The following is a 113,287-nucleotide window of genomic DNA, read 5'->3' on the forward strand; positions in this document are numbered from 1 at the left end:
TGCTGGCCCCGGAAGCGACCCTGGTAGAGAACAACAAGGCACGCATCGAGTACCGGCCACTGGGCCCGATCCTCGCGGTGATGCCGTGGAACTTCCCGATCTGGCAGGTGCTGCGCGGCGCGGTGCCGGCGCTGCTGGCGGGCAACACCTACGTGCTCAAGCACGCCCCGAATGTCATGGGCAGCGCCTACCTGCTGCTGGACGCCATGCAGCGCGCCGGTTTCCCTGAAGGGGTGTTCGAGCTGCTCAACGTCACCCCGGACGGCGTATCCGGCGCCATCGCCGACCGCCGCATCGCCGCCGTGACCCTCACCGGCAGCGTGCGCGCCGGCATCGCCATCGGCGCCCAGGCCGGCGCCGCGCTGAAGAAGTGCGTGCTGGAACTGGGCGGCTCCGACCCCTTTATCGTGCTCAACGACGCCGACCTCGACGAAGCGGTCAAGGCCGCGGTGATCGGGCGCTACCAGAACACCGGCCAGGTCTGCGCCGCCGCCAAGCGCCTGATCATCGAGCAAGGGGTGGTCGCGGAGTTCACCCGCAAATTCGTCGAAGCCACCCGCGCCCTGGTCATGGGCGACCCACTGGCCAGCGACACCTATATCGGCCCCATGGCCCGCTTCGACCTGCGTGACGAGCTGCACCAGCAGGTCCAGGCGACCCTGGCCGAAGGCGCCACCCTGCTGCTGGGCGGCGACAAGGTCGAAGGCGCAGGCAACTATTACCAACCCACGGTGCTGGCCAACGTCACCGAGCAGATGACCGCCTTCAAGCAGGAACTGTTCGGCCCGGTGGCCGCCATCATCAGCGCCCGGGATGCGCAACACGCCCTGGAACTGGCCAACGACAGCGAGTTCGGCCTCACCGCCACGATCTTCACCCAGGACCTGGAACGGGCCCGGCAGATGACCGACGAGCTGGAAACCGGCGGCGTGTTCATCAACGGCTACAGCGCCAGCGACCCCCGGGTGACCTTCGGCGGAGTGAAAAAAAGCGGCTTCGGGCGCGAGCTGTCGCACTTTGGCGTACGCGAATTCTGCAATGCGCAGACGGTGTGGCTGGATCGCCGTTGAGGCTCGGTGACCACGTCATAGGCTGAACGACCCCGGTGAAAAGCGGACCTGAATCAGGTCCGCTTTTTAATCGGATTAGAGGCCGGTTCTGGTGCGAATCAGAACTTTCCTAATGAAAAATCGTCGTTTTTTTCATTCTTTTAAGAATTTTCTTGAAGCAAGCAAGCCTGCCTCATTCTTATGATGCTGCTCTTTGGCATTACTCTGAGGTCCGCTATGTGCTCCTCCCTGCAAAAGTTCATCGTTCGTCTTCCAGGCGACCTGCACAACCAGCTCAAACACATTGCCAAACGAGAAAACCGCAGCATGAACAATGAAATCGTCGACCGCCTGGAAAAGTCCCTGGTCGTCGATGAAACCCGCGAGATGAATGAGAAGCTCATCAGCCTGCTGCTGCGCAAGGTCGATTCCATGGAGGAGCGGATCAAGTACCTGCAGATGGGCCACCCGGAGCCCGAGCAGGATTGCCCACCGCCGTGTTACGCAAGGACTTGAAGCGGCCACTCCCGCCACGCGACCTTCTGCCTCTCCCGCCTTTACCCCCTCGCTGCAGCTTGTATGATGGCGCCTGCCCGACAGTACCCAGCGGCAACCGCCAGGCCCCGGCCTGATGCCCGCAGGGCTCCCCCGCTGTTCCTCACTACACACGCAGGTCGACGCTCCTAGCCTTCCCAGGAACCTCCCCCGGCTTCTGCCATGGGGCCGCGTCGCCTTCTAGGATTGTTCATGAGCCGGATTCACCCGACTGCCCCCGCGCGCACCTGCAGCTCAGCTTTGCCCCTCAACCGCCTGACCCTGGGCCTGCTGCTGGCCGGCAGCAGCGCCGTGGCCAACGCCGCGGGCACCCAGTTGCCGACCCAGACCGTCAGCGGCGAAGAGCCCTACGGCTATCGCGCCGACAGCGCCTCGGTGGGTGGTTTCAGCGAAGCGCCCTTGCTGGATACCCCGGCCTCCATCAGCGTGATCAATGAAGACATGATCCTCGACCAGCAGGCCCGGCTGCTCAGCGACGTGCTGAAGAACGATGCCTCGGTGGGCCAGAGCTACGCGCCGGTGGGCTACTACGAAAACTTCGAGGTGCGCGGCTTCTCGCTGAATGCCGCCAGCAGCTACAAGATCAACAACCGCACCATCACCGGCGAGCAGAACGTCGCCCTGGAAAACAAGCAGCGGGTGGAATTGCTCAAGGGCCTTTCCGGCCTGCAAAGCGGGGTCAGCGAGCCCGGCGGGCTGATCAACTACGTGACCAAGCGGCCCACGGACATTCGTTCGGTGACCGTTTCCACCGACGACCGCGGCAGTGGCTACCTGGCCACCGATGTCGGCGGCTGGTTCGGCAGCGAACAGCAGTTCGGCCTGCGTGCCAACCTGGCCCATGAAGACCTGCACTCCTACGTCGAGCACACCAATGGTCAGCGCGACTTCGCCTCCCTGGCCCTGGACTGGAACATCAGCCCCGACGCCCTGCTGCAACTGGACATCGAATACCAGAACAAGCAGCAGCGCTCGGCACCGGGCTATCAACTGCTGGGGGGCTCCAGCCTGCCCCACCACGCCTCGCCGAAAAGACTCCTGGGGCACCAGAGCGGGTCAAAGCCGGTGACCAATGAATCGCTGAACATCGGCGGCAATTTCGAGTACCGCTTCAACGATGACTGGAAGGGCAACCTCAGTGCGTCGCGCAGCAAGGTGGTGATCGATGACTACAGTTCGTTTGCCTGGGGCGGCTGTACCACCGGCTGCATCAATGCCAACGGCAACTACTTCAGCCCCGAAGGCAACTACGACATCTACGACTTCCGCAGCCCCGACGACACCCGGCGCAACGATGAAGTGCAGGCGGTGCTCAATGGCCGCTTCGACACCGCAGGCCTGGGCCATGAGTTGAGCGTGGGGACCAGTGCGTTTCGTCGTGTGGTGGACCGGCGCGAGTCCATCAATCAATGGATTGGCACGGGCAATATCCAGAACGAGCCTGAGAACTTCGGCCGCTACGACGGCGCCCTCAACGACACCCACAAACGCCTGGACAGCCGCCAATACGGCCTGTTCCTCAGCGACCGCATCAGCTTCAACGAACAGTGGCAGACCGTCCTCGGCGGGCGCGAAGTACGCCTCGACGAAGAGAGCTTCGACAAGGACGGCGTGCGCGATCGCCACACCCAACGCTATGTATTCCTGCCCCAGGCCGCGCTGATCTACAAACCGATCAACAACATTTCGCTGTACACCCAATACAGCAAGGGCCTGAGTCTGGGTGGCCAGGCCCCCTGGTTCGCCAGCAACAATGGCGAGACCCTCGCCCCCACCGTCTCCCGGCAGATCGAAGCCGGGGTCAAGTACGACTGGCAGCGCATGAGCTTTACCGCCGCCCTGTTCCAGATGCGCCAGGCCTACCAGTACTCGCGCCCCGATGCCTCCGGCGGTTTCACCTACGTCCAGCAGGGCCAGCAAAAGAACACCGGCCTGGAGCTCTCCGCCAACGGCTGGGCCACCCAGCGCCTGCAGATTGCCGCCAGCGTCGCGGCGATCCGCTCCCGGGTCGAGGGCACCGGTACCCCGGCCTACGAGGGGCACCAGACCCTCAACGTCCCGCGCCTGCGAGCCAGCCTGCAGGGCGACTACGCCCTGCCCTGGCTTGACGGCCTGGCCCTGCTGGGCGGCATGCAATACAGCGGCAGCAAATACGCTGACCGCCAGGGCAACGTCGCCACCGGCGCCTACGCCATCTTCAACATCGGCAGCCGCTACAGCACCCGCATCGATGGCTACGACACGGTGTTTCGCCTGACCGTGGACAACCTGTTCGACAAGCGCTACTGGCGCGACACCGGGGAATACATGGGCGACGACTACCTGTTCCAGGGCGCGCCGCTGACGGCTCGGTTGAGTGCTTCGGTGAATTTCTGATGCAGACGGCCCCTACCTACCTCTCCCGTAGGAGCCGGCTTGCCGGCGAAGGCGATCTCGGGGGCCCCTTCGCTGGCAAGCCAGCTCCTACAGGCCAGCGGTCGGGGTCAGCCAGTCGCGCAGCAGTTCGGTGGTGCGCTGGGGATGCTCCAGGGGCGGCAGGTGACCGCATTGCGCCAGCACTTGCAGGCGTGAACCAACAATGCCCTGGTGCAGAAACTGCGCTTCGGCCAGAGGGGTGATGGCGTCGTTTTCGCCCACCACGATCAGGGTCGGCACCTTGATGCTCGCCAGCAGCGGGCGGTAGTCCGCACGGTCGATGATCGCTTGTTGCTGGCGCACAAACCCCTCTTTGCCAATGACCAGGGCCATGTCCTGCACCAGTTTCGCCACCGGCGTGTCCAGGCAGCGCGGGTGCATCAGCCGCGGCAGCAGGTGCGGGGTCACGCCCTTGAAACGGCCCTGACGGGCCAGGGCCAGCAAGCCGCGACGCATCCGCGCCCGGGCCTCGTCGTCAGGGCGGGCCATGGTGTCGAACAGCGCCAGCTTCAGCACCCGTTCGGGGGCCTGGCGCAACATTTCCATGGCCACATAGCCGCCCATGGACAAGGCCGCCAGGGCGAATTGCGCAGGCGCCTGTTGCAGGGTCCGGCGGGCCATCTCGGCAATGCTGGCATCCAGGCTGAGGTCGGCAATCTGCACCTCGCGCTCTGGCCCCAGGGCCCGTGCCTGTTGCTGCCACAGGCGTTCATCGCACAAGAGCCCGGGCAGCAGGACCAGGGGCAATGGTTTGTCAGTGCCTGAACCCGGCATCTCAACCTCCATTGGCAGCCGCCTGGAACCGGGCGATGTGCTGCCACATCAGGCCCGGGTTGGAATACATGGGGAAATGCCCGCAGTCGGGAATCCGTGCCAGTTGCACACCCCGGGCCTGGAGCTGCGCCAGGTAGGACAGCCCGGCATTCTGCTCGCCGTACATGAACATGCGCGGGCACGGCAGGCCGAGAAAACGCTGCATCAGGTTGCCGTGATCGGATAGCTGGACCATGGATTCGAAGATGCCGCGAACCGCGCCTGCCCGCACCTTGTGCCCCAGGCTCGCGGCATACAGGGCACTGGCATAGGCCGGGGCATGGCGCGCGCGCTCAATGAAGTCGTCGAGGAAACGCTGCGCATCCGCCTCGGGGTAGTCGACAATCTGCCGGCTGAGGAAGCAGTCCTCAGGGGCGATGTTGCCTTCGATATCGACAAAGCTCAGCACCCGCTCAGGGCAGCGGTCCGCCAGCATCAGGGCCGTCAGGCCGCCCATGGAATGCCCCACCAGATGGAAGCGCTCGATACCGAGATGCTCCAGTACCTGCAACGCGGTCTCCAGCAGGAACGGGATGGAGATCCGCGATAGGTCCTCACACTGGCTTGCCCCACAACCTGGCGCGTCGTAAGCGATAAAGGGCTGGCCGGCGAAGGCCGAGTGACGGGTGATATCGGCGTAATCCTCCTTGGTGGAACCAAAGCCATGGAGGAACAGGATCGGCGCACGGGTGCCGCCGCGATGCAGGGTGGCGATTTGCAGGGGCACGCCGGCCACGTTCAGCGGCAGATGGGTGTGGGTGAACTCGGGGGCTGATGGCACGAAACAATCCTTGGGCTTCAGGCAGGCGCAGGCGACAGGAAGGCCAGTCTCGGGGTCGGCAAGCTGCCTGTAAATTCCCCATTGCAGAACACAGCCATAGGGCAAAGCTATAAAACCCCGCCACTCAGTTGGCGCCCTGGAACTGCGCCACCAGCGCCTGCACCAGGGGATTGGCCCGGGTCGAATTCCAGGCCATGGCGGTGGTCACCACGTTCAGCCGTTGGCTCAGAGGCCGCAGCACCACGTTGTCCGGCGCCACGGTCTTCAGCGAGGCCGGCACCAGGGCGATGCCCTGGCCACAGCTGACAAAGGCGATCTGCGAGGCCACCGAACGCACTTCATGCAGCACCCGGGGCGAGAAACCGCTGTCGCGGCAGGTGGCGATCAGGTTGTCGAAATACACCGGGCTGACCCGCCGGGAAAACATTACCAGCGGCTCGTTGGCCAGGCTCGACAGGCTGATGCGCGAACGCGAGGCCAGCGGGTGATCGGCGGGCAAAGCCACCGCCAGGCGGTCCTCGGTCAAGGGCAGCGAACGCACGCTGGCCCCCAGGTCGCCTTCCAGGCGGGCGAAGGCCAGGTCGATATCGCCGGCTTCCAGCGCCGGAATCGCCTCGACGCTGTCGATCTCGCGCACCGACACCGTCAACTGCGGATAATCGGCCTTGAGCTGTTCGATCAGCGGCGGCAGCACATCGAGCATGGCGCTGGTGATGGCGCCGATGGTCAAGAGCCCGGTCTGCCCCGCCACCGCCTCGTGCACCGCCAGCTCCAGGCGCTCCAGTTGCTCGGCGAACTTGCGCACCGCCGGCAGGATCGCCGCCCCCACCGGGGTCAGCTGCGCGCCACGGCGCGAGCGGTCGAACAGCTTGACCTTGAGGGCGTGCTCCAGCACCTGGATCTGCTCGGTCAGCGGCGGTTGGGACATGCCCAGGCGCTTGGCGGCGCGGCTGAAATTCTGTTCTTCGGCCACCGCGAGGAACAGCCAGAGGTGGCGAATCAGGCGGAAATTGATCATGGAAATTCCATAGGTTGAACGTATGAAAGGCTTCTGCGATTCGTAATATACCTATCAAGGCCCAGCCTCGACACTGGCACCTCCTTCACCACGGGAGCCACCCATGCCCAGTGCCAATTCTCTCCAGCGCCTTGCCGCACTGGACAGCAACACCGTCTCCGACGCCCTCGACTTCCTCGCCCTGCCCGGCGCCACCCTGGGCCTGCGGCCCTTGTGGAACTGCGAAAAAATCGTCGGCCGCGCCAGCACCGTACTGCTCGGGCCCAAGACCGACCAGCAGCCCACGGCGCACCTGATTACCCCGGTAGTGGAGCAGATTTGCAGCACTGACCGGGTGCTGGTGATTGCCGGAGGCCTGGAGGGCATTTCCTGCTGGGGCGACATCCTGGCCAATGCCGCGAGCGCCAAACAGGTTCGCGGCACGGTGATCGACGGCTACAGCCGCGACATCGACGGTAGCGCGGCCATCGGTTACCCGGTCTACGGCCGTGGCGTGACCATGATCAGCGCCCGCAACCGGGTGGTACAGCTGGCCAGCGCCGTGGCCATCGAGGTCGCGGGCACCTGGGTCAATGAAGACGACTACGTGATCGCCGACAACTGCGGCACGGTGTTCGTCGCCGCAGAGCATATCGAGCAAGTGCTGGAGCTGGCGGAACGCATCACTCGGCGCCAGGACGCCATGGTCGCCGCCGTGCGCAACGGCCGCTCGGTGGCCGAGGTGATGCACGACAGCCACTTCGACGCCATCCAGCAGGAGCCGGCCCGATGAACAGCCAGGACCAGGAACTGGTGGCGCTGTTCGCCGGCCTCGACACCCCCGGAGTCTCCGATGCCCTGGACAAGCTCGGCCTGCCGGGCCAATGCCTGGGCCTGATGCCCCTGGACAACTACCAACAGACGCTGGTGGGCCCGGCCTTTACCGTGCAGTACGTCAGCGCCAGCGTGCCACCGGGCACCGTGGGCGACTTTATCGACGACGTGGCGCCCGGGGACGTGCTGGTGATCGACAACGGCGGACGCAGCGACTGCACCGTGTGGGGCGACATCATGACCCAGTACGCCGGGCGGAAGGGTATCGCCGCCACGGTGATCGACGGCGTCTGCCGTGATGTCGGCAAGGCCCTGGGCGATGGCTACCCGGTGTTCAGCAAGGGCCGCTACATGCGCACCGGCAAGGACCGGGTGCAAGTGCAGGCCTTGAACCAGCCGGTCTCCATCGGCAGCGCCCGGGTCTGCCCCCGGGACATCGTAGTGGCCGACGCCAATGGTGTGGTGGTGGTGCCCCGCGAGCACGCCCGGGAAGTGGCCGCCTGCGCCCGCCGGATCGAAGCGGTGGAAGCCGATATCCGCGCCCTGCTCGACCAGGGCCAGACACTCAAGCAAGCCCGGGAAACCCTGGGCTATCACCAGTTGCAGAGGAAATCCTGAGCATGTTCAACGACCTCAAGGCCCAGGCCAAGCGCCTGGGCAGCTCGACCCTGTATGAAGCCAGCGGCCTGCCCTGCGCCGTGGACAGCCGAATTCGCCCGATCTGGGACGGCGCCTTCATCGCCGCCCCGGCCTTCCCGTTGCAGTGCTCCCCCGGCGACAACCTGGCCTTGCACCTGGCCATGGAGCGGGCGCCCCGGGGCAGCGTGCTGGTGGTGGCCACCGGCAATTTCATCGCCGGTTACTGGGGCGAAGTGCTGACCGTGGCCGCCGAAGCCGCCGGCGTGGTGGGCCTGGTGATCGACGGCGGCGTACGTGATGTGGCGGCGCTCAGGGCCCGGGGCTTCCCGGTGTTCGCCCGAGGCGTTTCAGTGCAGGGCACGGTCAAGGCCAGCGCGCCCTCGGTCGGCCAACCCTTCAACTTCAACGGCGCCGCCGTGGCCCAGGGCGACCTGGTGGTGGCCGATGATGACGGGGTGATCATCATTCCCCAGGCTCATATCGCCCGCACCCTGGCCGAGGGCGAAGCCCGAGCGCAAAAGGAAGCGCAGATGATGCAGGCCCTGGAGCAGGGCCATTCGACCCTGGAACTGATGCAACTGACGGCCTGGAGAACACCGGCATGAACACAGACCAGCAACGCCTCAACCAGCGCCTGGCCGCCACCCAGCCTTCAGCCACCTACCGCATCATCGACCGGGTGGCCGAACGCCGCGCCGCGGGGGCCAGGGTCATCTCGCTGTGCGCCGGCGAGCCGGATTTCGACACCCCGCCCCACGTGCGCCAGGCCGGCATCCAGGCCATCGAGCATGGCCACACCCGCTACACCCAGGTGGCCGGCAGCCGCACCCTGCGCGAAGCGGTGGCGGCCAAGTTCCGCCGGGAAAACGGCCTGGAAGTGGAGTGGCAGGACACCCTGGTGTGCAACGGCGGCAAGCAGGTGATCTACAACGCCCTGGCCGCCACCCTCGATGAGGGCGATGAAGTGCTGGTGCCGGCGCCCTATTGGGTCAGCTACCCGGAGATGGTCCAGCTGTGCGGCGCCACCTCGCGGATCATCCGCTGCGAGGCCGGCAGCGGCTTCAAGTTGACGCCGGCCGCCCTGCAAGCCGCCATCACCCCGCAGACCCGCTGGCTGATCCTCAACTCACCGTCCAACCCCAGCGGCGCGGTGTACCGCCGCGAAGAGTTGCAGGCCCTGGCCGAGGTGCTGCTCAAGCATCCCCAGGTGCTGATCCTGGCGGACGACATTTATGAACACCTGATCTTCGATGGCCAGGCCTTCCACACCCTGGCCCAGGTGGAGCCGCACCTGGCCCCGCGCACCCTGACCATGAACGGCGTCTCCAAGGCCTACGCCATGACCGGCTGGCGCATCGGTTTTGCCACCGGGCCGCGCTGGCTGCTGGCGGCCATGGAAAAACTCCAGGGCCAGCAGACCTCCGGGGCTTGCGCCATTTCCCAGCAGGCCGCAGTGGCGGCGTTGAACGGGCCCAAAGACTTTATCCTGCACAGCCGAGAGGTATTCCAGCGACGACGGGACTGGATGGTGGCGCGTTTGAACGCCATTCCCGGGCTCAAATGCGCAGTGCCGGCCGGGGCCTTCTACGTGTTTGTCTGCTGCGCCGGCTTGCTCGGCCGCACCTCCCCCGGCGGCCGGCTGCTGAACAGTGATGAAGACCTGGCCCATGCCCTGCTGGAGGAAGCCGATGTGGCCGTGGTCCACGGCAGCGCCTTTGGCCTGGGGCCCTACCTGCGCGTTGCCTACGCCCTGGATGACCCAGCGCTGCAGCGCGCCTGCGACGCCATCGAACGCTTCTGCACCGCCTTGTAGGAGCCGGCTTGCCGGCGAAGGCGATCTCGGGGGCCCCTTCGCTGGCAAGCCAGCTCCTGCAGAGACCTGCCGCCATCTGCCCCCGCGATAGCACCATCTCCAATCTGCACGACCCACCCTCTGCGTATGCAGTTACGATATGGGCAACTCCCTCCCCACCCCGGCCTGACCTTCCGTGCGGTGCGAACAACAAACCGGAGATTGCCTGATGCTGCCCCCTGCCCCCGATACCGCCCGACTCCAGCCCCTGCCCGTCGCCCTGGTGGATGAACTGACCACTATGCTGGGCCAACGCTTCAGCACCTCCGCCAGCGTTCGCGAGCACCATGGCCGGGACATCTCCGCCCTCGATCCGCTGCCGCCGCAAGGGGTGGCCTTCGTCAATCACCTCGACGAAATCATCGCCGTGCAGCAGGCCTGCCATCGCCACCGGGTGCCGATCATTCCCTATGGCAGCGGCAGTTCCCTGGAAGGCTGGCTGCATGCGGTGCACGGCGGGGTGTGCATCGATGTGTCGGCGATGAACCAGATTCTGGAAATCCGCGTCGACGACATGGACGTCACCGTGCAACCCGGGGTAACCCGCAAGCAGCTCAACGCTGCGCTGCACGGTACTGGCCTGTTCTTCCCCATCGACCCCGGCGCCGACGCCTCCCTGGGCGGCATGGCGGCGACCCGGGCCTCGGGCACCAACGCCGTGCGCTACGGCACCATGCGCGAAAACGTCCTGGCCCTGACCGCGGTGCTGGCCGATGGCCGAGTGCTGCACACCGGCGGCCGGGCGCGCAAATCCTCCTCGGGCTATGACCTCACCCACCTGCTGGTAGGCTCCGGCGGCACCCTGGCCACGGTGGCCGAGCTGACGGTGAAACTGCACCCGATTCCCGAAGCCATTTCCGCCGCGGTGTGCAATTTCCCCAGCGTCGACCAAGCGGTGCAAACGGTGATCCAGGCCATCCAGCTGGGGGTGCCGATCGCCCGTATCGAACTGATTGACGCCCTCACCGTGCGCGCCCTGAATGCCTACAGCAAAACCCGATTGAACGAGGCGCCGTCGCTGTTCTTCGAGCTGCACGGCTCGCAATCCTCGGTCCAGGAACAGGTGGAAACCATCCGCCTGCTGGCCGATGAACACGGCGGCCAGGACTTCGAATGGGCCGTGCACCCGGAAGACCGCAGCCGCCTGTGGCAGGCGCGGCACGACGGCTACTTCGCCGCCGTGGCCCTGCGCCCCGGCTGCCGCGCCCTGACCACCGACGCCGTGGTGCCGATCTCACGCCTGGCCGAATGCATCGAAGCCACCGCCGCCGACCTGCAGCAGCAAGGCTTGCTGGCGCCGATTTTCGGCCATGTCGGCGACGGCAATTTCCATGCGGTGATCCTGCTCAACCCCGACGACCCCGAGGAAGTGCAGCGCGCCGACGGCGTGGCCCAGCGCCTGGCGGAACGGGCCATCGCCCTGCAGGGTTCCTGCACCGGCGAGCACGGCGTCGGCCTGACCAAGCAGGCCTATATGAGCCTGGAGCACGGGCAGAACGCGGTGGACGTGATGGCGGCGATCAAGGTCGCCCTCGACCCGCGGCAACTGATGAACCCGGGCAAGATCTTCCCCCGCGGCCCGGCCGTCGACTAAGGCAGCGGCCCGCCAAGGAGCCAGCATGGAAATTCGCCAGCTGAAATACTTCGTCGCCGTGGTCGATGCCGGCAGCCTGTCCCGCGCTGCCCGGGAAGTGCACGTGGCGCAATCGGCCCTGAGCAAGCAGATGTCGGCCCTGGAAGCCGACCTCGGCGCGCAGCTCTTTCATCGCAGCAACAGCGGCATCCGCGTCAACGACGCCGGCAAACTGTTCTACGAATACGCCCAGGGCCTGCTCAAGCACCTGCAGGACGCCCGCGCCGCAATCAGCAGCGAACCCGGCGCCCTAAGCGGCTCCATCGTCGTCGCCCTGCCCCAGAGCGTGGCCAGCACCGTGGCCCTGCCGCTGATCCAGGCCGTGGCCCGCACCTACCCCAAGGTCGAACTGCACCTCAATGAAGAGCTCACCGGCAACCTGGTGGACCAACTGGTGCGGGGCCGGGTCGACATTGCCCTGTTCACCCCCATCGGCCTGCCGCCGCAAGTCAGCTTCAGCCCGCTGCTGGAAGAAGACTTCTACCTGATCCACCGCGCCGACGACCGCCACGCCCCGCCACCGGGCAGCGTCACCCTGGCCGAAGCCGTGGCCCGGCCGCTGGTGTTTCCCAGCCGCGCCCACAGCCACAGCACCCGGGCCTGCGTCGACCAGGCCCTGGAACGCCTGCACTTGCCACCGGCCCAAGTGGCCATGGAGGTCAACTCGGTGCACATCCTCAAGAGCGCCGTGGAGGCCGGCATCGGCCCCAGCATCATGCCGCTGAACCTGGCCCTGCGCGAAGTCGCCGAAGGCCGGCTGGTGGCCCACGCCATCCAGCCCCGGGAAGTCTTTCGCACCCTGGGCATCTGCGTCTGCGAAGCCCTGCCCGGCAGCAACCTGCGCAGCGCCATCGCCCACCTGATCGCCCAGGTGGTGCGCGACATGAGCCGCTCCGGCGAATGGCCCGCCACCCGCCTGCTGCCCGAGGCCTGAACCGCTGTTTCACCCATTGCTTCGACAACAAGAATAAAGAGGCTAGCCATGAACCCACCTGCCCCGCCACCTGCGGCTCTCGACGATGCGGCCCTGCACTCGGCCTACCGCAAGACCGCCTGGCGCATCATCCCGCTGCTGATTTTGTGTTACCTGGTGGCCTACCTGGACCGGGTCAACGTCGGCTTCGCCAAGCTGCAGATGCTCGACGACCTCAAGTTCAGCGAAGCGGTATACGGCCTCGGCGCCGGGATCTTCTTCGTCGGCTACCTGCTGTTCGAGATCCCCAGCAACATCGCCCTGCACCGCTTCGGCGCGCGGCGCTGGATCGCGCGGATCATGGTCACCTGGGGCCTGCTGTCGGCGGCCATGATGTTCATCGAAACGCCACTGACCTTCTACGTGTTGCGGCTGCTGATCGGCATTGCCGAAGCCGGCTTCTTCCCCGGCATCATCTTCTACCTCACCACCTGGTTCCCCAGCCAGCGCCGCGGGGTGATGACCGCCCTGTTCATCATGGCCCTGCCGATTTCCAGCCTGTTCGGCTCACTGATCTCGGGGCTGATCCTGCAACACCTCAACGGCGTCTCCGGCTATGCCGGCTGGCAATGGCTGTTCGTCATCGAAGGCCTGCCCGCCGTGGCCCTCGGTGCCGCGGTGTTCTTCCTCCTGCGCGACCGCATCGCCGACGCCCACTGGCTCACCCCCGAAGAGCGCTACGGCATGCAGGCCGCCATCGACCGCGAAGCTGCCAACAAACAGAGCCACCGCCTGCGCGACGGCCTGCTCAACCCACAGATCTGGCTACTGGGCGCGGTGTACTTCTGCCTGGTGCTGGGCCAATACGTCATCAGCTTCTGGCTGCCCACCATCATCCGCAACAGCGGTGTGCAACAGCCCTGGGCCATCGGCGTCCTCACCGCCCTGCCCTACGCTGTCGCAGCAGTGGCTATGGTCATCGTGGGCCGCAGCTCCGACCGCCATGGCGAGTATCGCTGGCACCTGGCGGTCTGCGCGGGGATTGGTGCGCTAGGCGTGGCGTTTGGCACCTTCTTTGGTGACAACCTGATACTGGCCATGTTCGGCCTGATCGTCGGCACCGCCGCCATGATCAGCAGCCTGCCGGTGTTCTGGGGCTTGCCCACTGCCGTAGTGGGCGGCGCGGCCGCCGCGGCGGGCGTGGCATTGATCAACACCCTGGGCAATGTGGCGGGGTTCTTCAGCACCATCGTGGTGGGCTGGCTGACCCAGGTAACGGGAAACACCCAGACCGCAATGTACTTCATGGCGGCCATCCTGCTGATCGGCGGCGGGCTGGGCTTGATGGTCAACCACGTACGCAAGACGGCACGACTACAAACTGCCTGACGCGCCCCCCTGTAGGAGCCGGCTTGCCGGCGAAGGCGTCCACAAGACCGCCCTCGCCGGCACAAATAACACCATCGCCGAGCACCTGAATCAGTCAAGCCACCAGTTCAACAGCGTCTCGTCCTCATCGTCATCGAGGTTTTTATAGACATTGGCGTAGTACCACTGGATCCCGGTTTGCTCACGAAAACCATCAAAAAACCTGTTGATGTTCTCCATCCCGTTTTTTGCAGGGACCGCCAACGCCAGCGTCCCCCCGCACACCCCATCCAAGGTCCCATTCAGCTCACGAATGACATCGCTTTCGAGTGCCGAGATCACCGCCGGATCAATGTAGTCGGCATAGATCTGAATGCAGAAATTCCCGCCCCGCTTCAGCACTTGCGCCGGCGCATCGGGATTGCGGATGGAAACGATATCGCCCCGCGCCAGGTTCTGCGCCAGCCCCGGTGAGGAGAGCAACTCGTAGGTATCCTCATCGATGCGCCGCGCCAGCAGCTCCTCGCGAACGGCGCCATCGTCATCGGCCATGTACACCTGAATCAGCACAGGGGATTGCTTGTCGTCCATACGGGGCTCCACAGTTTCCACGTTCAACACCTGACCCTTGTTCTGTTACCCAGCGCTTCCATCCCCTGCCTCAGGGCAACGGCTCAAAGCGCCCACTGCCCGCGTTCCACGCAAACCCCGGCAACGTGCAGTCCTGAAAGCCGATCCGCAACGGCTCCCCCTCAGCCTGCACCTGCAAGGTATCCACCCCCAGGTTGCGACACCCCGGCGCCGCAACCGCCAGGCTCTGCAGCAACTTGCCACTGGCCTTGTCCATCACCTCCACCGTCGTGATCCGCTGATCATTGCCCGGCATCGGCACCTGGAAATACCAGCGTTTGGTGGAAGCACTCTGCAACAGCGTGGTGACCGGCTGCGGCCACGAGCGATCCGAATCCACCAGGCCCACCAGCTTCAGCGCAATGGGCAAGGTCTTGCCCGTGCGATAACTGGTCCAGGTGCCGCGCACCTGCTCCTGCTGGCGAGAGTTCATCAAGTCATTGAACTGCAGACGCGCCACCGGCAAGCCCTGCTCGTCCAGCTCATCCATGGCCAGCACCTTGTTGCTGTAGCTGAAGGTCGGCTTGAGGCGGATCGGCGTGCGATAGCGCTGATAGGCATAGGTGCCCTGGTAGACCGCATTCTGGCTGCCCAGGATCAAGACAACCGCCTGCTTGCCCACCGTGCCCTCATACACCCCGTGGGACGCCTGCGCCGGCAACAGCCACAGCGCCAACACCAGCACCGCCAGCCCCCGAGCAACATCAAACCCACGCATCAGAAACGCTCCTCGCCCGACGACAGATATTCCAGCCGATCCGGGCTGATCACCCGGTAATAATCCCAACGCCGAGTGCGCTGGTCGTAATTGATAAAGTCCTGCTTGCTGAACTCCATCTGGCCACCGGGGGAAAAGCGCAGATCCCCCTCCACCGCGAACTGCTCCAACTGCGGATGGCGCAAGTATTTCCGGCGCTCACGGTTGTACAGGTAGTACTGAGTGGGCGAGCACCACAGCCGGCCATCCGACTCCGCCAGGCGATAATTCTGAGCCTGAAAATCAATCCGCGCCTCGGCCTGGAAATGCCCGAAAGTCAGCGTCCTGGTGCCGACCGGCGACAGGCACCACTGCCCACTGATCTCCTGCACCCGCCGCCCGGTGGTGCGGCTCATGACTCGAATACTGTCCACCCGCGCCACCTCCTCCCCGGCCTTGCGCGCGGCATGCACACTGAAATAGAAATCCCGATCGAACACCGGCTGCAGCAACTCCCCCTCAAACGCCTCCCGCTGACTGCCACCAAAGCGCGTCACCCGCTGCAACTGCAACGGCTGCTGCGTGCCCGTGCGCAGATCCACCAGACTGCCCTGCAACGCCTGCGCCCCCTCGGCGAACGGCTGCAACGACACCGCCGTCGCCGGCAGAGTCGGGTTGTCCATGATGTTGATCAAGAGCGCGGAGCCGGGATGGAAAGGCGTGGACTCCAACGCCATGGGCAGGCGCTCGGATTCGGAGAACCAGTAGCCGGACATACCGCCGCCGTATTGGGAGTCGTAGGTGAGCGCCAGTTCAACCGGAGTGTCGCCGAGGGTGCCGCGGTAGGTGGTGGTGGGGTTGGCTTGGGCGGCTGGGGTGAGGAGCCCGAGGCCGAGCAAGAGTGCGGCGGTCAGGCGGAACAGGAGGTGTTGCAGGTGACGCTGTTGGCCAGCCCTTGTTTGTGGACTGCTGCCAATGGGCTGGGGCATGCCTGCGCTCCTTGCGGTGGGGAAAAGGGGCGCAGGATAGCAAAAGTTAGGACGTCAGCCCCGGAATAGGTTTGTTTTCACGCTGCTAAAACCTTTAAAGGTTAAATAGCTCTGTATTCAAACAGCACAATCATTTTTTAGCCAACATCCTCTGGCAACACTGTCCCATTTGGTGTTGTTTGCTTTAGAAAATGGATACGTTTTGGCGGCTGAACAAGCTCCGAACCGTAATTCAACGAGTACCGGTAAAAAACCTTACTCAAAAATCGAAATCTCCTACAATCTTCCTTCCCATTTCTGACACAGCTCTCAGTCGCGCCAGCTGTAGTCAAACTACGAGGCAAGATTGTGAGCACTCTAGTTGCCCCCACTGAAGCACTAATCGACACCCATCGCCTAGCAACTGCTCTACAGCGCTTCGCAGACGATCGCGACTGGCAACAGTTCCACTCCCCCAAAAACTTGCTCCTAGCCCTCACCGGTGAAACCGGCGAGCTCTGCGAAATTTTCCAGTGGATGAGCGAAGCCGACGCCAAGGATGCAGCCAAACGTCCAGAAACCGCTCAAGCCGTGAAAGATGAATTGGCCGACGTACTCATGTACCTCGTGCGACTAAGCACGGTGCTGGGCGTCGATCTAAACGAGGCGGTGACAAACAAACTCGCGTTGAACGGCCAGAAGTACCCCGTCGACAAAGCCAAAAGCACCAGCAAGAAGTACGACCAACTCTGACCCCCTGGGCTCTAAGGACCACTTGTGATCGTTTACTCGGCGACCAAACAACAATTCCTCGACGTTTGCGACAACAACGATATTGAAGAGGTGATCCTCAAGCACTTCAAAGAGGCCACTGGCAAGAAAGTGGCGGCTTCAGAGATCCGATCTTGGCAGGGATCGCTCACTTACATGGCCAAGGTCTTAAGAGACAAGGACCTGCCGGAGGATGCCGGAGTAGCCATTGAGCTACATATTCCGCAATCCATGAAACGTATCGATTTCTTGCTAACAGGCCACGACCAGCACCAGGGTAAAAATGCCGTGTTGGTGGAACTGAAGCAATGGAGCAAAGCCAGCGCCACCAGTAAAGATGCGATCGTAAAAACCGCGCTGGGTGGCAGTCATGTTGAAACCATTCATCCTTCCTATCAGGTGTGGTCTTACGCCACTTTGCTGGAAGGCTTCAATGAAGCCGTCTATGACCAAGGCATCAAAGTCCACCCGTGCGCTTACCTGCATAACTATGTCAGCGATGGCGTTATCAACTCGGCTCACTACGATGCCTATACCAGCAAAGCGCCTTTGTTCCTAAAAGGTCCTGACGAGCTGACGAAACTGAGAAGCTTCCTCAAACAGCACATCTATTACGGCGACAACCAAGAAGTTCTTTACGAGCTTTCTAGCGGTAAAAGCCGCCCCTCCAAGGCTTTGGCTGAAGCACTAACTGGGCTAATGGAAGGTAAGCCTGAGTTCGTTCTGATTGATGATCAAAAGACCGTCTTCGAGTCAGTACTTGCGGCGGTCGCAGAGGCCTCTGCCGATGCTCCGAAGGTGCTGATCATTGAGGGGGGCCCTGGTACCGGAAAGACAGTAGTAGCCATCAACCTGTTGGTCAGGCTCACGGCCTTAAGACTGATGAGCAGGTATGTCTCAAAAAATGCCGCCCCACGTGCCGTGTACGAAAAGAAACTGGTCGGCACTGTCAAACCCACCAAGTTCTCCAGCCTTTTCTCCGGTTCGGGGGCTTATACCGAAATCAAGCCTGACTTTTACGACGCGCTGATCATTGATGAGGCTCACAGGCTGAATGAGAAAAGCGGGTTTTATGGCAACGAGGGTGAAAACCAGATCAAAGAACTGATTGGGTCCGCGAAATGCTCAGTGTTCTTTATCGACGAAGATCAACGCGTAACCCTTAAGGATATTGGCAGCAAACAAGCAATCCGAGAGTTCGCTAAGGCCCGAGGGGCAACGGTGGAGGAGTACACCTTGTCCTCCCAATTCCGTTGCAGTGGCTCCGATGGTTACCTGGCATGGCTAGATGACGTCCTGGGCATTCGCAAAACCGCGAACCCAATACTCGATGCCAGTGAATACGAGTTCAAAGTGTTCGACTCGCCACAAGCAATGCATGAGGCAATCGAACAAAAGAACCACGGAAACAAGGCGCGTGTCGTCGCGGGTTATTGCTGGCCATGGAGCAGCAAGAAAGACCCTAAAGCCAAAGACATTGAAATCGGTGAACACTACGCCCGCCAATGGAATCTGGATCAAGACGGCAGTCTGTGGATCATCGCGGATAAATCTGTGGATCAGGTCGGCTGCATTCACACCTGCCAAGGGCTAGAGGTGGATTATATCGGTGTGATCATCGGGCCAGATTTGATCGTGCGCGATGGAAAGGTAGTGACATCCCCCAAAGCGCGAGACAAATACGACAAGACGATTCGTGGTTGGAAAAGGCTGATGAAAGAGCAGCCCGACTTCACGCGACAAGAGACTGATCTCATCATCAAGAACACCTATCGGACCTTGATGACCCGAGGAATGAAGGGCTGCTACCTTTATTGTACCGACCCAGAGACGGCGCAATATTTTGCCAACCGACTGGCAGAGGGGGAGCCAGCTTTGTAGGTGTCGTTAGTCAGGTTTCCTATTCCGGTGATGGCGTACCCAATCCTGCTATCACTGGAAGGCTAGCGAAGACTCCCCCCTCTCTACCTTTCAGGTGCCATATTCACTGCCCAATTCACAACTCCGTGTAAGACTAGTCCCTTTCTATTGAGCAACTTTTCCTAGAGAGTTCAAACGCCTTGTAACTTCAAAAAGTGCTGCCTAGGCTCGGTCCGTCGCTGCACATCAGTGATCGGGTTTAGCAGCTCGAAATAGCACATTGGCGCACCCACTAATATTGGAGATGCACCATGAAAAAGCTCGTTCCCGATCCGCCTCTGTCCTTGCCTGGACAATTCAGAACCCTCGAACACGATATCGACACCCAGCGTATTCGCATGGCCTTGGCGGTGAATAACGCAGAAAGCTCGATCCTCAATAGCCTGAAAGACACCGTGCCTACATCCGTAGGTCATCACTCCATGTTCAGTGTCCGCCCCGGCATCAATGCCGAAGAAGCCTTGGTGCATGTGTCATTACTGCTGGACTGTGCAGTACAGGTCAGCGATGAAATCACCGAACGCGCCAGCGGTGTGGAGCGTGGTTTGATTTGGTCGATGATCCATTCGGTGGAGATGGCTAGAGCGGTGGTGGATTCGTTGCTGGATGCCAATAGACCGGCGCAGCATCGGTAATCGACTAGATACTCAGAAGTCCGAAAAATATGGAAGCGGGGTGAAGAATGATTTGCCCCGTTTCTGTTAGGCCGCTTTCGCTGGCAAGCCAGCTCCTACAGATGCTGTAGCCCTTCGATATTGCTTAAGCTCTCTCACTGCCCAGCTGTGGCCATAGACAAGTGGTGAGAGGCAACGCGTCCCTTCCCTGCTCGTCCCGTTTCCTACTCACTAGTGAACTCCCAAACCTGTTAGTAAAAGAATATCCTTACGGCCTCTTACGCTGTTTCGTACAGCGAATCGGGAAACCTACGGATAGCCCCCGCATGACCTCTGTACCTACCAGCAATCAATCCAACCCTGCTTGGAGCCGCGACGAGCTCGTTCTTGCCCTGAACTTGTACCTCCTTCACCGCAACGGTTTACCCGGGGTGAATCATCCGGATGTTTTGGCGTTATCACTGGCTCTCAATCTCATCGGCAATGCCACCGGGGTGAGCAAGAATCAGAGCTTTCGCAATGCCAACGGTGTGTGCATGAAGCTCAACAACTTCCGGCGTTGGGACCCGAGCTACACCAACAACGGGCGTACGGGGCTTGCGAAAGGCAATAAGGATGAGCAGTTGGTGTGGCTGGAGTTTGCCAATGACCCGGAGCGTCTTGCTGAGGTTGTGGCGGCGATCAATGCCAATGTTCAGACGATTCCAGCTAGCCCTATCGATTTAAGTGCAGCGGATGACCCGGGCTTCTTCGAAGCAGAGGAAGGCAAAGTGCTCACCCGGGTGCATAGGGTACGGGAAAGAGACAAGAAAATCGTTAAGCGCAAAAAAGAAGAGGCGCTGAAGCAACATGGGGCGCTTCAGTGTGAGGCGTGTGGTTTTAATTTCAGCCAAACCTATGGTGCAGATGTGGAGGGGGTGATCGACGTCCACCACACTAAACCTCTGCACACGCTCCAGCCGGGTGACAAAACTAAGCTCTCTGATTTGGCGTTGTTGTGTGCCAATTGCCATCGGGTGGTGCATTCGCAACGCAAGTGGCTGAGTGTGGCTGAAGTGAAGGAGCGGTGTCAGGCCAATCGGAAGCAGACGTAAATGTGATGTTGTGACTCCCTGGTTTGGGGAGTCAGAGTGGCTGGTTGGAGGGTTTGGTGGCGATCTTGCGGCCGCCTTCGCTGGCAAGCCAGCTCCTACACGGGCTGGCGTCAACCGATGGCTATGTGGTGTCAGCGAACATTCCGATACAACATCAACCGCGCCCCCTCATGCATCCCCCGGGTCAACTCCAGCAACCTCTCAAACTCCTGCGGATGCTCCTGCGCCACATCCTCACGCGGTGTGTTTGACGCGAGGTCATGCAAGGTCGCGCCACTGCCGTCGTGCTGCATCTGCAACAAAAAATCCTTGGTCACGCCGCCAATCACCGGGAAGGTTCCTTCCCTTAATACCAGCGGCACCACCCGCTCGCCTTCCGGTGCAGGCTGTTGAATATCCCGCCCCATGGCGCCATTGGTGAAGGGCATCCCGGCCATGCCGGCTACGGTGGGTAGCAGGTCGGCGAGGCCGACGGCTTCTTCGATCACTCTGGGCTGCAACATCCCCGGGGCATGGATCAGCAGCGGTACGTTGTTGCTTTCCAGCCCTAGCTGTTCAAAGGCGGGGGCCATGTGGGGGATCTGGCTGATGCGGGTGTTGTGGTCGCCGAAGAACACGAAAATCGTGTTGTCGTAGTAGCCGCCCGCTTTGGCGATCTCCATTAGGCGGCCGATGTTGAAGTCCAGCAGGCGCACGGCGTTGTATTGCTCCAGGCTGCGGGAACCGGCGGCCTGGACGTGTTCCAGGGGCAGGTCCTGGGCTTGGAAGCCGTCGTTGTCCTCGGGGATGGTGAACGGGCGGTGGTTGCCGGAAGTTTGCAGGTAGGCGAAGAACGGTTGGTCCCGGGGTATGGCGCGCAGCAGGCGGTCGCTTTCCTTGAACAGGTCGAGGTCGGAGATGCCCCAGACGTCCACCTGGGGCGATTGCCAGTGGCTTTCGTCGTACAGGCGCACGTTGTCGATGCTCTGGCGGATCAGGCCGTTGATGTTGGCCCAGCCGGCGTTGCCGCCGATCAGGTAGAGCTTGTGGTAGTCGCTGAAGGCGTTGATCAGGCTGTGTTGGCGGGTGATCAGGGGCTGGCGGGTGGCGGTCTCTTGGCGGGTGACGTCGGGCACGCCGGTGATGCTGGCCCATACGGTCTTGGCGGTGCCGGTGACCGGGACGTAGAAGTGTTTGAAGAACCAGCTCTGGCGGGCCAGACGGTCGAGGTTGGGGGTGGGGTTGAGTGGGTTGCCGTAGGCGCCCACGGCGCTGGTGCCGAGGGATTCGAGCATGACGAAGATGACGTTGGGCGGCCGGGGGCGGTCGATGCGGTACGGCTGCACGCCTTGCTGGCGGGTGAAGTTCAGGCGCTGCGGGTCGGGGTTGTCGACGCCGAGATAGCGGGCCAGGGCCGGGTAGTGTTGGCGCACTTGGGCTTCGTCGTACTGGGCCTCGCCGGCCTTGAGGGTGTCGTAGAAAAACAGCACGGGGTTCAGGCCCAGGGCGGCGATCTGGCTGTTGCCGGAGAAGTAGGCATCGCTCCAGCGCAGGGGCACGGGGTTTTCCAGGTTGAGGTTTTCTACCCGGCCCAGCAGGCCGAGGAACACGGCGGCGATGCCCAGGGCGCTGACGCAGGCCAGGGACCAGCGGCCCAGGGGTTGCGCCGGGCGGTCGAGGGTCCGGCGTTCCAGGCGCAGCAAGGCGTAGCACCACAGGCTCAGGGCGCTGCCCCAGGCGAGGACGATCCACAGCACCGGGTAGCTTTCCCAGAGCATTTGCCGGGAGATCTGTGCGTCGTCCAGGTAGCGCAGCACGGTGGCGTTGATGCGCACGCCGAGGTAGGCGTAGTGGCCGAAGTCGATGATGTACAGCAGCCCTACCCCGCCCAGTACCAGCAGCAGATAGGCCCGGGCCAGCCAGCGCAAAGTTGGCAGCCGCAGCAGGTTCCAGCGCGGCAGCCAGGCCAGCAGGGCCAGGGGTAGCAGTATCAGCAGGGTCAGGCGCAGGTCGAAGCGCAGGCCGATGCCGAGGGTCTCCAGAATGGCCTCGCGCTGGTCGGCGGCGCTCAGGTCCACCCCGGAAAAGCCCACGGCGAACAGCAGCCGCAGCAGTGCCAGCAAGCCGAGTACCAGCCCGATTGCGCCCACGCCGTAGCGCAAGCGGCGTGATTGCAACCCGCCCATCATTGACCTCTGTGTGGTGTTGTCGAAGGCCGCGGCGCGGCCTGTTGGTTTACCCGGCAAGGGGCTGCCCGCGGCTGCGCTGGGTGACGCGGCGCCACAGCCACAGCAGCAGCGCGCCGCTGCCGGCGATCAGGCAGTAGCCCGCCAGCAGCGGGTCCAGCAGGTAGTCCCAGTAGTTTTCCGAAGGCTTCAGACGCAGGGCAAAGGCCAGGGTCCCGGCCGCCAGCATCAGTACCCCCAGCAGGTTGCGCTGCCACAGCAGCACCAGCGCCGCCAGGCCCATCAGCACGATCATCGGCCGTGGGTTGTAGCCCCAGCGGTAGGGGTCGAGGTAGGTCAGGCCCAGGGTCGCGGGGTACAGGCTCAGGGTCAGGCCGATAAACAGCAGCAAAACCTGCACTCGGTGTTTGGCTGGCAAGGGCGCAATCACCCCCAAGTGCCGCAGGCTGACCCAGCCCAGCAGCACCAGGGTGCTGATGGCCAGGTCATCGGTGAAGCTGCGCACATAGGCCGCCAGCGGCAGCTGGTTCAGTGGAATAAAGCTGACCAGGGCCAGCACGGGCAGCAGCCAGGGCCGCCAGGGCGCGGTCAGGCGCAGGCTGCCGAGCAGCACGAAGCCCAGGAGGATAAAACTCAGGTGTGCTTGCCATAGCGACAGCATCACAAGCGCTCCGCCAGCCACGCCGCGTTGAAGCTGACGTGCTTGATAAAGGTGTTGTTCCAGGAATAGACCAGGTGGTACAGGCCGTCCGCCCCGCGGCTGAAGTAGGGGTATTCGTACTCGAAGTCGCAGCCCTGGGGCTTGCACACCCGGTAGTCGAGGTTGCTCAGGAAGCGCTGTTCCAGGGGCAGACGCCGGGCGCCGCTGGAGGCACGAAAGCCTTCGCCGATGATGTCCTTGTAGGCCTCGTGGGAAAACGGCTGGCCCAGGGGATCGGGGGACTGGTCCAGTTCCACCAGGGGCCGCCATTGGCTGAGGCCGGCATCGGTGCCGTACAGGCTGAGTTTGAAGCGTCCGTCCTGCAGGTCGTTGAGTGCCACCAGCAGGCCCTGGTCGTCGGTGCCCACCGCCGCCAGCGATGAGTTGGGGTTGGACGGTTGCAGCGGATAGGGCTCGCTCCAGGTCTGCCCGGCGTCTTCGGTGCGGCTGGCCAGGACCTTGTGGTGGGTGTCGCCGGCGTAGCGCAGCATGGCCACGGCGCGGCGTGCGTCCAGGGGCACGATGGTCGGTTGCAGGGAGTGCTTGCCACGGCTGATGCGGAATTTGTCGATCACCGCGCCGTCGGCGCTCAGGTACAGGTACTCGGCGAACTTGCCCATGAACTCGTGGTACACCGGCAGGCCGATCGCGCCGTCGGCATGGAACACCGGCGCGGCGCGCACCAGGGTGCTGATGTTGAAGAACGGCGAGGTAATCAGTTGCCGCGGCGCCGACCAGCTGCGCCCCAGGTCATCGGAAACCATCAGGTTGATGGCGCTGGTGGCCCAGCCGCCCACCGACACCGAGACGTAGAACATCCACAGGCGCTGGTCCGGGCCCAGGGCGATCACCGGGTTGCCGAGCTTGCGGATATAGCGCCCGGTGCCGTCACGGGTCGATTCGCGGGTGGCCAGTACTTGCTCGGCGCCCCACTCGCCGCTCTGGGCGTCAAAGCGTGCGCTGCGCACCTGGACGTCGGCGGCGCCTTCCCGGGAGCCGGCGAACCACACGGCCATCAGGTCGCCGCCGGGCAAGGCGGTCACCGAGGAGGAATGCACGAAGTCATCCAGGTCCGAGGAGACGAAGCGGCTGTTGTATTGCGGCGTGCTGTTGGCTTTAGCCGCATCGCTGCCGACGGCGGCCTGGGCGAACGGCGCCAGTTGGTGAGGCGGATGGCTGCGCCAGGCGGCGATAAAGACGGCGGCCAAGAGCAGGCTGCTGCAGAGGAAGATCAGGCGAAAGGACAGCGCACGCATACAGGAGCCCGTGGCAAATACAGGGTGGGAACAAGGGAAAAACCATTAGCGCTTATCACTGCCCGGCAAGGGCCGGCGGCGGCCGGTGAGCATCGACAACGGCAGGTTGTCGCGCACCTGCAGGCTTTCAAAAATCGCCGCGCACACATGCAGCAGCACCAGGCCCAGCAGCACATCGGCGCTGGTTTCGTGCACCTGCAGCGGCCAGTCGGCGCCCCACAGGGCATCGACCTCTTGCATCAGGAAACCGCTGATGCCGATCAGCAACAGGGCCAGCAGCATCAGCAGCATCACCAAAGCCCCGAGGGGCGAATGCCCCAGGCGATGCTCGGGGCGCCCGACCCGCAGCGAGCGCAGGTGCCGCGCCAGCCGGGCCCGGGTCGGCCAGAAGTCGGACCAGCGCGCACTGCGCGGCCCGACAAATCCCCAAACTGTGCGCAACAGCAGCCAGGCCATGGCGTAGTAGCCGAGCCAGACGTGCCAGTCGTCACCGGCTTCATTGAAGAAGTAGTTGCCGATAAAGACCCCGGCGATGGACAGGTGAAACAGTCGCACCAGCGGGTCCCACAGCCGCAGGGAAGCCTCTGGCATCAGCCTTTGATCTCGGTCTTCACCGCCTTGCCGGTGACCGGGTCGTGGTAGATCTCGACCTTGCGCTTGTCCTTGTCGAAGCCGTAGATCTCGTAGCAGTTGCCGTCGGTGACCTTGAACTTGCTGATCTGGTAGCCCTGGGCCTTGAGCTGTTCCTGAAAGGCCTTCTGATCCTGCCATTGCGAGCGTTCGGCGGTGGTGCATTGCGGGCCGGCGAGGGCCAGGGGGCTGGCGAGAACCAGGGACAGCAGGAGGATCTTGCGCATGGAAAACGCTCCGGTGATGGGGGAGATTCCACTGTGCAAAACCAAGCTTAGTGAAAGCTTAGTTGGCAACGCGCGGTAACATTTTCCCCGCTAAAAACCCCTGCCGACGGACCCTGGCCGGCGTCATCATGCGCCCCTTCCCTGCCCCCTCGCCCTACCGAGAACCGCCCATGCGCCTGCTGCTTGTCGAAGATGATCGTGCCCTCGGCCAGGGCATCCGCGTGGCCCTGAGCGCCGAAGGCTACACCCTGGACTGGCTGCAGGACGGTGCCAGCGCCCTGCACGCCCTGCGCACCGAAAGCTTCGACCTGTTGCTGCTGGACCTGGGCCTGCCGCGGCTCGACGGCCTCGAACTGCTGCAGCAATTGCGTGCCGCCCAGCAGGACCTGCCGGTGCTGATCCTCACCGCCCGCGACGGCACCGCCGAACGCATCGCCGGGCTGGATGCCGGGGCCGACGACTACCTGGTCAAGCCCTTCGATGTCGAGGAATTCAAGGCCCGGGTCCGCGCCCTGCTGCGCCGCAGCCAGGGTCGTGCCCAGCCGCTGCTGGAACACGCCGGCATCCGCCTCGACCCGGCCAACCAGCAGGTGCAGTACCAAGACAACGAAGTGGTGCTCACGCCCATGGAATACCAGCTGCTGCACCAGCTGATGGTGCGCCCGGGCAAGGTGGTGACCCGCGAGCGCCTGTCCCGGGCGCTGTACGGCTGGCAGGACCGGGTCGAGAGCAACACCCTGGAAGTACTGATCCATAACCTGCGCAAGAAGCTCTGCAGCGAGCTGATCCGCACCGTGCGCGGCGTCGGTTACGTGCTGGCGCTCAAGCCATGAACTCGGTGCGCACGCGGATTCTGCTGCCGGTCCTGGTGCTGGTGCTGCTGGGGGATTTGCTGATCAGCTGGCTGGTGCTGCGCGACAGCCACCACGAAATCGAAGAGGTCTACGACGCCCAGCTGGCCCAGAGCGCGCGCCTGCTGCAAGGGGTGCTGCGCCAGCGCGACCCGGCTCAAAAGCCGGACGCGGCGGACTGGGAGCGCCTGCACCAGGCCTTCGACCAGGCCATGAGCCGGGTCGGCGTGGCAGGCGCGGCCCACCCTTATGAAACCCGCCTGACCTTCCAGGTGTGGCGCGATGACGGCCAGTTGCTGATGCGCTCCGCCGAGGCCCCGCTGCTGGAGGCGCCGCCCACCACCCTGGGGGCCCACGACATCCTGGAAAACGGCAAGGACTGGTGCGCCTTCCTGCTGGCCGACCCACAGCAGGGCTTGCTGATCTGGGTTGGCGAGCGCGATGACATCCGCCAGGACCTGATCCAGCGCATCGTGCGCCATACCCTGTGGCCGACCCTGATCGGCGTGCCGCTGCTGGCGTTGCTGATCTGGCTGACCATCGGCTGGGGCCTGGCGCCGCTGCGGGCCATGGCCCGGGCCATTCGCGGGCGCAGCAGCGACACCTTGCAGCCGCTCGGGCTCAAGCCCCTGCCCCAGGACCTGGAGCCGATGCAGACCGCCCTCAACCAGTTACTGGCCCAGATCGACAGCCTGCTGGAGCGCGAGCGGCGCTTTATCGCCGACGCCGCCCATGAACTGCGCACGCCCCTGGCGATCCTGCGGATTCATGCGCAGAACGCCCAGAGTGCCAGCAGCCCGGAGCAGCGCCGGGAGGCCCTGGATTTTCTAGTGAGCGGCGTCGACCGGGCCACCCGCATCGGCAGCCAGTTGCTGACCATGGCCCGCATCGAACCGCAGCTGAACAGCCCGCGCCTGAGCCGCATCGACCTCAGCGCCCTGGTGCGCGAAGAGCTGGCGGAACTGACGCCCCTGGCCCTGGAGAAAGACGTCGAACTGGTGCTGGAAGGCGACGAAGGCTGCCTGATCGCTACCGACCCGGTGGCCCTGGCCATCGCCCTGCAGAACCTGGTGACCAATGCCCTGAACTTTGCCCCAGCGGGCAGCGAGGTACGGGTCGGCCTGCGGCCCCAGGCGGACGGCGCGATGCACCTGTGTGTGGAAGATGCGGGGCCGGGTATCGACGAGCAGCAGCGCGAGCGTTTGCTGGAGCGCTTCTACAGCCAGGGCAACGCCAATGGCGCCGGGCTGGGGCTGGCGATTGTGCAGATGATCGTCAGCAAGATCGGCGGTCGCCTGGAGTTGCGCAATCGGCCTGAGGGCGGGCTGTGTGCATTGTTGTTGCTGAGGCCGGCGCTTTAGTCGGCGGCGCGAAGGGCCTATCCTGTGCGCCGCTCGGGAATGGGGGCGGCCTTGCGGGCGTATTCGCTGGCAAGCCAGCGCCTACACAAGCACGCCCCCGTAGGAGCCGGCTTGCCGGCGAAAGCGTCCGTAAGATCGCCTTCGTCGGCAGCCGACTCCTACAAACGAAATGACAATCAGGGAGACACCCATGGCCATGCCGGAACGGCTGAAACCAACACCCGCCACGCCGAAAATACGTGCGCTGATGAAGGGCTTGCTGAAGCAGATCCTCGACCGCATCTGGGACAACCAGGAACGGGAAAGCCCCGAGATCAATGCACTGATCCAGCAGTGGAACAGCCACGCCGGCCGGCCTTTCGAGTTCCACGAATTTCGCGATATGCACAGCCATACCAGCGCGGCGAACTTTCTGCGCACGGCCTTTCATCAGGAGCGCTACGTTGACGACCTGAGCTTCGCCGAGGCCTGCGCCGTGGCGGATTTCATCTGCCAGTGCGAGGGCACGGAGTCTGATACGGACTACGCCCTGAACCTGCTGGAAACCAACTTCCCCGAGGCCAATGCCTCGGACCTGATCTTCTGGCCCAACGAGTGGTTTGGCGATCAAGATATGTTGCATATCGAGCTGAGCTCGGCGCAGATCATCGGTTATCTGATGGCGCAGTCTTCGCGGCAACTGCAGGATGCACCGCCGATCACCTTGCCCTACCCCATTCCACCGCAGCCATAGAGGCCATCGGGCTGGCCAGCTGCATAAGCACCGCCGTGGCCAGCCACAGGTAAGGGCGTCCAGTTCGCCCCTCGTTCAGCCCTGATCGCCGCCGCCCACCGGCAGCACCGTGCCGGTGATGTAGGAGGCTTCGTCGGAGGCCAGGAACAGGATCGCCGCTGCCTGCTCGTCAACGCTGCCGTAGCGGTGCATCAGGCTGCTATCCAGGGTCTGGTCGACGATCTGCTGGTACCAGACCTGCTCCTCGGGGCTTGGCTCGGCGCTGTTGCGCGGAATGCGCCGCGGCGGTGCCTCGGTGCCGCCGGGAGCGGTGGCGTTGACCCGCACGCCGCGGCCGGCGGTTTCAAAGGCCAGGCACGCAGTGAGTGCGTTGATGCCGCCCTTGGCCGCGCCGTAAGGCACGCGGTTGAGGCTGCGGGTGGCGATGGACGAGACGTTGACGATGGCGCCGCGGCCCTGCTCCAGCATCTGCGGCAAGGCGGCGTGGCAGCACCACAGGGTGGGGAACAATGAGCGGCGCACTTCGGCTTCGATCTGCGCCGGCTCGTAGTGCTCGAAAGGCTTGGCCCAGATGGTGCCGCCGACGTTGTTGATGAGGATGTCGAGGCGGCCGAAGTGGTCGATGGCGGCGGCCATGATGCGGCTGCATTCGCTGTACTGCTCCAGGTCGGCGGTCAGGGCCAGCACCGGGTAGCGGGGGCTGAGTGCAGCGGCCAGTTCGAAGACCAGTTCGGAGCGATCCACCAGCACCACGCGAGCGCCCTCCTCGGCCAGGCGTTCGGCAACGCGACGGCCGATGCCCTGGGCGGCGCCGGTGACCAGGGCGACTTGGTTGTGGAAACGGTTCATGGAAACCTCGTGAATGCAAAAAAATAGGGAGAACACCACCCAACGTAGGAGCCGGCTTGCCGGCGAAGAGGCCCTTGAGCCTTGCAGCACCCTGATGGACGCCTTCGCTGGCAAGCCAGCTCCTACAATGCTATGCCTTGCCGTGTGGGATCCCGTAGGAGCCGGCTTGCCGGCGAAAGGGCCCGCGAGCCTTGCAGCACCCTGATGGACGCCTTCGCTGGCAAGCCAGCTCCTACAGCGGCGAGGCGCTCTTCAGGCGGCGCTGGCGGCGAATTTCTCGTAGTAGAAGTTCGCCGGGGCGATGCCCTGTTCGCGGATGAACTGGCTCACCGCCTCCACCATTGGCGGCGGCCCGCACAGGTAGACATCCACATCGCCCTGATTGAGGTGCGCCGGCTCGATGTGCTGGGTCACGTAGCCCTTGCGCGGGTACTGGCTTTCGGGGTTGGCCACGCAGGCGCTGAAGCTGAACTGCGGGATACGCGCGGCAAAGTCTTCCAGGCGCTCCAGTTCCACCAGGTCGAAATCGTTGGTCACGCCATAGATCAAATGCAACGGGTGCTCGCTGCCCTGCTCGGCAATCTTCTCCAGCATCGCGGTGAACGGCGCCAGCCCGGTGCCACCGGCCAGCAACAGCAAGGGCCGGCGGATGTCCCGCAGGTAGAAGCTGCCCAGGGGCCCGGCCAGGGTCATGCTGTCACCGGCTTTGGCGAGACTGGTGAGGAAGCTGCTCATCAGGCCGCCGGGCACATTGCGGATCAGGAAACTGACTTCGCCATCGCGCTGCAGGGAGCTGAAGGAATAGGCGCGGGTCTGCTCGCTGCCAGGCACGCCAAGGTTGACGTACTGCCCCGGCAGGAACGCCAGCTGGTTCAGGGCCTCGCCCTTGATCGACAGGGCGATGGTGCTGTCGGACAACTGGCGCACCGCGCTGATGCTGGCCTGGAAGGTGGCCTGCCCGGCCCGGCAGACCTGGGACGAGGCCGGCACCCGTACCACGCAATCACCGAGGGCGCGCATCTGGCAGGTGAGGACAAAACCCTGCTCGGCCTCGTCGGCGCTCAGCGCGTCCTCGATGTAGTCCTCCCCCAGCTCGTAGCGCCCGGCTTCGGCCAGGCACTTGCAGGTGCCACAGGCGCCGTCGCGGCAGTCCAGGGGAATATTGATGCCCTGGCGGTAGGCGGCGTCAGCCACGGTTTCGCCCGGGTTGGCGTTGACGAAACGGGTCACTCCGTCTTCGAAATTGAGTGCGATTTGATGGCTCATGGCGGTCGCCTCAGAGGTGGTAGATATCGACGACCTGGCGAACGTAGTCGTTCTTCAGGATGACTTTCTTGGCCAGGATCAGCGGGTTTTCGCCCCGCAGGTCGAGGGTGTAGAAGCTGCAGCCGAAGTAGCTGTCCACGGTCTTGTAGCGAAAGCTCAGGGTGTGCCAGTTGAAGCGCAGCTTGCACTGGCCGTCGCCCTGCTCCAGCAGCTCGATATTGCTCAGGTTGTGGGAGGTGCGGGTGTCGGGAATGCTGGCGCTGGAGCGCTCGGTCTTGATGCGGAACACCCGGTCTTCCAGGCCGCTGCGGTTGCCGTACCAGATCAGCGAGATTTCCCGCTGCGGGTCTTCGGTCAACTGGTCGCTGTCGTCCCAGGAGGGCATCCAGAAGGTCGCGTCCGGGGCGTAGAGTTCCAGCCAGCTGTCCCAGTCCTTGTCGTCCAGGTAGCGGGCTTCGCGATACAGGAAATCGCGCACGGCATCGTAGGAAATGGTCATTGCACGGCCTCCACGTCGATCCGGCGAGAGGTTTCAAGCTCCAGGGCCGCGAGCATGGTTTGCTGCCAGTACTTGTGCTGCATCACGAACAGGCCTTCGTCCTCGGTGCGCACCCCGCTGAGGATCGGTTGCAGGTCGATTTCTTTCGCTGCGTCGTCCGCGCCCTGGACCCAATGCTCGGCGCCGCGGGACATGTCGTTCCAGGCCGTGGTGCTGCCCTGGTAGCCGAGCTGGCAGGAGCGGAATTCCTCCAGGTCGTCCGGGGTGGCCATGCCGCTGACGTTGAAGAAGTCTTCGTACTGGCGGATGCGCCGGGCCCGGGCTTCGTCGCTCTCGCCCTTGGGCGCGATGCAGTAGATGGTGATTTCGGTGCGGTCCACGGAGATCGGCCGGGCGATGCGGATCTGCGAGCTGAACTGGTCCATCAGGTAGACGTTGGGGTACAGGCACAGGTTGCGCGAGTTCTCGATCATCCAGTCGGCGCGGGCCTGGCCAAAGTCCCGGGCCAGCTCGTCGCGGCGTTCGTACAGCGGGCGGTCTTCGGGGTTGGACCAGCGGGTCCAGAGCAGCATGTGGCCCTTGTCGAACGAGTAGAAACCGCCGCCCTGCTTGGCCCAGGTGCCGGCGCTCATGGTGCGGATGTCTTCCCCGGCCTCGCGCTGCTTGCGCTGGTTCTGGGTGGCGGCGTAGTTCCAGTGCACCGAGCTGACGTGGTAGCCGTCGGCGCCGTTCTCGGCGGTGAGCTTCCAGTTGCCTTCGTAGATGTAGCTGGAAGAACCGCGCAGCACTTCCAGGCCGTCGGCGGACTGGTCGACGATCATGTCGATGATCTTCGCCGACTCCCCCAGGTGCTCCACCAGGGGCAGCACGTCGGGGTTGAGGCTGCCGAACAGAAAGCCACGGTAGGACTCAAAGCGCGCGACGCGGGTCAGGTCGTGGGAGCCTTCGCAGTTGAAGCTGGCCGGGTAGCCGGCGGCGGCCGGGTCCTTGACCTTGAGCAGCTTGCCGGTGTTGTTGAAGGTCCAGCCGTGGAACGGGCAGGTGAAGGAGGCCTTGTTGCCGGTCTTGTACCGGCAAAGCATGGCGCCGCGATGGCTGCAGGCGTTGATGAAGGCATTGAGCTCGCCGTTCTTGTTGCGCGCGATGAACACCGGCTGCCGGCCCATGGTGGTGCTGTAGTAGTCGTTGGGGTTGGGAATCTGGCTTTCGTGGGCCAGGTACAGCCAGTTGCCTTCGAAGATGTGCTGCATCTCCAGGTCGAACAGCCGGGGGTCGGTGAACATCTCCCGCTTGCAGCGGTAGACGCCCTGGTCGGGGTCTTCTTCAAGCAGGGAATGCAGGTATTCGGGTCGCAGGGACATGGCCGCCGCCTCCATTGTTTTTATTCAGGCAGGGCCATGCTAGGGCGGGCTTGGAACGGGCAATAGCCAATGCGTGCACACCTGTATCCGTTTTCTGCAAAAGCGCCGACGTGGCCTGTGTAGGAGCCGGCTTGCCGGCGAAAAGGCCCTTGGATGGGGTGCTGAGCCTGCAGGCCTCTTCGCTGGCAAGCCAGCTCCTACAAGAGGCCGATGCCAGAGGATCAGTGCCGACGCTTGAGGGTGTCGGAGGGCAGTTCGCCGTATTGCTGGCGGTAGCTCTGGGCGAAGCGGCCCAGGTGCAAAAAGCCGAAGTCCAGGGCCAGTTCGGTAACGTTGCGCACCGGGCTGTGCGGGTCGCTGAGGCAGGCGTGCACCCGTTGCAGTTTCTGCTGGCGGATGTAGTTCTTCGGCGTGGTGCGGGCGTTGCGCTCGAACAGCGCGTACAACGAGCGCAGGCTCATGCGCGCCTGTTGCGCCAGTTCTTCGCAGCCGATGTCGTGCTTGAGGTTGCGTTCGATGTAGTCGGCAATCCGTTCGAAGGTCGCCGCCGAGGCGCCCAGGGCACCGCGCTGCACGTTGGTCTGCATCAGCCCCAGCAGTTTGCCCACCAGGATGTGCGCGTAGTGCTCCTGGACCTTGGGCATGCTTTCCAGGGCTTCGGCTTCCTGGCACAGCAGGCTCAGCAAGGGCACGAAGCCTTCCAGTTCCTGCAGTTGGTAGCGCTGGCGCAGAAAGCGCACGCCCTGCCCCGGGTACTGCCAGCGCTGTTCCTGGCAGGCGTTTTCCACCAGGTGGGTGGGAATCTTGATGATGAATTTTTCGCAGTCGTCGGAATAGGTCAGGTCCACCGGGTCGTCGGGGTTGATCAGCAGCAGTTCCCCCGGGGCGAAGTAGTGCTCCTGGCCCGGGCCACGCCACCGGCAGTGGCCCCGCAGCAGTACTTGCAAGTGGTAGATGCTTTCCAGGGCCGGCGAGGTGACGCGCACGCTGGCGCCGTAGCTGATGCTGCACAAATCCAGGCTGGCCAGAGCCCGGTGCTGCAGGCTGGCCTGGGGATGGCCGGCCCGGGGCAGGCGGATGCAGTGGCTGCCCACGTGCTGGTTGACGTAACCGGATACGGCATAGGGATCGGCTTGAACAAACACGCTGCTGCGCTCACTCAACAGATGCATCTGCATGATCGGGTCACTCTGATGGTTCTTATTGGGTCTGCGCTTCAGGCACGCAGCGCAGTCTCGTCAGGCCCGGCATAACGGCAAAAGCCACGGGCACCTGGGTCGGTGCTCCGTGGCCGGGCCAGGCACGGTCGGCGCTTCAATCCTCCAGGGCGCGGACCCGCTCGTGGCGCTGCTGCTCTTGCGGCTGGGCCGAAGACTGCAGGGTGAAGTCGAACTCGATCTCGGCAAAGCGCCCGCTGACCCCCAAGGCCTTGGCCCGAGCCTGGTCTTCGCTGAAGGTGATCTGGGCGATCAGCTCGTCGCGAGTGGCGTAGGCAAAATCGTCGTGCAGGTACTGGTCGCCATCCAGGTTGATCTGGGTGGTCAGGTGGCGATGGTCATCGGCGGAGATGAAGAAGTGGATGTGCGCCGGGCGCTGGCCATGGCGGCCCAGTTGGTCCAGCAGTTGCTGGGTCGGGCCATCCGGCGGGCAACCGTAGCCGGACGGCACGATGCTGCGAAAGCGGTAGCGGCCCTCGGCGTCGGTGACGATGCGCCGGCGCAGGTTGAACTCCGACTGGCTGCCGTCGAAGTAGGAATAGGTGCCGCCGGTGTTGGCGTGCCAGACATCGACGATGGCCCCGGCCAGTGGCTCGCCGGCGGTGTTGCGAACCTGTCCCTGCATGAACAGCACCACCCCCGGGTCGACGCCGTCGTCCAGGCGCGCTTCGCCCTGGCTCAGCGGTGCACCGGCCACGTACAGCGGGCCTTCGATGGTGCGCGGGGTGCCGCCGGTCTTGCCCACCTGTTCGTCGGCGGCGTCCATCAGCAGGTCCAGGTAATGCTCCAGGCCCAGGCCCGCGGCCAGCAGCCCGGCTTCCTGGCGGGCGCCGAGAACGTTGAGGTAGTTGACGGCCTTCCAGAACTCTTCCGGGGTGATCTCCAGGTCTTCGATGATGTTCACCGAATCCCGCAGGATGCGGTAGATGATGGCCTTGGCCCGGGGGTTGCCGCCCTCGGTGAACTGGCCGCTGGCTTCTTCAAGAAACTGCTGGGCGCTGGCAGTGTGGGAAATTCTGACGTTCATGATTAATCCTCATCTTGTATTTATTAGAGTGGTGAACGGGCTGGCACGGGCTCAGCGGTCATCCTCATGAATGGACGAAGGATGCCTGCACATGGCGTCAACTTCGATGGCCATGTAGGGGTACAGCGGCAATTGCATCAGGGTGTCGTGCAATTCCTGCACGCTGTCGACGTCGAACACGCTGTAGTTGGCGTACAGCCCGGCGATGCGCCACAGGTGGCGCCACTTGCCTTCGGCCTGCAGGCGTTGGGCCAGGGCCTTTTCGTCGGCTTTCAGCTGCGCGGCGCGCTCGGGGTTCATGTCGACCGGCAGGTTCACGGTCATTTTCACGTGGAATAGCATGCAGCCCTCCTCAGGTGTGATGCAGCACGGGGGTGGTTTTGTCGCGACGGAAGAACGCCAGGCGCTCTTCGTCCAGGCTCAGGCCAAGGCCCGGTGCCTTTGAGACATGCAGGTGGAAATCCCGGTACACCGGCGGCTCGGCGAGGATGTCCTCGGTCAGCAGCAGCGGGCCGAACAGTTCGGTGTCCCAGCTCAGTTTGTTCAGGGTCAGGAAGGCGTGGGCCGAGGCCAGGGTGCCGATGCCGCCCTCGAGCATGGTGCCGCCGTACAGTCCGATGCCCGCCGCCTCGGCAATCGCCGCGGTGCGCAGGGTGGCGCGAGGGCCGCCGTTCTTGGCGATCTTCAGGGCGAATACCGAGGCCGCCCCTTCCCGGGCCAGGTTGAAGGCGTCTTCCACGCACTCGATGGATTCGTCGGCCATGATCGGCGCCGGGCTGCTGGCATTCAGGCGCACCATGCCGGCGCGGTTGTTGCGCGAAATCGGTTGTTCGATCAGGTCGATGCCATTGCCGCCGAGGATGCGGCAGGCGCGCAGGGCCACGGCTTCGTCCCAGGCCTGGTTGACGTCGACCCGCACGCTGGCGCTGTCGCCCAGGGCCTTCTTGATGGCGATCACGTGGGCCAGGTCGCGGTCCACTTCACCGGCGCCGATCTTCAGCTTGAAGATGCGGTGGCGGCGCAGGTCGAGCATCTTCTGCGCTTCGGCGATGTCCTTGGCGGTGTCGCCGCTGGCCAGGGTCCAGGCCACCGGCAGCGCATCGCGCACCCGGCCGCCCAGCAGTTCGCTGACCGGCAGCCCGAGGCGCTTGCCCTGGGCGTCGAGCAAGGCGCTTTCGATACCGGATTTGGCGAAGGTGTTGCCGCGGATGCTCTGCTCCAGGCGCAGCATGGCGGCGTTGATGTTGCTGGCGTCCTGGCCGATCAGCAGCGGCGCGACGAAACGGTCGATATTGGTCTTGATGCTGTCCGGGCTTTCATTGCCATAGGCCAGGCCACCGATGGTGGTGGATTCCCCCAGGCCTTCGATGCCGTCGGCGCAGCGCAGGCGGATCAGCACCAGGGTCTGGTTCTGCATGGTGTGCATGGCCAGCTTGTGGGGGCGGATGGTCGGCAGATCGACGATGATCGTCTCGATCGATTCAATGGCAGAAGCGTGCATTTCCATACCCATCAGGTTCTTGAAGTTCTGCCAGCGATTCTGTCCCGGCTTTTTCCGGGGTTCCAATATAGAATTGGTCTGGCTTGATACCTTTAAGGTATGCACTTCACCACTGGGGAGCTGTCATGGAACTGCGTCATCTGCGCTATTTCCAGGTGCTGGGGGAAACCCTCAATTTCACCCGCGCCGCCGAGCGCCTGCACATCGCCCAGCCGCCGTTGAGCCGGCAGATCCAGCAACTGGAAGACGAGTTGGGGGTGCTGCTGCTGGAGCGTGGCCGACCGCTGCGCCTGACCGCCGCCGGGCGTTTTTTCTACGAGCATTCCAACCGGGTACTGGAGCAGTTGGGCAAGGTCTGCGACAACACCCGGCGCATCGGCCTGGGGCACAAGACCTGGCTGGGCATCGGCTTTGCCCCCTCGACCCTGTACGGCGTGCTGCCGCAACTGATCCGCCGCCTGCGCAGCAACGGCACCCTGGAACTGGAACTGGGCCTGTCGGAGATGACTACCCTGCAGCAGGTGGAAGCCTTGAAGGCCGGGCGCATCGATATCGGCTTCGGGCGTATCCATATCGACGACCCGGCCATCGTGCAGAAGGTGCTGACCGAAGACCGCCTGGTGGTCGCCCTGCCCGCCGGCCACCCGCTGCTGGGGCAACCGGTAAGCCTGGCGCAACTGGCGGAGGAGCCTTTCGTGCTGTACCCGGCCAACCCGCGCCCGAGCTACGCCGACCATGTGATCGCGCTGTTCAACGCCCGCGGCCTGAACCTGAAGATCGCCCAGTGGACCAATGAACTGCAGACCGCCATCGGCCTGGTGGGCGCCGGCATCGGCATTACCCTGGTACCGGCCTCGGTGCAGGTGCTGCACCGTGACGACATCGGCTTCTGCCCGCTACTGGAGGCCGAGGCCACCTCGCCGATCATCCTCAGCCGCCGCGTCGGCGAGCCCTCGCCGGGCCTCACCCACTGCCTGCACCTGATCGCCCAGTTGCGCAGCGAGATCGGCCGCGAACACCCCATTGTCAGCTGAAAGCACAACCGCCGGCCCCATCGAAAGACGGGCACCGGCGGCTCTCATGCAGCTTGGAACGGGCGGCTACCCTTAGAAGGTCAGGCCCACCTTGAAGCCATACTCGTTACGCTTGAGCTTGGTGTTGTCAGCCACAGGCGTATCTTCGTCCAGCTTGTACTCGGTGCGGGTGTAATAGACCCCGGCCATGACCGGCAGCGAGCCGTTCTGGTTCATCAAGAAATTCACCTCGGCGTAAGGGTTGGTGCGGTCCTTGAGGTCCACGGTGTCGCTGCCGACGTCATCCACCTTGAGCCGCGCCTTGCCGTTGATGGTGTGGCGCGCCCCCAGCTCGACGCGCATGGTCAGGTCGTCGAACTGGTGGTTGTAGCCCAGGGCGGCCTTGGCGAAGGGCGACTTGTTGGTGAGCTTCATGTCGTAGTCGCCGGTGTCCGGCTCATAGCGGGTCCAGGTGTAGCCACCCCCCACCAGCACATCGACAAAGTTGCGTGCATCCAGGGCGGCGCGCCAGCCCAGGTCGAGGTCGGCCTGGCCTTCCTTGAGCTTGTTGTCGTGCTTCTTGCCGAACTTGGCCTCGACCCCGGCCTGGTAGATCAGGCCCGATTCGGCGGTCATCTTGTTGCCGAAGTTGTAGAACACACCCCCTTCACCCAGGTGCTCCTTGTCGCTTTCACTACCGCCTTCGAGCTTGAAGTCGTTGTAGCTACCGAGGATACCCAGGGTGGAAATCGGCCCGGTGGCCGGGGCGGCCATGGCGCTGCTGGAAAGGGCCAGCAAGGTGGCTGCAGAGGTGCTGGCCAGAAGGGTTGCGAATACCTTTGACATCGTGTGTAGATCTCCCTGTTTGAATAAGGCAAATGCTGCAGGAGCCTTTTCGAGGGAAGCCAAAAGCAAAAGGTTCTAATTATTTTTCACGTTTTTTTCACATCCCTGTGAAGCCTCGCCCCCGCAGGGGCTTTAGGCCTTACAATAGGGCGCTCAATACAGGGCGTAGTCTTTGGGGCAGTGCATGGAAGTATCGAGAGCCGGCCTGATCGTCCGGCGCATTCTGGCTTATCTGGTCGACGGCCTGCTGGTACTGCTGCTGTGGTTTGTCCTGTGCCGACTGGCCGAACGCCTCCAATACCCGGATATGGAGCAATTCTCCACCTGGTGCCTGCTGGCCACCTGGTGCCTGTATTTTCCCCTCAACGAATACCTGTGGCGTGGCTACACCGCCGGCAAGGCCCTTTGCGGCCTGCAAGTGATCAATGGCATCGGCCAGCCCCCCTCGCTGTTGCAGGTATTGATCCGCTCGGCGACCCGCCCATTCGAAGCGGCCATCAGCCCGGTGACCCTGCTGATCTGCTGCGAATCAAGCCGCGGCCAGCGCATCGGCGACCGGCTGGCGCGCACCTATGTCATCCCGTGCAAGGATCTGGCGCGGCTGCGTGGCTTGATGGTCGCTCAGCCGAACCTGCCTTGAGCATCCGGCCGTAACCCATTCAGTCTTGCGCCCTGGCGTGGCGCTTTTTCCGGGAGTCTTCATGGCAATCGATCAACACCCGCATGAACAGGCCTTGGTCACGTTCCTCGAACAGCGCCCCGAGCTGCGCGAACAGCTGGACAACCTCAACCCCCTGGAAGCCCGGGCCCGGGGCGAAACCCCGGCGCAGTATCGCGCCGAGCGCCTGCATGAAGCCTTCGAGGCCGAAGCCGAACGCCTTGGGCTGTTCGCCTGGGAACTGAGCCTGCAACTGACCGCTGCCAGCCCCGAGGAATTCCACGTCCAGCGCCTTGAGGTGCACCGGGAAGTGGCGGAGATGGCCGGCATGCCGTGGGACGAGTACTGCACCCTGCACCACCTTGCCCCTCGGCCTTGACCCGCACGCGCCCCTCGCAGTCCCTGTTCAGGAGAACCGACGATGTTGCCTTCGACTTCCACGCAATCGGCCAGCGCAGCCCTGCAGCACACGCAGAAATGGCGCGGACGGGTCGGCCTCGGGCTGGTGGCCTGCCTTTCGGTGCTGGCGGGGATGACCGACGCCATCGGCTTCATGGCCACCGGGGATTTCGTTTCCTTCATGAGCGGCAACACCACGCGCATGGCCGTAGCCATCAGCGATGGCGAACCGGGCCTGGTACTGCGCCTGCTGCTCCTGGTAGCGACCTTTATCGTCGGTAACGCCCTGGGCGTGGTGGTCAGCCGCCTGGCCGGGCACCGTGCCCTGCCCTTGCTGCTGAGCATCGGCGCGTTGCTCTGCGCCTCTGCTGCCTGGCCTTTCGAGCAGCAACTGCCGGCCCTGCTGGCGGCCATCATTGCCATGGGCATGCTCAACGCCGCGGTGGAGGAAGTGAACGGCCTGCCCATCGGCCTGACCTACGTCACCGGCGCCCTCTCACGCTTTGGCCGCGGCCTGGGGCGCTGGATGCTCGGCGACCGGCGCAACGGCTGGCGGGTGCAACTGGTGCCCTGGAGCGGCATGTTCGCCGGGGCGGTGCTGGGCGCCTTGCTGGAACAGCACCTGGGGCTCAAGGCACTGTATGTCAGCGGGTTGTTTGCCGTGCTGCTGGGTGTGGCGTCATTGAAGATCCCCCGCCGCTGGCAACTGGGCTACAAGAACCGCTGACATTGAGCACGGTTATCAGCTGAACAGGCCGCCGCTGTCGGTATCGATCACGATCGACGACAGGCTGATATGCCGCGGCCGGGTCAGGGCGAAGATCACGGCCTCCACCACATCACGATTGGTGCCCTGCTCGCCCTTCTGCCGCGCCGGAATCTGCTGCCAGGCCTCATCCAGCGGCGAGACATCCTCCAGGTACGGCGGGTGCACGCACAGCGAGCGCACCGGCGTGCCCTTGAGCATTTGCCGCAGGCCATCGGCCAGGGCCAGTTGCCCGTGCTTGGCCGCATAGAACGGCAGCGACACGCTGTGCAGCGGTGCATTGGGCAAGCCGCTGATGGAGCCGATGGTGACGATGTCCGGGCGCTTGGAAGCCTTGAGCACCGGCAGCAGGCCCTGGGTCAGGAGGAAGGTGCCGCTCAGTGCGGCGTCGATCACCCCGGTGACTTCAGCGGCGCTGTGGGGCTGCTCGCTGGCCTCCAGCCACATGGCGCCGTTGTTGATCAGGATGTCCACTTGCGGGTGGCGGACGTGGATCTCAGCCAGGGCGGCCTTGACGCTATCGCTGCTGGCCAGGTCCACCACCACCTGATCGGCGGGGCTGCCGGTACGCGCCTCGATGGCCGCGCTGACCTGCGCCAGGGCCTCGGGGTTGCGCCCACAGAGAATCAGCTTGCAGCCCTGGTCCGCCAGGCTGATGGCCAGCGCGGCCCCCAAGCCCCTTCCGGCCCCCGTGACCACTACCACCGCCGAATTCAGATCCATCATCCCTTGCTCCTTGTCCCCGGTTGAATGAAGGCGCGAGTCTATCCCTCGCTTCGCAGTTTAGGGCCGGGCAAAGCTTTACCCGATATGTCCTGCATGCCTGGAACCAGAGCCCCAGGGGCGAAACGGGTTTAGCCGATGTTCGGAGAAAGCTTTATCATGGCCGCAGTTTTATCCATCGAGTCCGTCATGAAGTTCGCCATCGCCCTGTTCTCTGCCGCCCACGCGCCTTCCTCGCGCCGCGCCCTGCTGTTCGCCCAGGCGGCGCTGGCGGGCGGGCATGAAATTGTCAGGCTGTTTTTCTACCAGGACGGCGTGTACAACGCCGCCAACAGCATCGTCACGCCCCAGGACGAACAGGACCTGCCTCGGGAATGGCGCGAGTTTGTCGGCCAGCATCAACTGGACGGCGTGGTGTGCATCGCCGCGGCCCTGCGTCGGGGTGTGTTGAATGCCGACGAAGCCCAGCGCTACCAACGCACGTCGGTGAGCGTAGAGGCCCCCTGGGAGCTGTCGGGGCTCGGGCAATTGCATGACGCGGTACAGGCCGCCGACCGCCTGATCTGTTTTGGAGGGGCGTGAGATGGCCAAATCCCTGTTGTTGATCAGCCGTCAGGCGCCGTGGTCCGGCCCCGGCGCCCGGGAAGCGCTGGATATCGTCCTGGCCGGCGGGGCCTTCGACCTGCCCATCGGCCTGCTGTTTCTCGATGATGGCGTGCTGCAACTGGCGCCCGGGCAACAGGCCTCGCTGCTGCGCCAGAAAGACCTGAGCGCCAACCTGCAGGCGCTGTCGCTGTTCGGCGTCGACGAACTGTTTGCCTGCAGCGCCAGCCTCGCTGCCCGCGGCCTCGACCCGGCGAGCTTGAGTCTTGACGATGTACAGCTGCTGGACGCCCCGGAACTGGCCGGGATCATCGACCGTTTTGACCAGGTGATTACCCTCTGATGTCGACCTTGCATGTGTTGTCCCACTCGCCCTTTACCGACACTCGCCTGAGCAGTTGCCTGCGCCTGCTGGGCAGCGCCGACGGCCTGCTGCTGTGCGGCGACGCCGCCTATGCCCTGCAACCGGGCAGCGCCATTTGCAGCGAACTGAGCACCCGTAGCGGCTTGAATCTGTACGTGCTGGAAGAAGACCTGAACGCCCGCGGCCTGGCCCTGCCGGCCTGGGCCCGCGCGGTGGATTACCCGGGCTTCGTCGAGCTGTCCCTTCAGCATGACAAGGTCAACACCTGGCTATGAGTACCTTGACCGTGGGCGCTCGCGCCATCGAACTGGACAAGGACGGCTACCTGGTCAACCTCGACGACTGGTCCGCTGACGTGGCGCAAGCCCTGGCCGCCAACGAAGAGCTTGAGCTGAGCGCGGAACACTGGGAAATCCTCGAACTGCTCCAGGGCTTCTACAGGGAATTCCAGCTGTCCCCGGCCACCCGCCCGCTGATCAAGTACACCGCCCTCAAGCTGGGCCCGGACAAGGGCAACAGCCTGCACCTGAACCGACTGTTCAAAGGTACTCCCGCCAAACTTGCCGCCAAGCTGGCGGGCCTGCCCAAGCCGACCAATTGCCTATGAACGATTTCGCCCCCCTGCTCACCCAGACCCCGGAAGAACACCCTTTCGCCCAATTCGTGCGGATTCTCGGCAAGGGCAAGCGCGGCGCGCGCAACCTGACTCGCGAGGAAGCCCGGGAAGCCATGGGCATGCTGCTGGACGGCAAGGTCGAGGACACCCAACTGGGCGCCTTCCTCATGCTGCTGCGGCACAAGGAAGAAAGCCCGCAAGAGCTGGCGGGCTTCACCGAAGCCTTGCGCGAACGCCTGAACGCCCCGGCGATTGCCCTGGACCTCGACTGGCCGACCTACGCCGGCAAGAAGCGCCACCTGCCCTGGTACCTGCTGGCGGCCAAGTGCCTGGCACAGAACGGCGTGCGCATCCTGCTCCACGGTGGCGGCGCCCACACCGCCGGGCGCTTGTACACCGAACAATTGCTGGAACCCCTGGGGATTCCCCTGTGCCGTGACTGGCAGGCGGTCGGCCAGGCACTGGACCAGGGCAACCTGGCCTTCATGCCCCTGGGGGACTGGGCGCCGCAACTGCAGCGCATGATCGACCTGCGCAACATCCTCGGCCTGCGCTCACCGATCCATTCCCTGGCGCGAATCCTCAACCCCCTGGGCGCCCGCTGCGGCCTGCAGAGCATCTTCCACCCCGGCTACCAGGCAGTGCACCGCGATGCCAGCGGCCTGCTGGGGGACAACGTCATCGTGATCAAGGGCGATGGCGGCGAGATCGAGATCAACCCGGACACCGCCAGCCATCTGTACGGCAGCACCGGTGGCGTCAGTTGGGACGAGGAATGGCCGGCACTGTCGGCACAACGCCATGTAAAACCTGCGAGCCTGGAACCCGAGCACCTCAAGGCGCTGTGGCGCGGCGATGTAGAAGACAGCTACCCGCAACTGGCCCTGCTGGCCACCATGGCCCTGGCCTTGCGCGGCCTGGGCACGCCCCGGGAGCAAGCCTTCGCCCTGGCCCAGCAATACTGGGATGCCCGGGACAGATCGATTTAATCGATCAAAACCGCCCATGCTTTGCGCTTTTTGTTCGAACCCAGGGGCATAGACTGCACTCCAACGCAAAACAGCCGAGGAGCATTTCATGGGTCTGCTGATCGAAGGGCGCTGGCATGACCAGTGGTACGAAAGCGGCAAGGACGGCGCCTTCCAACGAGAACAGGCGCAACGTCGCAACTGGGTCACTGCCGATGGCCGCCCCGGCCCCAGCGGTGAAGGCGGCTTCGCCGCCGAGGCCGGGCGCTACCACCTTTATGTGTCCCTGGCCTGCCCCTGGGCCCACCGCACGCTGATCCTGCGCAAGCTCAAGGGTCTGGAAAAGCTGATCGACGTCTCGGTGGTCAGCTGGCTGATGCGCGAGAACGGCTGGACCTTCGACATCGCCTACGGCTCCAGCGGCGACCCCCTGGACCACTTCGACTTCATGCATCAGCGCTACACCGCCGACACCGCGGACTACACCGGCCGCGTTACCGTACCGGTGCTGTGGGACAAACAGCGCCAATGCATCGTCAGCAACGAATCGGCGGAAATCATCCGCATGTTCAACAGCGCCTTCGACGGCTTGACGGGCAATACCCTGGACTTCTATCCGCAACCCTTGCGCAGCAAGGTCGATGAGCTCAACGGGCGCATCTATCCGGCACTGAACAACGGTGTGTACCGCGCCGGGTTCGCCACCTCGCAAAAGGCTTATGAGACGGCGTTCGATGATGTCTTCGCCGAACTGGATGCGCTGGAGGCCCTGCTCGGCACGCAGCGCTACCTGGCCGGCGAGTACCTGACCGAAGCCGATGTGCGGCTGTTCACCACCCTGATCCGCTTCGATGCGGTGTACTACAGCCACTTCAAGTGCAACCTGCGGCGGATTGCCGATTACCCGAACCTGTCGAACTGGCTGCGGGAGCTGTACCAGTGGCCGGGGATTGCCCAGACCGTGGACTTTACCCACATCAAGGGGCACTACTACGCCAGCCACACCACCATCAATCCGACAGGCATTGTGCCCAAGGGGCCGTTACAGGACTTCAGCCGCGCACATGATCGGCAGCGGTTGAGTGGGCAAGGGGTTTGGTGCAGGGGTTGAGGACGCTTTCGCCGGCAAGCCGGCTCCTACAACAGCGGAATGTGTAGGAGCCGGCTTGCCGGCGAAGCTTTTCAGACCTCGGACTGAGCGCCTTCGAACCAGGCCAGCTTCTCGCGTAGCTGGACCACTTCGCCAACGATCACCAAGGTCGGGGCGTGCACTTCGTGTTCCGCCACCAGGGCCGGCAGGTTGCCCAGGGTGCCGGTGAAGACACGCTGGTTGCTGGTGGTGCCCTGCTGAACCAGCGCCGCCGGGGTGTCGGCGCCGCGACCGTGCTTGATCAGTTGCTCGCAGATGGTCGGCAAGCCCACCAGGCCCATGTAGAACACCAGGGTCTGGGCCGGCGCCACCAGGTCGCTCCAGGGCAGGTTGCTGGTGCCGTCCTTGAGATGGCCGGTGACGAAGCGCACCGACTGGGCGTAGTCACGGTGAGTCAGGGGAATCCCGGCATAGGCCGAGCAACCACTGGCCGCGGTAATCCCCGGCACCACCTGGAACGGAATGCCGTGGGCCGCCAGCTCTTCGATCTCTTCGCCGCCCCGGCCGAAGATGAACGGATCACCACCCTTCAGGCGCACCACCCGCTTGCCTTGCTGGGCCAGGGTCACCAGTTGCTGGTTGATCTGTTCCTGGGGCACGGCGTGATCGGCACGACGCTTGCCGACGTAGATGCGTTCGGCGTCGCGGCGGCACAGCTCGAGAATCGCCGGTGCCACCAGGCGGTCGTAGAGCACCACGTCGGCCTGCTGCATCAGGCGCAGGGCGCGGAAGGTCAGCAGGTCCGGATCACCCGGGCCTGCGCCCACCAGATACACCTCGCCCGGCGCATGGGGCGCCTTGCCGGCGATCTTGGCCTGCAACAGACGTTCGGCTTCCGCGCCCTGCCCCGCCAGCTGGCGATCGGCGATGGGGCCCTGGAATACATCCTCCCAGAACGCCCGGCGCTGCTGCACATCCGGAAACAGGCCTTTGACCTGGGCGCGGAAACGCGCCGCCAACCCGGCCAATTGGCCGTAGGTGGAAGGAATCCAGGTTTCCAGCTTGGCCCGGATCAGCCGCGCCAGCACCGGCGCATCGCCGCCACTGGAGACTGCGATGACCAGCGGCGAACGGTCGACGATGGCCGGGAAGATCACGCTGCACAGGGCCGGCGCGTCCACCACATTGACCGGCACGCAACGCCGATGGGCATCGGCGGAGACCTGGGCATTCAGGGATTCGTCGTCGGTGGCGGCGATGATCAGGGTGCAGCCGTCGAGGTCCGCCTCGACATACCCGCGCAACAGGGACTCACCGCCGCTGGCGACGATCAGTTCCTGCAATTGCGCTTCTATTTCAGGTGCGACCACTCGCAGCTGCGCACCGGCATCGGCCAGCAGACGGGATTTGCGCAAGGCAATCTCCCCTCCGCCGACCACCAACACACGACTGCCGCGAAGGTTGTGAAACAGCGGCAGATATTCCATTTAGCCGATGACCTCAAGGCCACCCATGTACGGCTTCAGCACATCCGGCACACGGATCGAACCGTCGGCCTGCTGGTAGTTCTCCAGCACCGCCACCAGGGTGCGGCCCACGGCCAGGCCGGAACCGTTGAGGGTGTGCACCAGCTCAGGCTTGCCGGTTTCCGGGTTGCGGAAGCGCGCCTGCATGCGGCGGGCCTGGAAGTCGCCACAGTTGGAGCACGAGGAGATCTCGCGGTACTTGTCCTGGCTCGGTACCCAGACTTCCAGGTCGTAGGTCTTGACCGCGCTGAAGCCCATGTCGCCGGTGCACAGGGCCAGTACGCGGTACGGCAGTTGCAGCAGTTGCAGGACTTTCTCGGCGTTGGCGGTCAGGCCTTCCAGGGCTTCCATGGAGGTCGACGGCTCGACCACCTGGACCATTTCGACCTTGTCGAACTGGTGCTGGCGGATCATGCCGCGAGTGTCACGGCCCGAGGCACCGGCTTCACTACGGAAGCACGGCGTGTGGGCGACGAACTTCAGCGGCAGTTGCTTGGCGTCGAGAATCTCGCCAGCGACGATGTTGGTCAGCGACACTTCAGCGGTCGGGATCAGGTACAGATCGGCTTCGCCTTCGCGAGTGATCTTGAACAGGTCTTCCTCGAACTTCGGCAACTGGCTGGTGCCCACCAGCGCCGGAGCCTGCACCAGGTACGGGGTGTAGGCCTCTTCGTAGCCGTGCTCGCCGGTGTGCAGGTTGATCATGAACTGCGCCAGGGCGCGGTGCAGACGGGCAATCGGGCCGCGCAGCAAGGCGAAGCGCGCGCCGGACAGCTTGGCCGCGGTTTCAAAGTCCAGCCAGCCGTGGGTTTCGCCCAGGGCCACGTGGTCCTTGATCGGGAAATCGAAGGCGGTCGGAGTGCCCCAGCGGCGCACTTCGACGTTGCCGTCTTCGTCTTCGCCCACCGGCACCGACTCGTGGGGCAGGTTGGGAATGCCGAACAGGATCGAATCCAGTTCGCTCTGGATGTTTTCCAGCTCCGCCTTGCCGGAGCTCAGCTCGTTCCCCATGCGCTCAACGTCGGCCATCAGCGGGGCGATGTCTTCGCCGCGTTGCTTGGCCTGGCCGATGGACTTGGAGCGCGCGTTACGTTCAGCCTGCAGTTGCTCGGTGCGGGTCTGCACGGTCTTGCGCTGTTCTTCCAGCGCTTCGATGCGTGCCACATCCAGGGCAAAGCCGCGGGATGCCAGACGATCCGCTACGTCCTGGAGGTTGCTACGTAACAGTTTGGAATCGAGCATGTCGTTCTCTCGTTTATCAAAGTTTGGTCAAGGACAGGCCGGCCCAGGTAGCAAGCAGCCCGCCGAATACACTCAGTGCCGCGTAGCCCAGGGCCAGCGCCACTTGTCCGCTTTCCAGCAGACGCACGGTATCCAGTGAAAAGGATGAAAAAGTCGTCAGGCCACCGAGGAAGCCCACTATCAATCCGGCACGCACTTCGATCGGCACTTCCGGACGGACCAGGAACAGCCCGTACAACACGCCGATCAGCAGGCAGCCCACGATATTAACGGCCAGCGTCGCGGTATAGAAGTGCCGCGGCCAATTGGCGTTGATCCAGTTGCCGGTGGCAAAGCGCAACAGGGTGCCAGCCACACCGCCGGCGGAGACTGCGAGGATCAGGGGGATCAAGGTTTTCTCCGCTGCAAGGGGCTGGCCCGGTCCAGGGCGGCCAGGTGCTTGAGCTTCTCGCCGATCTTCAGTTCCAGGCCACGGGGCACCGGTTGATAGAGCGGCAAGGGTTCGAGTTCTTCGGGGAAATAGTCTTCACCGGCGGCGTAGGCATCCGGCTCGTCATGGGCGTAGCGGTATTCGTCGCCGTAGCCCAGTTGCTTCATCAGCTTGGTCGGGGCATTGCGCAGGTGGATCGGCACTTCCAGCGAGCCGTGCTCGGCAGCAGCGCGAATGGCGGCCTTGAAGCCCATGTACACGGCGTTGCTCTTCGGCGCACAGGCCAGGTAGGTGATGGCCTGGGCCACTGCCAGCTCGCCTTCGGGGCTGCCCAGGCGCTCCTGCACATCCCAGGCCGCCAGGCACAGGCTCAGGGCCCGCGGGTCGGCGTTGCCGATGTCCTCGCTGGCCATGCGCACCACGCGCCGGGCCAGGTACAGCGGATCGCAACCGCCATCGAGCATGCGTGCAAACCAGTACAGGGCGCCGTCAGGGTTGGAGCCGCGCACGGATTTGTGCAACGCGGAAATCTGGTCATAGAACGCCTCGCCGCCCTTGTCGAAACGGCGGCGGGTATCCCCCAGCAGGCTTTGCAGCAAATCGACGCCGATCTCGCCGCCGTCCTCCGCCAGATCCGAGGCGTTTTCCAGCAGGTTGAGCATGCGCCGGCCATCGCCATCGGCGGCCGACAGCAGCATCTGGAAGCCTTCATCGCTGAGGCTCAGCTGGCGCTTGCCCAGCCCCCGCTCCTCGGTCAGGGCGCGCTGTACCAGGGTGCCCAGGGCCGCTTCATCCAGGCTCTTGAGCACATAGACCCGCGCTCGGGAGAGCAAGGCGTTGTTGAGCTCGAAGGAGGGGTTTTCCGTGGTGGCGCCGATAAAGATCAGCGTGCCGTCTTCCACGTAGGGCAGGAAGGCATCCTGCTGCGATTTGTTGAAGCGGTGCACTTCGTCGACAAACAGGATGGTTCGCCGACCGTATTGCCCGGCCTGCTGCTTGGCGATTTCCACCGCCTGGCGGATCTCCTTGACCCCGGCCAGCACCGCCGAGACGGTTTCGAAGTGGGCATCCGAGACTTCCGCCAACAGCCGCGCCAGGGTGGTCTTGCCGACCCCGGGCGGGCCCCAGAAGATCATCGAATGCAGCGCGCCCTGCTCCAGGGCCTCGCGCAGCGGCTTGCCCCGGGCCAACAGGTGCTGCTGGCCAACGTACTCGTCCAGGTTGGTCGCACGCAGGCGTGCGGCCAGTGGCTGGGCAATCGGGGCACTACGAAACAGGTCCATGGACTACCTTCGAAACCTTGCGGTTGCGGCTGCTTACTCTTGGATCACATCGGCACCCTTGGGGATGTCGAACTTGAACTTGGACGCCGGGATGGCTTCGTTGGCCTTGACCCCGGTGAACAGGATATTGGTGCGCTGGCCAACGCTGTCGATCAACTGCATGTCGTTGATCATGCCGTTGCGAAACGACAGGCGCAGGCTGTCGAACAGGGTGTCGCGGGTTTTCGGCTTGAGGGTGAAGTCCATCACGCCGCCGGCTTCCTTGGAGGTGATGTCGAAGCTTTCGCTGATTTTCGACACGTCACCGGAGAGCAACAGGGCCGGGGTCTGGGTCAGGCGCTGGTCAAGCTTCTTGATGGTCACCTGCTCCAGGTCCGGGTCCCACAGGGAGACTTTCTGGCCGTCGGAAACCATCAGCTGTTCTTGTGGCGCATCGGTGTGCCAGTAGAACAGGCCCGGGCGCTGCAGGGACATCTCGCCGGCGGTTTCCTGCAACTGGGTGCCGCTGCCATCCAGGGTCAGCTGGGAGAAACGCGCGGTCAGGGTCTGGGACTTTTCCAGCAACTGGGTCAGGCGCGCCACGTCTTTGGGGTCGGCGTGGGCCGACAAGGTGGTCACAGCCAATACCGGCAGCAGCAACATGCGAATCAGGCGCATGGAATTCCTCATTAATTGGATGGGTATACGAGCGGCGTGACTTCACGCCGCTGCAAGCGAAACAGGGATCAGTCGCGCGTCGGGCCCGGCGCCAGCACTTCGCGGGAGCCGTTGGTGTTCATCGCCGTCACCACCCCGGCCATTTCCATGGCTTCGATCATCCGGGCGGCGCGGTTATAGCCAATCTTCAGCTTGCGCTGTACCGCAGAGATCGAGGCCCGGCGGCTTTCCAGGACGAACTGCACGGCTTCGTCGTAGAGCGCGTCGGCTTCCGGATCATCGCCGTCACCCCCGCCGCTGCTACCTTCGAAACCACTGCCCGCCTCTTCGACACCGTTGAGGATGTCGTCGTTGTATTCCGGCGCACCGCGCAGCTTCCAGGCCTCCACCACGCGGTGCACTTCATCATCAGAAACGAAGGCGCCGTGGACGCGGATCGGCAGGCTGGTGCCCGGCGGCATGTAGAGCATGTCACCGTGGCCCAGCAATTGTTCGGCACCGCCCTGGTCGATGATGGTCCGCGAGTCGATCTTGCTCGACACCTGGAACGCCATGCGGGTCGGGATGTTGGCCTTGATCAGGCCGGTGATCACGTCTACCGATGGGCGCTGGGTGGCGAGAATCAGGTGGATACCGGCGGCACGGGCCTTCTGGGCGATACGGGCGATCAGTTCCTCAACCTTCTTGCCGACGATCATCATCATGTCGGCGAATTCGTCCACCACCACCACGATGGTCGGCAGCTTGGTCAGCAGCGGCGCTTCGTCGTGGATGCTTTCGCGGTTGTACAGCGGGTCGGCCAGCGGGGTACCTGCTTCAATCGCTTCCTTGACCTTGGCGTTGAAGCCCGAGAGGTTGCGCACGCCCATCTTGGCCATGAGCTTGTAGCGCCGCTCCATCTCCGCCACGCTCCAGCGCAGGGCGTTGGCCGCGTCCTTCATGTCGGTCACCACCGGGCACAGCAGATGCGGAATGCCCTCGTAGATCGACAGTTCGAGCATCTTCGGGTCGATCATGATCAGCTTGGCGTCTTCCGGGCCGGACTTGAACAGGATCGACAGGATCATCGCGTTGACCCCCACCGACTTACCGGAGCCAGTGGTACCGGCCACCAGCAGGTGAGGCATTTTCGCAAGGTCGGTGATGATCGGCTTGCCGCCGATATCGTGGCCCAGGGCCAGGGTGACCGGGGATTTGAAGTTGTCGTATTCCGGGGTCGAGAGCACTTCGGAGAAGCGCACGATCTGCCGGTCTTCGTTGGGAATCTCGATGCCCACGGTGGTCTTGCCGGGAATCACTTCCACTACGCGAACACTGGTCACGGCCAGGGAACGCGCCAGGTCCTTGGCCAGGTTGGCGATCCGGCTGACTTTCACCCCTGCCGCCGGCTGGATTTCGTAACGGGTAATCACCGGCCCCGGGTGGATCGAATCCACCGAGACTTCGACGCCGAACTCCTTGAGCTTGATTTCCAGCAGGTGGCCAACCGCCGCCAGGGATTCGGGGGAATAGTTCAGCTGTTTCTTTTCTGCCGGGTCGAGGATCGAGATCGGTGGCAAGGTGCCTTCCACCGCGCTGTCGACGAACAGCGGCACCTGTTTCTCTTTCTGCACGCGCTTGCTGGGCTCCGGCGCCTTGGTGGCGATCGGCGTGATCACTGGCGGCACCTGCTTTTCGCGCTCGGACATGTGCTTGCTCAGGGCCTGCTCGCGCTCGATAAGGCGCTCCTTGACCTTGGCCTGCTCGCGCTTGTCGGCCACGTTCGGGGTCACGACTTCATCGACCCGGGCATCCACTTCGCGCAATTGCGCCACCAGTTGCTTGCGCTCCACGCGCGCATCCCACCAGCGGTTGGCGGCGCCCTGGAACAGTTCGAACAGGTCGAGGGTGATCTTGCCGGTCACGTCCATCACCTTGAACCACGACAGGTCGGTGAACACCGTCAGGCCGAACAGGAACAGGGCAATGAACATCAGGGTGCTGCCCTGCACGTTCAGGGCATTCTTGGCCAGGTCGCCCAGGCTTTCGCCCAGGGCGCCACCGGCACCGGCCGGCAGGCCCGTGGCGGCATGGAAATGGATATGGGCCAGCGCGGCGCCCGACAGCACCAGGAACACCAGGCCGATCAGCCGCCAGGAAAACAGCCAGCCGCTCCACTGCCAGGGCTCATGGCGCTGGCGGAAGATCTGGTACGTCTTGATCGCCAACAGCAGCGGGAAGATATAGGCGAAGTAACCCAACACCATAAACAGGATATCGGCGCTGTAGGAACCGGCCGGGCCACCGAAGTTCTGCACGTCTTCAATCTTGCTGTTATGACTCCAGCCCGGATCATCTTTCCCATAGGTCAGAAGTGCCATCATCAAGAACAGGCACAGGGCGCCAATGGCGATCAACGCACCTTCCTTGAGCCGGTAGTGCAATTGTTGACGCCAGAGCGGAACAACAGGTTTAGGTGCTGCGGTGGATTTCTTCAAAACGCGTCTTTTCCTGCGCCAAGGGCGCGTCCAACGGGTGATTGACTACAAGATACTGCTCAATCCGAGCAGGTAAATAAAGTTGACCGGCGTAACTGGGGCTACTTTTAACACTCTGCCCCTTGCTTCTGAAACAGTGCAATTCTGAATAAACCCGGTACAGCGTCGTATTGTACGGGTTTGTTCACGCCATGCCACGTCGGAACCCTCCGACCAGGATAGTCAACGGCCTGTTACGCACTGTTCAATTGGAGCATGCATTCTCTTTTGTGACAAAGGCTTATGAGGTGTTTTTATGAACGATGCGAAGCATTCACGCCTGATCATTCTGGGCTCTGGCCCTGCCGGTTACAGCGCTGCCGTCTATGCCGCTCGGGCCAACCTCAAACCGACGGTGATCACCGGTTTGCAAGCCGGCGGCCAACTGACCACCACCACCGAAGTCGACAACTGGCCCGGCGATGTCGAAGGCTTGACCGGCCCGGTGCTGATGGAGCGGATGCAGAGACACGCCGAACGCTTCGACACCGAGATCGTCTATGACCACATCCACACCGCACAGTTGCAGCAGCGGCCGTTTATCCTCATCGGCGACAGCGGCACCTACAGTTGCGACGCGCTGATCATCGCCACCGGCGCCTCGGCGCAATACCTGGGCCTGCCCTCCGAAGAAGCCTTTGCCGGCAAGGGGGTTTCCGCCTGCGCCACCTGCGATGGCTTCTTCTACCGCAATCAGGTGGTGGCCGTGGTGGGCGGCGGCAACACCGCCGTGGAGGAAGCACTGTACCTGTCGAACATCGCCAAAGAAGTGCACCTGGTGCATCGCCGCGACAAGCTGCGGGCCGAGAAGATTCTCCAGGACAAGCTGTTCGACAAGGCCGCCAATGGCAATATCCGCCTGCACTGGAACCAGCACCTGGAGGAAGTGCTGGGCGATGCCAGCGGCGTGACCGGCGCCCGCCTCAAGGACAGCCACAGCGGAGAAACCAAGGATCTGGCACTGGCCGGGGTGTTTATCGCCATCGGCCACAAGCCCAATACCGATCTGTTCCAGGGCCAACTGGAGATGCGCGACGGCTACCTGCTGGTGCGTGGCGGCAGCGAAGGCAATGCCACGGCCACCGGCATCCAGGGCGTATTTGCCGCCGGCGACGTGGCCGACCACGTCTATCGCCAGGCCATCACTTCGGCCGGCGCCGGCTGCATGGCAGCGCTGGATGCGGAAAAATTCCTCGACGACAACTAAGCCCTCGCCCTACGCTTGTGGCGGGCCCGCAATGGCTCGCCACCGCCCTCCCCTGCCGCAAGTCTGGATACCATGCTGACCTGGTTACAACGCAACACACTCGACTTCCCGCCGCTGGAAAAGGCCATGCGCGAGCCCAATGGCTTGCTGGCCGCGGGCGGAGACTTGTCTGCCGACCGCCTGATCCAGGCCTATCGTCACGGCTGCTTTCCCTGGTTTTCCGAAGGCCAGCCGATTCTCTGGTGGTCCCCCGATCCGCGCACAGTGTTATTCCCGGACGAACTGCATGTCTCCCGCAGCCTGGGCAAACTGTTGCGCAAACAACGCTATCAGGTGACCTTCGATCGGGACTTTGCCGCAGTCATCAGCGCCTGTGCAGCGCCTCGCGCCTATGCCGACGGCACCTGGATCAGCGAAGCGATGCAACGCGCCTACCTGCAACTGCATCAACGCGGCTACGCCCATTCGGTGGAAGTCTGGGATCAGGGAGTGCTGGTGGGCGGCTTGTATGGACTGGCCATGGGGCAGCTGTTTTTCGGCGAGTCGATGTTCAGCCGCGCCGACAATGCCTCGAAATTCGGCTTTGCCACTCTGGTGGAACGCTTGAAGGCGTGGGGATTTGTGCTGATCGACTGCCAGATGCCCACCGAACACCTGCACAGCCTCGGCGCCCGATCCATTTCCCGGCCAGAGTTCGCGAATTACCTGAAACACCACCTGGACCTGCCGAGCCGCGCCATATGGGTTTCCTAGGCGGGTTTGCCGGGGGTGGCTTACACTTAATTGCAAAGCTTATTCCGAGGGTTGACTCATGACCGAGTTGGCGCGCCTGAAGTTCTATGCCACCCAACCCCACTCTTGCAGCTACCTGCCCGACGAACAGGCGACCACTCTGTTCCTCGATCCCAGCCAGCCCATGGACGTGCATGTCTACGCGGATCTGTCGGAAATGGGCTTTCGGCGCAGCGGCGATCATCTGTATCGCCCCCACTGCCAGAACTGCAACGCCTGCGTGCCGGCGCGCATTCCTGCTACACAGTTCCTGCCCAGCCGCCAGCAAAAGCGCATTCTAAAACGCAACAGCGACCTGACCGTACACGCGGCCAAACCCTGCTTCAGCGAAGAGTATTTCGACCTCTACCAGCGCTACATCGAGCAACGCCACGCCGATGGCGACATGTTTCCCCCAAGCCGCGACCAGTTCTCGACCTTCCTGGTTCGAGACCTGCCCTTCTCGCGCTTCTACGAGTTCCGCCTGGACGGCCGCCTGCTGGCCGTGGCGGTCACCGACCTGCTGCCCAATGGCCTGTCGGCGGTCTACACCTTCTATGAACCCGACGAAGAGCGCCGCAGCCTCGGGCGCTTTGCGATCCTTTGGCAAATCGGCGAAACCCTGCGCCTCGGGCTAGATGCGGTGTACCTCGGCTACTGGATCAAGAACTGCAAAAAGATGAACTACAAGACCCAATATCGCCCCATAGAGCTGCTGGTTAACCAGAGATGGGTGATCCTCAACTAGAAGGTCTTGGCTTAAACCCCACTTTTCGGGCACAATGCACGCCGCTTTTGCCTGGCGCAGTTGCACCGGGCCATTCATTGGACACCGAGGGCTTTACTGCATGTCGAAAGAAGACAGCTTCGAAATGGAAGGCACTGTCGTCGACACCCTGCCCAACACCATGTTTCGTGTGGAGTTGGAAAATGGGCACGTCGTAACCGCGCATATTTCCGGCAAGATGCGCAAGAACTACATTCGTATTCTTACCGGTGACAAAGTGCGCGTCGAGCTGACGCCCTATGACTTGAGCAAAGGGCGCATCACTTACCGCGCTCGCTAAGCAAGTCAATACAAGACGCCCGGTTATGCCGGGCGTTTTTGTTCGTCTGCAAAAAAACGTTTCAAACGCCAGATAGCACAAAGGCACCTCCCGGTGCCTTTGGCTGTACTGCTGTGTTATGCGGCGATCAAGCCATTTCCGCCGTGGTCTCGAAATCGAAGGTCAGCTCGCCATCCTTGATGTCGATGTGGACCACACCGCCATGGTCGGACAGCTCGCCAAACAGGATCTCCTCGGCCAAGGGACGCTTGATCTTGTCCTGGATCAAGCGCGCCATCGGACGGGCGCCCATGGTCACGTCGTAACCACCGGCGGCCAGCCAGCTGCGAGCGGCATCGGTCACTTCCAGCTGCACGCGCTTGTCTTCCAGCTGCGCCTGAAGCTCGGTAAGGAACTTGTCCACCACGCTCTTGATCACTTCGTGGCTCAGGCGACCGAACTGGATAATGGTGTCCAGACGGTTGCGGAACTCCGGCGTGAAGCTCTTCTTGATCACTTCCATGGCATCGGAAGAGTGATCCTGATGCGTGAAGCCGATGGAGGCTCGCGCCGCGGTTTCAGCACCGGCGTTGGTGGTCATGATGACGATCACATTGCGGAAATCCGCCTTGCGCCCGTTGTTGTCGGTCAGGGTCCCGTGGTCCATCACCTGCAGCAGCAGGTTGAAGACTTCCGGGTGGGCCTTCTCGATTTCATCGAGCAGCAATACGCAATGCGGCTGCTTGGTGATGGCCTCGGTCAGCAAGCCACCCTGGTCGAAACCGACATAGCCGGGAGGCGCACCAATCAAGCGCGAGACGGTGTGCCGCTCCATGTACTCGGACATGTCGAAGCGTACCAGCTCGATCCCCATGGCCTTGGCCAACTGCCGCGCCGCTTCGGTCTTGCCGACACCGGTAGGACCGGCGAACAGGAAGGAACCGACCGGTTTGTCCGGCGATTTCAGGCCTGCACGGGACAGCTTGATCGCGGTGGACAGCGAATCGATCGCCGCATCCTGGCCAAACACCGTCAGCTTGAGATCGCGCTCGAGATTGCGCAGCAGCTCTTTATCGGAACTGGTGACGTGTTTTGGTGGAATCCGCGCGATTTTCGCCACGATGTCTTCGACCTGGGCCACTTCGATGCGCTTCACGCGCTTCTCCGCCGGCTGCAGGCGCTGATAGGCTCCTGCCTCGTCGATGACGTCGATGGCCTTGTCCGGCATATGCCGGTCATTGATATAGCGAGAGGCCAATTCTGCAGCGGCACGCAGGGCTTCATCACTGTATTCGATACTGTGATGCTGCTCGAAACGCCCCTTGAGGCCGCGCAGGATGCCAATGGTGTCTTCAACCGAGGGCTCGGACACATCGACTTTCTGGAAGCGCCGCGCCAAGGCCCGGTCCTTCTCGAAAATGCCACGGAACTCCTGGAAGGTAGTCGAGCCGATGCAACGGATATCACCCGAGGACAGCAGCGGCTTGAGCAGGTTCGAGGCGTCCATCACCCCACCGGAGGCCGCACCGGCACCGATGATGGTGTGGATTTCGTCGATGAACAGGATCGCCTGAGGGCGTTTTTTCAGTTCGCCCAGCAGCGCCTTGAAGCGCTTCTCGAAATCGCCGCGGTATTTGGTACCGGCCAGCAACGCCCCGAGATCCAGCGAGTAGACGACGCTGTTGACCAGCAGGTCCGGCACTTGATTGTCGACGATGCGCTTGGCCAGGCCCTCGGCAATCGCGGTCTTGCCCACGCCTGCCTCACCCACCAGCAGCGGGTTGTTCTTGCGCCGGCGCGCCAGGATCTGCGCTACGCGCTCGACTTCCTGCTCGCGCCCTACCAACGGATCAATGCGGCCCTGACGGGCCAGCTCATTGAGGTTGCTGGCATAGGCATCCAGAGGATTGCCCGAAGAAGACGACTCACCACCCTCTTCGTCCTGCATATCCTGCTCACCTTCAGAATGATCGCCATGCCCGGGCACCTTGGAGATGCCATGGGCGATGTAGTTGACCACGTCGATACGGGCAACGCTCTGCTGTTTCAGCAGGAACACCGCCTGGCTCTCTTGCTCACTGAAGATTGCCACCAGCACATTGGCACCGGTGACTTCACGCTTGCCCGAGCTCTGTACGTGAAAGACAGCACGTTGCAATACACGCTGGAAACCCAGGGTTGGCTGAGTTTCGCGATCCTCGTCGTGCACGGGAATCAGCGGCGTTGTGGAGTCGATGAACTCCTGCAGGTCGTGCTTGAGTTTGTCGAGGTTTGCTCCGCAGGCACGTAAAACGGTGGCGGCGGCCTCATTATCCAAAAGAGCCAACAGGAGATGCTCGACGGTCATGAACTCATGACGCTTCGAACGGGCCTCCTTGAAGGCGAGATTGAGGGTGACTTCGAGCTCGCGGTTTAACATAGCTTCACCTCATACCCAAGTGGTCGGCGTTAACCGTCCTTCTCGATTTCACAGAGTAGCGGATGCTGGCTTTCCCGGGCGTACTGGTTGACCTGCATGGCCTTGGTCTCGGCGATGTCGCGGGTAAACAATCCACACACTGCCCGCCCTTCGGTATGGACGGCCAGCATGACCTTGGTCGCCAGCTCGCGATTCAGGTTAAAAAACATCTCGAGCACTTCGACGACGAAATCCATCGGCGTGTAGTCATCGTTGAACAAAACCACCTTGTACATCGGCGGCGCCTGGAGAGCAGGCTTAGCCTCCTGTACTGCCAAGCCAGCGGAATCGTCGTCGTGCAAGTCCGGGCGATCCTGATTGAATGTTAGTCGAATCTGGCTGATTGCATGCATGGAAAGAAAGGTTCGTCAGTTGTGCAAATACAGTGGTGGGGGCGCCCTGGAAGGATTTCAACTCCGACCGCCGGGTCAACTTGACTATCGGCAAAACGGTGTTACAACCAATAGGGCCCACATTGGGTAATAAACGTCCGCGGCGTCAACCTTTTTACCAAGCTTGGCGGCGGATGAACTGGATGATACTCCAGTGATGGAGTCTGTTGCAGAGGGATATGAGTATGGCTAGCGGTAAGGTCAAGTGGTTCAACAACGCCAAGGGTTATGGCTTTATTAATGAGGAGGGCAAGACTGACGATCTGTTTGCCCATTACTCGGCCATCGATATGGATGGCTACAAGACCTTGAAAGCCGGACAGGCTGTGAGCTTCGAGATCATCCAAGGGCCCAAGGGCCTGCATGCGATCAAAATCAGCGCGTTGAAGGTGCCCGGCGAAATCGTCACCGCCGAGGCCCAGCCCGAAAGTGCCCTGAGCTGATCCAACCAACATCCAGTCATAAAAAAACCGGCCGACTCAAGGGATTGAGTCGGCCGGTTTGCTTTGGGCGCCGTACAGCTTACATGTGCGAGATCAGCGCATCGCCGAAGGCCGAGGAAGACAGCAGGGTTGCGCCGTCCATCAGGCGTTCGAAGTCATAGGTCACGGTCTTGGCCGAGATTGCGCCATTGGTGCCCTTGATGATCAGGTCGGCCGCTTCGGTCCAGCCCATGTGGCGCAACATCATCTCTGCGGAGAGGATCAGCGAACCCGGGTTGACCTGGTCCTTGCCGGCATACTTGGGCGCGGTACCGTGGGTGGCTTCGAACATGGCCACGGTATCGGACAGGTTGGCGCCTGGTGCAATGCCGATGCCGCCCACTTCCGCCGCCAGGGCGTCGGACAGGTAGTCACCGTTGAGGTTGAGGGTCGCGATCACATCGTATTCGGCCGGGCGCAGCAGGATCTGCTGGAGCATGGCGTCGGCGATGGCATCCTTGACGATGACGTTCTTGCCGGTTTTCGGGTTCTTGAACTGCATCCAGGGACCGCCGTCCAGCAGGGTCGCGCCGAACTCTTCGGCCGCCACTTCGTAGGCCCATTCCTTGAAGGCACCTTCGGTGAACTTCATGATGTTGCCTTTGTGCACGATGGTCAGCGAGTCGCGGTCGTTATCCACTACATATTGCAGCGCCTTGCGCGCCAGACGCTTGGTGCCCTGCAGGGAAACCGGCTTGACGCCGATGCCGCAGTTTTCGTCGAAACGGATCTTGGTGACACCCATTTCCTCCTTGAGGAACTTGATGACCTTGGTGGCTTCTGCCGAGCCGGCTTTCCACTCGATGCCGGCGTAAATGTCTTCGGAGTTTTCACGGAAGATGGTCATGTCCACGTCACCCGGCTTCTTCACCGGGCTGGGCACGCCTTCGAACCAGCGCACAGGGCGCAGGCATACATAAAGATCGAGTTGCTGACGCAGGGCCACGTTCAGGGAACGGATGCCACCACCGACCGGAGTGGTCAGCGGGCCCTTGATGGAAACCACGTAATCCTTCACTGCGTCCAGGGTTTCCTGAGGAAGCCAGGTGTCCTGGTCGTACACTTGAGTCGCTTTTTCCCCGGCATACACTTCCATCCAGGAAATCTTGCGTTCGCCGCCGTAAGCCTTCTTAACCGCAGCATCGACAACCTTGATCATGACCGGGCTGATATCAACACCAATACCGTCGCCTTCGATGAAAGGAATAATCGGGTTGTTAGGAACATTGAGAGAATGGTCTGCGTTGACGGTGATTTTGTCGCCGACTGCTGGAACCTGAATCTTCTTGTATCCCATGCTGAACTCCGTTGTGTGGATTGAACATCTGGCTGCGTTCGAGCGTACCCCAGTTGAATCTGGACGGGAACCTCATGTTCCACCCATATGCCGTGAAAGCTGCACAGTTCGCGGCCTACAAGCCTGAAAGCAAAGGGAAAAGTGCCAAAGTAAAGCACCCCGAGCGACTCTACGCCTGCACCCTGCCTGCGACCTTTAGACCAATGGACGAGAACGGGCGCCTATGAAGCATCGGCGTTTTGCTAGCTACCTATGTATAATGCCGCCGCTGACCACAGAGTCACGACGGCCGAACGCTCTGCTACCGACAAAACAAGCCGAGAATGGCCGCCCAAAGCCGGGTTGTTACCGCAGCCCACCCGCTTGACGCTCGACTGATGCACCCAACATCACCGCGAAGAAACCTCGACATTCGGCTCATGGATGACCTTTGAACGAAAGCGCTTACCCGGCGCACCTCGAGTTTCTGCGCACGCTTTAGCAAAGAAGAGAGTTAATCCGAATATGCCCACCCGCTCGAAGATCATCTACACCTTCACCGACGAAGCCCCGGCCCTCGCCACCTATTCCCTGCTGCCTATCGTAGAAGCCTTCACCGCTTCGGCTGATATCGCCGTGGAAACCCGCGACATCTCCCTGGCCGGCCGCATCCTCGCCAGCTTCCCTGAGCAGTTGGGTACCAAAGCGGTGCCGGACCACCTTGCCGAACTGGGCGAGCTGGCGGTCACCCCAGAAGCCAACATCATCAAGCTGCCGAACATCAGCGCCTCGGTCCCGCAACTGCAAGCCGCGATCAAAGAGCTGCAGGCCCAGGGCTATGCGCTGCCGGACTACCCAGAAACCGTGACCTGCGACGCCGACAAAGACGCCAAGGCGCGTTACGACAAGGTCAAGGGCAGCGCCGTGAACCCGGTCCTGCGTGAAGGCAACTCCGACCGCCGCGCTCCGCTGTCGGTGAAGAACTATGCGCGCAAGCACCCGCACAAGATGGGCGCCTGGGCCAAGGACTCCAAGTCCCACGTTGCCCACATGAGCAACGGCGACTTCTACGGCAGCGAAAAAGCCGCCCTGATCGAAGCAGCCGACAGCGTCAAGATCGAACTGATCGCCCTGGACGGCACTGCCACCGTCCTGAAGGAAAAGACCGCCGTGCAAGCCGGCGAGATCCTCGACTGCGCCGTAATGAGCAAAAAGGCCCTGCGCGCCTTCATCGCCGCTGAAATCGAAGACGCCAAGAAGCAAGGCGTACTGCTCTCGGTACACCTCAAGGCCACCATGATGAAGGTCTCCGACCCGATCATGTTCGGCCAGATCGTTGCCGAGTTCTATCAGGATGCCCTGAGCAAGCACGCCACCGTGCTGCAGGAAATCGGCTTCAACCTGAACAACGGCATCGGCGACCTGTACGCCCGCATCAAGGCGCTGCCGGCCGACCAGCAAGCTGCGATCGAAGCCGACATCCAGGCCGTCTACGCTGCCCGCCCTGCCCTGGCCATGGTCAACTCCGACAAAGGCATCACCAACCTGCACGTGCCGAGCGACGTGATCGTCGACGCCTCGATGCCTGCCATGATCCGTGACTCTGGCAAGATGTGGGGCACCGACGGCCAGCTGCACGACACCAAGGCCGTGATCCCGGACCGTTGCTACGCCACTATCTACCAGGCCGTGATCGAAGACTGCAAAGCCAATGGCGCGTTCGATCCGACCACCATGGGCAGCGTGCCGAACGTTGGCCTGATGGCGAAAAAAGCCGAAGAATATGGCTCCCACGACAAGACTTTCGAAATCAAGGCTGACGGCGTGGTTCGCGTCACCGACAGCAAAGGCAGCCTGCTGCTGGAGCAGAAAGTCGAAGCCGGCGACATCTTCCGCATGTGCCAGACCAAAGACGCGCCGATCCAGGACTGGGTCAAACTGGCGGTCAACCGTGCTCGTGCCAGCAGCACTCCGGCCATTTTCTGGCTGGACCCGATGCGTGCCCACGACGGCGTGATGATCGAGAAAGTTCAGGCCTACCTGAAGGATCACGACACCAGCGACCTGGACATCCGCATCATGTCCCCGGTTGAAGCCATGAAGTTCACCCTGGCCCGCACCCGCGACGGCAAGGACACCATCTCGGTGACCGGCAACGTACTGCGCGACTACCTGACCGACCTGTTCCCGATCATGGAACTGGGCACCAGCGCCAAGATGCTGTCGATCGTGCCGCTGATGAACGGTGGCGGCCTGTTCGAAACCGGCGCCGGCGGTTCGGCTCCCAAACACGTACAGCAGCTGCTGGAAGAGAACTTCCTGCGCTGGGACTCCCTGGGTGAGTTCCTGGCCCTGGCAGCCTCCCTGGAGCACCTGGGCAACACCTACAACAACCCGAAAGCCCTGGTGCTGGCCAAGACCCTGGACCAGGCGACCGGCCAGTTCCTCGACAACAACAAGTCGCCATCGCGCAAGGTCGGCAACATCGACAACCGCGGCAGCCACTTCTACCTGGCGCTGTACTGGGCTCAAGCCCTGGCCGCCCAGACCGAGGACGCTGCCCTGCAAGCGCAGTTCAGCACCCTGGCCAAGACCCTGACCGAGAACGAAGCGACCATCGTCGCCGAGCTCAACGCCGTACAGGGCAAGCCCGTGGACATCGGTGGCTACTACAGCGCCAACCCCGAGCTGGTGAGCCAGGCCATGCGCCCGAGCGCCACCCTCAACGCGGCCATCGCTGCGCTGGTGTAAGCACGAGCGAACACACAAACCCCGGCCCCGCGCCGGGGTTTGTGCTTCTGGAGTCCGCAGCAACCGGCCTGTCGGCGAAAAAGACAGCGCTCGCTTCGCCGGCAAGCCGGCTCCTACAATGCTCACCCTTTATAAAGGAGTGCCTTTATGGAATGGCAACCGCATATTACTGTCGCCACCATCGTCGAGGACCAGGGCCGCTTCCTGTTCGTCGAGGAATACCAGGGCGAACAAGCCGTGCTCAACCAGCCCGCCGGGCACCTGGACGCCAATGAAAGCCTGCTCCAGGCGGCCGTACGCGAAACCCTGGAGGAAACCGGCTGGGATGTGGAGTTGACCGGCGTAGTCGGCATCTACCTCTACACCGCCCCCAGCAACGGCGTGACCTACCAGCGCGTGTGCTTTGCCGCCAAGCCACTGCGCCATCATCCGGACTATCAGTTGGATGACGGCATCATCGGCCCGCGCTGGCTGAGCCGCGAGCAACTGCTGGAGCAACGGGCCAACTGGCGCAGCGAGCTGATCCTGCAGTGCCTGGACGATTACCTGGATGGCCAGTTGCACAGCCTGGCACTGATCCGACCAATGCTTTAACCGCAGTTTTAGCCTTGCAGGCCTCAGCCTGTTAGAATCGCGTCCTTTTTCAAGACACCCGTTGAATTCCTATGCGTGATCCAGCCCCTTCTGATAACCAAAAGAAGCGCGTCATTGTCGGCATGTCCGGCGGCGTGGATTCTTCCGTTTCCGCCCTCCTGCTGATGGAGCAGGGTTACCAGGTGGAAGGCCTGTTCATGAAGAACTGGGAGGAAGACGACGGAACCGAATACTGCACCGCCATGGACGACCTGGCCGACGCCCAGGCCGTGTGCGACAAGATTGGCATCAAGCTGCACACCGCCAACTTCGCCGCCGAATACTGGGACAACGTGTTCGAGCACTTCCTGGCCGAATACAAGGCCGGCCGCACGCCGAACCCGGATATCCTCTGCAACCGCGAAATCAAGTTCAAGGCCTTCCTCGACTACGCCATGATGCTCGGCGCCGACCTGATCGCCACCGGCCACTATGTGCGCCGCCGCGACATCGACGGCCGCACCGAACTGCTCAAGGGCCTGGACCCGAACAAGGACCAGAGCTACTTCCTCCACGCCGTTGGCGGCGAGCAGATCGCCAAGACCCTGTTCCCGGTAGGCGAGCTGGAAAAGCCCGAAGTGCGCGCCATTGCCGAAAAACACGACCTGGCCACGGCGAAGAAGAAAGACTCCACCGGCATCTGCTTTATCGGTGAGCGGCGCTTCAGCGACTTCCTCAAGCAATACCTGCCGGCCCAGCCCGGCGAGATCAAGACCACCGAAGGTGAAGTCATCGGCCGCCATCACGGCTTGATGTACCACACCATCGGCCAGCGCCAGGGCCTGGGCATCGGCGGCCTGAAAGACGCCGGCGAAGAGCCGTGGTACGTGCTGATCAAGGACCTGGAGCACAACGAGCTGATCGTGGGCCAGGGCAATGATCACCCCTGGCTGTTCTCCCGCGCCCTGCTGGCCTCCGACATCTATTGGGTCAACCCCATCGACCTGAGCCAGCCGCGACGCCTGACCGCCAAGGTACGCTACCGCCAGAGCGACCAGCCCTGCACCCTGGAAAAGACCGCCAACGGCTACCGCGCCACCTTCGACGACCCACAGCGCGCCGTCACTCCCGGCCAGTCCGTGGTGTTCTACGACGGCGAGATCTGCCTCGGTGGCGGCGTGATCGAAGTGGCCGAACCCTGGAGCAGCAAGGACGCCCGTCCATGAGCCCGATTCAGGAACAACTGACGGCGCTGGGCGGTGTATTCCTGGCCGCCGTACTGGTGGACCGGATCGCCAAGACCGGCCAGGTCAGCGAGGCGGCCTTGAGCTGCATGCTCGGCAGCCTGCTGATCCGCGACCCGAAAGACACCCTGGAAGTCTACGGCGGCGACGACATCAACCTGCGCGAGGGTTACCGGGCCCTGATTGGCGCCCTGGAGCGCGACCCCAGCACCCTGCAGCGCGAACCGCTGCGCTACGCTTTGTCGATGCTCGGCCTGGAGCGCCAGCTGGCCAAGCGCGACGACCTGCTGGAGACCATCGGCAAACGCCTGCCGCAGATCCAGTCCCAGGTAGAACATTTCGGTCCAGCTCACGAAAACGTCATCGCCGCGTGCGGCGGGCTGTACCAGGACACCCTGAGCACCCTGCGCCAGCGCATTCAGGTGCACGGCGACATGCGCAACCTGCAGCAGCCCAGCAATGCCTCGAAGATCCGCGCCCTGCTGCTGGCCGGCATCCGCTCGGCACGCCTGTGGCGACAGCTGGGCGGCCATCGGTGGCAACTGGTGATCAGCCGGCGCAAATTGCTCAAAGAGCTTTATCCGTTGATGCGCAGCAGCTGAGCTGCGCCTGATTTTTCAAGAGCTGCGCGTAAGACGCTGGTCAGTTGGCAACGGACCGGCGGATATTTTCATGTATGATACGCGCCCCATTTCGTTGCCCGACTGTCCGAGAACACCCCATGCAGCTCTCTTCGCTCACTGCGGTTTCCCCTGTTGACGGCCGCTACGCCGGCAAAACCCAGGCCCTGCGCCCCATTTTCAGCGAATACGGCCTGATCCGTGCTCGCGTCCTCGTTGAAGTGCGCTGGCTCCAGCGCCTGGCCGCCCATAGCGCCATCAGCGAAGTGCCGGCGTTCTCCGCCGAAGCCAACGCCGTGCTCAATGCCCTGGCAGAGAACTTCTCGCTGGAGCACGCCGAGCGCGTCAAAGAGATCGAGCGCACCACCAACCACGACGTCAAGGCCATCGAGTACCTGCTCAAGGAGCAAGCTGCCAAGTTGCCTGAACTGGCCAACGTCAGTGAGTTCATCCACTTCGCCTGCACCAGCGAGGACATCAACAACCTGTCCCACGCCCTGATGCTGCGCGAAGGCCGTGATGAAGTGATGCTGCCGCTGATGCGCCAGACCGCCAACGCCATCCGCGAACTGGCGATCCGTTTCGCTGAAGTGCCGATGCTGTCGCGCACCCACGGCCAGCCGGCCTCGCCGACCACCCTGGGCAAGGAGCTGGCCAACGTCGTGTACCGCCTGGAGCGCCAGATCGCCCAGGTCGCTGCCGTGCCGCTGCTGGGCAAGATCAACGGCGCCGTGGGCAACTACAACGCCCACCTCTCGGCCTACCCGGACATCGACTGGGAAGCCAACGCCCGCGCCTTCATCGAAGACGAGCTGGGCCTGGCCTTCAACCCCTACACCACGCAGATCGAGCCGCACGACTACATCGCCGAGCTGTTCGACGCCATCGCCCGCTTCAACACCATCCTGATCGACTTCGATCGCGATATCTGGGGCTACATCTCCCTGGGCTACTTCAAGCAGCGCACCATTGCCGGCGAAATCGGTTCCTCGACCATGCCGCACAAGGTCAACCCGATCGACTTCGAAAACTCCGAAGGCAACCTGGGCATCGCCAACGCACTGTTCCAGCACCTGGCAAGCAAGCTGCCGATCTCCCGCTGGCAGCGCGACCTGACTGACTCCACCGTATTGCGCAACCTGGGCGTGGGCTTTGCTCACAGCGTGATTGCCTACGAGGCCAGCCTCAAGGGCATCAGCAAACTGGAGCTCAACGCCCAGAAAATCGCCGAAGACCTGGACGCCTGCTGGGAAGTCCTGGCCGAGCCGATCCAGACCGTGATGCGCCGCTACAACATCGAAAACCCCTACGAAAAGCTCAAGGAACTGACGCGCGGCAAGGGCATCAGCCCAGAAGCGCTGCAGACTTTCATCGACGGGCTGGACATGCCCGCCGCGGCCAAGGCCGAGCTGAAACAGCTCACCCCGGCCAGCTACATCGGTAATGCCGCAGCCCAGGCCAAGCGCATCTGACCGATTGCTCGACCTTTTGACGCCCGGCCGCGCCGGGCGTTTTTATTCCTGCTAGAAAAGTACACTTTTTCAATAGGTTACACATGAATCCTGATATTCCTCTTCAACTTCTGGGCGGCATCACTGCACGGGAATTTCTGCGTGACTACTGGCAGAAGAAACCCCTGCTGATCCGTCAGGCCCTGCCTGACTTCGAAAGCCCGATCGAACCTGACGAACTGGCCGGCCTGGCCCTGGAAGAAGAAGTCGAATCGCGCCTGGTGATCGAAAACGGCGAGCGCCCATGGGAACTGCGCCGCGGGCCCTTCGCCGAAGACGAGTTCAGCAAGCTGCCGGAACGCGACTGGACCCTGCTGGTCCAGGCCGTGGACCAGTTCGTCCCGGAAGTCGCCGAGCTGCTGGAGCACTTCCGCTTCCTGCCGAGCTGGCGCATCGATGACGTGATGATCAGCTTCGCCGCACCTGGCGGTAACGTCGGCCCGCACTTCGACAACTACGACGTGTTCCTGCTGCAAGGCTTTGGTAAGCGCAACTGGAAGATCGGCCAGATGTGCGACTCCGAAAGCCCGCTGCTGCAACACGCGGACCTGCGCATCCTCGCCGAGTTCGAAGAAACCGAAAGCTGGGTCCTGGAGCCCGGCGACATGCTCTATCTGCCACCGCGCCTGGCCCACTATGGCGTTGCGGTGAACGATTGCATGACCTATTCGGTCGGTTTCCGCGCCCCGAGCGCCGCCGAAGTCCTGACCCACTTCACCGACTTCCTCGGCCAGTTCCTGCCGGACGAAGACCGCTACACCGACGCCGACGTGCAGCCGGCCAGCGACCCGCACCAGATCCAGCAGGACGCCCTCGACCGGCTCAAGGGCCTGCTGGCCGAGCACATGAGCGATGAACGCCTGCTGCTGACCTGGTTCGGCCAGTTCATGACCGAACCACGCTACCCGGAACTGGTGACCGGACCCGAACTGGAAGAAGAAGACCTGCTGGGCAGCCTGGAACAGGGCGCGATCCTGATCCGCAACCCGAGCGCGCGCCTGGCCTGGTCGGAAGTGGATGAAGACCTGCTACTGTTCGCCAGCGGCCAAAGCCGCCTGCTTCCCGGTAAGCTGCGCGAACTGCTGAAAATGATTTGCGCCGCCGATGCCCTGCATATCGACAACCTCGGCCAGTGGCTGGCGGATGACGATGGGCGCGGCCTGTTGTGTGAACTGGTCAAGCAAGGGAGCCTGGGGTTTGCCGATGAATAAGATTCACGTACGTGTCGCAGACTGGCAAAAGGACAACGCCGAGATCCGGCGCATCCGTGAAGCCGTATTCATTGCCGAGCAATCGGTGCCGCCCGAACTGGAGTGGGATGCCGACGACGACAGCGCCGTGCACTTCCTGGCCTTCGAGGGCGACTTCCCCATCGGCACCGCGCGCCTACTGCCCGACGGCCATGTGGGCCGGGTTTCGGTGCTCAAGGACTGGCGCGGCCTGAAGGTTGGCGACGCGCTGATGCGCGCGGTGATCGATGAAGCCGAAAAGCGCGGCCTGAAGCAGCAGATGCTCAGCGCCCAGGTCCAGGCCACGGCGTTCTATGAGCGCCTGGGCTTCTCCATCGTCAGCGAGGAGTTCCTCGAAGCGGGCATTCCCCACGTCGACATGGTTCGCGGCGCCTGACCGACACACCGCTCGCGGCAACGGCCAGCCAAAACGCCCCGCCATCCCTCCTCCGGCAACTAAGCTGGAGACCAGGATGCCGGGGCGTTTTGCCGTGCGCGATTCAACTTGCCCCACCCAAAGCCGACAAAGTGTCAAACTCAAGGCTTTACGCCAGCTACTCGCGGAGATAACGGATATGTCCCTACGCACCCTGCTCACGACGCTGCTGCTGACCTTCAGCTGTTCGGTCATGGCCGCCACCGAGATCGTGCCCCTCAACAACCGCACCAGTGCCGACCTGCTGCCGGTGGCGCAGAACTTCCTCGGCAAGGACGGCAAGGTCAGCGCCTATGGCAACCAGCTGATCGTCAACGCCGAGCCGGGCAAGATCGCCGAACTGCGAGCCTTTATCGCCCAACTGGACACCGCGGCCAAACGCCTGCTGATCACCGTCGACACCAACGAAAACAACCTTCAGGACAACCAGGGCTATTCGGTCAACGGCGTACCGCAGACGCGGATCATCAACCGCAGCACCGAGAGCCGCGACGGCGGTATCCAGCAGATCCAGGCCAGCGAAGGCGTGCCAGCGCTGATCCAGGTCGGCCAGAGCGTGCCGTTGACCACCACCCAGACCGACCCCTACGGGCGCCTGCAGAACCAGACCCAGTACCGCAACGTCACCCAGGGCTTCTATGTCACCGCCAGCGTTACCGGTGAAACCGTGCACCTGAGCATCAGCACCAACCGTGACCGCATGAGCCAGGAACGTCCCGATGTAGTGAACGTGCAAAGCACCGACACAACTGTCAGTGGGCGCCTGGGCGAATGGATCACCCTGGCCGGAGTCAATCGCCAGACCCAGGCCGATAAACAGGGCCCGGGCCGCAGCTACTCGACTCAAGGCCGGGACGACATGACCTTGCGGGTCAAGGTCGATGCTTTGGACTAAAGCACCAAAAACTGACTGATTAGTCGTATTAGACCAAAGATGTAGTGCCGCAAAAAAAGCACTACAAAACATTTGACGAGCCAAAAAACCGCGGGCATGATGGCCTCGCTCCCGCTAATCAGGGGCCCTGGCAAGGGCCTTCGGATCGCCGCTCTAACCTACCCACCTGAGCCGATTCGTGTCTGTACCGCCCACAAGGTGTGTTTGACGAGATTGCGACTGGAACGAAGTTGTCCCGAGGGACGGAAGCGTAATTAGGTAGATCGGCAACACACTGATGGAACGCACCAAGGCCCACGACGCCGGCATGCGCCCCGCAGCTCGCCTTCACCTGCTCACTTTCCCCTCGAGCCCATCGTTCACCCGTCGCCATCCCCGCCAGACCCGACTTGACCGCCATAAGCTTCCTGGTCAGCGAGCAGCCTTTTACGCAGCGTTATGACGCGTGATCGGCGGAGCCGGAATTCTCCAACCAAGAACGACTTTTTACACAAGACGCGACGAGGTTTATCTCCATGGCACTGACACGCGAACAGCAAATTGCAGCCCTTGAAAAAGACTGGGCTGAAAACCCGCGCTGGAAAGGCGTGACTCGCACCTACTCCGCTGCCGACGTGGTCCGTCTGCGTGGCTCGGTTCAACCCGAGCACACCCTGGCACGCATGGGCGCCGAGAAGCTCTGGAACCTGGTCACCCAAGGTGCCAAGCCGTCCTTCCGTCCTGATAAAGATTTCGTCAACTGCATGGGCGCCCTGACCGGCGGCCAGGCTGTACAACAGGTTAAAGCCGGTATCCAGGCGATCTACCTGTCGGGCTGGCAAGTGGCTGCGGACAACAACTCCGCCGAATCCATGTACCCCGACCAGTCGCTGTACCCGGTGGACTCGGTTCCAACCGTGGTCAAGCGCATCAACAACTCGTTCCGTCGCGCCGACCAGATCCAGTGGAAAGCCGGCAAGAACCCGGGCGACGACGGCTACATCGACTACTTCGCACCGATCGTGGCCGACGCTGAAGCCGGTTTCGGCGGCGTGCTGAACGCCTACGAGCTGATGAAGAGCATGATCGAAGCAGGCGCCGCAGGCGTTCACTTCGAAGATCAGCTGGCTTCCGTGAAGAAGTGCGGCCACATGGGCGGCAAGGTACTGGTGCCAACCCAGGAAGCCGTACAGAAGCTGACCGCTGCCCGTCTGGCGGCCGACGTTGCCGGTGTACCGACCATCATCCTGGCCCGTACCGACGCCAACGCTGCCGACCTGTTGACTTCCGACTGCGACCCATACGACCAGCCATTCGTGACTGGCACCCGCACCCAGGAAGGCTTCTACAAAGTGAAAGCCGGCCTGGACCAGGCAATCGCCCGCGGCCTGGCTTACGCTCCGTACGCCGACCTGATCTGGTGCGAAACCGCCAAGCCGGACCTGGACGAAGCCCGTCGCTTCGCCGAGGCGATCAAGAAGGAATACCCGGACCAGATCCTGTCGTACAACTGCTCGCCTTCCTTCAACTGGAAGAAGAACCTGGACGACGCGACCATCGCCAAGTTCCAGCGCGAACTGTCCGCCATGGGCTACAAGCACCAGTTCATCACCCTGGCCGGCATCCACAACATGTGGCACAGCATGTTCAACCTGGCGCACGACTACGCCCGCAACGACATGACCGCCTACGTGAAACTGCAAGAGCAAGAGTTCGCCGACGCCGCCAAGGGCTACACCTTCGTGGCTCACCAGCAGGAAGTGGGCACCGGCTACTTCGACGACATGACCACCGTGATCCAGGGTGGCTCGTCCTCGGTAACCGCGCTGACCGGCTCCACCGAAGAAGAACAGTTCCACTGATTTAGGCCTCACGGCTTGATCGAGCGGCCAATGCAGACCCGGTAAAAACAACTGCATTGCTGTACAGCTGACGCCCCGACTGGTTCGGGGCGTTTTTTTTGCCCACCCCTCCTGTAGGAGCCGGCTTGCCAGCGAACCTCTACCCTGCGCGCCCTCCTCAAAAACCTCGCCATGCCCGCCCCTGCAAAAAAGCTGGCCAAACATTGATCCAGGGCGGTGTTAGCAAGGGCGAAAGAGGTTAAAAGGTGCGCCCCTGCTACTTGCAGTAACAGGGATATAACAAGCAACTTTCCCACTCCCCGAAGGAAAGCAGATTAAAACAGCCTCTAAACAATATTGATTATCATTTAGCGGTTGTAACTTTCGTTACAGCAGCTACAAAACATAATTAACAAAACCTCCCCTAATGCCCGCAGGCCGCGGCTTACGGGGCTACCGGGGTGAGCTATGTCCTTATTACGATAAACAATTTCGCTTTAGAAATTTTACTTGCCCGGTGTTTAGCCATAAAATCAGCGCGATTGATTGCGCTGCGACATATCGTCACTGCTTTATTTCTTTATCAAGCTCAGAGACTCTTGCTCTCTGTTAAGGATTACCAGCATGCCCGAAGCGACAGGACTCATGGCCCACAACTGGGGCTTTGCCATTTTCCTTCTGGGCGTTGTCGGCCTTTGCGCCTTCATGCTCGGCGTCTCCAGCCTCCTCGGGTCAAAAGCCTGGGGCCGCAGCAAAAACGAACCGTTCGAGTCCGGCATGCTACCTACCGGTGGCGCCCGCTTGCGGCTCTCAGCCAAATTCTATCTGGTCGCGATGCTCTTCGTGATCTTCGATATCGAAGCCCTCTTTCTCTTTGCCTGGTCTGTGTCCGTCCGCGAAAGCGGCTGGACCGGATTCGTCGAAGCTCTCGTTTTCATAGCAATTCTGTTGGCAGGTCTTGTCTACCTTTGGCGGGTGGGGGCTCTTGACTGGGCTCCGGAAGGTCGTCGTAAGCGGCAGGCGAAGCTAAAACAATGAGGCTTTGGCGATGCAATACAATCTCACCCGGATCGACCCCGATGCTCCTAACGATCAGTATCCGATCGGCGAACGGGAAACCGTTTCCGATCCGTTAGAGGATCAGGTCCACAAAAACATCTTCATGGGCAAGCTCGAAGACGTGCTGAGCGGCGCGGTCAACTGGGGGCGTAAGAACTCCCTGTGGCCGTACAACTTCGGCCTATCCTGCTGCTACGTGGAAATGACCACCGCCTTCACGGCGCCCCACGACATCGCGCGCTTTGGCGCCGAGGTTATCCGGGCATCGCCGCGTCAGGCGGACTTCATGGTTATCGCCGGGACCTGCTTCATCAAGATGGCGCCGATCATCCAGCGTCTCTATGAGCAAATGCTCGAGCCGAAATGGGTTATCTCCATGGGTTCGTGCGCCAACTCCGGCGGCATGTACGACATCTACTCGGTAGTCCAGGGGGTGGACAAGTTCCTGCCCGTGGACGTCTACGTACCTGGCTGCCCGCCCCGCCCCGAAGCGTTCCTGCAAGGCCTGATGCTCTTGCAGGAATCCATTGGCCAGGAGCGTCGCCCACTTTCCTGGGTCGTCGGCGACCAAGGCGTGTATCGCGCCGAGATGCCGTCGCAAAAGGAACAGCGCCGCGAACAGCGTATACAGGTCACCAACCTGCGCAGCCCTGACGAAGTCTGATCCAGTTCTGTTCTTACAAAGAAACGAACCTGGCTTCACTCTTTACGTTGACCGAAAGCGATAAAAAACCATGACTACAGGCAGTGCTCTGTACATCCCGCCTTATAAGGCTGACGACCAGGATGTGGTCGTCGAACTCAATAACCGTTTTGGCCCTGAGGCGTTCACCGCCCAAGCCACCCGCACCGGCATGCCGGTGCTGTGGGTTACCCGCTCCAAGCTCGTTGAAGTCCTGACCTTCCTGCGCAACCTGCCCAAGCCGTACGTCATGCTCTATGACCTGCACGGCGTGGACGAGCGCCTGCGCACCAAGCGCCAGGGCCTGCCAGGTGCCGACTTCAGCGTGTTCTACCACTTGCTGTCGATCGAACGTAACAGCGACGTGATGATCAAGGTGGCCCTGTCCGAAGGCGACCTCAGCCTGCCCACCGTGACCGGTATCTGGCCTAACGCCAACTGGTACGAGCGTGAAGTCTGGGACATGTTCGGCATCGACTTTGCCGGCCACCCTCACCTGTCGCGCATCATGATGCCGCCGACCTGGGAAGGTCACCCGCTGCGCAAGGACTTCCCGGCCCGCGCCACCGAGTTCGACCCGTTCAGCCTGAACCTGGCCAAGCAGCAGCTGGAAGAAGAAGCCGCGCGCTTCCGTCCGGAAGACTGGGGCATGAAGCGTTCCGGTGCCAACGAGGACTACATGTTCCTCAACCTGGGCCCGAACCACCCTTCGGCCCACGGTGCCTTCCGCATCATCCTGCAGCTGGACGGTGAAGAGATCGTCGACTGCGTACCGGACATCGGCTACCACCACCGTGGTGCCGAGAAGATGGCCGAGCGTCAGTCCTGGCACAGCTTCATCCCTTACACCGACCGTATCGACTACCTCGGCGGGGTGATGAACAACCTGCCGTACGTGCTTTCGGTCGAGAAACTGGCCGGCATCAAGGTGCCGGAGAAGGTCGACGTCATCCGCATCATGATGGCCGAGTTCTTCCGGATCACCAGCCACCTGCTGTTCCTGGGCACCTACATCCAGGACGTCGGCGCCATGACCCCGGTGTTCTTCACCTTCACCGACCGTCAGCGCGCCTACACGGTGATCGAAGCCATCACCGGCTTCCGCCTGCACCCGGCCTGGTACCGCATCGGTGGCGTCGCCCACGACCTGCCGCGTGGCTGGGAGAAGCTGGTCAAGGACTTCGTCGAATGGCTGCCCAAGCGCCTCGACGAATACACCAAGGCTGCCCTGCAGAACAGCATCCTCAAGGGCCGGACCATCGGCGTTGCCGCCTACAACACCAAGGAAGCCCTGGAATGGGGCGTCACCGGTGCCGGCCTGCGCTCCACCGGTTGCGATTTCGACCTGCGCAAGGCCCGTCCGTACTCCGGCTACGAGAACTTCGAGTTCGAAGTCCCGCTGGCCGCCAACGGTGACGCCTATGACCGCTGCATGGTTCGCGTCGAGGAAATGCGCCAGAGCATCAAGATCATCGACCAGTGCCTGCGCAACATGCCGGAAGGCCCGTACAAGGCGGATCACCCGCTGACCACGCCGCCACCCAAAGAGCGCACCCTGCAGCACATCGAAACCTTGATCACGCACTTCCTGCAAGTTTCGTGGGGCCCGGTGATGCCGGCCAACGAATCCTTCCAGATGATCGAAGCGACCAAGGGCATCAACAGTTATTACCTGACGAGCGATGGCGGCACCATGAGCTACCGCACCCGGATCCGTACCCCAAGCTTCGCCCACCTGCAGCAGATCCCTTCGGTGATCCGCGGCAGCATGGTCGCGGACTTGATCGCGTACCTGGGTAGTATCGACTTCGTTATGGCCGACGTGGACCGCTAAGCATGAACAGCACGCTTATCCAGACAGACCGTTTCGCCCTGAGCGAAACCGAGCGCTCGGCCATCGAGCACGAGATGCATCACTACGAGGACCCGCGCGCGGCGTCCATCGAAGCCCTGAAGATCGTCCAGAAGGAACGTGGCTGGGTGCCTGACGGCGCGGTCTACGCCATCGGCGAGATCCTCGGCATTCCCGCCAGCGACGTTGAAGGCGTGGCGACGTTCTACAGCCAGATCTTCCGCCAGCCAGTGGGCCGCCACATCATTCGCGTCTGCGACAGCATGGTCTGCTACATCGGCGGCCACGAGTCCGTGGTCAGCCAGATCCAGAGCGAGCTGGGCATCGGCCTCGGCCAGACCACCGCCGACGGCCGCTTCACCCTGCTGCCGGTGTGCTGCCTGGGCAACTGCGACAAGGCACCGGCGCTGATGATCGACGACGACACTTTCGGCGACGTGCAGCCTGCTGGCGTGGCCAAACTGTTGGAGGGCTACGTATGACCCTGACCTCTTTCGGTCCTGCGAACCGCATTGCGCGCACCGCAGAAACCCATCCCCTGACCTGGCGCCTGCGCGACGACGGCGAGCCGGTCTGGTTCGACGAGTACCAGGCCAAGAACGGTTACGCGGCGGCCCGCAAGGCCTTCGCCGACCTGTCCCAGGACGACATCGTGCAGACCGTCAAGGATGCCGGCCTCAAGGGTCGCGGCGGTGCGGGCTTCCCCACCGGTGTGAAGTGGGGCCTGATGCCCAAAGACGAATCCATGAACATCCGCTACCTGCTGTGCAACGCGGACGAAATGGAGCCCAACACCTGGAAGGACCGCATGCTGATGGAGCAACTGCCCCATCTGCTGATCGAAGGCATGCTGATCAGTGCTCGCGCACTCAAGACCTACCGCGGCTACATCTTCCTGCGGGGCGAGTACACCACCGCCGCCAAGCACCTGCGTCGTGCCGTGGAAGAAGCCAAGGCCGCAGGCCTTCTGGGCAAGAACATCCTGGGCAGCGGCTTCGATTTCGAGCTGTTCGTCCACACCGGCGCCGGGCGTTACATCTGCGGTGAAGAAACCGCACTGATCAACTCCCTGGAAGGCCGTCGCGCCAACCCGCGCTCCAAGCCGCCCTTCCCTGCCGCCGTGGGCGTGTGGGGCAAGCCGACCTGCGTGAACAACGTCGAGACCCTGTGCAACGTGCCGGCGATCATCGGCGACGGCGTGGAATGGTACAAATCCCTGGCCCGCGAAGGCAGCGAAGACCACGGCACCAAGCTGATGGGCTTCTCCGGCAAGGTGAAGAACCCCGGCCTGTGGGAGCTGCCCTTCGGCGTGACCGCGCGCGAGCTGTTCGAAGACTACGCCGGCGGCATGCGCGACGGCTTCAAGCTCAAATGCTGGCAGCCAGGCGGCGCCGGTACCGGCTTCCTGTTGCCCGAGCACCTGGACGCCCAGATGTATGCCGGCGGCATCGCCAAAGTGGGCACCCGCATGGGTACCGGCCTGGCCATGGCGGTGGACGACAGCATCAACATGGTGTCCCTGCTGCGCAACATGGAGCAGTTCTTCGCCCGCGAGTCCTGCGGCTTCTGCACACCGTGCCGCGACGGCCTGCCCTGGAGCGTCAAGCTGCTGATGGCCCTGGAAAAAGGCCAGGGCCAGCAAGGGGACATCGAGACCCTGCTGGGCCTGGTGGGTTTCCTCGGCCCGGGCAAGACCTTCTGTGCTCACGCACCGGGTGCCGTGGAGCCTTTGGGCAGCGCCATCAAGTATTTCCGTCCAGAGTTCGAAGCCGGCATCGCGCCCACCAGCGCCGCCGTCCCGCCTCTGGCCCGACCGATCGTAGTCGGCGCGTAACGCTTAAATGAGGGCGCCGGGTCCGTGCCCTGCGCTCGACGTGCGATGACGCCGTGAACGGCTGTGTTGATTCGCACGCATAACAAGATTCCATTAGCCACGCCCGCTGACACCGGGCCAACGAAGAACTTTGAACCATGGCCACTATCCACGTAGACGGCAAAGCGCTCGAAGTCGATGGGGCGGACAACCTGTTACAGGCTTGTCTGTCACTAGGCCTCGACATCCCTTATTTCTGCTGGCACCCCGCTCTCGGTAGCGTCGGTGCCTGTCGCCAGTGCGCGGTCAAGCAGTACACCGACGAGAACGACACCCGTGGTCGTATCGTCATGTCCTGCATGACCCCGGCCACCGACAACACCTGGATCTCCATCGACGATGAAGAATCCAAGGCGTTCCGCGCCAGTGTCGTCGAGTGGCTGATGACCAACCATCCCCACGACTGCCCGGTCTGTGAGGAAGGCGGTCACTGCCACCTGCAGGACATGACGGTGATGACCGGCCACAACGAGCGCCGTTATCGCTTCACCAAGCGTACCCACCAGAACCAGGACCTCGGCCCGTTCATTTCCCACGAGATGAACCGCTGCATCGCCTGCTATCGCTGCGTGCGCTTCTACAAGGACTACGCCGGCGGCACCGACCTGGGCGTCTACGGCGCCCACGACAACGTGTACTTCGGTCGCGTTGAAGACGGCACCCTGGAAAGCGAGTTCTCCGGCAACCTCACCGAGGTCTGCCCGACCGGCGTGTTCACCGACAAGACTCACTCCGAGCGCTACAACCGCAAGTGGGATATGCAGTTCTCGCCGAGCATCTGCCATGGCTGCTCCAGCGGTTGCAACATCTCCCCGGGCGAGCGCTACGGCGAGCTGCGCCGCATCGAGAACCGCTACAACGGTTCGGTGAACCAGTATTTCCTCTGCGACCGCGGCCGCTTCGGCTATGGCTACGTCAACCGCAAGGACCGTCCACGCCAGCCACGCCTGGCCGATGGCACCAAGCTGACCCTGGACCAGGCACTGGATCAGGCCGCAGACCTGCTGCGCGGCCGTAACATCGTCGGTATCGGTTCGCCCCGCGCCAGCCTGGAAAGCAACTACGCGCTGCGTGAGCTGGTAGGTGCCGAGCACTTCTACTCCGGTATCGAAGCCTCCGAGCTGGAGCGCATCCGCCTGGTTCTGCAGGTTCTGAACGACAGCCCGCTGCCGGTTCCGAACATGCGCGACATCGAAGACCACGATGCCATCTTCGTCCTCGGCGAAGACCTGACCCAGACCGCCGCACGCATGGCCCTGGCCCTGCGCCAGTCGGTCAAGGGCAAGGCCGAGGAAATGGCCGATGCCATGCGCGTCCAGCCTTGGCTCGACGCTGCGGTGAAGAACATCGGCCAGCACGCGCTGAACCCGCTGTTCATCGCCAGCCTGGCTGAAACCAAGCTCGACGACGTGGCCGAGGAGTGTGTACACGCCGCTCCAGACGACCTGGCGCGCATCGGTTTCGCCGTGGCCCACGCCATCGACGCCAGTGCCCCTGCCGTGGAAGGCCTGGACAGTGAAGCCCTGGAACTGGCCAAACGCATTGCCGACGCTCTGCTGGCGGCCAAGCGTCCACTGATCATTTCCGGTACCTCCCTGGGCTCCAAGGCACTGATCGAAGCGGCGGCGAACATCGCCAAAGCCTTGAAGCTGCGCGAGAAAGCCGGCTCCATCAGTCTGATCGTGCCAGAGGCCAACAGCCTCGGCCTGGCCATGCTTGGTGGCGAATCCGTGGACGCCGCCCTGCAGGCGGTGATCGACGGTAAGGCCGACGCCATCGTGGTGCTGGAAAACGACCTGTACACCCGCACCGATGCAGCCAAGGTGGATGCCGCACTGAACGCAGCGAAGGTGGTGATCGTTGCCGATCATCAACAGACCGCTACCCTTGAGCGTGCACACCTAGTGCTGTCGGCGGCCAGCTTCGCCGAAGGCGACGGCACCCTGATCAGCCAGGAAGGTCGCGCCCAGCGCTTCTTCCAGGTCTTCGATCCAACCTACCTGGACGCCAGCATCATGGTTCACGAAGGTTGGCGCTGGCTGCATGCCCTGCGCAGTACCTTGCTGAACCAGCCGGTGGACTGGACCCAGCTGGACCACGTGACCGCTGCCTGCGCCGCGAGCACCCCGCAACTGGCCAGCATCGTTGACGCCGCGCCATCCGCCGCGTTCCGCATCAAGGGCCTGAAACTGGCTCGCGAACCGCTGCGCTACAGTGGCCGTACCGCCATGCGCGCCAACCAGAGCGTGCACGAGCCACGTACCTCGCAAGACCCGGATACCGCCTTCGCCTACTCCATGGAAGGTTACTCGGGCTCCGCCGAACCGCGCTCGCAAGTGCCGTTCGCCTGGTCGCCGGGCTGGAACTCGCCACAGGCCTGGAACAAGTTCCAGGACGAAGTCGGTGGCCACCTGCGCGCCGGTGACCCGGGCACTCGCCTGATCGAAACCCAGGGCGACCGCCTCAACTGGTTCGCCAGCGTGCCGCGAGCCTTCTCCCCGGCCCCGGGCACCTGGCAGGCCGTGCCGTTCTACCACCTGTTCGGCAGCGAGGAAAACTCTTCGAAAGCCGCTCCGGTGCAGGAGCGCATCCCGGCTCCGTACGTTGCTCTGGCCAAATCCGAAGCGGATCGCCTGGGTGTCAACGACGGTGCCCTGCTCGCGGTGAACGTGGCTGGCCAGACCCTGCGTCTGCCGCTGCGCATCAACGAAGAGCTGGGTGCTGGCCTGGTGGGCCTGCCTGCCGGCCTGGCGGGTATTCCTCCGGCAATCGCAGGCATTTCCGTTGATGGTCTGCAGGAGGCGGCACAATGAGTTGGTTTACCCCTGAAGTGATCGACGTGATCCTGACGGTCGTCAAGGCCATCGTCATCCTGCTGGCCGTAGTGATCGCCGGTGCGCTGCTGAGCTTCGTCGAACGTCGCCTGCTGGGCTGGTGGCAGGACCGTTACGGTCCGAACCGTGTTGGCCCGTTCGGCATGTTCCAGATCGCAGCCGACATGCTGAAGATGTTCTTCAAGGAAGACTGGACTCCACCGTTTGCCGACAAGGTGATCTTCACCCTGGCACCGGTGGTGGCCATGTCCGCCCTGCTGATCGCCTTCGCGATCATCCCGATCACCCCGACCTGGGGCGTGGCGGATCTGAACATCGGCCTGCTGTTCTTCTTCGCCATGGCCGGTCTGTCGGTCTACGCGGTACTGTTCGCCGGCTGGTCGAGCAACAACAAGTTCGCCCTGCTCGGCAGCTTGCGTGCCTCGGCGCAGACCGTGTCCTACGAAGTGTTCATGGGCCTGGCCCTGATGGGCATCGTGGTACAGGTCGGCTCGTTCAACATGCGCGACATCGTCGAGTACCAGGCGCAGAACCTGTGGTTCATCATTCCGCAGTTCTTCGGCTTCTGTACCTTCTTCATCGCTGGCGTGGCCGTGACTCACCGTCACCCCTTCGACCAGCCGGAAGCGGAGCAGGAACTGGCCGACGGCTACCACATCGAATACGCCGGTATGAAATGGGGCATGTTCTTCGTCGGTGAATACATCGGCATCATCCTGATCTCGGCGCTGCTGGTCACCCTGTTCTTCGGTGGCTGGCACGGTCCGTTCGGCATCCTGCCGCAACTGTCCTTCGTCTGGTTCGCACTGAAGACCGCGTTCTTCATCATGCTGTTCATCCTGCTGCGCGCTTCCATCCCGCGTCCGCGTTATGACCAGGTGATGGACTTCAGCTGGAAATTCTGCCTGCCACTGACCCTGATCAATTTGCTGATAACCGCTGCGGTTGTGTTGTGGAACACACCTGCGGTTGCGGTTCAGTGAGGATTTGACCCATGTTCAAATATATTGGCGACATCGTTAAGGGTACTGGTACCCAGTTGCGCAGCCTGGTCATGGTCTTCGGCCATGGCTTTCGCAAGCGCGACACCTTGCAATACCCGGAAGAGCCGGTCTACCTGCCTCCACGCTACCGTGGCCGCATCGTCCTGACCCGCGACCCCGATGGCGAAGAGCGTTGCGTAGCCTGCAACTTGTGCGCCGTGGCCTGCCCCGTGGGTTGCATCTCGCTGCAGAAAGCTGAAACCGAAGACGGTCGCTGGTACCCGGACTTCTTCCGCATCAACTTCTCGCGCTGCATTTTCTGTGGCCTCTGCGAGGAAGCCTGCCCGACCACCGCGATCCAGCTGACACCGGATTTCGAGATGGCCGAGTTCAAACGTCAGGACCTGGTTTACGAGAAAGAAGATCTGCTGATCTCCGGTCCCGGAAAGAACCCTGATTACAACTTCTATCGTGTTGCAGGTATGGCCATTGCCGGTAAGCCAAAAGGCTCCGCGCAGAATGAAGCCGAGCCGATCAACGTGAAGAGCTTGCTGCCTTAAGGAAGAAAGATGGAATTCGCTTTCTATTTCGCGTCAGGTGTTGCGGTTGTCTCCACACTCCGCGTGGTCACCAACACCAACCCTGTGCACGCCCTGCTCTACCTGATCATTTCGCTGATCGCCGTGGCCATGACCTTCTTCAGCCTTGGCGCGCCGTTCGCCGGTGCCCTGGAAGTGATCGCCTACGCCGGTGCCATCATGGTGCTGTTCGTGTTCGTGGTGATGATGCTGAACCTCGGCCCGGCCGCGGCTCAGCAAGAGCGCATCTGGCTCACGCCCGGCATCTGGATCGGCCCGGTCATCCTGGCCGCGCTGCTGCTGGCTGAACTGCTGTACGTACTGTTCAGCCATCAGAGCGGTGCCGGTATCGGTCAAACCACCGTCAGCGCCAAGGCCGTGGGCATCAGCCTGTTCGGCCCTTACCTGCTGGTGGTCGAACTCGCCTCGATGCTGCTGCTTGCCGCGGCCGTCACGGCGTTCCACTTGGGCCGCAACGAGGCGAAGGAGTAATACGATGCCTACTATCTCTCTCGGTACTATCCCGATGGAACATGGCCTGGCGGTTGCCGGCATCCTGTTCTGCCTCGGTCTGGTCGGCCTGATGGTCCGCCGTAACATCCTCTTCGTGTTGATGAGCCTGGAAGTGATGATGAACGCCTCTGCACTGGCCTTCATCGTTGCTGGCGCCCGCTGGGCGCAGCCGGATGGACAAGTGATGTTCATCCTGGTGATCAGCCTGGCAGCCGCCGAGGCCAGTATCGGCCTGGCGATCCTGCTGCAGCTGTACCGCCGCTTCCACACTCTCGATATCGATGCAGCCAGCGAGATGCGCGGATGAACCTTCTCTTTCTGACTTTCGTATTCCCCCTGATCGGTTTCCTGCTGCTGTCGTTCTCCCGTGGACGCCTCTCGGAAAACCTCTCGGCCCTGATCGGTGTCGGCTCCATTGGCCTGTCGGCCATCGTTGCTGCCTACGTGATCTGGCAATTCAACGTCGCACCGCCCGAGGGTGGCCACTACACCCAGGTGCTGTGGCAGTGGATGTCGGTGGACGGTTTCGCGCCGAACTTCGCCCTGTACCTGGATGGTCTGTCCGTGACCATGCTGGGTGTGGTGGTGGGCGTGGGCTTTTTGATCCACTTGTTCGCGTCCTGGTACATGCGTGGTGAAGCCGGCTACTCGCGCTTCTTCGCCTACACCAACCTGTTTATCGCCAGCATGCTGTTCCTGGTACTGGGCGATAACCTGCTGTTCCTGTACTTCGGCTGGGAAGGCGTGGGCCTGTGCTCCTACCTGTTGATCGGTTTCTACTACAGCAACCGCAACAACGGTAACGCCGCACTCAAGGCCTTCATCGTCACCCGTATCGGCGACGTGTTCATGGCCATCGGCCTGTTCATCCTGTTCCAACAGGTGGGCACGCTGAACGTCCAGGAACTGCTGGTGCTGGCCCCGCAGAAATTCCAGGCCGGCGACTTCTGGATCACCCTGGCAACCCTGATGCTGCTGGGTGGCGCCGTGGGTAAATCTGCCCAGTTGCCACTGCAGACCTGGCTGGCGGACGCGATGGCCGGCCCGACCCCGGTTTCGGCACTGATCCACGCCGCAACCATGGTCACCGCCGGCGTCTACCTGATCGCCCGTACCCACGGCCTGTTCACCCTGGCGCCGGAAATCCTGCACCTGGTGGGCCTGGTCGGCGGCGTGACCCTGGTATTGGCCGGTTTCGCCGCGCTGGTGCAGACCGACATCAAGCGGATCCTCGCCTACTCCACCATGAGCCAGATCGGCTACATGTTCCTGGCCCTGGGCGTTGGCGCCTGGGACGGCGCGATCTTCCACCTGATGACCCACGCCTTCTTCAAGGCCCTGCTGTTCCTTGCTTCCGGTGCGGTGATCGTTGCCTGCCACCACGAGCAGAACATCTTCAAGATGGGCGGCCTGTGGAAGAAACTGCCTCTGGCCTACGCCAGCTTCATCGTCGGCGGCGCGGCCCTGGCGGCCCTGCCTCTGGTGACCGCAGGCTTCTACTCCAAGGACGAGATCCTCTGGGAAGCCTTCGCCAGCGGCAACCATGGCCTGCTGTACGCCGGCCTGGTGGGTGCGTTCATGACCTCGCTGTACACCTTCCGCCTGATCTTCATCACCTTCCACGGTGAAGCCAAGACCGAAGCCCACGCCGGCCACGGGATCTCCCACTGGCTGCCGCTGGTGGTACTGATCGTGCTGTCCACCGGGATCGGCGCGATGATCACCCCGCCCCTGCATGGCGTGCTGCCGCAAAGCGTCGGCCATGCCGGTGGCGAAGCCAAGCACAGCCTGGAAATCGCCTCGGGCGCCATCGCCCTGGCCGGTATCCTGCTGGCCGCCCTGTTGTTCCTTGGCAAGCGTCGCGTTGTGACCGCCATCGCCAACAGCGGCATCGGGCGTCTGCTCTCGGCCTGGTGGTTCGCCGCCTGGGGCTTCGACTGGATCTACGACAAACTGTTCGTCAAGCCATACCTGGCCATCAGCCACGTACTGCGCAAGGACCCGCTCGATCAGACCATCGGTTTGATACCGCGTATGGCCAAAGGGGGTCACACCTCCCTGAGCCGTACCGAGACCGGTCAACTGCGTTGGTACGCCGCCTCGATGGCAGCCGGTGCCGTGCTGGTCATCGGCGCCATTGTGCTGGTAGCGGTCTGATATGAACCTTGCGAACTTGCGAAAGGAATTGAGCCCGTCATGATTCTGCCTTGGCTAATCCTGATCCCCTTCATCGGCGGCCTGCTGTGCTGGCTGGGTGAGCGCTTCGGCGCCACCCTCCCCCGCTGGATTGCGCTGTTGACCATGACCCTGGAACTCGCCCTCGGCCTCTGGCTGTGGGCCCACGGTAACTATTCATATGCTCCGGCGCCTGGCGTCGATCCGACTTGGGCCCTGGAGTTCAAGCACCAGTGGATCGAGCGCTTCGGCATCAACGTGCACCTGGCGCTGGACGGCCTGTCGCTGCTGATGATCCTGCTGACCGGCCTGCTGGGTATCCTCTCGGTACTCTGCTCCTGGAAAGAGATCCAGCGCCACGTGGGCTTCTTCCACCTGAACCTGATGTGGATCCTGGGCGGCGTGGTCGGCGTGTTCCTGGCGCTGGACCTGTTCATGTTCTTCTTCTTCTGGGAAATGATGCTGGTGCCGATGTACTTCCTCATCGCGCTCTGGGGTCACAGCTCGGCAGACGGCAAGAAAACCCGGATCTACGCAGCGACCAAGTTCTTCATCTTCACTCAGGCTTCCGGCCTGATCATGCTGGTGGCGATCCTGGGCCTGGTGCTGGTGAACTTCAACAACACCGGGGTTATCACCTTCGATTACGCCCAGTTGCTGAAAACCAAGATGTCCACTGCCACCGAGTACATCCTGATGCTCGGCTTCTTCATCGCCTTCGCGGTGAAGCTGCCCGTGGTGCCATTCCACTCCTGGCTGCCTGACGCTCACGCCCAGGCACCGACCGCCGGTTCCGTGGACCTGGCGGGCATCCTGCTGAAGACGGCGGCCTACGGCCTGCTGCGTTTCGCCCTGCCACTGTTCCCCAACGCCTCGGCAGAGTTCGCACCGATCGCCATGACCCTGGGTCTGGTCGGGATCTTCTACGGTGCCTTCCTGGCCTTCGCCCAGACCGACATCAAGCGCCTGATCGCCTTCTCCAGCGTTTCCCACATGGGCTTCGTGCTGATCGGGATCTACTCCGGCAGCCAGCAGGCCCTGCAGGGCGCGGTGATCCAGATGCTGGCCCACGGTGTTTCGGCAGCCGCGCTGTTTATCCTCAGCGGCCAGCTATACGAGCGCACCCATACCCGCGACATGCGTGAAATGGGCGGCCTGTGGTCGCGTATCGCCTACCTGCCGGCCATCAGCCTGTTCTTCGCAGCCGCCTCCCTGGGCCTGCCGGGCACCGGCAACTTCGTCGGCGAGTTCCTGATCCTGATCGGCACCTTCGTCAGCGCTCCATGGATCACCGCGATCGCGACTTCGGGCCTGGTGTTCGGCTCGGTCTACTCGCTGATCATGATCCACCGTGCCTACTTCGGCCCGTCCAAGTCGGACGCGGTACTGCACGGAATGGATGCTCGCGAACTGATCATGGTGCTGGGGCTGGCGGTACTGCTGATCTACATCGGCGTTTACCCGCAACCGTTCCTCGATACCTCTGCCGCCACCATGCATGGCGTGCAGCAATGGCTCAGCACCGCCTTCACTCAACTCGCTTCGGCCCGGTAAGAGCGCTATGGACTTTACGATTCAACACTTTATAGCCCTGGCGCCGCTGCTGATCACCAGCGCCACCCTTGTGGTGGTGATGTTGGCGATCGCCTGGCGGCGCAACCACGCCCAGACCTTCCTGCTGTCGGTGGCAGGTCTGAACCTGGCATTGCTGTCGATCTTCCCGGTGCTGAAAGTGGCACCGCTGGCGGTCACCCCGCTGTTGCAGATCGACCAGTTCGCCTGCCTGTACATGGCCCTGATCCTGGTGGCCACCCTGGCCTGCGTCACCCTGGCCCACGCCTACCTGGGCGATGGCAGCAGCGGTTACCCGGGCAACCGTGAAGAGCTGTACCTGCTGATCCTGCTGGCCGCCGCTGGTGGCCTGGTACTGGTCAGCGCGCAGAACCTGGCCGGCCTGTTCATCGGCCTGGAACTGCTCTCGGTACCGGTCTACGGCCTGGTGGCCTATGCCTTCTTCAACAAGCGCTCCCTGGAAGCCGGCATCAAGTACATGGTGCTGTCGGCAGCCGGTTCGGGCTTCCTGTTGTTCGGCATGGCCCTGCTCTACGCAGAAGCCGGCAGCCTGAGCTTCAGCGGTATCGGCCAGGCCCTGGCCGCCACCGGCCTGCCAAGCCCGCTGGCGCAACTGGGCCTGGGCATGATGCTGATCGGCCTGGCCTTCAAGCTGTCGCTGGTGCCTTTCCACCTGTGGACTCCTGACGTCTACGAAGGCGCCCCGGCCCCGGTCGCCGCCTTCCTGGCCACCGCCAGCAAGGTGGCGGTGTTCGCGGTACTGGTGCGTCTGTTCCAGCTGTCGCCAGTGGCCAGCAGCGGTGTCCTGAGCAACGTGCTGACCGTGATCGCCATTGCCTCGATCCTGGTGGGCAACCTGTTGGCGCTGACCCAGAGCAACCTCAAGCGTCTGCTGGGTTACTCGTCCATCGCCCACTTCGGCTACCTGCTGATCGCCCTGGTGGCCAGCAAGGGCCTGGCCATGGAAGCCATCGGCGTGTACCTGGTCACCTACGTGATCACCAGCCTTGGCGCCTTCGGTGTGATCACCCTGATGTCTTCGCCGTACAAAGGCCGTGATGCCGACGCCCTGTACGAGTACCGCGGCCTGTTCTGGCGCCGTCCGTACCTGACCGCCGTCCTCACCGTGATGATGCTGTCCCTGGCCGGTATCCCGCTGACCGCGGGCTTCATCGGCAAGTTCTACATCATCGCTACCGGTGTCGAAGCGCACCAATGGTGGCTGGTCGGTTCCTTGGTCATGGGCAGCGCCATCGGCGTCTTCTACTACCTGCGAGTGATGGTCACCCTGTACCTGATCGAGCCGAACCTGCGTCGCGTCGATGCCCAACTGCACTGGGAACAGAAAGCCGGTGGCGTCATGCTGCTGGCCATCGCGGTCCTGGCGTTCTTCCTCGGCGTATACCCACAGCCGCTGCTGACCCTGGTCCAGCATTCGGGCCTGGCAGGTTGATCGCTTAAGCTTCAGCGCAACACACAGAACGGCACCTTCGGGTGCCGTTTTGCATTTCAGGGCCCTGCCCTCCCCTCTTCCCAGCAAAACTCGGAATCGCCCTTCCTGCCACGTCGGCCCGGTCCGACATTCAGCCCGCTGCCGCAGGCATAGACTGCTGCCAGATCAAACGCGGCGCCCAGCGGGCCTTGACCAAAGCTGTATCTCCACCCACTCTATACGCAGGAAGCGTATGAAATGAATGCTCTGTTTATTGAACTACCGGCATTTGCGCGATACCGAAAGGACTTCCTTGACGACGAGTTGTTCTGCGAACTGCAGATCGAGTTGCTGCGCCACCCGCACGCGGGTGTTCTGATTCAGGGCACTGGCGGCTTGCGCAAGATGCGTTTCATCGATGAGCGACGCAATAAGGGCAGGCGTGGCGGGCTGAGAGTGATTTATTACTGGTGGTCCGGAGGAGCACAGTTCTGGCTCTTCACCCTGTTCGACAAGGAGCAGATGGACGACCTGCTACCGCAGCAGCGACAACAGCTCAAACAACTGCTGGAACGTGAAATCGAGGCCAGAAGACATGACCAAACGTGACATCTTTTCCGAACTGGTTGAAGGCATCGACGCCCTCACCCAGGAACGCCAGGGCAAGATCACCCTGCGCAGCCATAAAGTGAAACTCGACAAGCTGCCCCCCATCACCGCCGCCGAGGTGATGAACATCCGCCAGCAACTCAACCTCTCGCGCTCGGTGTTCGCCATGTACCTGCGCACCAACACCCGCACCCTGGAGAACTGGGAACAGGGCCGCGCCATACCCAACGCCCAGGCCACGACCTTGATACGCCTGGTGGAGCGCTACCCCGATACAGTGGAGCGCCTCGCCTCGCTGGCCTGATCCTGCACTGTTCGAAGGGCAACAAAAAACCCGCACCAGGCGGGTTTCTTGTTGCAGCGAACGCAGGCTCAGTCAGCCAGGCGCCAGGTCGTACCGCCCTTGCCGTCTTCCAGGATCACGCCCATGGCGGTGATCTGGTCGCGGATCCGATCGGACTCTGCCCAATCCTTGTTGGCACGGGCCGCCAGGCGGGCCTGGATCAGCGCCTCGACTTCTGCCGCATCGACCCGACCTTCGGCACCGGCCTGCAGGAAGTCGTCGGCCTCCAGTTGCAGCACGCCCAGCACACTGGCCAGTTCCTTCAAGCGGGCTGCCAGACCGGCCGCCGCATCGATATCGCTCTCACGCAGGCGGTTGATCTCGCGCACCATCTCGAACAGCACGGCACAGGCTTCCGGAGTACCGAAGTCGTCGTTCATCACCTGGGTGAAACGCTCGACGAAGGCTTCGCCACCGGCCGGCGCCACTTTCGGCAGGCCCTTGAGTGCATGGTAGAAACGCTCCAGGGCGCCCTTGGCGTCCTTGAGGTTGTCTTCCGAGTAGTTGATGGCGCTGCGGTAGTGGCTGGCCACCAGCAGGTAACGCACCACTTCCGGATGGTACTTGTCGAGCACGTCGCGAATGGTGAAGAAGTTGTTCAAGGACTTGGACATCTTCTCGCCATTGATGCGGATCATGCCGCAGTGCATCCAGGCGTTGGCGTAGGTCTTGCCGGTAGCCGCCTCGCTCTGGGCGATCTCGTTCTCGTGGTGCGGGAACTCCAGGTCGCTGCCGCCGCCATGAATGTCGAAGGTCTCGCCCAGGCAGCAGGTGGACATCACCGAGCACTCGATGTGCCAGCCCGGACGCCCGTCACCCCAAGGCGATGGCCAGCTCGGCTCACCCGGCTTGGCGGCTTTCCACAGGACGAAGTCCAGCGGGTCCTGTTTCGACTCGTCGACTTCGATCCGCGCGCCGATGCGCAGGTCTTCGATCTTCTTGCGCGACAGCTTGCCGTAGCCCATGAACTTGCCGACGCGGTAGTACACGTCGCCATTGCCCGGAGCGTAGGCGTAGCCCTTGTCGATCAGGGTCTGGATCATCGCGTGCATGCCGGGGATATGGTCGGTGGCGCGCGGTTCCATGTCCGGCTTCTTGATGTTCAGCCGCGCCTCGTCCTCGTGCATCGCCGCGATCATGCGCTCGGTCAGGGCCTCGAAGGCCTCGCCGTTCTCATTGGCACGATTGATGATCTTGTCGTCGATATCCGTGATGTTGCGCACATAGGTCAAGTCATACCCGCTGAAACGCAGCCAGCGGGTAATCAGGTCGAAGGCCACCATGCTGCGGCCGTGCCCCAGGTGGCAGTAGTCGTACACGGTCATGCCGCACACGTACATGCGCACCTTGTTGCCATCCAGCGGCTTGAAGACTTCTTTGCTCTTGGTGAGCGTGTTGTAGATCGTTAGCACGTTAGTTCCTTGACTGAATCACTGACCCCAGGAGTCGCGCAGGGTCACAGTACGGTTGAATACCGGAGCGCCTGGTTTCGAGTCCTTGATATCCGCGCAGAAGTAGCCTTCGCGCTCGAACTGGAAACGGTCTTCCGGCTGTGCGTTGCCCAGCGAGGGTTCGGCACGACAACCAGTGAGCACTTGCAGGGAGTCAGGGTTGATGTTGTCCAGGAAACTCGCGCTGTCCTCGGCCTTCTCCGGGTTCGGAGAACGGAACAGACGATCGTACAAACGCACTTCGCACTCGACGCTGGCGGCAGCCGGCACCCAGTGGACCACGCCCTTGACCTTGCGGCCTTCAGGGTTCTTGCCCAGGGTGTCCGGGTCGTAGGAGCAACGCAGCTCGACGATATTGCCCTCGGCGTCCTTGATCGCTTCATCGGCACGGATCACGTAGCTGCCACGCAGGCGCACTTCGCCGTTCGGCTCCAGGCGCTTGTAGCCCTTTGGCGGCTCTTCCATGAAGTCGTCACGGTCGATGTAGATTTCACGGGCGAACGGCAGCTGGCGCACGCCGAGTTCTTCTTTCTGCGGATGACGCGGCAGTTCGAGGTTCTCGACCTGGCCTTCCGGGTAGTTGGTGATCACGACTTTCAACGGACGCAGCACGCACATGGCACGCGGGGCATTCGCGTCGAGGTCCTGACGGATGCTGAATTCCAGCATGCCGTAATCGACCACACCGTCGGAGCGGTTGGTGCCAACCATCTCGCAGAAATTGCGGATCGATGCCGGGGTGTAGCCGCGGCGGCGGAAGCCCGACAGGGTCGACATGCGCGGGTCGTCCCAACCATTCACGTGCTTCTCGTCCACCAGTTGCTTGAGCTTGCGCTTGCTGGTGATGGTGTAGTTCAGGTTCAGGCGGCTGAACTCGTACTGGCGCGGGTGCGCGGGCACCGGCAGGTGCTCGAGGAACCACTCGTACAGCGGACGGTGGCTTTCGAACTCCAGGGTGCAGATCGAGTGGGTGATGCCTTCGATGGCGTCCGACTGGCCGTGGGTGAAGTCGTAGTTGGGGTAGATGCACCACTTGTCACCGGTCTGGTGGTGGTGAGCGTGACGGATGCGATACATGATCGGGTCGCGCAGGTTCATGTTCGGCGAGGCCATGTCGATCTTGGCCCGCAGCACGCGGGCGCCGTCCGGGAACTCGCCGGCGCGCATGCGGGCGAACCAGTCCAGGTTCTCTTCCACCGAGCGATCGCGGAACGGGCTGTTCTTGCCTGGCTCGGTGAGGCTGCCGCGGTATTCCTTGGCCTGGTCAGGGGTCAGGTCGCAGACATAGGCCTTGCCCGCCTTGATCAGTTCCACGGCCCAGTCGTGCAACTGGTCGAAGTACTGCGAGGCATAACGCACTTCGCCGGACCACTCAAAACCCAGCCACTTGACGTCGCTTTCAATGGCGTCGATGTATTCCTGGTCTTCCTTGGCCGGGTTGGTGTCGTCGAAACGCAGGTGCGTGACGCCACCGAATTCCTGGGCCAGACCGAAGTTCACGCAGATCGACTTGGCGTGACCGATGTGCAGGTAACCATTGGGCTCCGGAGGGAAGCGGGTCACGATCTGTGTGTGCTTACCCGAGTCCAGGTCCGCCTGGATGATCGGGCGCAGGAAGTTGACCGGTACGGCCGGTCCAGTCTTGGAATTCGAGGTAGGGTCGACAGTGGGCTTGCTCATAGGATCCTTGAACGTACAAGTGCGTGGCCGGGTGCGGCCTGACAAATCAAAACGGATATCATAGCCGATGCTGTCAAGTACCTGACAGAGCGCAGCTTTAAAACTGCGGCTATTAATGGCAGGCCGGTGAAAAAACAGCCTCGAAATTCGTGGCTGTCACGCTAAACTGCGCTCCTTGGCTGCAAGATGGCCAAACCGGTCCGGGCTGCCCACGCGTCCCGATACCCAGGATTTTCTTGAAAACGCTTCTCCTTATAAAGAGTACCGACCATGACCCAAGTCAAACTGACCACCAACCACGGCGAGATCGTGCTGGAACTGAACGCCGAGAAAGCCCCGTTGACCGTGGCCAACTTCGTCGAATACGTGAAAGCCGGTCACTATGAAAACACCGTTTTTCACCGCGTCATCGGTAACTTCATGATCCAGGGCGGCGGCTTCGAACCTGGCATGAAAGAAAAGAAAGACAAGCGTCCAAGCATCCAGAACGAAGCTGACAACGGCCTTTCCAACGACAAGTACACCGTTGCCATGGCCCGCACCATGGAGCCGCATTCGGCTTCCGCGCAGTTCTTCATCAACGTTGCCGACAACAGCTTCCTCAACCACAGCGGCAAGACCGTGCAGGGCTGGGGCTACGCCGTATTCGGCAAAGTGATCGCCGGCACCGAGGTGGTCGACAAGATCAAGGGCGTGGCCACCACCATGAAGTCCGGCCACCAGGACGTACCCGCAGACGACGTGATCATCGAGAAAGCCGAGATCATTGAGTGATACTGCTGATTTCAGATCTGCATCTGGAAGAGGAGCGCCCGGACATCACCCGGGCGTTTCTGGAATTACTCGGTGGGCGCGCCCGCGCCGCCGAGGCGCTGTACATCCTCGGGGACTTTTTCGAGGTATGGATCGGCGACGATGCCATGACCCCCTACCAGCTTTCCATTTGCCAGGCATTGCGCGAGCTCAGCGACAGCGGCACGCAGATCTTCCTGATGCATGGCAATCGCGACTTCATGCTCGGCAAGGCCTTCTGCAAGGCGGCCGGTGCCACCCTGCTCAAGGATCCCAGCGTCGTCGACTTCTACGGCGAGCCGGTATTGCTGATGCACGGTGACAGCCTGTGCACCCGTGACGAAGCCTACATGCGTATGCGCCGCTACCTGCGCAACCCGCTGAGCCTGTGGATTCTGCGCCACCTGCCCCTGGGCACCCGGCGCAAGCTGGCGCGCAAGCTGCGCAACGAAAGCCGGGCCCAGACCCGCATGAAGGCCAACGACATTGTCGATGTGACCCCGGACCAGGTACCGCAGGTCATGCAGGAACACGGGGTGCGCACCCTGGTTCACGGCCACACCCATCGCCCGGCGATCCACAAGCTGCAGATCGGCGAACAAGCCGCCAAGCGCATTGTGCTGGGGGACTGGGACCGTCAGGGCTGGGCGCTGCAGGTGGATGAGCAGGGTTTCCAACTGGCGGCGTTCGATTTCGTACCGACGCAACTGGCGCTGCCCGGTTCGCCCTGAACGGACGCCCTCGCTGCCGTAGGAGCCGGCTTGCCGGCGAAGGGGCCAGCAAGCCTTGCATGGCCCTTTCGGACGCCTGCGCCTGCGACGAAGGGCATCAATGCCCCGCCGCGGCTGGGCCGGCCTTGGCAGCGAATGGCGGCTTGGCCAGCCAGACCAGCAGAATCAGGCCCATGAAGCCCCAGCCCAGCAAGGTGAAGTAGTCCACGGTCGAGAGCATGTATGCCTGGCTGGTCAGGACTTGATCCAGCTGCGCGTAAGCCTTGGTGCTCGCGCCTCCGAGATTGCTCAGCGCATCCCGGGTGACCGGGTCGAAGATGCTCATGCTTTCGCTCATGTAAGCGTGATGCTGGTCTGCCCGGCGAATCCAGATCCAGGTGGTCAGCGACGCCGCAAAACTACCCCCCAGAGTCCGCAGGAAGGTTGCCAGGCCAGCGCCGTCGGCGATCTGGTGCGGTGGCAGGTCGGACATCAGGATGCTCAGGGTCGGCATGAAGAACAGCGCCACGCCGATGCCCATGAACAGTTGCACCAGGGCGATGTGCTGGAAGTCCACTTCATTGGTGAAACCGGCACGCATGAAGCAGCTCAGGCCAATGGCCAGGAATGCCAGCCCTGCCAGCAGGCGCAGGTCGAACTTGTTCGCGTACTTGCCGACAAAGGGTGACAACAGCACCGGCAGGATGCCGATCGGTGCCACCGCCAGCCCCGCCCATGTCGCGGTGTAGCCCATCTGGGTCTGCAACCATTGCGGCAGGATCAGGTTAATACCGAAGAACCCGGCGTAACCCAGCACCAGCACTATCGTGCCAATGCTGAAGTTGCGGTGCGCGAACAGCCGCAGGTTGACCACCGGATGCTGGTCGGTCATTTCCCAGATGATGAACACCGCCAGCGCGATCACCGAAATCGCCGCACCGATGATGATGAAGTTCGACTCGAACCAGTCCAGGTCATTGCCCTTGTCGAGGATCACCTGCAACGCGCCGACGCCAATGACCAGCGAAATCAGCCCGACGTAGTCCATCGGCTGACGGCTGGTGACCACCGGGCGCTTGGCCAGCTGCGAACGCACCACCATTACCGCAAAAATGCCGATCGGAACGTTGATGAAGAAAATCCACGGCCAGCTGTAGCTGTCGGTGATCCAGCCGCCAAGAATGGGACCAGCAATCGGCGCCACTACCGTGACCATTGCCAGCAATGCCAGGGCCATGCCGCGCCTGGCGGGTGGATAAACGGCGATCAACAGGGTTTGCGTCATTGGGTACAACGGCCCGGCCACCAGGCCTTGCAGCACACGAAAGCCGATCAGCTCAGGCATCGAGGTCGAGATGCCGCAGAGAAACGAGGCCAGCACAAACAGCATCGTCGCCCAGAGAAACAGTTTTACCTCGCCAAAGCGCCGGCTGAGCCAGCCGGTCAGCGGCAACGCAATCGCATTGCTCACGGCAAACGAGGTAATCACCCACGTGCCCTGCTCCGAACTCACACCAAGGTTGCCGGAAATCGTCGGCAACGCCACGTTGGCGATGGTGGTGTCGAGCACCTGCATGAAGGTCGCCAGCGACAGGCCGATGGTGCTGAGCAACAGGCTGGGCGGCGTGAAAGAAGCGTTATTGCTCATCGCGAATCCTTTGGAACCGGGGTGGCGCTGCGCCCCTGTGGGGCGAGCATGCTCGCACCCACAGGGTCAGTGGCGAATCAGCGTTGCGCGGTTTTGCTGACCACAGCGCTGTTGTCATGGATCAGCTGAGCGATCATCGCATCGGCTTCGGCCAACTGCCGGTCGTAGACGTTGGTGCTGAACGAGGCCTTTTGCTGCGGTTGCTGCGCCAGTACCGGGCCGCTCTGGTCATGCAGGTTCACTTCAACATTGGTCGACAGCCCAACCCGCAGTGGGTGCTTGGCCAGCTCTTCGGCATTGATGTGAATCCGCACCGGCACACGCTGCACGATCTTGATCCAGTTGCCGGTGGCGTTTTGCGCGGGCAACAGAGCAAACGCGCTGCCGGTGCCGGCGCCGAGGCTGTCGACGGTGCCACTGTATTTCACGCTGCTGCCGTAGATGTCGGACTCGATGTCCACGGGCTGGCCGATGCGCATGTCACGCAGTTGGGTTTCCTTGAAGTTGGCATCGATCCACAGTTGATCCAGCGGGATCACCGCCATCAACGCCGTACCCGGTTGCACTCGCTGGCCGAGCTGCACGGTGCGTTTGGCAACGTAACCGGTGACCGGCGCGATCAGGGTGCTGCGCGCATTGGTCAGGTAGGCCTGGCGCAGATCCGCAGCCGCCGACATCACGTCCGGGTGCGACGAGACCACGGTGTCATCGACCAGCGCACTGGTGGTTTTCAACTGCTGCTTGGCGTTGGCCAGGGCGTTTTGCGCCGAGGTCAGGTCGTCGCGGGCGTGGGACAGTTCTTCCTGGGAGATCGCGCCGCCAGCGGCAAGGTTTTTCCGGCGGTTGAAGTTGTCCTGAGCCTTCTGCACTTCGGCCTGTTGCGCGTTGACCTGGGCTTTCATGCCGTCGACATTGCTGTACAGGCCGCGAACCTGACGCACGGTACGCGCCAGTTTCGCCTGGGCACTTTGCAGACCGACTTCGGCATCGTTGGGGTCGAAGTTGATCAGCACCTGACCTTCGTGGACCAGGTCACCATCGTCGGCGCCGATGCTGACCACGGTACCGGTCACCAGCGGAGTGATTTCAACGACGTTGCCGTTGACGTAGGCGTCATCGGTGCTCTCATTCCAGCGCCCGATGAATTCGTGATAAGCCCAGACACCGGCACCGGTGAGGGCCACAACGATGGCCAGCACCAGCAGCATCACTTTGCGCTTGCGCGGATTGCCGGTGTCTTGCGAGTTGTCTTGAGCTTGGGTGTTTTCGGCAGTGGCCATGACAAATACCTGAATTAGTTGTGCGGCGTGGCTGGAATGGCGTTGGCTGCGCTCAGGGTCTCGCCCTGAAAGCCCCCGCCCAGCGCTTGCATCAGTTGAATCGACAGATCGATCTGCTCGGCATTGAGGTTGGCCAACTGACGTTGGGCCTGCAGCAGTTGCTGCTCGATGCTGAGCACGTCCAGGTAGTTGCCGATGCCGGAACCGTAACGCTGGACCACGGTGTTATAGGAATCCTGAGCAATATCGGTGGCGTGCTGTTGCGCGCCGATTTGCCGGCCGATGTCACGCAACTGGTTGATCGTGTCGCTGACATCACCCAGCGCTTTCACCAGGCTTTTGTTGTACTGCGCCACCGCCAGATCGTAATCGGCGTCACGCGAATCGAGGTTGGCGCGCAGGCGCCCGCCATCGAAGATGGGTAGCGAAATGGTCGGGGCGATGCTGAAGAAGCGACTGGCCGAACCAAACATTGCGTCACCCAACAAGGATTCGGCACCGGCGGACGCCGTAAGGTTCAGGTTGGGATAGAAGCGGGTTTTCGCCGAATCGATGTCTTTGCTCGCGGCCTCTACACGCCAGCGGGCGGCGACCAGGTCCGGGCGGCGGCCAAGCAGCTCTGCCGGAAGAACCGAGGGCACTGCCACGGCGCTGGCTTGCAATACTTTGGGCCGGGCGATTTCACTGCCGCGATCCGGGCCTTTGCCGAGCAGCACGGCCAGGGCGATTTTCGCACTGCTCAGGCGTTTTTCGGCGTCGATCAGGCTGGCTTCGGAACTGGCTTCCAGGCTCTGGGTTTGCTGGAGCTGGTACTGGCTGTCGATCCCGGCGCTCAAGCGACGCTGGCTCAGATCGAGCATTTGCCTGGTGCGCTTGAGATCGTCGCTGGCCAGGTCATAGACGATGTGCGCCTGCCCCAGATCGCTGTAGGCCCGGGCCACATCGGCGGCGAGGGTCAATTGCGCGGCCTGACGGTCGACTTCAGCAGCACGAGCCTGGCCGAGTGCGGCTTCCCAGGCATCACGCTGGCCGCCCCACAGGTCGAAGTTGTAATTGAAGCCGGCGCTGATGTTACGCACGGTGGCGTAGGCATCGCCCTGCCCCAGCGGATCCTGATCCTTGGCCAGGCGCGAACGGCTGATGCCGGCGCTGGCGTCGAGGGTCGGATAGCGTTCGGCATCGGCGGCATACGCGGCGGCGCTGGCCTGATGGGCGCGGGCGGCGGCGATCTGCATGTCCGGACTGTCGCGCAGGGCTTCGCGGATCAGACCGTCGAGCTGTGGATCGCCAAGGCTGGTCCACCAGTCGCTTTTCGGCCATGCCGCAGGCGACAGGGTCACACCGTTGAGGGATTGGCCGGCCTTCAGGCTTTTCGCGTCGAGATTTTTGCCTTGGGTATCGAGGCCGCTGTAATTGGCGCATCCGGCAAGGATCATCGCCGACAGCACCAGCGTCAGGCTGCTGCGCAAGGTTTTACTGCTCATTGTGTTCACCTAAGCGCTGGATGGTGATCGGGTCACCGGCGGCCAGCAGGATTTTCTTGAGGATGTATTCCAGGGTCTTCAACTCGTCCGGGGAGATCGCGCCAGCCAGTTCATTCATCGCGTCGGCGCCGATCTGCGGCAGACGATCCGTCAACTGCTGGCCCTGTTCGGTCAGGGTCAGTTGCACTTGGCGGCGATCACCTTCGCTGCGTTGGCGAGCCAGGAAGCCCTTCTGCTCCAGACGATCGAGCATGCGTGTCATCGAACCGCTGTCCAGCGACAGGTGCCGGCACAGCTCGGCCGGGGTATCGACGCCGAACTGGGCCATGATGATCAACACTTTGAACTGCGCGGCAGTGATGCCGTGGGGTTCCATGTGGGTGTCGATGATCCGGTCCTTGAGCAATGCGGCGCGGCCCAGCAACAGGCCGAGATGGCAGGTTTTGAATTCGTCCGGGGTGAAATGCTTCATGTGCTCACCTAATAACTGCCTAGGCAGTGAATATATGTCGAGATGTTACTGCCTAGGCAGCGAATGTCAACGCAATAGTTAGGTTGCTTTGTAATTAGTTGACCAATGGACTGGGTCTTTATGTTGAACAGGCGGGCGTCATCGCCAACCTGCTGGCGACGGGTACAACCCAGGTGTAGCGACAATCAGGATTCATCGAGACAACGGGCACACGCGTCGGCGCCGCTATCCAGAACCTGGGGCTGGTGATCACTCAGGCAAAATCCAGCAGCGGCAACCAGCAAGGTTTTCAGGGGCTGGCAAGCCTAATACGCCCCTTATCTGCGGATCGCGGCAAGGTCATATAGGAATCGCCTGATATCCCTCGGCAGGCAGCGTGTTTAACGTACCGCGCTCCTTGGCCGACACGTATAGCCCTGTTCATGAAGCGATTAAAACCGCACCACCCCTTGCTCACCGTTGTTGCGGCGACTTTACTGGTTTGCTCGTTGGAGGCGATGGCAGCGAATTGCACGTTCCTCGGTGCCACCACCACACAAACCCTCAACTTCGGCGCAAGCCTCGCCAATGGTGGCCTGACAATCCCGGCCGACACGCCCGATGGCACAGTGGTCTACCAGGACACCGCACAGCAATCTCTCTCGCACAGTTGGTCGTGCAATGCGACCTCGCAATACGGCGTGGCAGTCAATCCCGCGCTTGGCACCCCAACCAGCACCGTAACGACCTTCCCCTTGGGCAAGACCGGCCTCTCGTTCCGTATCTGGATGGATATGCTAAGTCGCTATGAGCCTTCCCTGTTTGCAATCAGCCCGAAAAGCTACAGCGTGGTATCCGGCGCAATCCGGCTGGAAATCGTCAAGTCAGGCCCACTGGCATCGCAAGTCAGGATTGATGCCGGCAATCTGGGCGATCTGCGATCTGGTGAGCTGATCCTGAACAAATTCAACCTGAGCAATGCTCTGGTGTTGAATGCGGCCTCCTGCCAGACCCCGTCCGTACCAGTCGCCATGGGCGATGACTATCAACTCAACGAGTTTGCCGAGGCGGGAGCGAAACCTCGCACGGTGCACTTCGACATCGGCTTGAACCAGTGCCAGACCGGCATCAAGAAAGTCACCTACTCGCTCAAGGCCAACACCCCGGTCATCGACGCCAAAAAAGGCATCGTCGCGCTCAACGGCAGCTCCACCGCTAAAGGCATTGGCCTGCAACTGATGAATGACCTCGGGCAACCGATGGCACTGGATACCACCTACCCGTTCGACGCGTTCACCACCACCGGCACCAGCTTCAAGATTCCCTTGTCGGCCACGTATTACCGCCTGGAGACAAGTGAACTCAAGGCCGGCAGTGCCAACACCGAAGTCACCTTCATCGTGAACTACCTGTAACGATCTACTGCCTGCCGGTAATAAGGTTCATCTGCTTTTCCCGGCCTCTGGCCGTCTCAATAGTGCCGGGATGAGATTGAAGAACTACCTTCGCCCGATCAGCTCTACACCCCATGCTGTACGGTACCTGCTAGGCACCTTTGCCTTGGTGCTGCTGTGGGGCATTCTGGGCGGTCTCCAGCGCTTCCTGTTGTTTACCTTCAACAACGAAGCGCCCCAGCGGCGCAGCTACATGAGCAGCGCGATCGCCAAAGTGCATACCATTTTCACCACCCGCAAAGCCCGGCTGAAAGCCTGTACCCGTCGGCCACCCGCAAAACCAAAACAGATTGGCCGGTATCCGATGAAGAGCTCCGCCTGTGGCTCGGTCAAACGCCGGCCAGCAATGAATTGAAGAAGTGCTAGATGCTGGATGACATCGGCAATTTCTACTCCGCGGCCTGCCTTCACGAATCAAAGCGCCTGACCCGTCCCAGGATGATGTCGGCAAGGACCGCAGTTCGTCCTTGAACCTGGTATCAGCCCCCTGTACCAGCTCGAAGATCGACCGCACGCAGATGTAGGGCTAGAACGCCAACCAGGAGCCGGCGCAGGCGCTGACCAGCATTGCCAGCCTGGATCGACAGTCGGATCTGACGCTGCTGGCCGAGGGCGCGGAAACCACGCAAGAACTTGCTATGTTGCGTAAAATCGACTGCACTCAGGTTCAGGCCGTCCTGGTCTCCCCCGCAGTGCCTTCGGATCAATTCCAGCAGTTGCTGCCCATGGCGGGCCGGCGCAAGCGTACTCATGCGCAAGCGGGCGTTGACGGCTGTCACTTGCCATCGAGGTCACTGTGTCCAACGGCTCTCCCATCACTGCTGCCCAGGCCCTCTAATGCCACATCCCAACGCCTTTCTGGAGAAACTCGCCAGCAGTTCATCGCGCCTGAACAAGAGCCTGCTGGTGCTCGGCGCCCTGGTGTTGCTGTTGCTGGGTATCAGCTATGTGGGGGTGACGCGCATGATCGAAGAGCGGCGCGAAACCTTGCAATTTCACTTTGCCCGGCTGATGGAGAATGTCCACGAACAGGAAGTGTTCCTGCAGGATATTGCCCGGGAAAGCGCCAAGGGCGAACGGCTGCCCAATGCCATGTTGCCGCCCTACTCACAAAAACCCCTGCCCGATGAAGGGCCGAACATTTACGAAGGCCGCGGCCTGCCGTTTTCGCTGCCCTATAGCTTGAAGATCAATACGGACAGGATTGCCCCCAGCCAATACCCGAAAATCTTTGCGCTGGGTACCCATCTGGCGGCCTATTACAGTGCGTTCTGGTCGGCCTCGCACTATCAGTCTCCGCAGGTTGTCCTGATCAATGGCCCCGACAATTTTGACCTGGCCGTACCCTCCGTCGGGCGTTTGCGCGGTACGGGGCAGTTACCGATGCAGACGGGCCATCTGGTCGATGTGATGACCCAGGTGAACAAACGCCTGCGCGGGCACAACTCGCCATTGCCAGATCTTCAGGTGCGCTGGGAACCCTATGTCTCTTCCGAGGACGACAAGAGCGCGCCCACCCTGCTGGCTTACGTGAGTATCAACCTGGCGAAAACCGCATTGACCGTCGAGGGCGCCGATACCTGGGTGGTACTGGGCTCGCTGATGAACCTGTCCCAGGTCAACAACATCGAACGGCTGATGCAGTGGTCGATCTACGATGACTTCACCTTGATCACCCCCCGTGGCGTGGTATTGACCGGTGCTCTGAAACCCGGCCAGGTGCTGGATGAAGGGGTGAATTTCAACCGCGACGGCCTGGTGTTCAAACTGAGCAGCCCCGGGGAGCAACACTGGACGGCGATCTACGTCATCAGCCTGCGCAGTTTCCTCGACTACGCGCTGTGGCCATTGCTGTGCCTGGTTGCTCTGGTGCTTGCGCTGCTCGGTTGCAGTCGGGCGGTCAATCGCTGGTACCAGGCCCGGGTCATCCTGCCCGCGCAGAGGGCGCACGCCAGCATCGCCGAAAGCGAGGCGTTCAGCCGCACGGTGATCGATACGGCGCCGACCGGCCTGTGCGTGATTCGCCACAGCGATCACCACGTACTGCTGGAAAACCAGCGCGCCCAGCAATGGCACGACAACGGCCGGTTGATGAGCTTGCTCACGCCCCTTACGGGCCCCGGTCACGCCGATCTTGAAATCAATGGGCGCCACCTGCACGTCGCCTTTGTGCCCACCCGCTATCAGGGCCAGGACGCCTGGTTATGTGCGTTGCATGACGTGACCCGGCATGTCGAAGATGCGGCGGCGCTGGAAGAAGCGCGCCAGGCCGCCGACTCGGCAAACCAGGCCAAGAGCCGCTTCCTCGCTACCATGAGCCACGAGATCCGCACTCCCCTGTACGGCGTGCTGGGAACTCTGGAGCTGCTCGGCCTGACCTCGCTCGCCCCGCGCCAGCAGGATTACCTGCACACCATCCAGCGCTCCTCCGCCACGTTGTTCCAACTGATCAGCGATGTGCTGGATGTGTCGAAAATCGAAGCCGGACAGATGACCCTCGAACTTCAGGATTTCTGCCCGCTGCAACTGACCGAAGACACCGTGCGCACCTACAGCGCCTTCGCCCGATCCAAGGGCCTGCTGCTCTATGCCTGCATCGACCCGGCGCTGCCGGACCGGTTGCGCGGTGACCCGATACGGATTCGCCAGATCCTCAACAACCTGCTGAGCAACGCCATCAAGTTCACCGATAACGGTCGCGTGGTGCTGCGGGTTCAGTTGCTGGAAAGCGACGATGGCCGCGCCCACGTGCAGTGGCAGGTCAGCGATTCGGGAGGAGGAATTTCCCTGGCGCAACAGCAACAACTGTTCGACCCTTTCTATCAGGTCAACGATGCCACTGAACAGGCCGGTGCCGGATTGGGACTGGCCATTTGCAAATGGCTGTGCGAGTTGATGGAGGGCCAGTTGAACCTAGTCAGCGAGCCCGGGCTCGGCAGCAGTTTCACCCTTCAACTCGCACTGGAACACGCACCCGGTGAGCTGGCCGGTTGCCCTGTGTTCAACCCCGGCAGCAGCATCGTCTATGTGCGTGCGCAGGTCACTGAGCAGGCACAAAACCTGATCGCCTGGCTCAAGCGTTTTGGCCTCGACTGCCACCCGCTGAGGCCCGATACACCGGCGTCATCGGCACTGCTGGTAGAGCTTTCCCCCCTGGCCGATACCGCGGCCTGGCCCGGTCCGAAGGTCGTCGCCAGGGCGGATGGCCCCAACCCTGCGCAATTGCGCGGTACCGACCGAGAAGTCGACGCCCATGATGTCCGCGCGATCGCCTGGGCGATTTACCAGGCCCAGCACGGCGTCAGCGCCGACAGCCAACCTTCGTCGCCGGAAAAGCCCCGGCAGTTGAATCTGCAAGTGCTGGTGGCGGAAGACAATGTGATCAACTCGGCGATCATCAAGGAGCAACTGGAAGTGCTGGGCTGCTCGGTGGTCGTCGCGGCCAATGGCGAGCTGGCCCTGGCGCAGTGGTCGCCCGGACGCTTCGATCTGCTGCTGACCGACGTCAACATGCCGGTCATGAACGGCTACCAATTGGCCACGGCGTTACGGCTTCAGGATCAGACGCTGCCGATTATCGGCGTCACCGCCAACGCCTTGCGCGAAGAAGGCGAGCGCTGCGCCGACGTCGGCATGAACGCCTGGATGGTCAAGCCACTGAACCTCGCCACCCTGCGCGCGCACCTGGAAAGACATTGCAAAATCGCCCTGCCGGCGACCAGCGTTGCCCCTCTAAAGCTGTCACCGAAAATGCGCGAACTGTTTGTCACGACGCTGCGCCAGGACATGCAGACCACGCTGACGGCATTGGACAACGCCGATGCCCATCGCGTGGCGCAACAGCTGCACAGCATGGCCGGTGCATTGGGTGCGGTACAGCTCGAAGAACTGGCCACAACCTTCGTCGAACTGGAGTGCCGCCTGAACGGCCTGAGCGTGACCCACGCACTGGACCTGGAGGTGCGCCAGAAGCTGGCTCGATTGAAAGACCTGCTGGACACCCTTGAATAATTTCACTGCGGATAATCAGCCATGGAAACCCTCAAGGTTGCCATTGCCGATGACCACCCCATCGTCCTGGTGGGGGTGCGAGAGCTGGTTGAGCGCGGCCAGTGCTTTCGCGTGGTGGGCGAAGCCGTTTGCTCCAGCGAGCTGATCAACCTGCTCGAAACCCGCCAGGTGAATCTGGTCATCACCGATTTCAACATGCCCGGCGACTCGACCTACGGCGATGGTCTGAAACTGATGGAATACCTGACGCGGCACTTCCCCGACGTGCGGATGCTGGTGCTGACGATGATTTCCAACCCGCTGATCCTGACGCGCCTGCAAGAGCTCGGGGTGCAGGCCATCATCCAGAAAAACCAGCTGCATAACGAAATCGAAACGGCGCTCAAGGCCATTGCCCGGGGCAAGCCGGTGCGCAGCAGCGGCCCACCGCCGACCTCGGTGATCACCAACAATGCCGGCCTCGACGAGCGCTTTACTCGCCTGTCGCCCAAGGAGCACAAAATCTTGCGTTTGTTTGTTTCGGGAATGGCCGTTAGCGAGATTGCCCGGAGTCTGAACAGAAGTGCCAAGACAATAAGCACTCAGAAGATATCGGCCATGCGCAAACTTGAAGTCAGCAGCGACCAGGACTTGTCGGCTTACTGCTTAGAGCGAAACTTGTTCAACTAACAGCTCCAAAAAATCCACTTATACACGACTTCTAGGAATCGTCTGATGTCCCATCAAAAGTGCGTGTTATATCGTGTTGTTGCTTTAATACCACCTATTGGAAAACAACATGAAAAAGATGACTCGCGCACTTCTCGCCCTTTCGATCATTGCCGCTACCGGAAATGCTCTGGCAGCCGATCCGGTTACACCAACCAAGGCTGGCAGCGGCACTATCAACTTCACCGGTACCATCAACAACGATGCCTGTTCGGTTGAAGGCGCCGGAAGCAACAAGACCATTTCAGTCGCCATGGGCGAAGTTTCGATCAAGGACATGGGCACCGCCACTGCACCTAAAGGCAACGGCACCCTGAGCGCCGAGAACTTCGACATGAAGATCAACTGCAACGCTGGAACCAAGGTCGCGATGATCTTCGAACCAACCAGGGGCGCAGGTTCGGGCATTGAACCCGGCACCAAGGTGCTGCGCCTGATCGATGGCCTGGGGGCTGCGAAAGGTATCGGCATTGCGCTGCTTGATTCCAATGGCGCCGTGATCGACCTCAGCTCGCCGAGCACCGCAAAAATCGAAAACACTCTGCAAGACAGCAACGCCACCCTCAAATTCTCCGCAGCCTACGTAACCACCGTCGATCCGAAACTGGCTGTTGCCGGTCGTGGCGACGCCACCCTGCCGTTCACGCTGCAATACGAATAACCCGCGCGAACACACAAGCCTGGTGCGGGGCCGTTCGGCCCTGCGCCCTCATTAAATTGCGCGGTAGCCCTCATGTTTTATCGTCACTCACTGTCCTTTTGTGCAGGCCTGCTGGGCCTGTTCGTGGTCAATCAGGCCATGGCCGGGATTTCCTTGAGCAGCACCCGTCTGATTTTCGACGGCCAGCACAAGGAGGCCGGAATCACCGTGCGTAACAGCGGTGAAGATGTGTTGATCCAGTCGTGGATCGACACCGACTCCAGCGAAACCGCAGCCGTACCCTTTGCTGTGACGCCGCCCCTGGTGCGCGTCAGCGGCGACGAACAGCAAATATTGCGGGTGATCTACGAAGGCGCGGGCATGCCGACCGACCGCGAGTCGGTGGTGTGGCTCAATGTGCAAGAGATCCCTAAAGCGGCGAAATCCGAGAACACGTTGCAACTGGCCGTACGCCAGCGCATCAAGGTGTTCTTCCGCCCGGCAGGCCTGAAAAGCAACGCCTATCTGGCACCGAGCGAACTGACCTGGCGGCTGACAGAACAAGCCGGCAAGAGCTTGTTGGTGGTGAATAACCCAGGCCGGTATCACGTGTCGATTGCAGATATCACACTTCAATCCGGCACCATCAGTGAACACCCCTTCGATTCGATGATGATTGCCCCCGGCGAACAAAAAAGCTTCCCCCTTAAACAACTTCACAACGCCAATACAGCCCGCCTTTCATTTAGCAGTATTAATGACTATGGCGCACAAGATCATTATGGCGCGCAACTTACCAACAGTGCTGATACCCGAGCCAGTTTGAATAAACAAACCCCATAACTTACGTGCCGCTGTGACGGCTGCACTTCCACTGTATTTCTCTTCGCTCCGTTAGTTCGTATCGGAGGTGATATAGGGTTCCTGAATGTTTTTACTCAAGCGCGACGGATGGGCGCCGTTTTCGATTGCCCTGGTTTTCAGCTGCACCTGCCTTGCCGATGACGAAGAACAGTTCAATACCTCGTTTCTGCAAGGCGCAACGTCTTCTGTCGATCTGCAATCACTGCTCGCCAGCAGCCGCGTGCTGCCCGGCATCTATCGGGTGGACCTGTACGGCAACGAGACGCTGGTCGGGCGCCGCGACATCGATTTTCGTCGCCCTCCCGGCACGAACAAGGTCGAGGCCTGCCTGACTCTGGAGATGGTGCAGCAATTGGGGGTCGACATCGGCAAGCTGCAGGCCAGCGGCAAACTGAGCAGCGAAGATCCCGACACCTGCCTGGACCTGCCCGCCTTGATCGATCACGCCAGCGTGCGTTACGACGTGCCCCGTCTGCGCTTGATGGTCAGTGTCCCGCAAAGCGCCATGGCGCGTGGCCGACGTGGTTATGTCGACCCGGCCCTGTGGGACGAAGGCGTTCCCGCCGCGTTCATCAACTATCAGTTGAGCAGCAGCCGCAACGGCACTCAGGGTGAAAGCACCCTGTCCAACAACGTCGGCCTGCGCAACGGCATCAACCTCGGCGCCTGGCGCTTGCGTAACGAATCGAACTTCAACAGCAGCACCGGCCGCCCTAGCACATTCAAAAGTAACCGCAGCTATCTGCAACATGACGTGACTGCCCTGAAAGGCCAGTTCAGCGCCGGGGATATCTTTTCAGATGCCGACCTGTTCGACAGCGTGCGCTATCGCGGCCTGAAGTTGGCGTCCGACGACGGCATGCGTGCCGACAGCGAGCGCGGTTATGCGCCGATCATTCGCGGCATTGCGCAGTCCAGCGCCACCGTGGAGATCCGCCAGGACAGCTACCTTCTCTACACCGCCAATGTGCCGCCGGGGCCGTTCGAAATCAGCGATATCTACCCCAGCGGCTCCAACGGCGACCTGGAAGTGACGATTATCGAAGCCGATGGTCGCCGCCGGGTGACGGTGCAGGCATTTTCCAGCCTGCCGATCATGGTCCGTGAGGGCCAGTTGAAGTACAGCGTCTCGGCCGGCCAGTACAACAGCAACAGCGATGACCAGCAGTCACCACAATTTTTCAGCAGCACCCTGGCGTACGGCATCAGCAGTAACTTGTCCGGGATCGTCGGGGTGCAGGCCTCGGAAAACTTCAAGGCGCTGTCCGTCGGAGCTGGCCGCAATACGACTATCGGTGCCGTCTCACTGGACTTGACCCACTCCGTGAGCAGCACTTTCGGCGCAACCATCACCGGCAACAGCCTGCGCGCCCTGTATGCGAAGACGTTCACCGGCACCGACACCAACTTCACCCTCGCCGCCTATCGCTACTCGACCGAGGGCTATCGCACCCTCACCGAGCACGTCGAGGAACTGAGCAACGACGGTCACAAGCGTATCGGCAACTCGAAAACCCGTACCGACCTGACCGTCAACCAGAGCCTGGGCCGAAACCAGCGATACGGCAGCATCTACATCAACGCCAGCGACCAGCGTTACTGGGGACGCGGTGGTTCGCAAAGCCTGTCGGCGGGTTACAGCAACTATTGGGGCGATGTGAGCTACAACCTCGGCGCCACCTACTCCAAGGATGTCGGCAACTACGGGCCGGCGAACAATGACACGCTGGTGAACCTGTCCGTATCGTTCCCGCTGGGCTCCAAGCCTCGTGCACCCCGCGCCTTCGTCTCGGCCAGCACGCAGAAGTCCGGCGACACCACGCAAATGGGAATCAACGGCTATCTGTCGCAAGACAGCGACACCTATTACTCGGTGCAAGCCGGCAACAGCAGCACTGGAGGCAGCTCAGGCTCGGTCAACCTCAGTACCCGCACCTCGGTAATGGATATCAGTGCCGGCTACAGCCAGGGGCGCGGCTACAACTCGCAAAACCTTAACCTGTCAGGCTCGATCGTCGGCCATGGCGGCGGGATCAACCTGGGACAGACCGTGGGCGAGACGTTCGCGCTGGCGCAGGTCGAAGGCGTGGAAGGGGTGAAAATCGGCAGCTTCTCCGGAGCCAGGACCGGCAGCAACGGCTTCGCCGTGGTCCCCAATGCGCAGCCCTATCGCGTGAACTGGATCAACCTCGACACTCGAGACCTGGGCGCCGATATCGAGATCGACAGCGCGACCCGGCAAGTGGTGCCACGTCGTGGTGCCGTGGTGCTGGCGCGTTACATCAGCAAGACCGGACGGCGAGTGCAGTTCGCGCTGTTCGACGCCCGACACCAGCCGATTCCGTTTGGTGCGTCGCTCGAAGACAGCGCCGGCAAACAGTTGGCGATCTCTGACCCTGGTGGCAAGGCTCTGGCGCTGGTTGAAGCCGACGCCGGTACCCTGACCATCAACTGGCAGGGCCAGCGCTGTGAAGCGCCTTATGCGTTGCCCGAACGCAACACCGCGCTGAACTATGAGCGGGCGACACTGGTGTGCCGCCCCTGATTCCTCAGAAATCGCGCTTGTAAAAGATATCCAGGGAGCTGGCGAAACCGCTCGCCGCTTCCAGATAGACCTTCTTGCTCAGCTTGTAACGCAGAGCGATGGTACTGGCCGGCTCAAAGACCCCGACGCCATAGCGCAGGCTGAGCCTTTCGGAAATGGCGCCGCTGGCCACCACGCTGGTGTTGTTGCCGCTGCCCTGGGTATCGAGTTGGAAGTCCTGAATGCCCAGATTCTTGGCAATGCCGCCAGTCAGTTCCGAGCTGCCCATCAGCCCCAGCCCGAGAGCCGCCTGGGCCAGCATGTTGTTGTCTTCACCGGTGGATGTCAGCGGGCGCCCCAGGACCAGATAGGACAGCGCCTGCTCCTGGCTCATGGCCGGCTCCGAAAAGATCTGCGTCGCCGGTTGCTCGGCGCTGCCGCTCAGGCGGATGCCGGCAATCACGTCGTCAGTCTGGCGCACGGCCTCGATGTCCAGGTAAGGCTGGTCGATGGGGCCGGCAAACAGCAGCCGCGCACGACGCACGGTCAAGCGCTGGCCGTAGGCCCGATAGCGGCCGTCGTTGAGCCACAGCTCACCGCGGGTATCCATGTTGTCACCAATGTGCACGTGCCCCTGCAGGTTGGCAGTCAGGCCGAAACCGCTGAAGGCCAGCTTGTCCTGGCCCACCTCCACATCGATGTTCATAGCCATGGCCATGGGCTTTTTGCCGTCGTCGGTCTGCTGGCCGACGATCACCGTGTCGTCGGAGACCTTGACCGTCGAGGGCGGCAATTCGCGCACGGTGATCTGGCCCTTGGGGATCAGCACCTTGCCGGCAATCGCCAGCTTGTCTTCCTGCAGCGAGATCTTCAGGTCCGGCGCCACCTCCAGCGCTGCATAGGGCTCCACCGTCACCGGCAGTTGGGTGCCCTTGAGGCTCAGGTCCACCAATAGCGCCCGGCCCCAAGCGATGTTGCCATTGAGGCTGCCCTGCCCGGCCTTGCCGCTTTTCCAGCCGCCGTTGAGCTGCACGCTCTCGCCAGCGATCTGCGCGCTCAGTTGCAGGTCTTCAAGGCTGATGGGCAACTCGGAGCCGGACACCTCGCCCCCGGACAACTGCACGTTGCCGTTGACCTGAGGCGCCAGCAGGCCGCCAGACAAACGACCGCTGCCATTGAGGCTGCCGCTGAGCTTTTCCACCATGGGCACGAACGGCCGCGCCACGGACAGATCCAGGCCACTGAGGCGGAAATCACCGGACAGCGGTTTGCTTTTCGGCAACGGATTGATCTGCGCCTGGAGCATCAGCTCACCCAGTTTGCCGCCGTCGAACTGCAACTGCGTGTCGATGCGCCGCGGGGTGAGGCGGGTATTGAGCTTCAACGCCTGATAGGGGAAATCCAGCCACTGGTCCTTTTCCTTGACCCGCAGGGTGCCACCGCTGGCGTCCAGCATGATCTGGCCCTGGGGCCCGCTGGCCGGCAAGTCCAGCTGCACATCGGCATTGAGCATGCCCTTCCAGGCGAAATCCTTGGGCAGCCACTGCGCCAGGCTGTCTAGGGGGAAACGCTTGAGGTGATAACGCAGTTTCGGGTCCGGCATCAGCCGCTGGTCTTCACCGCACAGGCTGGCATCGCCGCTGGCCCAGCAGTGGGCACCGAAGTTCAGCGTGCCGTTGGCCAGCCGCTCAAGCCGGGCCGGGTTCTGCAGCTTCCAATCCTGGCCGCCGGTCTGTACATCACCGCTGGCCAGGCGCCCGCGCCAGTTGCCCTGGTCCAGGACGCCATCCAGGCCCAGGGCCAGTTTCAACAGCGGTCCTTGCAGGTCCAGTTGCAGTTTCTGTTTCTTGATGTCGCCCTGGCCGGCCAGGGTCAGGGTCCCCAACTGCGTGTCGCCCAGTTGAATCCCGCTGCCCTTGAGGTCCACCTGGGCCTTTTGCGCACCATCCAGAGTGGCGTCCAACTTGAGGTTCTGCAGGCGGTTTTCGGCAAAGGCCAGTTGCTGCCCGGCCAGGTCCAGCTTGCCCTGTGGCGCCTTGAGGGTGCCGGCCAGGTCCAGCCGACCGTTGAGCTGCCCACGCAACTCGGGCCAGAGCTGACCCAGGCGCGGCATCTTGATCTCCAGCTGGCCGGCGATCTTCTGTTGCAGGCTGCCGGAGCCGTTGATCCGGTTGTCTCCCAGGCGGATGTCCAGCGCGCCCAGGGTCCATTGCTCGCCCGCTCCGTCGGCCTTGGCCTGGAGAACCGCCGGCTGTCCGCGTAAGCGTCCCTTGAGGTCGAGGTTGGCATTGAGCTTGAGTTGCTGGTTCTTCATTTCGCCTTGGCTGCGCAGGGGGCCGGCCAGGGTTCCGGGCAGCTCCGCCACCCAGTACGCGGGGTTGATGGCCGACAGATCCAGGGCGGTATCCCAGGCAATGCCGTCGGCGAACTGCAGGTTCAGGTGGCCCTCGGCCTTGCCCTGGCCCGCCGCCAGCTTGAACTGCGGCAGATAGATTTTCGTCAGGTCGCCGCTGAACGGGCTGCTCAGGCTGAACGCGCCTGCCGGGCCGTCCAGGTCGCCCTTGAAGTTGCCCAGGTAGTTACCGTCACGGTAAGCCACTTCGGCATCAAAACTGCGGACCCGCACCGCCGGCTCGTCAATCAGCGGATACAGGCGGTGCCAGGGGAAGTCCAGCCAGGCCAGCTTGGCCTCGGCGGCGAAACCTTCGCTCCAGTCCAGTTGCCCACTGAGCTTGAGGTGTTGCTTGTCGTTGGCGCTCAGGTCCAGAGCGGCAATCTGTGCGCCCTTGGCGTCGACCTTGCCTTGCAGCAACAGGGCCACCGGGCCCTGCTCCGCCGGCAGGCTGGCCTTGCCGGCGAGCTGGTAGCCGCTTTTCAGGTCGCCCTGGCCAGTCAGTTCCAGCTGATCCAGTTGCAGGGTGTCCGGCAGATCGGCGCTGGCCTTGAACCCGTCGGCAGTGATGCGCACCTGGGCCGGCAGGTTCTCCACCAGGGGCTGCAACTGGCCGCTCAATTGCCCTTGCAGGTAGCCACTGCTGTCGGCATTGAGCTGCAGAGTCTTGAGCAGGTCGCCTTCAACCTTCAACGCCAGGGACCAGGGACCACCGCCGGGAGCGGGCAAGCCGAGGTTGCCCTGGGCGGTCAGGGGCCAGTCGCCACTGGGTTGCAGCAGCCCGGAAAGGTCCAGACTCAGGTCATCGCGCTTTAGGTGCAAAGAGTCGATCTGCAGGCCTTGGGCAGTCCAGTGCGCCGCCAGCTGCAGGGTCTTGAGTTCTTCACTGCCATTGAACAGCAGGCTGCCCACACGCACTTGCCCCAACTCGATGGCCAACGGCAGCTTCAGTTCCGGCAGGCTGATGGGCTCCGAACTGGTTTCGGTTTCGCCGCTCGGAGGGAACAGCAGGCTGACCTGATCGGCTTCCAACTGCTCGATGCACAGGGTCATGCGCAGCAGGCAGCCGGGCGACCAGGTGAACTGCACGGCGTTGAGCTCGACCCGGTTGCCCTCCTGTTGCCAGAGCAAATGATCGGCGCTCCAGTGCCCGCCAAGGCGGCCCTCGAAATTGTCCAGGGTCAGCCCCGGCACTCGCGCCAGGGCCCAGCGGCTGCCAGCCTGGGTTCCGAGTACGCTGGCCAAGGCCAGAATGATCAGGATCACCAGCGCAACAATCGCCAGCAGCGTTATCTTCAAACCACGCTTCAAAGCTCTGGCCCCATGGAAAAGTGCAAACGAATACCGCCGTCGTCATTCATCGCGTGGGCCAGGTCGACCCGGATCGGTCCCACTGGCGAAACCCAGCGTACGCCGACGCCCACCCCGGTCTTGAGGTTAGGCAGCTCCAGCTTGTTGAAAGAGTTGCCCTGGTCGACAAAGGTCGCGATCCGCCATTTCTCGGCGATCGAATACTGGTACTCGACGCTACCGGCCACCATGTAGCGGCCGCCGATGCGATCGCCTTCGGAGTTTTCCGGTGACAGGGTCTGATAGTCGTAGCCCCGAACGCTCTGGTCGCCACCGGCAAAGAAGCGCAAGGACGGCGGAATCGACTTGTAGCCATTGGTGGCACTGCCACCGAACTGCACTCGCCCGAGAAAGCGGTGGTTGTCCCAGACCGTGGTCAGGCCCTTGAGCAGCACCGTGCCATACAGCAGGTTGGTGTCGGAACCGACCCCTTCCTTGGCCAGCTTGGTATCGAACTGAATGCGATAGCCGTTATGCGGGTCGATGCGATTGTCGCTGCGCAGGTAGGAATAAGTCAGGCCAGGCATCAGCAGATTACTCAGGCCCGAGTCGTCCCCGAGGCGATATTCCTCTCGCTGATACTTCAGCGACAGCACCCGCTGCCAGCCGCTGGGCAACTTGCTGTGCCACTCGGGACCGATGGTGAGCAACTTACTCAGGGTATCGGTGCCGGCAATCTCTTCATTCTGGTAACCACCGGCGAACCGCAGCTTGTCGGTCAGAGGCGGGTCCAGGGGAATGTCGTACCACAGGCCGACGTTCTGCCGCGGGGCAGAAACTTCCGCCTCCCAGCCGTAACTGTGGCCCTGGGGGTTGACCCAGTGCCGGGTCCAGTTGGCCTTGACCCGCGGCCCTACGTCGGTGGAATAGCCGAGGCCGAGGCCCATGGTCCGGGGCTTGCGGGTTTCCAGCTGGACCGCCACCGGAATCACCTCGTGCTCGGCGGCAGTAGGCGCGGCGTCCACCCGCACGCCCTCGAAGTAGCCGCTCGACTGCAGGGCCTGGTTGAGTTCGGCAATCAGTTCGGAGTCATAGGGCGCGCCGGCCTTGAACGGCACCATGCGCCGCAACAGGTCTTCATCGAACAGGGAGTCGCCGCTAAAGCTGACCTTGCCCAGCGCGTAGCGCGGGCCGCTGTCATAGACCAGGTCGATGTCCGCGACACCTGCCTGGGGGTCCACCGACAGTTTCTGCTGGGTAAAGCGCCCGCTGAAAAAGCCATAGCGCGAAGCCTGGTTCTGGATCAGGCGCTTGGCGTCTTCGTAATGGCCATGATTGAGCACGGCACCAGGCTTGAGCTGGTCGCCGTCGGGAAGGCGAAACGACTTGAGGGAGGCCGCCGGGCCTTCGACCCGGACTGTCACGTTGCGCAGGTGCACCGGTTCGCCGGGGTCGATCCGCAACGTCAGGCGCGGTTTGTCACCGCCACGCACCTCACTCTGGATATGCGGTTGGTAGTAGCCCAGGGCCTGGGCGGCTTTCTTCGCCTGCTCCTCGGCGCCCCGGCTGAACCGCAGCAAGGCTTCTTCATCGCGATCGCCGACACTGCCAATGTAACCCTCCACATTGGCCTTCAACTCGTCATTGGCGGGCTTGACCCTGACATCCAATTCGCTCTGCGCCAGCGCCGCACAGCTTGTGAACAACAGCAAAAAGCCGCTGGTAAATCTTCCTGGAAACTTCATAGGCGCGGATGCTATCACGAGCTTGGGAGGGCGATAGAGCGCTCAGGTGCACGGAAAGTTCTATATCAGGCTGTTGCTCTTTGTAAGTGCTGCGGGTTGGGGTGAAAAAATACATGCTCACGCACCGGCCCCACCGCAATCTCACCGATCTCTTCATAGCCCTGACGCTTGTAGAACTCCAGGTAACGCGGATTGCCGGTGTCCAGCACCACACCCTGGGAATGCTCGTCCACGGCGCACCAGTTGTGCACCGCCGCCAGCAATTGCTCGCCGAAATGCTGGCCCTGAAACTGCGGATGTACCCCCAGCAGCGGCAGCACATGCACCGCATCATTGGGCAGGCAGGCCTGCACCGCCTGGTGATACTCCAGATAGCGCTGGGTGCAGCGAAACCCGGTGCTGAGCACCATACGCAGGCGCCAGGCCCAACTTTCGGTGATGCCCAGGCGCCGTTGCGGCGGCGCGATCAGGGCGATACCGATCAGCCGGTCATTGACCAGCAGGCCGATGGCCGGCAGGTCCTGAAGAAAATGCTGCTTCACCAATTCGCGCACTGTGGCTCGTACCCGCTGTTCGTAGCCGGGGCGATCGGCTTCGAAAATGAAGCCGAAGGTCGGCTCATGGCGGTAGGCCTGGTACAGCAGCGACCGCGCTTCGCGGGAATAGCCGCTGTCGAGCTGGTGAATATCGGCGATGACATTGGAGGAATCAGGCATGACGGTCACTCTCCCCTGGACCCGGCTCAAATGGCCGCGTTCTTGTTAGTACGAGCCCTGCGCGCCGCTGATCGTTCCCGCGCCCCTGGGACATTAGCAGCGCATCCGCCACGCCGCCACGCTGGCCGGCCCGGGCGTTGTCAGCTAGCATCGCTGTTTTGCCAGGACCGCCGACCATGAAAATCGTCTCGTTCAATATCAACGGGCTGCGTGCCCGCCCCCATCAGCTGGCGGCGCTGATCGACAAACACCAGCCGGACGTGATCGGCCTGCAGGAAACCAAGGTCGCCGACGAACAGTTCCCCCTTGCCGACATCCAGGCCCTGGGCTACCACGTGCATTACC

105 protein-coding genes and 1 pseudogene (2 of these 106 running past the window's edge) are annotated in these 113,287 nt (G+C 62.5%); 67 read left to right on the forward strand and 39 right to left on the reverse strand.

Features of this window, described 5'->3' with window-relative positions; translation table 11 throughout:
* From AC1RMG_RS20110 to AC1RMG_RS20120, 3 genes are all read left to right on the forward strand, one after another.
* Positions 1-1,070, forward strand: partial view of an aldehyde dehydrogenase family protein gene (locus AC1RMG_RS20110; RefSeq protein ID WP_493170055.1) — the 3' portion only. The gene continues 322 nt to the left of window position 1, outside the view; only the last 1,070 of its 1,392 coding nucleotides appear in the window; its start codon lies off the left edge, out of view; the stop codon is at positions 1,068-1,070.
* Positions 1,071-1,286: 216 nt separating this feature from the next.
* Positions 1,287-1,565, forward strand: coding sequence for an Arc family DNA-binding protein (locus AC1RMG_RS20115; protein WP_065363278.1), 279 nt, complete (start codon positions 1,287-1,289; stop codon positions 1,563-1,565).
* A 231-nt stretch (positions 1,566-1,796) separates the two neighbouring features.
* A complete protein-coding gene (locus AC1RMG_RS20120; RefSeq protein ID WP_493170057.1) occupies positions 1,797-3,980 on the forward strand; it encodes a TonB-dependent siderophore receptor in 2,184 nt (727 codons plus the stop codon).
* A gap of 87 nt (positions 3,981-4,067) precedes the next feature.
* Here the strand turns inward: AC1RMG_RS20120 and AC1RMG_RS20125 are convergent, their stop codons facing one another.
* From AC1RMG_RS20125 to AC1RMG_RS20135, 3 genes are all read right to left on the reverse strand, one after another.
* A complete protein-coding gene (locus tag AC1RMG_RS20125; RefSeq protein WP_493170059.1) occupies positions 4,068-4,793 on the reverse strand; it encodes an alpha/beta fold hydrolase in 726 nt (241 codons plus the stop codon).
* Between the two features lies 1 nt (position 4,794).
* Positions 4,795-5,613: an alpha/beta fold hydrolase gene (locus AC1RMG_RS20130; RefSeq protein WP_370059352.1), complete on the reverse strand. Its 819-nt coding sequence runs from the start codon at positions 5,611-5,613 to the stop codon at positions 4,795-4,797.
* Between the two features lie 124 nt (positions 5,614-5,737).
* Positions 5,738-6,631: a LysR family transcriptional regulator gene (locus AC1RMG_RS20135; protein ID WP_072452796.1), complete on the reverse strand. Its 894-nt coding sequence runs from the start codon at positions 6,629-6,631 to the stop codon at positions 5,738-5,740.
* Between the two features lie 103 nt (positions 6,632-6,734).
* Between AC1RMG_RS20135 and AC1RMG_RS20140 the strand changes: the two genes are divergently transcribed.
* From AC1RMG_RS20140 to AC1RMG_RS20170, 7 genes are all read left to right on the forward strand, one after another.
* Positions 6,735-7,403: an RraA family protein gene (locus tag AC1RMG_RS20140; protein ID WP_401153802.1), complete on the forward strand. Its 669-nt coding sequence runs from the start codon at positions 6,735-6,737 to the stop codon at positions 7,401-7,403.
* Complete coding sequence (locus AC1RMG_RS20145; RefSeq protein ID WP_493170062.1) at positions 7,400-8,062, forward strand: RraA family protein; 663 nt, start codon at positions 7,400-7,402, stop codon at positions 8,060-8,062. Before AC1RMG_RS20140 ends, AC1RMG_RS20145 begins: the two co-directional genes overlap by 4 nt.
* A gap of 2 nt (positions 8,063-8,064) precedes the next feature.
* Positions 8,065-8,688: an RraA family protein gene (locus tag AC1RMG_RS20150; RefSeq protein WP_065363271.1), complete on the forward strand. Its 624-nt coding sequence runs from the start codon at positions 8,065-8,067 to the stop codon at positions 8,686-8,688.
* Positions 8,685-9,896 (forward strand): pyridoxal phosphate-dependent aminotransferase, encoded by a 1,212-nt coding sequence (locus tag AC1RMG_RS20155; protein WP_493170065.1) that lies wholly within the window; start codon positions 8,685-8,687, stop codon positions 9,894-9,896. The genes AC1RMG_RS20150 and AC1RMG_RS20155 overlap by 4 nt, the downstream gene beginning before the upstream one ends.
* 208 nt (positions 9,897-10,104) lie before the next feature.
* Positions 10,105-11,529, forward strand: a complete 1,425-nt coding sequence (locus AC1RMG_RS20160) for an FAD-binding oxidoreductase (protein ID WP_123577670.1) — start codon at positions 10,105-10,107, stop codon at positions 11,527-11,529.
* Positions 11,530-11,554: 25 nt separating this feature from the next.
* A complete protein-coding gene (locus tag AC1RMG_RS20165) occupies positions 11,555-12,502 on the forward strand; it encodes a LysR family transcriptional regulator (protein WP_072444464.1) in 948 nt (315 codons plus the stop codon).
* A gap of 48 nt (positions 12,503-12,550) precedes the next feature.
* Positions 12,551-13,870 carry an MFS transporter gene (locus AC1RMG_RS20170; protein WP_493170068.1) on the forward strand — a complete coding sequence of 440 codons (1,320 nt, stop codon included), beginning with the start codon at positions 12,551-12,553 and terminating at the stop codon, positions 13,868-13,870.
* A 90-nt stretch (positions 13,871-13,960) separates the two neighbouring features.
* Here the strand turns inward: AC1RMG_RS20170 and AC1RMG_RS20175 are convergent, their stop codons facing one another.
* The 3 genes from AC1RMG_RS20175 to AC1RMG_RS20185 form a co-directional block, all read right to left on the reverse strand.
* Complete coding sequence (locus tag AC1RMG_RS20175) at positions 13,961-14,440, reverse strand: DUF4265 domain-containing protein (protein ID WP_337154915.1); 480 nt, start codon at positions 14,438-14,440, stop codon at positions 13,961-13,963.
* A gap of 70 nt (positions 14,441-14,510) precedes the next feature.
* The gene (locus tag AC1RMG_RS20180) at positions 14,511-15,197 is read right to left on the reverse strand and encodes a hypothetical protein (RefSeq protein ID WP_493170070.1); all 687 of its coding nucleotides are present in this window, start codon (positions 15,195-15,197) and stop codon (positions 14,511-14,513) included.
* Positions 15,197-16,165 (reverse strand): hypothetical protein, encoded by a 969-nt coding sequence (locus AC1RMG_RS20185; RefSeq protein WP_493170072.1) that lies wholly within the window; start codon positions 16,163-16,165, stop codon positions 15,197-15,199. The genes AC1RMG_RS20180 and AC1RMG_RS20185 overlap by 1 nt, the downstream gene beginning before the upstream one ends.
* Before the next feature lie 348 nt (positions 16,166-16,513).
* Between AC1RMG_RS20185 and AC1RMG_RS20190 the strand changes: the two genes are divergently transcribed.
* From AC1RMG_RS20190 to AC1RMG_RS20205, 4 genes are all read left to right on the forward strand, one after another.
* On the forward strand, positions 16,514-16,897 hold the full coding sequence (locus AC1RMG_RS20190; protein WP_210458396.1) for a nucleotide pyrophosphohydrolase: 384 nt from the start codon (positions 16,514-16,516) through the stop codon (positions 16,895-16,897).
* 24 nt (positions 16,898-16,921) lie between these two features.
* Positions 16,922-18,796 (forward strand): DUF2075 domain-containing protein, encoded by a 1,875-nt coding sequence (locus AC1RMG_RS20195; RefSeq protein ID WP_011062132.1) that lies wholly within the window; start codon positions 16,922-16,924, stop codon positions 18,794-18,796.
* 290 nt (positions 18,797-19,086) lie between these two features.
* Positions 19,087-19,470, forward strand: coding sequence for a DUF6124 family protein (locus tag AC1RMG_RS20200; protein WP_370059360.1), 384 nt, complete (start codon positions 19,087-19,089; stop codon positions 19,468-19,470).
* Positions 19,471-19,775: 305 nt separating this feature from the next.
* Positions 19,776-20,543 carry an HNH endonuclease gene (locus AC1RMG_RS20205; protein WP_493170076.1) on the forward strand — a complete coding sequence of 256 codons (768 nt, stop codon included), beginning with the start codon at positions 19,776-19,778 and terminating at the stop codon, positions 20,541-20,543.
* Positions 20,544-20,674: 131 nt separating this feature from the next.
* Here the strand turns inward: AC1RMG_RS20205 and AC1RMG_RS20210 are convergent, their stop codons facing one another.
* Genes AC1RMG_RS20210 through AC1RMG_RS20230 form a run of 5 tightly spaced genes read right to left on the reverse strand, consistent with a single transcriptional unit; the run spans position 20,675 to position 25,521 of the window.
* Positions 20,675-22,708 carry an LTA synthase family protein gene (locus tag AC1RMG_RS20210; protein ID WP_493170078.1) on the reverse strand — a complete coding sequence of 678 codons (2,034 nt, stop codon included), beginning with the start codon at positions 22,706-22,708 and terminating at the stop codon, positions 20,675-20,677.
* A 49-nt stretch (positions 22,709-22,757) separates the two neighbouring features.
* Entirely contained in the window at positions 22,758-23,369 is a 612-nt protein-coding gene (locus AC1RMG_RS20215) for a hypothetical protein (RefSeq protein ID WP_262212386.1), read from the reverse strand.
* On the reverse strand, positions 23,369-24,664 hold the full coding sequence (locus AC1RMG_RS20220) for a sialidase family protein (RefSeq protein WP_493170081.1): 1,296 nt from the start codon (positions 24,662-24,664) through the stop codon (positions 23,369-23,371). The genes AC1RMG_RS20215 and AC1RMG_RS20220 overlap by 1 nt, the downstream gene beginning before the upstream one ends.
* 45 nt (positions 24,665-24,709) lie before the next feature.
* A complete protein-coding gene (locus AC1RMG_RS20225) occupies positions 24,710-25,255 on the reverse strand; it encodes a cytochrome b/b6 domain-containing protein (protein WP_493170083.1) in 546 nt (181 codons plus the stop codon).
* On the reverse strand, positions 25,255-25,521 hold the full coding sequence (locus tag AC1RMG_RS20230) for a PepSY domain-containing protein (protein WP_041752407.1): 267 nt from the start codon (positions 25,519-25,521) through the stop codon (positions 25,255-25,257). Before AC1RMG_RS20230 ends, AC1RMG_RS20225 begins: the two co-directional genes overlap by 1 nt.
* Before the next feature lie 170 nt (positions 25,522-25,691).
* Between AC1RMG_RS20230 and AC1RMG_RS20235 the strand changes: the two genes are divergently transcribed.
* The 3 genes from AC1RMG_RS20235 to AC1RMG_RS20245 all read left to right on the forward strand — a co-directional run bounded on the left by AC1RMG_RS20235 (position 25,692) and on the right by AC1RMG_RS20245 (position 28,466).
* A complete protein-coding gene (locus AC1RMG_RS20235; RefSeq protein WP_011062140.1) occupies positions 25,692-26,354 on the forward strand; it encodes a response regulator in 663 nt (220 codons plus the stop codon).
* The gene (locus AC1RMG_RS20240) at positions 26,351-27,733 is read left to right on the forward strand and encodes an ATP-binding protein (RefSeq protein ID WP_011062141.1); all 1,383 of its coding nucleotides are present in this window, start codon (positions 26,351-26,353) and stop codon (positions 27,731-27,733) included. Before AC1RMG_RS20235 ends, AC1RMG_RS20240 begins: the two co-directional genes overlap by 4 nt.
* Before the next feature lie 190 nt (positions 27,734-27,923).
* Positions 27,924-28,466: a hypothetical protein gene (locus AC1RMG_RS20245; protein WP_019095866.1), complete on the forward strand. Its 543-nt coding sequence runs from the start codon at positions 27,924-27,926 to the stop codon at positions 28,464-28,466.
* Between the two features lie 75 nt (positions 28,467-28,541).
* Here AC1RMG_RS20245 and AC1RMG_RS20250 read toward each other — a convergent pair whose 3' ends face one another.
* From AC1RMG_RS20250 to AC1RMG_RS20285, 8 genes are all read right to left on the reverse strand, one after another.
* Complete coding sequence (locus AC1RMG_RS20250; RefSeq protein ID WP_493170086.1) at positions 28,542-29,315, reverse strand: 1,6-dihydroxycyclohexa-2,4-diene-1-carboxylate dehydrogenase; 774 nt, start codon at positions 29,313-29,315, stop codon at positions 28,542-28,544.
* 252 nt (positions 29,316-29,567) lie between these two features.
* Positions 29,568-30,581, reverse strand: a complete 1,014-nt coding sequence (gene benC / locus AC1RMG_RS20255; protein WP_401017576.1) for a benzoate 1,2-dioxygenase electron transfer component BenC — start codon at positions 30,579-30,581, stop codon at positions 29,568-29,570.
* Positions 30,582-30,591: 10 nt separating this feature from the next.
* Positions 30,592-31,080: a benzoate 1,2-dioxygenase small subunit gene (gene benB / locus AC1RMG_RS20260; protein ID WP_011062145.1), complete on the reverse strand. Its 489-nt coding sequence runs from the start codon at positions 31,078-31,080 to the stop codon at positions 30,592-30,594.
* Positions 31,077-32,441 carry a benzoate 1,2-dioxygenase large subunit gene (benA, locus tag AC1RMG_RS20265; protein ID WP_493170090.1) on the reverse strand — a complete coding sequence of 455 codons (1,365 nt, stop codon included), beginning with the start codon at positions 32,439-32,441 and terminating at the stop codon, positions 31,077-31,079. The genes benB and benA overlap by 4 nt, the downstream gene beginning before the upstream one ends.
* Before the next feature lie 221 nt (positions 32,442-32,662).
* The gene (locus tag AC1RMG_RS20270) at positions 32,663-33,619 is read right to left on the reverse strand and encodes an AraC family transcriptional regulator (RefSeq protein WP_011062147.1); all 957 of its coding nucleotides are present in this window, start codon (positions 33,617-33,619) and stop codon (positions 32,663-32,665) included.
* Positions 33,620-33,755: 136 nt separating this feature from the next.
* Entirely contained in the window at positions 33,756-34,685 is a 930-nt protein-coding gene (catA, locus tag AC1RMG_RS20275) for a catechol 1,2-dioxygenase (protein WP_011062148.1), read from the reverse strand.
* Positions 34,686-34,736: 51 nt separating this feature from the next.
* Positions 34,737-35,027, reverse strand: a complete 291-nt coding sequence (gene catC / locus AC1RMG_RS20280; RefSeq protein WP_011062149.1) for a muconolactone Delta-isomerase — start codon at positions 35,025-35,027, stop codon at positions 34,737-34,739.
* Between the two features lie 10 nt (positions 35,028-35,037).
* Entirely contained in the window at positions 35,038-36,186 is a 1,149-nt protein-coding gene (locus tag AC1RMG_RS20285) for a muconate cycloisomerase family protein (protein ID WP_011062150.1), read from the reverse strand.
* 125 nt (positions 36,187-36,311) lie between these two features.
* Between AC1RMG_RS20285 and AC1RMG_RS20290 the strand changes: the two genes are divergently transcribed.
* Positions 36,312-37,220 (forward strand): LysR family transcriptional regulator, encoded by a 909-nt coding sequence (locus AC1RMG_RS20290; RefSeq protein WP_370059368.1) that lies wholly within the window; start codon positions 36,312-36,314, stop codon positions 37,218-37,220.
* Positions 37,221-37,292: 72 nt separating this feature from the next.
* Here the strand turns inward: AC1RMG_RS20290 and AC1RMG_RS20295 are convergent, their stop codons facing one another.
* Positions 37,293-38,045: an outer membrane beta-barrel protein gene (locus AC1RMG_RS20295; RefSeq protein WP_011062152.1), complete on the reverse strand. Its 753-nt coding sequence runs from the start codon at positions 38,043-38,045 to the stop codon at positions 37,293-37,295.
* A 184-nt stretch (positions 38,046-38,229) separates the two neighbouring features.
* Here AC1RMG_RS20295 and AC1RMG_RS20300 point away from each other — a divergent pair, with 184 nt between their 5' ends.
* From AC1RMG_RS20300 to AC1RMG_RS20310, 3 genes are all read left to right on the forward strand, one after another.
* Complete coding sequence (locus AC1RMG_RS20300) at positions 38,230-38,685, forward strand: RDD family protein (protein ID WP_053159422.1); 456 nt, start codon at positions 38,230-38,232, stop codon at positions 38,683-38,685.
* Between the two features lie 61 nt (positions 38,686-38,746).
* Entirely contained in the window at positions 38,747-39,082 is a 336-nt protein-coding gene (locus tag AC1RMG_RS20305; RefSeq protein WP_492575052.1) for a DUF6388 family protein, read from the forward strand.
* A gap of 42 nt (positions 39,083-39,124) precedes the next feature.
* The gene (locus AC1RMG_RS20310; protein WP_011062155.1) at positions 39,125-39,829 is read left to right on the forward strand and encodes a YoaK family protein; all 705 of its coding nucleotides are present in this window, start codon (positions 39,125-39,127) and stop codon (positions 39,827-39,829) included.
* A gap of 15 nt (positions 39,830-39,844) precedes the next feature.
* On the opposite strand, the gene AC1RMG_RS20315 is transcribed toward AC1RMG_RS20310, so the two are convergent.
* A complete protein-coding gene (locus tag AC1RMG_RS20315; RefSeq protein ID WP_011062156.1) occupies positions 39,845-40,594 on the reverse strand; it encodes an SDR family oxidoreductase in 750 nt (249 codons plus the stop codon).
* Positions 40,595-40,780: 186 nt separating this feature from the next.
* Between AC1RMG_RS20315 and tusD the strand changes: the two genes are divergently transcribed.
* From tusD to AC1RMG_RS20345, 6 genes are all read left to right on the forward strand, one after another.
* Entirely contained in the window at positions 40,781-41,173 is a 393-nt protein-coding gene (gene tusD, locus AC1RMG_RS20320) for a sulfurtransferase complex subunit TusD (RefSeq protein ID WP_019092899.1), read from the forward strand.
* Between the two features lies 1 nt (position 41,174).
* Entirely contained in the window at positions 41,175-41,537 is a 363-nt protein-coding gene (gene tusC, locus AC1RMG_RS20325) for a sulfurtransferase complex subunit TusC (RefSeq protein WP_015636278.1), read from the forward strand.
* Complete coding sequence (gene tusB, locus AC1RMG_RS20330; RefSeq protein ID WP_065363243.1) at positions 41,537-41,833, forward strand: sulfurtransferase complex subunit TusB; 297 nt, start codon at positions 41,537-41,539, stop codon at positions 41,831-41,833. The genes tusC and tusB overlap by 1 nt, the downstream gene beginning before the upstream one ends.
* A complete protein-coding gene (locus tag AC1RMG_RS20335) occupies positions 41,830-42,165 on the forward strand; it encodes a TusE/DsrC/DsvC family sulfur relay protein (RefSeq protein ID WP_011062160.1) in 336 nt (111 codons plus the stop codon). The genes tusB and AC1RMG_RS20335 overlap by 4 nt, the downstream gene beginning before the upstream one ends.
* On the forward strand, positions 42,162-43,163 hold the full coding sequence (locus AC1RMG_RS20340) for a glycosyl transferase family protein (protein WP_011062161.1): 1,002 nt from the start codon (positions 42,162-42,164) through the stop codon (positions 43,161-43,163). Before AC1RMG_RS20335 ends, AC1RMG_RS20340 begins: the two co-directional genes overlap by 4 nt.
* A gap of 88 nt (positions 43,164-43,251) precedes the next feature.
* The gene (locus AC1RMG_RS20345) at positions 43,252-44,253 is read left to right on the forward strand and encodes a glutathione S-transferase family protein (protein WP_493170095.1); all 1,002 of its coding nucleotides are present in this window, start codon (positions 43,252-43,254) and stop codon (positions 44,251-44,253) included.
* Positions 44,254-44,324: 71 nt separating this feature from the next.
* Here AC1RMG_RS20345 and cysG read toward each other — a convergent pair whose 3' ends face one another.
* The 6 genes from cysG to AC1RMG_RS20375 form a co-directional block, all read right to left on the reverse strand.
* Positions 44,325-45,719, reverse strand: a complete 1,395-nt coding sequence (gene cysG, locus AC1RMG_RS20350) for a siroheme synthase CysG (protein ID WP_011062163.1) — start codon at positions 45,717-45,719, stop codon at positions 44,325-44,327.
* Complete coding sequence (serS, locus tag AC1RMG_RS20355; protein ID WP_011062164.1) at positions 45,720-47,000, reverse strand: serine--tRNA ligase; 1,281 nt, start codon at positions 46,998-47,000, stop codon at positions 45,720-45,722.
* Between the two features lie 16 nt (positions 47,001-47,016).
* Complete coding sequence (gene crcB, locus AC1RMG_RS20360; RefSeq protein WP_011062165.1) at positions 47,017-47,391, reverse strand: fluoride efflux transporter CrcB; 375 nt, start codon at positions 47,389-47,391, stop codon at positions 47,017-47,019.
* Positions 47,388-48,713 carry a replication-associated recombination protein A gene (locus AC1RMG_RS20365; protein WP_053159439.1) on the reverse strand — a complete coding sequence of 442 codons (1,326 nt, stop codon included), beginning with the start codon at positions 48,711-48,713 and terminating at the stop codon, positions 47,388-47,390. Before AC1RMG_RS20365 ends, crcB begins: the two co-directional genes overlap by 4 nt.
* Before the next feature lie 33 nt (positions 48,714-48,746).
* Positions 48,747-49,370 (reverse strand): outer membrane lipoprotein periplasmic chaperone LolA, encoded by a 624-nt coding sequence (gene lolA, locus AC1RMG_RS20370; RefSeq protein ID WP_011062167.1) that lies wholly within the window; start codon positions 49,368-49,370, stop codon positions 48,747-48,749.
* A 68-nt stretch (positions 49,371-49,438) separates the two neighbouring features.
* Entirely contained in the window at positions 49,439-51,847 is a 2,409-nt protein-coding gene (locus AC1RMG_RS20375; protein ID WP_015636285.1) for a DNA translocase FtsK, read from the reverse strand.
* A 295-nt stretch (positions 51,848-52,142) separates the two neighbouring features.
* Between AC1RMG_RS20375 and trxB the strand changes: the two genes are divergently transcribed.
* From trxB to infA, 4 genes are all read left to right on the forward strand, one after another.
* Positions 52,143-53,093, forward strand: a complete 951-nt coding sequence (gene trxB, locus AC1RMG_RS20380) for a thioredoxin-disulfide reductase (protein ID WP_015636286.1) — start codon at positions 52,143-52,145, stop codon at positions 53,091-53,093.
* A 72-nt stretch (positions 53,094-53,165) separates the two neighbouring features.
* The gene (aat, locus tag AC1RMG_RS20385) at positions 53,166-53,846 is read left to right on the forward strand and encodes a leucyl/phenylalanyl-tRNA--protein transferase (protein WP_053152680.1); all 681 of its coding nucleotides are present in this window, start codon (positions 53,166-53,168) and stop codon (positions 53,844-53,846) included.
* Between the two features lie 58 nt (positions 53,847-53,904).
* Entirely contained in the window at positions 53,905-54,612 is a 708-nt protein-coding gene (locus tag AC1RMG_RS20390) for an arginyltransferase (RefSeq protein ID WP_015636288.1), read from the forward strand.
* A 100-nt stretch (positions 54,613-54,712) separates the two neighbouring features.
* Positions 54,713-54,931, forward strand: a complete 219-nt coding sequence (infA, locus tag AC1RMG_RS20395; RefSeq protein WP_002553999.1) for a translation initiation factor IF-1 — start codon at positions 54,713-54,715, stop codon at positions 54,929-54,931.
* A gap of 127 nt (positions 54,932-55,058) precedes the next feature.
* On the opposite strand, the gene clpA is transcribed toward infA, so the two are convergent.
* Positions 55,059-57,329: an ATP-dependent Clp protease ATP-binding subunit ClpA gene (clpA, locus tag AC1RMG_RS20400; RefSeq protein WP_011062172.1), complete on the reverse strand. Its 2,271-nt coding sequence runs from the start codon at positions 57,327-57,329 to the stop codon at positions 55,059-55,061.
* 29 nt (positions 57,330-57,358) lie between these two features.
* Entirely contained in the window at positions 57,359-57,721 is a 363-nt protein-coding gene (gene clpS, locus AC1RMG_RS20405) for an ATP-dependent Clp protease adapter ClpS (protein ID WP_011062173.1), read from the reverse strand.
* 218 nt (positions 57,722-57,939) lie between these two features.
* On the opposite strand from clpS, the gene cspD reads away from it, so the two are divergent.
* Complete coding sequence (gene cspD / locus AC1RMG_RS20410) at positions 57,940-58,203, forward strand: cold shock domain-containing protein CspD (protein WP_019092905.1); 264 nt, start codon at positions 57,940-57,942, stop codon at positions 58,201-58,203.
* A gap of 79 nt (positions 58,204-58,282) precedes the next feature.
* Here the strand turns inward: cspD and icd are convergent, their stop codons facing one another.
* Positions 58,283-59,539 (reverse strand): NADP-dependent isocitrate dehydrogenase, encoded by a 1,257-nt coding sequence (gene icd, locus AC1RMG_RS20415; RefSeq protein ID WP_011062175.1) that lies wholly within the window; start codon positions 59,537-59,539, stop codon positions 58,283-58,285.
* A gap of 504 nt (positions 59,540-60,043) precedes the next feature.
* On the opposite strand from icd, the gene AC1RMG_RS20420 reads away from it, so the two are divergent.
* The 24 genes from AC1RMG_RS20420 (at position 60,044) to AC1RMG_RS20535 (ending at position 87,063) form a co-directional block, all read left to right on the forward strand.
* Positions 60,044-62,269 (forward strand): NADP-dependent isocitrate dehydrogenase, encoded by a 2,226-nt coding sequence (locus AC1RMG_RS20420; RefSeq protein ID WP_123727936.1) that lies wholly within the window; start codon positions 60,044-60,046, stop codon positions 62,267-62,269.
* A gap of 147 nt (positions 62,270-62,416) precedes the next feature.
* On the forward strand, positions 62,417-62,863 hold the full coding sequence (locus AC1RMG_RS20425) for an NUDIX hydrolase (protein WP_011062177.1): 447 nt from the start codon (positions 62,417-62,419) through the stop codon (positions 62,861-62,863).
* Positions 62,864-62,934: 71 nt separating this feature from the next.
* Positions 62,935-64,068, forward strand: coding sequence for a tRNA 2-thiouridine(34) synthase MnmA (gene mnmA / locus AC1RMG_RS20430; RefSeq protein WP_015636291.1), 1,134 nt, complete (start codon positions 62,935-62,937; stop codon positions 64,066-64,068).
* Positions 64,065-64,688 carry a high frequency lysogenization protein HflD gene (gene hflD, locus AC1RMG_RS20435; protein WP_011062179.1) on the forward strand — a complete coding sequence of 208 codons (624 nt, stop codon included), beginning with the start codon at positions 64,065-64,067 and terminating at the stop codon, positions 64,686-64,688. Before mnmA ends, hflD begins: the two co-directional genes overlap by 4 nt.
* A 119-nt stretch (positions 64,689-64,807) precedes the next feature.
* Entirely contained in the window at positions 64,808-66,178 is a 1,371-nt protein-coding gene (purB, locus tag AC1RMG_RS20440) for an adenylosuccinate lyase (RefSeq protein WP_019092906.1), read from the forward strand.
* An 83-nt stretch (positions 66,179-66,261) separates the two neighbouring features.
* The gene (locus AC1RMG_RS20445; protein ID WP_015636294.1) at positions 66,262-67,428 is read left to right on the forward strand and encodes a ribosomal protein uL16 3-hydroxylase; all 1,167 of its coding nucleotides are present in this window, start codon (positions 66,262-66,264) and stop codon (positions 67,426-67,428) included.
* Positions 67,421-67,843 (forward strand): GNAT family N-acetyltransferase, encoded by a 423-nt coding sequence (locus AC1RMG_RS20450; protein ID WP_011062182.1) that lies wholly within the window; start codon positions 67,421-67,423, stop codon positions 67,841-67,843. Before AC1RMG_RS20445 ends, AC1RMG_RS20450 begins: the two co-directional genes overlap by 8 nt.
* A gap of 178 nt (positions 67,844-68,021) precedes the next feature.
* A complete protein-coding gene (locus AC1RMG_RS20455) occupies positions 68,022-68,777 on the forward strand; it encodes a secretin N-terminal domain-containing protein (RefSeq protein ID WP_011062183.1) in 756 nt (251 codons plus the stop codon).
* A gap of 515 nt (positions 68,778-69,292) precedes the next feature.
* Entirely contained in the window at positions 69,293-70,618 is a 1,326-nt protein-coding gene (gene aceA / locus AC1RMG_RS20460) for an isocitrate lyase (protein ID WP_011062184.1), read from the forward strand.
* A 603-nt stretch (positions 70,619-71,221) separates the two neighbouring features.
* The gene (locus AC1RMG_RS20465) at positions 71,222-71,635 is read left to right on the forward strand and encodes an NADH-quinone oxidoreductase subunit A (protein ID WP_011062185.1); all 414 of its coding nucleotides are present in this window, start codon (positions 71,222-71,224) and stop codon (positions 71,633-71,635) included.
* 10 nt (positions 71,636-71,645) lie between these two features.
* Entirely contained in the window at positions 71,646-72,320 is a 675-nt protein-coding gene (locus tag AC1RMG_RS20470) for a NuoB/complex I 20 kDa subunit family protein (RefSeq protein ID WP_011062186.1), read from the forward strand.
* Between the two features lie 70 nt (positions 72,321-72,390).
* The gene (nuoC, locus tag AC1RMG_RS20475; protein WP_011062187.1) at positions 72,391-74,172 is read left to right on the forward strand and encodes an NADH-quinone oxidoreductase subunit C/D; all 1,782 of its coding nucleotides are present in this window, start codon (positions 72,391-72,393) and stop codon (positions 74,170-74,172) included.
* A gap of 2 nt (positions 74,173-74,174) precedes the next feature.
* Positions 74,175-74,672, forward strand: a complete 498-nt coding sequence (gene nuoE / locus AC1RMG_RS20480; protein ID WP_011062188.1) for an NADH-quinone oxidoreductase subunit NuoE — start codon at positions 74,175-74,177, stop codon at positions 74,670-74,672.
* Complete coding sequence (gene nuoF / locus AC1RMG_RS20485) at positions 74,669-76,024, forward strand: NADH-quinone oxidoreductase subunit NuoF (RefSeq protein WP_011062189.1); 1,356 nt, start codon at positions 74,669-74,671, stop codon at positions 76,022-76,024. The genes nuoE and nuoF overlap by 4 nt, the downstream gene beginning before the upstream one ends.
* A 137-nt stretch (positions 76,025-76,161) precedes the next feature.
* Entirely contained in the window at positions 76,162-78,876 is a 2,715-nt protein-coding gene (gene nuoG / locus AC1RMG_RS20490) for an NADH-quinone oxidoreductase subunit NuoG (protein WP_125062752.1), read from the forward strand.
* On the forward strand, positions 78,873-79,880 hold the full coding sequence (gene nuoH / locus AC1RMG_RS20495; RefSeq protein ID WP_011062191.1) for an NADH-quinone oxidoreductase subunit NuoH: 1,008 nt from the start codon (positions 78,873-78,875) through the stop codon (positions 79,878-79,880). The genes nuoG and nuoH overlap by 4 nt, the downstream gene beginning before the upstream one ends.
* An 11-nt stretch (positions 79,881-79,891) precedes the next feature.
* On the forward strand, positions 79,892-80,440 hold the full coding sequence (nuoI, locus tag AC1RMG_RS20500; protein WP_003223795.1) for an NADH-quinone oxidoreductase subunit NuoI: 549 nt from the start codon (positions 79,892-79,894) through the stop codon (positions 80,438-80,440).
* A 9-nt stretch (positions 80,441-80,449) separates the two neighbouring features.
* Complete coding sequence (gene nuoJ, locus AC1RMG_RS20505) at positions 80,450-80,950, forward strand: NADH-quinone oxidoreductase subunit J (protein WP_011062192.1); 501 nt, start codon at positions 80,450-80,452, stop codon at positions 80,948-80,950.
* Positions 80,951-80,954: 4 nt separating this feature from the next.
* Entirely contained in the window at positions 80,955-81,278 is a 324-nt protein-coding gene (gene nuoK / locus AC1RMG_RS20510; protein WP_011062193.1) for an NADH-quinone oxidoreductase subunit NuoK, read from the forward strand.
* On the forward strand, positions 81,275-83,128 hold the full coding sequence (gene nuoL / locus AC1RMG_RS20515; protein WP_072444509.1) for an NADH-quinone oxidoreductase subunit L: 1,854 nt from the start codon (positions 81,275-81,277) through the stop codon (positions 83,126-83,128). The genes nuoK and nuoL overlap by 4 nt, the downstream gene beginning before the upstream one ends.
* Before the next feature lie 39 nt (positions 83,129-83,167).
* Positions 83,168-84,700 (forward strand): NADH-quinone oxidoreductase subunit M, encoded by a 1,533-nt coding sequence (nuoM, locus tag AC1RMG_RS20520; protein WP_019092840.1) that lies wholly within the window; start codon positions 83,168-83,170, stop codon positions 84,698-84,700.
* 7 nt (positions 84,701-84,707) lie between these two features.
* Positions 84,708-86,171 (forward strand): NADH-quinone oxidoreductase subunit NuoN, encoded by a 1,464-nt coding sequence (nuoN, locus tag AC1RMG_RS20525; RefSeq protein WP_015636299.1) that lies wholly within the window; start codon positions 84,708-84,710, stop codon positions 86,169-86,171.
* Positions 86,172-86,408: 237 nt separating this feature from the next.
* A complete protein-coding gene (locus AC1RMG_RS20530) occupies positions 86,409-86,759 on the forward strand; it encodes a toxin (protein ID WP_183000997.1) in 351 nt (116 codons plus the stop codon).
* Positions 86,746-87,063, forward strand: a complete 318-nt coding sequence (locus AC1RMG_RS20535) for a helix-turn-helix domain-containing protein (protein ID WP_053152691.1) — start codon at positions 86,746-86,748, stop codon at positions 87,061-87,063. The genes AC1RMG_RS20530 and AC1RMG_RS20535 overlap by 14 nt, the downstream gene beginning before the upstream one ends.
* A gap of 68 nt (positions 87,064-87,131) precedes the next feature.
* Here the strand turns inward: AC1RMG_RS20535 and cysS are convergent, their stop codons facing one another.
* Together cysS and AC1RMG_RS20545 are read right to left on the reverse strand one after the other, a co-directional pair.
* Positions 87,132-88,514 carry a cysteine--tRNA ligase gene (cysS, locus tag AC1RMG_RS20540; protein ID WP_053159449.1) on the reverse strand — a complete coding sequence of 461 codons (1,383 nt, stop codon included), beginning with the start codon at positions 88,512-88,514 and terminating at the stop codon, positions 87,132-87,134.
* Positions 88,515-88,532: 18 nt separating this feature from the next.
* Complete coding sequence (locus AC1RMG_RS20545) at positions 88,533-90,233, reverse strand: glutamine--tRNA ligase/YqeY domain fusion protein (RefSeq protein ID WP_011062200.1); 1,701 nt, start codon at positions 90,231-90,233, stop codon at positions 88,533-88,535.
* 270 nt (positions 90,234-90,503) lie between these two features.
* Between AC1RMG_RS20545 and AC1RMG_RS20550 the strand changes: the two genes are divergently transcribed.
* Together AC1RMG_RS20550 and AC1RMG_RS20555 are read left to right on the forward strand one after the other, a co-directional pair.
* Entirely contained in the window at positions 90,504-91,007 is a 504-nt protein-coding gene (locus AC1RMG_RS20550) for a peptidylprolyl isomerase (protein WP_011062201.1), read from the forward strand.
* Positions 91,004-91,756, forward strand: coding sequence for a UDP-2,3-diacylglucosamine diphosphatase (locus tag AC1RMG_RS20555; protein WP_011062202.1), 753 nt, complete (start codon positions 91,004-91,006; stop codon positions 91,754-91,756). The genes AC1RMG_RS20550 and AC1RMG_RS20555 overlap by 4 nt, the downstream gene beginning before the upstream one ends.
* A 97-nt stretch (positions 91,757-91,853) precedes the next feature.
* Here the strand turns inward: AC1RMG_RS20555 and AC1RMG_RS20560 are convergent, their stop codons facing one another.
* The 4 genes from AC1RMG_RS20560 to AC1RMG_RS20575 form a co-directional block, all read right to left on the reverse strand.
* Positions 91,854-93,383 (reverse strand): DHA2 family efflux MFS transporter permease subunit, encoded by a 1,530-nt coding sequence (locus tag AC1RMG_RS20560; protein ID WP_493170101.1) that lies wholly within the window; start codon positions 93,381-93,383, stop codon positions 91,854-91,856.
* A gap of 77 nt (positions 93,384-93,460) precedes the next feature.
* On the reverse strand, positions 93,461-94,663 hold the full coding sequence (locus AC1RMG_RS20565) for an HlyD family secretion protein (RefSeq protein ID WP_011062204.1): 1,203 nt from the start codon (positions 94,661-94,663) through the stop codon (positions 93,461-93,463).
* A 14-nt stretch (positions 94,664-94,677) separates the two neighbouring features.
* Positions 94,678-96,147: an efflux transporter outer membrane subunit gene (locus AC1RMG_RS20570; protein ID WP_011062205.1), complete on the reverse strand. Its 1,470-nt coding sequence runs from the start codon at positions 96,145-96,147 to the stop codon at positions 94,678-94,680.
* Positions 96,137-96,619 carry a MarR family winged helix-turn-helix transcriptional regulator gene (locus tag AC1RMG_RS20575; protein ID WP_011062206.1) on the reverse strand — a complete coding sequence of 161 codons (483 nt, stop codon included), beginning with the start codon at positions 96,617-96,619 and terminating at the stop codon, positions 96,137-96,139. Before AC1RMG_RS20575 ends, AC1RMG_RS20570 begins: the two co-directional genes overlap by 11 nt.
* Before the next feature lie 422 nt (positions 96,620-97,041).
* Between AC1RMG_RS20575 and AC1RMG_RS20580 the strand changes: the two genes are divergently transcribed.
* The 8 genes and pseudogenes from AC1RMG_RS20580 to AC1RMG_RS20615 all read left to right on the forward strand — a co-directional run bounded on the left by AC1RMG_RS20580 (position 97,042) and on the right by AC1RMG_RS20615 (position 106,820).
* Complete coding sequence (locus AC1RMG_RS20580) at positions 97,042-98,013, forward strand: fimbrial protein (RefSeq protein ID WP_262212432.1); 972 nt, start codon at positions 97,042-97,044, stop codon at positions 98,011-98,013.
* Between the two features lie 70 nt (positions 98,014-98,083).
* Positions 98,084-98,407, forward strand: a complete 324-nt coding sequence (locus tag AC1RMG_RS20585; RefSeq protein WP_262212434.1) for a hypothetical protein — start codon at positions 98,084-98,086, stop codon at positions 98,405-98,407.
* Between the two features lie 17 nt (positions 98,408-98,424).
* Positions 98,425-98,821 (forward strand): annotated as a pseudogene (locus tag AC1RMG_RS20590) (EAL domain-containing protein); the annotation flags it as partial.
* Between the two features lie 68 nt (positions 98,822-98,889).
* Complete coding sequence (locus tag AC1RMG_RS20595) at positions 98,890-102,063, forward strand: hybrid sensor histidine kinase/response regulator (RefSeq protein WP_493170104.1); 3,174 nt, start codon at positions 98,890-98,892, stop codon at positions 102,061-102,063.
* Positions 102,064-102,084: 21 nt separating this feature from the next.
* On the forward strand, positions 102,085-102,732 hold the full coding sequence (locus tag AC1RMG_RS20600) for a response regulator (RefSeq protein ID WP_370059374.1): 648 nt from the start codon (positions 102,085-102,087) through the stop codon (positions 102,730-102,732).
* A gap of 109 nt (positions 102,733-102,841) precedes the next feature.
* Positions 102,842-103,432 (forward strand): fimbrial protein, encoded by a 591-nt coding sequence (locus tag AC1RMG_RS20605; protein WP_125062756.1) that lies wholly within the window; start codon positions 102,842-102,844, stop codon positions 103,430-103,432.
* A gap of 72 nt (positions 103,433-103,504) precedes the next feature.
* Positions 103,505-104,254 carry a fimbrial biogenesis chaperone gene (locus AC1RMG_RS20610; protein ID WP_368994169.1) on the forward strand — a complete coding sequence of 250 codons (750 nt, stop codon included), beginning with the start codon at positions 103,505-103,507 and terminating at the stop codon, positions 104,252-104,254.
* Positions 104,255-104,339: 85 nt separating this feature from the next.
* Positions 104,340-106,820 (forward strand): fimbria/pilus outer membrane usher protein, encoded by a 2,481-nt coding sequence (locus AC1RMG_RS20615; RefSeq protein ID WP_493170107.1) that lies wholly within the window; start codon positions 104,340-104,342, stop codon positions 106,818-106,820.
* Positions 106,821-106,824: 4 nt separating this feature from the next.
* Here the strand turns inward: AC1RMG_RS20615 and AC1RMG_RS20620 are convergent, their stop codons facing one another.
* From AC1RMG_RS20620 to AC1RMG_RS20630, 3 genes are all read right to left on the reverse strand, one after another.
* On the reverse strand, positions 106,825-110,502 hold the full coding sequence (locus tag AC1RMG_RS20620; RefSeq protein WP_493170109.1) for a translocation/assembly module TamB domain-containing protein: 3,678 nt from the start codon (positions 110,500-110,502) through the stop codon (positions 106,825-106,827).
* Entirely contained in the window at positions 110,499-112,226 is a 1,728-nt protein-coding gene (locus tag AC1RMG_RS20625; protein WP_015636311.1) for an autotransporter assembly complex protein TamA, read from the reverse strand. The genes AC1RMG_RS20620 and AC1RMG_RS20625 overlap by 4 nt, the downstream gene beginning before the upstream one ends.
* 65 nt (positions 112,227-112,291) lie before the next feature.
* Positions 112,292-112,942, reverse strand: a complete 651-nt coding sequence (locus tag AC1RMG_RS20630; RefSeq protein WP_011062214.1) for a GNAT family N-acetyltransferase — start codon at positions 112,940-112,942, stop codon at positions 112,292-112,294.
* Positions 112,943-113,118: 176 nt separating this feature from the next.
* On the opposite strand from AC1RMG_RS20630, the gene xthA reads away from it, so the two are divergent.
* Positions 113,119-113,287, forward strand: the 5' portion of a protein-coding gene (gene xthA / locus AC1RMG_RS20635) for an exodeoxyribonuclease III (RefSeq protein WP_011062215.1). It continues 644 nt past the right edge of the window; only the first 169 of its 813 coding nucleotides appear in the window; it begins with the start codon at positions 113,119-113,121; its stop codon lies off the right edge, out of view.

Source organism: Pseudomonas sp. GW822-FHT04H02, assembly GCF_058800645.1.

Excerpts from the sequence above, each read along its gene's own strand:
- cspD (WP_019092905.1), top strand. The coding sequence starts at position 57,940 with ATGAGTATGGCTAGCGGTAAGGTCAAGTGGTTCAACAACGCCAAGGGT.
- AC1RMG_RS20125 (WP_493170059.1), bottom strand. The coding sequence starts at position 4,793 with ATGCCGGGTTCAGGCACTGACAAACCATTGCCCCTGGTCCTGCTGCCC.
- AC1RMG_RS20630 (WP_011062214.1), bottom strand. The coding sequence starts at position 112,942 with ATGCCTGATTCCTCCAATGTCATCGCCGATATTCACCAGCTCGACAGC.
- AC1RMG_RS20340 (WP_011062161.1), top strand. The coding sequence starts at position 42,162 with ATGAACGATTTCGCCCCCCTGCTCACCCAGACCCCGGAAGAACACCCT.
- nuoJ (WP_011062192.1), top strand. The coding sequence starts at position 80,450 with ATGGAATTCGCTTTCTATTTCGCGTCAGGTGTTGCGGTTGTCTCCACA.
- AC1RMG_RS20530 (WP_183000997.1), top strand. The coding sequence starts at position 86,409 with ATGAATGCTCTGTTTATTGAACTACCGGCATTTGCGCGATACCGAAAG.
- AC1RMG_RS20605 (WP_125062756.1), top strand. The coding sequence starts at position 102,842 with ATGAAAAAGATGACTCGCGCACTTCTCGCCCTTTCGATCATTGCCGCT.
- AC1RMG_RS20420 (WP_123727936.1), top strand. The coding sequence starts at position 60,044 with ATGCCCACCCGCTCGAAGATCATCTACACCTTCACCGACGAAGCCCCG.
- AC1RMG_RS20205 (WP_493170076.1), top strand. The coding sequence starts at position 19,776 with ATGACCTCTGTACCTACCAGCAATCAATCCAACCCTGCTTGGAGCCGC.
- AC1RMG_RS20445 (WP_015636294.1), top strand. The coding sequence starts at position 66,262 with ATGAATCCTGATATTCCTCTTCAACTTCTGGGCGGCATCACTGCACGG.
- AC1RMG_RS20455 (WP_011062183.1), top strand. The coding sequence starts at position 68,022 with ATGTCCCTACGCACCCTGCTCACGACGCTGCTGCTGACCTTCAGCTGT.
- AC1RMG_RS20235 (WP_011062140.1), top strand. The coding sequence starts at position 25,692 with ATGCGCCTGCTGCTTGTCGAAGATGATCGTGCCCTCGGCCAGGGCATC.
- nuoM (WP_019092840.1), top strand. The coding sequence starts at position 83,168 with ATGATTCTGCCTTGGCTAATCCTGATCCCCTTCATCGGCGGCCTGCTG.
- AC1RMG_RS20585 (WP_262212434.1), top strand. The coding sequence starts at position 98,084 with ATGAGATTGAAGAACTACCTTCGCCCGATCAGCTCTACACCCCATGCT.
- AC1RMG_RS20135 (WP_072452796.1), bottom strand. The coding sequence starts at position 6,631 with ATGATCAATTTCCGCCTGATTCGCCACCTCTGGCTGTTCCTCGCGGTG.
- AC1RMG_RS20150 (WP_065363271.1), top strand. The coding sequence starts at position 8,065 with ATGTTCAACGACCTCAAGGCCCAGGCCAAGCGCCTGGGCAGCTCGACC.
- AC1RMG_RS20145 (WP_493170062.1), top strand. The coding sequence starts at position 7,400 with ATGAACAGCCAGGACCAGGAACTGGTGGCGCTGTTCGCCGGCCTCGAC.
- AC1RMG_RS20305 (WP_492575052.1), top strand. The coding sequence starts at position 38,747 with ATGGCAATCGATCAACACCCGCATGAACAGGCCTTGGTCACGTTCCTC.
- AC1RMG_RS20545 (WP_011062200.1), bottom strand. The coding sequence starts at position 90,233 with ATGAGCAAGCCCACTGTCGACCCTACCTCGAATTCCAAGACTGGACCG.
- AC1RMG_RS20600 (WP_370059374.1), top strand. The coding sequence starts at position 102,085 with ATGGAAACCCTCAAGGTTGCCATTGCCGATGACCACCCCATCGTCCTG.
- catC (WP_011062149.1), bottom strand. The coding sequence starts at position 35,027 with ATGCTATTCCACGTGAAAATGACCGTGAACCTGCCGGTCGACATGAAC.
- nuoI (WP_003223795.1), top strand. The coding sequence starts at position 79,892 with ATGTTCAAATATATTGGCGACATCGTTAAGGGTACTGGTACCCAGTTG.
- AC1RMG_RS20210 (WP_493170078.1), bottom strand. The coding sequence starts at position 22,708 with ATGGGCGGGTTGCAATCACGCCGCTTGCGCTACGGCGTGGGCGCAATC.
- AC1RMG_RS20250 (WP_493170086.1), bottom strand. The coding sequence starts at position 29,315 with ATGAACCGTTTCCACAACCAAGTCGCCCTGGTCACCGGCGCCGCCCAG.
- AC1RMG_RS20115 (WP_065363278.1), top strand. The coding sequence starts at position 1,287 with ATGTGCTCCTCCCTGCAAAAGTTCATCGTTCGTCTTCCAGGCGACCTG.
- nuoN (WP_015636299.1), top strand. The coding sequence starts at position 84,708 with ATGGACTTTACGATTCAACACTTTATAGCCCTGGCGCCGCTGCTGATC.
- nuoK (WP_011062193.1), top strand. The coding sequence starts at position 80,955 with ATGCCTACTATCTCTCTCGGTACTATCCCGATGGAACATGGCCTGGCG.
- AC1RMG_RS20230 (WP_041752407.1), bottom strand. The coding sequence starts at position 25,521 with ATGCGCAAGATCCTCCTGCTGTCCCTGGTTCTCGCCAGCCCCCTGGCC.
- AC1RMG_RS20365 (WP_053159439.1), bottom strand. The coding sequence starts at position 48,713 with ATGGACCTGTTTCGTAGTGCCCCGATTGCCCAGCCACTGGCCGCACGC.
- tusB (WP_065363243.1), top strand. The coding sequence starts at position 41,537 with ATGTCGACCTTGCATGTGTTGTCCCACTCGCCCTTTACCGACACTCGC.
- AC1RMG_RS20565 (WP_011062204.1), bottom strand. The coding sequence starts at position 94,663 with ATGGCCACTGCCGAAAACACCCAAGCTCAAGACAACTCGCAAGACACC.
- tusC (WP_015636278.1), top strand. The coding sequence starts at position 41,175 with ATGGCCAAATCCCTGTTGTTGATCAGCCGTCAGGCGCCGTGGTCCGGC.
- AC1RMG_RS20300 (WP_053159422.1), top strand. The coding sequence starts at position 38,230 with ATGGAAGTATCGAGAGCCGGCCTGATCGTCCGGCGCATTCTGGCTTAT.
- lolA (WP_011062167.1), bottom strand. The coding sequence starts at position 49,370 with ATGCGCCTGATTCGCATGTTGCTGCTGCCGGTATTGGCTGTGACCACC.
- nuoL (WP_072444509.1), top strand. The coding sequence starts at position 81,275 with ATGAACCTTCTCTTTCTGACTTTCGTATTCCCCCTGATCGGTTTCCTG.
- AC1RMG_RS20580 (WP_262212432.1), top strand. The coding sequence starts at position 97,042 with ATGAAGCGATTAAAACCGCACCACCCCTTGCTCACCGTTGTTGCGGCG.
- AC1RMG_RS20185 (WP_493170072.1), bottom strand. The coding sequence starts at position 16,165 with ATGCCCCAGCCCATTGGCAGCAGTCCACAAACAAGGGCTGGCCAACAG.
- AC1RMG_RS20310 (WP_011062155.1), top strand. The coding sequence starts at position 39,125 with ATGTTGCCTTCGACTTCCACGCAATCGGCCAGCGCAGCCCTGCAGCAC.
- AC1RMG_RS20315 (WP_011062156.1), bottom strand. The coding sequence starts at position 40,594 with ATGATGGATCTGAATTCGGCGGTGGTAGTGGTCACGGGGGCCGGAAGG.
- AC1RMG_RS20425 (WP_011062177.1), top strand. The coding sequence starts at position 62,417 with ATGGAATGGCAACCGCATATTACTGTCGCCACCATCGTCGAGGACCAG.
- nuoF (WP_011062189.1), top strand. The coding sequence starts at position 74,669 with ATGACCCTGACCTCTTTCGGTCCTGCGAACCGCATTGCGCGCACCGCA.
- AC1RMG_RS20165 (WP_072444464.1), top strand. The coding sequence starts at position 11,555 with ATGGAAATTCGCCAGCTGAAATACTTCGTCGCCGTGGTCGATGCCGGC.
- AC1RMG_RS20220 (WP_493170081.1), bottom strand. The coding sequence starts at position 24,664 with ATGCGTGCGCTGTCCTTTCGCCTGATCTTCCTCTGCAGCAGCCTGCTC.
- aat (WP_053152680.1), top strand. The coding sequence starts at position 53,166 with ATGCTGACCTGGTTACAACGCAACACACTCGACTTCCCGCCGCTGGAA.
- AC1RMG_RS20295 (WP_011062152.1), bottom strand. The coding sequence starts at position 38,045 with ATGTCAAAGGTATTCGCAACCCTTCTGGCCAGCACCTCTGCAGCCACC.
- AC1RMG_RS20390 (WP_015636288.1), top strand. The coding sequence starts at position 53,905 with ATGACCGAGTTGGCGCGCCTGAAGTTCTATGCCACCCAACCCCACTCT.
- nuoG (WP_125062752.1), top strand. The coding sequence starts at position 76,162 with ATGGCCACTATCCACGTAGACGGCAAAGCGCTCGAAGTCGATGGGGCG.
- benA (WP_493170090.1), bottom strand. The coding sequence starts at position 32,441 with ATGTCCCTGCGACCCGAATACCTGCATTCCCTGCTTGAAGAAGACCCC.
- catA (WP_011062148.1), bottom strand. The coding sequence starts at position 34,685 with ATGAACGTCAGAATTTCCCACACTGCCAGCGCCCAGCAGTTTCTTGAA.
- AC1RMG_RS20625 (WP_015636311.1), bottom strand. The coding sequence starts at position 112,226 with ATGAAGTTTCCAGGAAGATTTACCAGCGGCTTTTTGCTGTTGTTCACA.
- AC1RMG_RS20335 (WP_011062160.1), top strand. The coding sequence starts at position 41,830 with ATGAGTACCTTGACCGTGGGCGCTCGCGCCATCGAACTGGACAAGGAC.
- mnmA (WP_015636291.1), top strand. The coding sequence starts at position 62,935 with ATGCGTGATCCAGCCCCTTCTGATAACCAAAAGAAGCGCGTCATTGTC.
- AC1RMG_RS20610 (WP_368994169.1), top strand. The coding sequence starts at position 103,505 with ATGTTTTATCGTCACTCACTGTCCTTTTGTGCAGGCCTGCTGGGCCTG.
- infA (WP_002553999.1), top strand. The coding sequence starts at position 54,713 with ATGTCGAAAGAAGACAGCTTCGAAATGGAAGGCACTGTCGTCGACACC.
- AC1RMG_RS20245 (WP_019095866.1), top strand. The coding sequence starts at position 27,924 with ATGGCCATGCCGGAACGGCTGAAACCAACACCCGCCACGCCGAAAATA.
- AC1RMG_RS20240 (WP_011062141.1), top strand. The coding sequence starts at position 26,351 with ATGAACTCGGTGCGCACGCGGATTCTGCTGCCGGTCCTGGTGCTGGTG.
- purB (WP_019092906.1), top strand. The coding sequence starts at position 64,808 with ATGCAGCTCTCTTCGCTCACTGCGGTTTCCCCTGTTGACGGCCGCTAC.
- AC1RMG_RS20155 (WP_493170065.1), top strand. The coding sequence starts at position 8,685 with ATGAACACAGACCAGCAACGCCTCAACCAGCGCCTGGCCGCCACCCAG.
- nuoC (WP_011062187.1), top strand. The coding sequence starts at position 72,391 with ATGACTACAGGCAGTGCTCTGTACATCCCGCCTTATAAGGCTGACGAC.
- AC1RMG_RS20290 (WP_370059368.1), top strand. The coding sequence starts at position 36,312 with ATGGAACTGCGTCATCTGCGCTATTTCCAGGTGCTGGGGGAAACCCTC.
- AC1RMG_RS20285 (WP_011062150.1), bottom strand. The coding sequence starts at position 36,186 with ATGCACGCTTCTGCCATTGAATCGATCGAGACGATCATCGTCGATCTG.
- AC1RMG_RS20345 (WP_493170095.1), top strand. The coding sequence starts at position 43,252 with ATGGGTCTGCTGATCGAAGGGCGCTGGCATGACCAGTGGTACGAAAGC.
- AC1RMG_RS20200 (WP_370059360.1), top strand. The coding sequence starts at position 19,087 with ATGAAAAAGCTCGTTCCCGATCCGCCTCTGTCCTTGCCTGGACAATTC.
- clpA (WP_011062172.1), bottom strand. The coding sequence starts at position 57,329 with ATGTTAAACCGCGAGCTCGAAGTCACCCTCAATCTCGCCTTCAAGGAG.
- AC1RMG_RS20180 (WP_493170070.1), bottom strand. The coding sequence starts at position 15,197 with ATGCGTGGGTTTGATGTTGCTCGGGGGCTGGCGGTGCTGGTGTTGGCG.
- hflD (WP_011062179.1), top strand. The coding sequence starts at position 64,065 with ATGAGCCCGATTCAGGAACAACTGACGGCGCTGGGCGGTGTATTCCTG.
- icd (WP_011062175.1), bottom strand. The coding sequence starts at position 59,539 with ATGGGATACAAGAAGATTCAGGTTCCAGCAGTCGGCGACAAAATCACC.
- aceA (WP_011062184.1), top strand. The coding sequence starts at position 69,293 with ATGGCACTGACACGCGAACAGCAAATTGCAGCCCTTGAAAAAGACTGG.
- AC1RMG_RS20140 (WP_401153802.1), top strand. The coding sequence starts at position 6,735 with ATGCCCAGTGCCAATTCTCTCCAGCGCCTTGCCGCACTGGACAGCAAC.
- AC1RMG_RS20450 (WP_011062182.1), top strand. The coding sequence starts at position 67,421 with ATGAATAAGATTCACGTACGTGTCGCAGACTGGCAAAAGGACAACGCC.
- trxB (WP_015636286.1), top strand. The coding sequence starts at position 52,143 with ATGAACGATGCGAAGCATTCACGCCTGATCATTCTGGGCTCTGGCCCT.
- AC1RMG_RS20470 (WP_011062186.1), top strand. The coding sequence starts at position 71,646 with ATGCAATACAATCTCACCCGGATCGACCCCGATGCTCCTAACGATCAG.
- AC1RMG_RS20170 (WP_493170068.1), top strand. The coding sequence starts at position 12,551 with ATGAACCCACCTGCCCCGCCACCTGCGGCTCTCGACGATGCGGCCCTG.
- AC1RMG_RS20225 (WP_493170083.1), bottom strand. The coding sequence starts at position 25,255 with ATGCCAGAGGCTTCCCTGCGGCTGTGGGACCCGCTGGTGCGACTGTTT.
- benC (WP_401017576.1), bottom strand. The coding sequence starts at position 30,581 with ATGAGCCATCAAATCGCACTCAATTTCGAAGACGGAGTGACCCGTTTC.
- AC1RMG_RS20560 (WP_493170101.1), bottom strand. The coding sequence starts at position 93,383 with ATGAGCAATAACGCTTCTTTCACGCCGCCCAGCCTGTTGCTCAGCACC.
- AC1RMG_RS20465 (WP_011062185.1), top strand. The coding sequence starts at position 71,222 with ATGCCCGAAGCGACAGGACTCATGGCCCACAACTGGGGCTTTGCCATT.
- AC1RMG_RS20120 (WP_493170057.1), top strand. The coding sequence starts at position 1,797 with ATGAGCCGGATTCACCCGACTGCCCCCGCGCGCACCTGCAGCTCAGCT.
- AC1RMG_RS20595 (WP_493170104.1), top strand. The coding sequence starts at position 98,890 with ATGCCACATCCCAACGCCTTTCTGGAGAAACTCGCCAGCAGTTCATCG.
- nuoE (WP_011062188.1), top strand. The coding sequence starts at position 74,175 with ATGAACAGCACGCTTATCCAGACAGACCGTTTCGCCCTGAGCGAAACC.
- serS (WP_011062164.1), bottom strand. The coding sequence starts at position 47,000 with ATGCTCGATTCCAAACTGTTACGTAGCAACCTCCAGGACGTAGCGGAT.
- AC1RMG_RS20270 (WP_011062147.1), bottom strand. The coding sequence starts at position 33,619 with ATGCAGATGCATCTGTTGAGTGAGCGCAGCAGCGTGTTTGTTCAAGCC.
- AC1RMG_RS20175 (WP_337154915.1), bottom strand. The coding sequence starts at position 14,440 with ATGGACGACAAGCAATCCCCTGTGCTGATTCAGGTGTACATGGCCGAT.
- tusD (WP_019092899.1), top strand. The coding sequence starts at position 40,781 with ATGAAGTTCGCCATCGCCCTGTTCTCTGCCGCCCACGCGCCTTCCTCG.
- nuoH (WP_011062191.1), top strand. The coding sequence starts at position 78,873 with ATGAGTTGGTTTACCCCTGAAGTGATCGACGTGATCCTGACGGTCGTC.
- AC1RMG_RS20615 (WP_493170107.1), top strand. The coding sequence starts at position 104,340 with ATGTTTTTACTCAAGCGCGACGGATGGGCGCCGTTTTCGATTGCCCTG.
- AC1RMG_RS20535 (WP_053152691.1), top strand. The coding sequence starts at position 86,746 with ATGACCAAACGTGACATCTTTTCCGAACTGGTTGAAGGCATCGACGCC.
- benB (WP_011062145.1), bottom strand. The coding sequence starts at position 31,080 with ATGACCATTTCCTACGATGCCGTGCGCGATTTCCTGTATCGCGAAGCC.
- AC1RMG_RS20550 (WP_011062201.1), top strand. The coding sequence starts at position 90,504 with ATGACCCAAGTCAAACTGACCACCAACCACGGCGAGATCGTGCTGGAA.
- AC1RMG_RS20215 (WP_262212386.1), bottom strand. The coding sequence starts at position 23,369 with ATGCTGTCGCTATGGCAAGCACACCTGAGTTTTATCCTCCTGGGCTTC.
- cysG (WP_011062163.1), bottom strand. The coding sequence starts at position 45,719 with ATGGAATATCTGCCGCTGTTTCACAACCTTCGCGGCAGTCGTGTGTTG.
- AC1RMG_RS20570 (WP_011062205.1), bottom strand. The coding sequence starts at position 96,147 with ATGAGCAGTAAAACCTTGCGCAGCAGCCTGACGCTGGTGCTGTCGGCG.
- clpS (WP_011062173.1), bottom strand. The coding sequence starts at position 57,721 with ATGCATGCAATCAGCCAGATTCGACTAACATTCAATCAGGATCGCCCG.
- AC1RMG_RS20160 (WP_123577670.1), top strand. The coding sequence starts at position 10,105 with ATGCTGCCCCCTGCCCCCGATACCGCCCGACTCCAGCCCCTGCCCGTC.
- AC1RMG_RS20575 (WP_011062206.1), bottom strand. The coding sequence starts at position 96,619 with ATGAAGCATTTCACCCCGGACGAATTCAAAACCTGCCATCTCGGCCTG.